Genomic DNA, 115343 nt, shown 5'->3' on the forward strand with positions numbered 1-115343 from the left:
GCTTGCCCTAATGCTGATCAGTAGAGAGATAGAACGGGCAAACAGTAACCAGTGGCGAGCGGGCTTGCTGTGGTGAGCGGGCTTGTCCCGCGCTGGGCTGCGAAGCAGACCCAAAACCAGGCGCTGCGGTTTTCCTGACAGAACACAGGGAGCCTGATTGGGGCTGCTTCGCAGCCCAGCGCGGGGCAAGCCCGCTCACCACAGGTTAGGAGTAGTCCCCAGATCACGTGGGCGCGTGGAGGTGCAATCTCGAATGGGTTATCGGGTGAGCCTGCGCAAGCTTATTGTGGTGAGCGGGCTTGCCCCGCGCTGGGCTGCGAAGCAGACCCAAAACCAGGCACTGCGGTTTACCTGACAGAACACAGGGAGCCTGATTGGGGCTGCTTCGCAGCCCAGCGCGGGGCAAGCCCGCTCACCACAGTTACAGTGTTTTTCCTTAACTGACTGGCAAGCCCCCTCCCACAGGGTTCCGCTGTGTTCTTTTGGCCGTTATTTGGACACCGGCATCGCAAACTCCGCACCCTGCTCGATGCTCTCCGACCAGCGCTGCATGATCGATTTCTGCTTGGTGTAGAAGCGCACACCCTCAGTGCCGTAGGCATGCATGTCGCCGAACAGGCTCTTCTTCCAGCCACCAAACCCGTGCCAGGCCATCGGCACCGGGATCGGCACGTTGATGCCGACCATGCCTACTTCGATACGCCGGGCAAACTCGCGGGCAATATTGCCGTCGCGGGTAAAGCAGCTGACGCCGTTGCCGAATTCGTGGTCGTTGACCAGCTTCACCGCCTCGGCGAAGTCATTCACGCGCACGCAGGCCAGTACCGGGCCGAAAATTTCTTCGCGGTAGATGCTCATCTCCTGAGTCACGTGGTCGAACAGGGTCGCGCCGAGCCAGAAGCCGTTTTCCAGGCCAGCCTCGGTGGGTACATAGTCACGTCCGTCGAGCAGCAACTGCGCGCCGGCCTGCACGCCTTGTTCGATGTAGCCGCTGATGCGCTCCAGTGCGGCGCGGGACACAATCGGGCCCATCTCGGCCTTGAGGTCGCGGCCGTCGGTGATGCGCAGATGCCTGGCGCGTTCGGTCAGGGCGGCGATGACCTTGTCACCGACATCGCCGACCAGCACCGCTACGGAAATGGCCATGCAGCGTTCGCCGGCACTGCCGTAGGCGGCGCCCATCAAGGCATCGACGGTTTTTTCGATATCCGCGTCCGGCATCACCACCATGTGGTTCTTCGCACCGCCCAGGCCTTGCACACGCTTGCCGTTGCGCGCACCGGTTTCGTAGATGTACTGCGCAATCGGCGTGGAGCCGACGAAGCTCACGGCCTTGACGTCCGGGTGCGCGATCAGCGCGTCCACCGATTCCTTGTCGCCCTGCACCACGTTGAATACGCCTTTGGGCAGGCCGGCTTCACGCAGCAGTTCAGCCATGAACAGCGAAGCACTTGGGTCGGTCGGGCTTGGCTTGAGGATGAAGGTGTTGCCCGCCGCAATGGCGATCGGGTACATCCACATCGGCACCATCACCGGGAAGTTGAACGGCGTGACACCGGCCACGACGCCCAGGGGTTGGCGCATCGTCCAGTTGTCCATGCCACGGGAGACCTGGTCGGAATGCTCGCCCTTGAGCAGGTTGGGGATGCCGCAGGCGAATTCGAGAATGTCGATGCCACGGTCGACTTCGCCCTGGGCATCGGTGAAGACCTTGCCGTGTTCGGCGACGATGATGCGCGCCAGGTCGTCCTTGCGCTCACGCAGCAGGTGCAGGTATTCGAACAGCACGCGGGCGCGACGGATAGGCGGGGTGTCGGCCCAACCGGCAAAAGCGGCCTGTGCAGCGGCGACGGCTTCGGACACGGTCTGGCTGCTGGCCAGGGCGACGCGGCCGGTGATTTCGCCGGTGGCCGGGTTGTAGACGTCCTGATAGCGATCATCGCGGCTGACGCGCTGGTCGTTGATGTAGTGCTCGATGGTTGTAGTCATGGCAGTCGATCCAGGTGGGTTGCGTTGGGACACACGATAGGCTTTCGGTTTGTTCCAAACCAGAGCAGAATCAAGAACTGATTGTCCTTATAAGCGAACAATAAGCCCATGGAAAAATCCGAGATCGAAGGGCTGTGGACCCACATTCACTGGCTCTCAGTGCTGGAGGAACACGGCACCTACACCGCCGCCGCTGCGCGCCTGGGGGTGAGTAAATCCGCGGTCAGCCAGCGCATTTCCGACCTCGAGAAAGCCACCGGCACACGGCTGGTGACCCGTACCACGCGCAGTGTGCGGTTGACCGATGCCGGGTTGTCGCTGACCCGTGAAGTGCGCGGTGCCTATGAGCAAATCGCGCGCAGCTTCTCGTCGGTGCGCGATTCCGCCGGGGAGATTCGTGGCCTGGTGCGCTTGACCGCTCCCGTGGCATTTGCCCGGCAACAGTTGGTGCCGCACTTGGCGGAGTTCCTGCAGCAATACCCGCAGGTGCGTATCCAGCTGGATGTCTCGGATGCCCTGAGCTCCCTGGCGGCCGAAGGCTACGACCTCGCTGTGCGCCACGGTTTCCAGGTGCCGGAAACCCATGTGGCCTGGAAGCTGTGCGACACCGGTTCGGTGCTGGTCGCCAGCCGCGATTACCTGCAACGCCACGGCGAACCGCGCGAACCCGGCGACCTGTCGGCGCACAACTGCCTGTTCTACCCGCGCGGCACCGACCAGCCCGCATGGACCTTCGAGCGCGGCAGCAAAAAGGTCGAACGCCTCACCGTGCCCATCGCCGGCAGCTTCGCCACCAACAACAGCGAAGCCCTGCGTGATTCGGCGCTCAACCACCTGGGCATCGCCCTGCTCCCGGACTTCAGCGCCCACGCTGCGCTGGCCAGCGGCAAGCTGGTACAGGTGCTCAAGGGCTGGACACTCAAGGGCGCGTTTGCCGATGAGATCTACCTGATTCGGCCGTATTCGCCCCATGTGCCGAAGTCGGTGAGTGCGTTGGTGGGGTATTTGAAGGAAAAGTTATCGACGGGATTCCGCTTCGAGGGCTGAGGTTTTTAGCTTGCCCAACGGAACTAAAAGTCCATAATGGACAAATAAGTTCAGATATCGGAGATATCCATGTCCAGCGCGCCCCATGTAATCAACCAGGCCCAGGCCCGTGAACTGCTCGCCCAAGTCGATGTACCGCAGATCCTGCACACGCTGTTTCGCGCCCTGGCCGCCGGGCACGCGGTGCAACCGGCGCAGCAGTTAGTGGCGTTCCCCCACGGCGCCGGCGATTTCATCAATTACCTGGGCGTGCTGGCTGAAGAGGGGGTGTACGGGGTCAAGACCTCGCCGTATATCGTGCGCGAGCAAGGGCCGCTGGTAACGGCCTGGACGCTGTTGATGTCGATGCAAACCGGGGAGCCCCTGTTGCTGTGCGATGCCGCCGAGTTGACCACCGCGCGCACCGCCGCGACCACTGCGCTGGCGGTGGAGGCATTGGCCCCGCAAACGGCGCGGCGCCTGGCGATCATCGGCAGCGGCAAGGTGGCCCAGGCGCATCTGCACTACGTGAAAAACCTGCGGGACTGGCAGGGCATCAGTGTGTTTTCGCCCAGCCTGGCCACTGCCAATACCGACGCCATCAAACGCCTGGATCCACGTTTGAGCATCGCCAACAGCTGCGATGCGGCGGTGGCCGACGCCGATGTGATCCTGCTGTGCACCTCATCGGCCGGCCCGGTGATCGACCCGTCGCGCTTGAGCAAGCCGGCGCTGATCACCTCGATCAGCACCAACGCCCCGCGTGCCCATGAAGTGCCGCCCCAGAGCCTCAACGCCATGCAGGTGTTCTGCGACTATCGCCAGACCACCCCCGGCTCGGCCGGCGAGATGCTGATCGCCGCTGAACAGCACGGCTGGGACAAAAACGCGATCGTCGGCGACCTGCCCGAACTGCTCAGTGAACAGGTACAGCGCCCGGCCTATGACCGCCACGTATTTTTCCGTTCCATCGGCCTGGGCCTGGAAGACATCGCCCTGGCCAATGCCCTCTGGAGACTGTTATGAGCCATGCCGACTTCATCATCATCGGCGGCGGCATTGCCGGCGCGTCCACGGGTTTCTGGTTGTCGCCCCATGGCAAGGTGCTGGTGCTGGAGCGTGAATCCCACCCAGCCTATCACTCCACCGGACGCTCGGCGGCGCTCTACACGGCGGCCTATGGCACCCCGCAGGTGCGCGCGTTGACCCAGGCCAGCCGCGCGTTTTTCGATAACCCGCCGCCGGGTTTCTGCGAGCACCCGCTGCTGACGCCACGCGGCGAAATGACCGTGGACTTCAACGGTGACGCCGCCGAATTGCAGGCCCAGTACCTGAGCGCCAAGGCCACGGTGCCCCAGGTCGAACGGCTCACGGCGGATGAAGCCTGCGCGCGCCTGCCGATCCTGCGCCGGGAAAAAGTCCATGGCGCGCTGTATGACCCGACCGCCAGCGACATCGACACCGACGCCCTGCACCAGGGCTATTTGCGCGGTATCCGACGCAATCAGGGCGAAGTGCGTACCGACAGCCATGTACTGGGCTTGAGCCGTGACAGCGCGGGCCTCTGGCACGTAAACACCCAGGACGGGACCTACACCGCGCCGATCATTATCAACGCCGCTGGCGCCTGGGCCGATCATATCGGCGGGCTGGCGGGCGCCGCGTCCATCGGCCTGCAACCCAAGCGGCGCTCGGCATTTATCTTCGCCGGCCCCGAAGGCGTGGACAGCCACGCCTGGCCGATGCTGGTGGCCCTCGACGAAGCCTTCTACATGAAACCCGACGCCGGCATGTTCCTCGGCTCGCCGGCCAATGCCGACCCGGTGGAGCCCCAGGATGTACAGCCCGAAGAGCTGGACATCGCCATGGGCATCTATCAGATAGAAGAAGCCACCACCCTGGCTATCCGCCGCCCGACGCGCACCTGGGCCGGCCTGCGCAGTTTTGTGCACGATGGTGATTTGCTCAGCGGCTTCGACCCACAGGTACCCGGCCTGTTCTGGGTGGCGGCGCAAGGCGGTTATGGGATCCAGACATCGCCCGCCATGGGCCAGGCCAGTGCAGCGCTGGTGCGCGGTGAAGCGTTGCCGGAACCACTGACACGGTTCGGCCTCGACGCTGGTATGCTCTCCCTCGCCCGCCTGGAGCCCCATTGATGAACAGCGCCGAACACGAAAAAGTCCTGCAGAATTTCCGTGCGATTGCCGATGCAATCGCCACGCTGTTCTTCCCCCACGCTGAAGTGGTGCTGCATGACCTGCGCACGCAAAAAGTCGATTACATCGCCAATAACCTGTCCAAAAGGGGCATTGGCGACGACTCGGCGCTGGAGGACATGCTCAGCGCCGACGTCAGCGACGTAAATATCGGCCCCTACGAAAAGCTCAATTGGGATGGCCAGAAAATCCGCAGCCTGAGCACCGTGTTGCATGACCACACAGGGCGCCGGCTGGCAGTGCTGTGCATCAACCTGAATATCTCACTGTTCGAAAACGCCAAGGCGGCGCTGGACCTGTTCCTGTCGCCGAGCAAGCTGATCCCGCAACCGGAATCGCTGTTTCGCGATGACTGGCAGGAGCGCATCAACACGTTCCTGCATGCCTGGATGCGCGAGCGCCAGCTGAGCCTGAACCTGCTCACCCGTGACCACAAGCGTGAGCTGGTGCTGGCGCTGTATGCCGAGGGGGCATTCAAGGGCAAGAGCGCCTCGAACTATGTGGCCAATGTGCTGGGCATGGGGCGGGCCACGGTCTACAAGCACTTGAAGGAACTCAAGGGCTGATCAAATGTGGGAGGGGGCTTGCCCTCTCCCACCACATTTTGCCCGCGCAGGACGCTCAATCGCCGTAGATGTCAGCCTTGAAGTACTGCTGTGAAATCTTCTGGTATTCCCCACTGGCGCGAATGCCATCGATGGCGCTGTTCAGTTCGCTGACCAGCGCGGTATTGCCCTTGCGCACCGCGATCCCGGCGCCCTCGCCCACGTATTTCGGGTCCTTGAGTTCCGGGCCGACAAACCCGTAGCCCTTGCCCCGAGGCATCTGCAAAAAGTCATTCAAGGGAATGGTGTCGGCAAAAATTGCATCCAGCCGGCCTGCCGCCAGGTCCATGTAGATCTCTTCGTTATTGCTGTAGCGCTTGACGTTGATGCCCTTGGGTTCGAACACCTCGGTGGCGTAACGGTCGGTGGTGGTGGCGCGCTGCACACCCACGGTCTTGCCCTTGAGGCTGGCGTACTGGTCATCCACCACGGCACCGTCCCTCATCACCAGGCGCGAGGAGGTGAAGTAGTACTTGTGGGAGAAATCCACCGACTTCTTGCGATCGTCATTGATGGTCATGGACGACAAGGCCATGTCGATTTTCTTCACTTTGAGGGAAGGAATCAGGCCGTCGAATTCACCTTCGACCCACACACACTTGACCTTCATCTGCGCACACAGCGCATTGCCGATGTCGTAGTCGAAGCCGACGATCTTGCCCTCTTCGGTCTTGGACGCAAACGGTGGGTAAGCCGCTTCGATGCCGATACGCAGGGTTTTCTCGGCGGCCAGCAGGTGGCTGGAGGCGATCAGGCCCAAGGCCAGGGCGGTGATGAGGGGGAGTTTCTTCATGGTCGTGTCTCGCGAGTTGTTATTGGTTTTGGCAAGCGTGAAGAAAAAGCTGGAGCGGGATCTTTTGTACTTATAATTCCATACTGGACTTTTACGTATAACCCGTCAATCACCACTCGCCAGCCCTTATCACCCATGACTTTTTTGCACAACGCTCCGGTGTTTTTGAGCGTTTTGCTCTTATTTATGCGTGCCTATACTCGGTCCAGCCTCTCGGTGCACCCGAAGGGCCAGTCCCCACAACAATAATTAAGGACACCGACCATGACCCAGTCCTTCCTGGCTGCCCGGGATTTTCTGCTCGCGCACCGTACCGACTACGCCACCGCCGCCCGTGACTTTCGTTGGCCGCAACTGGACGCCTTCAACTGGGCCCTGGACTACTTCGATGCCATGGCCGAGGGCAATGCCGCCGACGCGCTGTGGATCGTCGAAGAGGACGGCAGCGAGCAGCGCTACAGCTTCCAGCAACTGGCCGCGCGCTCCAACCAGGTCGCTAACCACCTGCGCGCCCTCGGTGTGCGGCGTGGCGAGCGCGTGCTGCTGATGCTCGGCAACGATGTGGCGCTGTGGGAAACCATGCTGGCGGCCTTCAAGCTCGGCGCGGTGGTGATCCCCGCCACCGCCCTGCTCAACCCGGTTGACCTGCACGACCGCATCGAGCGGGGCCAGGTCCGCCACCTGGTGGTCGGCGCGGCGCATGTCGGCAAGTTCGAGGGCCTGGGCGAAGGTTGCAGCCGCGTATGCGTGGGAGCGGCGCCGACTGGCTGGGTCGCGCACAGCGCCGCCTTTGAATACCCCGAGCGGTTCGAGGCCGAGGGCCGTACCTTGGCCACGGACCCGATGCTGCTGTATTTCACCTCCGGCACCACCTCAAAACCGAAGATGGTGCTGCACAGCCACCAGAGCTATCCGGTCGGCCATCTGTCGACCCTGTACTGGATCGGCCTGCAACCAGGCGACCTGCACCTGAACATCTCCTCGCCGGGCTGGGCCAAGCATGCCTGGAGCTGCCTGTTCGCACCGTGGAATGCCGGCGCCTGCATCTTTATCCATAACGTCGCGCGGTTCAGTGCCCAGGCGTTGCTCGGCGCGCTGGAGAAGTACCGGGTGACCAGCCTGTGCGCCCCGCCCACGGTGTGGCGCATGCTGATCCAGGAAGACCTGGCCAGCTACAAATCGCGCCTGAACCTGCGCGAACTGGTGGGCGCCGGTGAACCGCTGAACCCGGAGATCATCGAGCAGATCCAACAGGCCTGGGGCCTGCCGCTGCGCGACGGCTTCGGCCAGTCGGAAACCACCGCGTTGGTGGGCAATACGCCGGGCCAGGTGCTCAAGCCAGGCTCCATGGGCCGCCCGTTGCCGGGCTACCAGGTGGCCCTGCTGGACGCCGACGGCGTGCCGGGCACCGAGGGTGAAGTTGCCCTGCCCCTGGATATACGCCCACTGGGCCTGATGCTCGGCTACGAAGACAGCCCGGAGAAAACCGCCGAGGTGATGCGCGACGGCTACTACCGCACCGGCGACACCGCGCAGATCGACGCCGACGGCTACATCACCTTTGTCGGGCGCGCCGACGACGTGTTCAAGGCCTCCGACTACCGCATCAGCCCCTTCGAGCTGGAAAGCGCGCTGATCGAACACCCGGCGGTGATGGAAGTGGCCGTGGTGCCCAGCCCCGATCCGTTGCGCCTGGCGGTGCCCAAGGCGTTCCTGATCCTGGCCCATGACGCCCCGGGCAGCGCCGAACTGGCCGCGCACATCCTCGCCTTCGCCCGCGAGCATCTGGCGCCCTACAAGCGGGTGCGGCGGATCGAGTTTGTCAGCGAGTTGCCCAAGACCATTTCCGGCAAAATCCGCCGGGTGGAGTTGCGGCAGATGGAGGTGGTGCGGCGCCAGAGCGACACACGGGGTGAACAGGAGCACTTCGAAGAAGATTTCAGCTAAAAAAAGCCCGGTGACGCAAGTCACCGGGCAAAACGAAGCGACCAGCTTCAGAAACGCGGTTTGACGGTCTTCCAATCCGGTTGATAGCGCTGCATCTGCTTCACGTCGTCGCGCTGGCGAATGCCGCAGCTGAGGTATTGGTCATGCAGCTTGCCCAGTTGATCAGGGTCCAGTTCCAGGCCCAGCCCCGGTGCGCGGGTGATCTTCACGCAGCCGTCGACAATCGGCAGTTTGCCGCCCTTGATCACTTCTTCGTCCGGTTCTTGCCAGGGGTAGTGGGTGTCGCAGGCGTAGTCGAGGTTGGGCACCGACGCGGCCACGTGGGCCATGGCCATCAGGCTGATGCCCAGGTGTGAGTTGGAGTGCATCGACACGCCCAGGCCAAAAGTCTGGCACATCTTCGCCAATACCTGGGTGTCGCGCAGGCCGCCCCAGTAGTGATGGTCGGCGAGTACGATCTGCACGCTGTTCAGGGCCACGCTGCGGCGGAACTCGTCAAAATCGGTGACCACCATGTTGGTCGCCAGGGGCAAGCCGGTGCGTGTGTGCAACTCGGCCATGCCTTCCAGGCCGGGGGTGGGGTCTTCGTAATACTGCAGGTCGTCGCCGAGCAGTTCGGCCATGCGGATCGAGGTTTCCAGGGACCAATTGCCATTCGGGTCGATGCGCAGCGGCACGCCGGGGAAGGCTTTTTTCAGGGCCTTGATGCACGCCACTTCATGCTCAGGGTCCAGCGCACCGGCCTTGAGCTTGATGCTTTTGAAGCCATAGGTGTCGATCATCCGCCGCGCCTGGGCGACGATCTGTACTTCGTTGAGGGCTTCGCCCCAACTGTCGGGTTTATAGGGCGAGTCGATGTGCTCGGCGTACTTGAAGAACAGGTAGGCGCTGAACGGGATCCGGTCGCGGATCGCGCCGCCCAGCAGGTCCACCAGCGGCACATTCAGTGAGTGCGCCTGCAGGTCGAGAAACGCCACCTCAAACGCCGAATAGGCATTGCTCACTGCCTTGCTCGCATGGGAACCGGGGGCCAGTTCGGCGCCGGCAATGCTCGCGGGTTTGTGCGCCGCCACGGTGGCCTGCACGATGGCGCGCAGTTGGTTGAGGTTGAACGGATCAAGGCCGATCAGTTGATCCTTGACCTGTTGCTGGATCGCCAGCGCCGGGGCATCGCCGTAGCTTTCGCCAAGGCCGATGTAGCCGGTGTCGCTCTCGATTTCGATGATCGAGCGCAGCGCGAAGGCTTCGTGGATACCGCTGGCGTTGAGCAGCGGCGGGTCGCGAAACGCGATGGGGGTGACGGTAACGCGGACGATTTTCAAGAGGCGGCTCCCTGTGGGCCTGGACGCAAGGCATGATGATGAGTCGGTTTGGAGGTGGGCGGCACACCGGGCCGTGGTGCGGTGCGCGCAAAAAACACCACCACCGCGGCCACCAGCGAGGTCGCGGCCAGGCCGTACAGCCCGCCTTCAATCGAACCGGTGGTCTGCTCCAGCAGGCCGAAGGTGGTGGGTGCAACAAAACCGCCGAGGTTGCCGACCGAATTGATCAAGGCAATCACCGCCGCGGCGATGCGCGCATCCAGGTAACCCTGGGGGATCGGCCAGAACAGCGCGGAAGCGGCCTTGAAGCCAATCGCGGCAAAACAGATGGCGACAAACGCAAACACCGGCCCGCCAGTGGTGGACATAAACATGCCGACGGCGGCGATCACCAGCATCAGCGCCACCCACGCCTGCTGGTGTTTCCACTTGCTCGCCAGGGCGGCGAACCCATACATGGCGACGATGGAAATCAACCACGGGATCGAGTTGAACAACCCCACCTGGAAGTCGCCCAGGTTGCCCATTTTCTTGATCATGCTCGGCAACCAGAACGTGGCGCCGTAGATGGTCAGGGCGATGGAAAAGTAGATAAAGCAGAACAGCGCGATCTGCTTGTCGGCCAGCAGCTTGAACATCGACGGCCGCACGCTCTGGGTGGCTTCGCGGGCCGTTTGCTCAAGCGCGATGGCCGTCACCAGCGCGTGTTTTTCTTCGTCGCTGAGCCACTTGGCCTGATGGGGGTGGGACTGCAACCAGAACCACACAAACCCGCACAACAGGATGGAGGCAAAACCCTCGATCAGGAACATCCACTGCCAGCCATGCAGGCTCAAGCCGCTGACGTTGAGCAACGCCCCCGACACCGGCCCGGAAATCACCGAGGCGATGGCCGAACCGCTGAGGAAAATCGCCATCGCCTTGCCGCGCTCGGCGGCCGGCAACCATTGGGTGAAGTAGTAGATGATGCCGGGGAAAAAACCGGCTTCGGCCGCGCCGAGCACGAAGCGCAGGATATAAAAGCTGGTTTCGCCTTGGACAAAGGCCATGGCCATCGCAGCCGCGCCCCAGGTGAACATGATGCGCGTCAACCAGGCCCGTGCGCCGTAGCGCTGCAGCAGTAGATTGGACGGCACTTCGAAGATCGCGTAACCGATGAAGAACAGCCCGGCACCCAAGCCATAGGCGGCGGCGCCAATGCCCAGGTCGGTCTCCATATGGCTGCGCACAAAGCCGATATTGACCCGGTCGATGTAATTGACGATGAACATCACCACGAACAACGGCAGTACATGGCGCTTGACCTTGGCGGCTGCGCGGGCGAGCACGCTCGGGTCGGGCGGATTCTGGACGGTATCCAAGGGCAACTCCCAATCATTGTTTTTTTAGGGACGCACCGATGATGGACGCCGGGGATTGTTCCCGTCTAATCTAACTTGGCATTCGATTGATACCTGGATTAGATCAATGTTCGAACTGACGCAACTGCGCTGCTTCACCACCGTGGCCACCGAGCTGAATTTTCGCCGCGCCGCCGAACGGCTGAACATGACCCAGCCGCCCCTCAGCCGACAGATCCAATTACTGGAGCATCACCTCGGCGTAGAGCTGTTTACCCGCACCACCCGCAGCGTTGCCCTCACCGCCGCCGGCCGGGCGTTTTTCATCGAGGCGCAGAACCTGTTGGAGCGCGCCCAGCAGGCAGCCGTGACCGCACGGCGTTTTGCCGAGGGCGATATCGGCACGGTGAATATCAGCTTCGTCGGCAGCGCGGTGTATGAGTTTTTGCCCAGGGTCATCGCCGAGGCACGGCTCAAGCAGCCCCAGGTCAGGATCGACCTCTCGGAGATGAACACCTACCAGCAATACGAAGCCCTGCGCGCGCGGCGCATCGACCTGGGCATCGTCCGCGCGCCCCTGCTGGAACCCGGTTATGCCACCGAATGCCTGGTGCGCGAGCCCTTCGTGCTGGCGGTGCCGAGCAGCCATCGACTGGCCAGTGCCGACAGCGTCAGCGTCCACGACCTCGACGCCCAGCCGTTCCTGATGTACGCCCATGCGGCCTACCCGCCGTTCAACGAACTGCTCACCGGGCTGCTGCGCTCGGCCCGTGTCGCACCGGAATACGTACAGTGGCTGGGCTCGTCCCTGACCATCCTGGCCCTGGTCAACGCCGGCATGGGGCTGGCGCTGGTACCGCGTTGCGCCAGCAGTGTGGTGTTCAAGAACGTGGTGTTTCGCGATATCGACCTGGGCGAAGGCGCGCAAAGTGAACTGCACCTGATCTGGCGCGAGAACAATGACAACCCGGCGTTCGCGATGTTGCTGGAGGGGATTCGCAGTGCGGTGCGTGACGGGTGGGCGGACTGACGGCGCGTGCCGACTCAGGTGCCGGTGGGTGATTGCGGCGTGTCAGGGTTGAGCTGCTGGCGCCTGAATTGCCCGGGTGGCTGGCCGTGTATCTGGCGAAAACGTCGGGAGAAATACGCCTCGTCGGCGAAACCGCACAACCTGGCGACCTCACCCACCGGTCGTGTGCCATTGAGCAAATAATTGCGCGCCGCGTGCATCCGGCGTTCAAGCACCAACTCCGTAAAGGTCTTGCCGATTTCCTTGCGCAACCAATGCGTCAGGTAGGTCGGTGACAGGTAAGTCGCCGCCGCCACCTTGATCAGGTTCAGATCGGGGTCTGCAATATTCTTGCGCAGGTACTCAGACATTCTGCTCAGTGCATCGCGCCGACTGACTTCGGCGGCATTCTCTTCGGCCAAGCGCTTGAGCGGTTCGGCATACAACGCGCACACGCGCCCTACCAATTGCAGCAACAATCCCTTGAGCATCTCGCGAGTGCCAAACTGGCGGTTTTCATCCAGGGCGCGCATCTGTTCGATCAAGCCACGGACGATGCCGAAGTCCTCATCGCCGAGGATGAAATCCAGATGCTCCTGGAAGCGGAACGGTGACAACTCGGGCGCCAGCAGGATCGAAACCTCTTCCAGATCCATCGGGTCGCACTGCAAATGCGGCAGCAGGAAGGTCTGGGAGAAATTGATCACAATGAAGTTGCTGTCTGCCGGATGGGGAATCACATGCACCCGATGCGGCAGGATGAACGCCAGCGCATTGCGCGGAAACGGCCGTTCGGCATTGCCGATGTGCTGCACGGTGTCGCCACCCAGGTTGACCTGGATCTGGAAATACTCATGGCGGTGGGGGCTGGTTTCCGCGCGACGGCCTTTTTTGTCGCGGATGTAAAAGTCGGTCAACTCGCTGCGTTGCTGCATGACGTAAGTGGGGACTCGACTGGGTGATGACATTGCCTGAGGCTCCTCGACAGGTACAGGGTCGGGGTGATTGTGCAGGCGGACCGGCGCGGCTTCAATATGTCATCGGATGACAGCCAGGTGTGACGGATTATTTTCACCTGCGTTGGCGATTTTCTCTGTCCAAAAAAATCGGGCGCACCACAAAATAATTAATCATTAAAAAACAATAGATTATTTAAAAAACGCAGCGGTTTTAGCCAAATAAATTAATCCGTTTTTTCTTGGACTCCTGCATTCAAGGCCTTTTCATAAAGAAAAAACGATCTAACGCACGCGTTGATTTTGGAATGTTGTACGACCACTGTAATCACCCATGCAGCCCGAACCTTCCAAAAACAATCAAAAGGTGCGCACCCCATGAACCTGCTTTTTTGCCCTATCCCCCCTCCCCCGGCCCGACCCGTGCGAAGGCATCTCTGAGCGCCTGACAGCGGCTGTTCGCGCCTCCCATTAATGCAGCGATTGCTCTGCCCCGGTACTGGGGGCATCGGCTTCGGCTGCGCGCGAACTTCACGATTCACCTGACAATAAAAAGGTCTACCCATGTCGAACTCGCACCTCTCCCCGTCCACCGCGCCGTCGGTGAGTGCCGGCGTACGGGACGCCGTCCTGCCCCAGCGGCTGCCAACCCGGCGTCGCTGGTTCATGCTGTCGTTGCTGCTGATTGCAACCATCATCAATTACATCGACCGCGTGAACATCTCGATTGCGGCACCGTTCATGGCCAAGGACCTGGGCCTGGACAAGATCGAAATGGGCCTGGTTTTCTCCGCGTTTGCCTGGACTTATGCCCTCGCCCTGGTACCAGCAGGCTTTGTGGCCGACCGCTTCGGCTCCCGGCTCACCTACGGCGTGTCGCTGATCAGTTGGTCAACCGTGACCGTGTGCCAGGGTTTCGCCACAGGGTTTGCATCGTTATTCGGCTTGCGCCTGGCCGTCGGCGCCATGGAAGCACCGGCGTTTCCGGCCAACAGCCGGGCAGTGACGGTGTGGTTCCCGGCCCGCGAACGCGGCATGGCCAGCAGCATTTATGTGTGCGGCCAGTACCTGGGCACGGCTCTGTTTACCGGCGTGCTGCTATGGCTGGCCACCACTTATGACTGGCGCCATGTGTTCTACAGCACAGGGTTGCTCGGCATCGTGTTCGGCGTGGCCTGGCTGTACCTGTACCGCGACCCGTTGAACTGCAAGCGCGTCAGCCAGGAAGAATTGAAGTACATCGAAGGCGGCGGTGGGCTGGTCAAGAGCAGCCAGGAGCGCACCCGCTTCAATTGGCGACAGATCACCGAGCTGTTCGGCTACCGGCAGATATGGGCCATTTGCATCGGCAAGTTCGCCAGCACCTCGGCGCTGTACTTCTTCCTGACCTGGTTCCCGACATACCTGATCGAAGAGCGCAAGTTGACCATGATCAAGGCCGGGATCTTCGCGGTGCTGCCGTTCGTGGGCGCTACCGTCGGCATTCTATTGGCCGGCATCGTCTCCGACTTGCTGATACGCCGTGGCTACTCAATGTCCTTCGCGCGCAAGTTGCCCCTGGTGGTCGGCTCGATGCTGGGCATGTCGATTGTGCTGGTCAATTTCACCGACTCGAACGTGATCTGCATCGCGATACTGACCATTGCCTTCTTTGCCCAAGGCATCGCGTCGTCGTCGTGGGCCGCCGTATCGGAAGTGGCACCGAAGGAGCTGATCGGCCTGACCGGCGGGATCACCAGCCTGGCCGCCAATATCGGCGGGATCGTCACCCCGATCGTGATTGGCGGCATCGTTCACGCGACAGGCTCGTTTGCCTACGCGTTCTGGTTTATCGGCGGTGTCGCGCTGATTGGCACCTTGTCTTACTCGTTGCTGCTCGGCCGCTTGTACCGCATCGAACTCAAGGCGCGCTGAGTCAACAACATGTTTTTCTCCAACACCAGGCCGCAATCGTCCAACTTCACCCATGAATGCCGCCGTAGGCTGCTGCTTCCAACAGGACACTGATAAAAATGACCATGACCGAGTATGTGTTTACCCCCGATCTGCCCGTGACCTTGCCGGTTGCCGGTAGCCTGCAGCGCTTTCCCGTCGGCCGGGTATTTTGCGTCGGCCGCAACTACCCGTGGCCGGATACCCAAGGCCAGTCCCGCCAGCCGCCGGTGTTCTTCATGAAACCGGCGAGCAGCGTGGTGGACGCGACGGGCGAGGTGACGTTCCCGCCGTTGACCGAAGAGTTTGCCCACGAAATCGAATTGGTCGTGGCCATCGGTGAGGGTGGCGCTCATATTCCTGAGAGCCAGGCGCTGGCTTATGTGTGGGGCTATGCCGCCGGCCTGGACCTGACCCGCCGCGATGTGCAGCGCGCAGCCAAAAGCCAGGGCTTGCCCTGGGAAGGCGCCAAGGTGTTCGACGGCGCCGCGCCCATGACCGCCATTGTGCCGGTGACTCACGCCGGGCACCCGAGCGGCGAGTTGTGGCTCAACGTCAATGGCCAGGAGCGCCAGCGTGACAGCCTCGACAGCCAGATCTGGTCGGTCAGCGAGATCATCAGCCGGATCTCCCAGTCGGTATCGCTGCGGGCCGGTGACCTGATCATGACCGGCAGCCCGGCGGGCGTGGATGTGCTGCAACCGGGCGATCTCATCAACGCCGGGATCGACGGCATCGGCCAACTCGAAATGCGCGTCGGCCAGCGCGCTTGAACCCGGCACACCTACCCGTAAATGGAAAAAGGAGATAACACCATGTCGAATCTTTTGAAGGTGGCCCTGGTCACCGGCGCCGGCAGCGGAATCGGCCGCGCCGTGGCCCTGGGCTTGATGGCGGACGGTTTCACCCTGGTACTGGCCGGGCGCCGGCCGGAGCCGTTGCAGGCCTTGGCCGAGTTGGCGACCAGCGAAGGCCACGAAGCCTTGGCCGTCCCCACTGATGTGCGCGACCCGGCCAGTGTCGACGCGCTGTTTGCAACCATTGCCGAGGTGTACGGACGTCTCGATGTGGTGTTCAACAACGCCGGGGTCAACGCCCCTGCCGTGCCATTGGATGAACTGACGTTCGAGCAGTGGCGCAACGTGATCGATACCAACCTCAACGGGGTTTTCCTCTGCGCCCGTGGCGCCTTCGGGCTGATGCGCCATCAACAGCCACAGGGTGGACGCATCATCAATAACGGCTCGATTTCCGCGCATACCCCACGGCCTTTCAGCAGCGCCTATACCGCCAGCAAACATGCGGTGTTGGGGCTGACCAAATCCCTGGCCCTGGACGGGCGCGAATTCAACATTGCCTGCAGCCAGATCGACATCGGCAACGCCTTGACCGACATGTCGGTGCGCATGACCAAAGGCGTACGCCAGGCCAACGGCACCATCGCCGTGGAGCCGATGGTCGACGTCAAGCACGTGGCCGATGCCGTGCGCTACATCGCCGCGCTGCCCCTGGAAGCGAACGTCCTGAACATGACCGTCATGGCCAGCGCCATGCCGTTTGCCGGTCGCGGTTAAACCGGCCTTTTTATTCCGTGACACGAGGTTCCCAATGAAACCAGAAGTCTTGCAGCTCAGCCCGATCCTGATCCCTGAAATCAACGCGCGGCTCGATGAGCTGTTTACCGTCAGACGTTACTTCCAGCAGGCCGACAAGCCGGCTTATTTACAGGAACACGGTGCGAACATTCGCGGGGTGATCACCGGCGGGCATACCGGCATCAGCCAGGCGCTGATGGCGCAACTGCCGAGATTGGAAGTGGTGGCGGTCAACGGCGTGGGCACCGATGCGGTGGACCTGGCGTATGCCCGGGATCGCGGGATCCGCGTGACCGCAACGATCGGCGCGCTGACCGAGGACGTCGCCGACCTGGCCATCGGCTTGCTGATCGCCGTGTGCCGTGGGCTGTGCACCAGTGATCGCTATGTGCGCTCGGGCCAGTGGCCGCAGAGTCCGACACCGCTGGCGCCCTTACCGTTGGCGCGCCAGGTGTCCGGCATGCGCATCGGCATCGTCGGCATGGGTCGGGTCGGGCGGGCAGTCGCCACTCGAGCGGCGGCCTTCGGTTGCCCGATCTGCTACACCGACCTGCAGCCGATGAGCGATGTGAGCCATACCTTCATCGCCGACCTGAAACAGTTGGCCAGCCAAAGCGATGCGCTGATCCTGGCCGCCGCCGCCGACCAGGCTGAAGCCATTATCAACGCCCAGGTGTTGCAGGCATTGGGCAAGGACGGCTACTTGATCAACGTGGCACGCGGCAAGCTGGTCAACGAGGCGGACCTGGTGGCCGCGCTGGCCGCCGGTGAGATCGCGGGGGCGGCCCTGGACGTGTTTGTCGACGAGCCGAATGTTCCCGAGGCGCTCTTCGCCAATGAACAAGTGGTGCTGCAACCCCACCGCGCCAGCGCGACGCTGCAAACCCGCACGCGCATGGGGGACATGGTGGTGGCGAGTCTGCTGGACAGTTTCGCCGGGAAAAAACCCCAGGGTTGTGTGACGGATTGAGCATTTGATCGTTCCCACCTGCGTGGGAACGATCAAAGCCCCCCTCACCACCGCCTCACGCCACCTTGAACCGATTGACCAGCCGCTGCTGGTGCTCGGCCAAACGCGCCAATTCCTGGCTGGTGATTGCGGTTTGCTCGGCGCCGGCACTGACCTGGATGACCAGGTCGTTGATCTCGTTGACGTTACGGTTGATGTCTTCTGAAACCGCACTCTGCTCTTCGGCCGCCGAAGCAATCTGCAGGTTGCGATCACTGATACTGGCCACGCCTTCGGCGATCTCCAACAACAATTCACCTGCACGTTCGACCTTGCGCGCACCGTCCTGGGCCTTGCCCAGAGTCTCCTGCATGGACGAGCTCGCCCGATCCGAACCACTTTGCAGGTTGCTGATCATCTGCTGAATGTTCCCCGTGGACTCCTGGGTCTTCTGCGCAAGTACCCGCACCTCGGACGCCACCACGGCAAATCCGCGCCCATGATCCCCTGCCCGCGCCGCTTCGATGGCCGCGTTCAGGGCCAGCAGGTTGGTTTGCTCGGCAATGCCGCGAATGACGTCGAGCACGGAGGAAATCCCATCGCTTTCCTGCTTGAGTTCGCCAATGATCAGCGCGGTGTCCTCGGCCTGCCCGGAGAGCTGGCGGATCAGGGTGATGGTGCCTTCGATCTCGGTACGTCCTTGGGTGGTGCTGGTATTGACCCGTTGCGACAGTTGCGCCGCATCGTTGGTGCTGTGCGCCACCTCGCGCACGGTGGCGCTCATTTCGTTGATCGCCGTGGCCACCAGTTCAGTGCTTTGGCGCTGCTGCTCGACGCTTTGGCTGGTCTGCATCGTCACGGTTGAAGACTCCTCCGCCGCCGTTGCAACCTGTGCGGTGGCGTTGCCGATTTCCTGCACCACGCCACTGATCTCTTGCGCCATGCGGTTGAGGTTGCGCGAGATCTGACCGAATTCGTCCTTGCTGTCATAAGTCGCCCGCGCGGTGAGATCGCGCTGTGCCAGGTCATTGAGCACGCGGTTGAGGTCGCGCACCGCCGAATCGATCATGCGGATGATCAGCCAGGACAACACCGCCACCGCCAACAGGGACACGATCACTGCGCCAACGGTCAACCATAGGGCGCGGCGGGCGTCATCCCGCTCGTGCATCGCCAGGCTGCTGACACTTTGGCCCAGGGCTTCCTCCACTTGGCTCATCAGGTCAATGCGTTGGGTAGAGGTTTCAAACCAGGCTTCGGGTTTGATCCCCAGCGCCTGCCCCATCGGCACCTCAAACGCCAGGCGCTGCAACTTGGCGACTTCGACGGCGGCCGGTTGCTGCATTTGCGTATCGAACTGCGCAAGCGAGGCCGCGGGCGCTTTGCGTCGGAACGCATCGTAATAGGCGCCGAACTCGCCCAGGTTGCGGCTGAAGCGCGACAACAGGGCCTCATCGAAATGCCCCTGGCTGAAGACCAGGCCCAGCACCACGCGCTCGCGTCCGGCCCGCTCTTTCATTTCGATAAATTGATTCAGGGCCCCCAGGGCGTAGACGATGGTCGCGTTGTTGACACTCGCTTCCAGGGAATGGGTGTAACCGGTCAGCACTTGAATGATCTCGGTATACCGCGCGCCGGATTCGGTGCTGTTGATGCTCAGTTTATCGACCTGCCCGCGCATCGCCGGCAACTGGTCCAGGGCCCGCAGGACGTTGTCCAGGTTCGCACCGCCGGAGGTGGACAAACCGCGCACCACCTCGACGGCCGCGCTGGAGTCCCTGCGCATCTGCACCATTCGTTCGCCCATGGACTTGCCGCCACTGCCAAGGAACACGCCACTGGCACCACGCTCACGCTGCAAGGTGGTAATCAACTGGCTCAACTTCTGGGCGGTGGCGCTGGCCATCACCGTGGTGTTCATGTCACGCAGCGTTTTGTAGTTGTCCACCACAAACACGCCGGCCAGGGTCAGGAACCCGAGCATGGGCAGTAGCAGAATCAACAACAGTTTCAGACGCAGCGGAGCGTTCTTAAGCATTTCCCTAAAGCCTCATGTCCATGGATCAGACTGGCGCCTGTCACGCCAAGATAGTGGCGCCATAATATCACCCATGAAAACAGCGCTACCGCTCTCGGACGGCCATCTGGAGCCAATAGGGGGTTGTACTGACCCAGATCAATAAACCCTCACAAACCAATCGACTGCCGGCCCCTGTGTTGATCGAGCACCTTGCTTGACTGACTCAATCCTCTCGAATACTTGCCTGATCCTCCGAATGTTCGGTTTTTTCGTAGATGGCCCTTGTGCCCTGATCTAGAGTTCGACAATGGGCGCCCATCGCCTTTCTTATAAGAAACACGCCATCCCGACCGATGATCAGCAGGTGAGCCAGCCATGGAATTACGCATCAACCAAAAAACCTATCAGGTCGACGCCGACGCCGACACGCCGCTGCTGTGGGTGATCCGCGATGACCTGGGGCTGACCGGCACCAAGTACGGCTGCGGCCTGGCCCAATGCGGCGCCTGCTCGGTGCTGGTGGACGGCAATGTCGTGCGTTCGTGCGTCACGCCGGTGGCCGGGGTGGTCGGGCGTGAGATCACCACCATCGAGGCTATCGAAGCCGATGCAGTCGGCAAGCGGGTGGTCAGTGCCTGGGTCGAGCATCAGGTGGCGCAATGCGGTTACTGCCAGTCCGGGCAGGTGGTGGCAGCCACCGCGCTGCTCAAGCACACCCCCGCCCCCACCAATGCGCAGATCGACGCGGCCATGGTCAACCTGTGCCGCTGCGGCACCTACAACGCCATCCATGCCGCCATGCATGACCTGGCCGCCGGGAAGGAGAGCGCCTGATGAACACGCCATCCGTCATCCCTGGCATCACCCTGGGCGAGCCGATCAACCTGTCGCGTCGCCGCTTCCTGGCCAGCACGGCCGTGGGTGCGCTGGTCATCGGTTTTGGCCTGCCGCTGGGCTCGGCCCGAGTGCAGGCCGCTGCCGCCGCAGAACGCGGCACCCAGGTGCCGGCGTTCCTGGAGATTCGCCCGGACGGTACGGTGCGCCTGCTCAGCCCCTTTATGGAAGGTGGCCAAGGCACCCACACCGCCATGGCGCAGATCGTCGGCGAAGAGCTGGATGCCGACCCTGCCACCTTTATCGTCGAAGCCGCGCCACCCGGTGAGGCCTATGTGGTGATGGACAACGGCATGCGCATCACCGGCGGCAGCATGTCGGTGCGCATGAGCTACCCGGTCATGCGCCGCCTGGGCGCCCTCGCCCGCGCCATGCTGTTGCAGGCCGGCGCCGAGCAGCTTGGTGTGCCGGTGGCCCAACTGACCACCCAGCCTGGCCGCGTGGTGCACGCCGCCTCCGGGCGCTCCCTGGGCTACGGCGAGTTGGCCGGCCGCGCCCTGGACATGCCGGTGCCCGACCCGGCCAGCATCACCCTGCGTGACCCGAGCCAGTTCCGCTGGATCGGCAAGCCGGTCAAGCGCCTGGATGCCTATGACAAATCCACCGGCAAGGCGCAGTACAGCATCGACATCAAGGTCGACGGCATGCTCCACGCCGCCGTGCAGCACGCGCCGCGCCTGGGCATGACCGTGGGCAGCCTGCGTAACCAATCCCAGGTCGAAACCATGAAAGGCGTGCACTCGGTGCATGTGCTGCCCGGTGCGGTAGCCGTGGTGGCCGAACGCTGGTGGCACGCCAAGCGTGCGGTGGAGGCGATCCAGGTCGACTGGCAGGAACCGACGGCCGACTCAAAAGTGCGGGGCATGCCCGCGGATTTTTCCAGCGACGGCTTTCGCGACTTTCTCGCGGCCCAGCAAGGTCCGGCCCGTGACGACGAGAACGAAGGCGATGTGGCCGGCGCGTTGAAAAACGCCAAGACCCAGGTCGAGGCTACCTACCACAACCAGTACCTCAACCATGCCCAACTGGAGCCGCCGTCAGCCCTGGCGCGCTTCAACCCCGACGGTTCGCTGGAGATCTGGCTGCCCAACCAGGCGCCCGATATGTTCCGCGCCGACATCGCCAAGCGCGCCGGGCTCGACCCTGCGCAAGTGACCCTGCACTCGCCGCTGCTGGGCGGTTTTTTCGGCCGGCACTTCCTGTATGACTCGGCCAGCCCCTACCCCCAGGCGATTGCATTGGCCAAGGCGGTGGGCCGTCCGGTCAAGCTGATCTGGAGCCGTGAGGAAGAGTTCCTGCGCGACGTGTTGCGCCCGGTGGCGGTGGTCAAGTTCCGCGCCGCGCTGGACGCCGACGGCCTGCCGGTGGCGATCGAAGCGGTGAGCGCCACCGAAGGCCCCACCGAGGCCATCGCCGGCAAGCAGGGCGAAAAACTCGACCCCACCGCCCTTGAAGGCCTGTCGGGCAAGAGCTACGCCATCCCCAACAAACGCATCGCGCAGATCTACGTCAAGGGCCCGGCCATGCTCGGCTACTGGCGTTCGGTGGGCAATTCGCTGAATGACTTCTTCTACGAAGCGTTCCTTGATGAGCTGGCGGACAAAGGCGGCCGCGATCCCTATGAGCTGCGCCTGCACCTGCTGCGCGACAACCCACGGCTGACCACCCTGCTCAAGGCCGTGGGCGAGTTGTCCGGTGGCTGGAAACGGGGCCCCTACACTGCCGAAGACGGTACCCGGCGTGCCCGTGGCGTGGCCATGGCCTCGCCGTTCGGCTCCCACGCGGCAGTGATCGCCGAAGTGTCGATTGAAAACGGCCAGGTCAAGGTCCACCACATCTGGGAAGCCATCGACCCCGGCAGCATCGTCAACCCGGCGATTGTGCAAGCTCAGGTCAATGGCGCGGTGGCCCTGGGGCTCTCGCAAACCTTGCTGGAAGAAGCGGTGTACGTGGACGGCAAGCCACGGGCGCGCAATTACGACCTCTACCCGATCCTGCCGCCCTCACGGATGGCGCAGGTGCACGTGAAGATTGTCGAGAGTGGCGAGAAGATGGGCGGCATCGGTGAGCCTCCGCTCCCCGCTGTGGCGCCGGCCGTGGTCAATGCGGTAGCGCAGTTGACCGGCCAGCGTGTTCGCAGCCTGCCATTAAGCCGACACACCTTCAGCTAACCGAGCGAGACCGCCCATGAACAACCGTCGATTCGCAAGAACCGCAGGCTGGCTGGCGCTGCCCTGCCTGCTCGCGGCAGCCCTGCTGGCCTGGTATGTCACCCGCCAGCCCGCCACCCCGTTCGCGCAGGAACAAGCCGCCAGCGTCGACCCCGCACAGGTCAGTCGCGGCGAATATGTCGCCCGCCTCAGTGACTGCGTCGCCTGCCACAGCCTGCCGGGCAAGGCGCCCTTCGCCGGGGGCCTGGAAATGGCCACGCCGCTGGGCGCCATTCACGCCACCAACATCACCCCGGACCGCACCCACGGCATCGGCACCTACAGCCTCGCCGACTTCGACCGTGCAGTGCGCCACGGCGTAGCACCGGGCGGCCGCCGGCTCTACCCGGCGATGCCCTACCCGTCTTACGCCAAGCTCAGCGACGACGATATACGCGCGATGTATGCGTTCTTCATGCAAGGCGTACAACCGGCCAACGAGCCCAACATCCCCAGCGATATTCCCTGGCCGCTCAATCTGCGCTGGCCCATCGCCTTGTGGAACGGCCTCTTCGCGCCGACCGCCACTTACGCGGCCAAACCCAACCAGGACGCGCTATGGAACCGTGGCGCCTACATCGTCCAAGGCCCTGGCCACTGCGGCAGCTGCCACACGCCGCGCGGCCTGGCCTTCAACGAAAAAGCCCTGGACGAATCCGGCAAGCCGTTCCTCGCCGGCGCCCTGCTCGACGGCTGGTACGCACCGAGCCTGCGCCAGGACCCGAACACCGGCCTGGGGCGCTGGAGCGAGGCGCAGATCGTGCAGTTCCTCAAGACCGGGCGCAACGCCCATGCGGTGGTCTATGGCTCGATGACCGAAGCCTTCAACAACTCCACGCAGTTCATGGCCGACGACGACCTGGCCGCCATCGCGCGTTACCTCAAGTCACTGCCCGGCGACCCACAGCGTGACGGCACGCCCTGGCAGTACGTAGCCGCCGATACACGCCAGGACGTCCCCGGTGCCCACACCTACGCGACCCGCTGCGCCTCCTGCCATGGCCCGGACGGCAAGGGCCAGCCCGAATGGATGCCGCCCCTGGCCGGCGCCACCTCGGCATTGGCCAAGGAAAGTGCCTCGGCGATCAACATCACCCTCAACGGCTCACAGCGGGTAGTCGCCGCCGGCGTACCGGACGCCTACCGCATGCCGGCGTTTCGTGAACAACTGTCCGATGCGGAAATCGCCCAGGTGCTGACCTACGTGCGCAGCACCTGGGGTAACCACGCAGAGGCGGTCGACGCCAAGGCAGTCGGCAAGCTGCGCGGGCATACCGACCCGGCCAGCAGCAGTCCGATTATTTTGCATATGCGTTAAAAGTCGCTGTCCTGATCTTTTCCCCGGCGTGGTCAGTGAAATGAGCATGCCGGGGAATAAGGGTTGATGTGAACAAACTTAGTATTGATCCGGCCCCGCGAACGTTGATCTGTCCGATTACTCACCTGTTCAAGCTCGCCTCTTCCGACAATCAAAACAGAATCCTTCTACGTAACGGATTAACCATTACGCACGGAAATATGTTGGCAACCTCAGCAAGATCGAGACCCAACTGACCGAGCGGAACATGGCAAATTCACACTACCGCTATTTATGGCTGGCCATCTTCCTGACTGACGGTTCCTTCAACCGCTTTTTCATACATATAAAGTATGCATAATGAAGACGTTCAGGATTCAATACGATGAGGCAAAAACATCGCCAATCAGCAGAAGCATAAGGGCATAAGCCTGGCGGAGGCAGAGCCGGTGTTCAACGATGAGATCGCCCTGACGATACAAGACCACGATCACGATGAAGAGCGCTGGGTGACCATGGGCACTGACGCGAGGGGACGAATTTTGGTAGTGACATACACTTACCGCGATCCGAATTTCGTACGCGTTATCAGCGCCAGGCTCGCATCAAAAAATGAACGGCGCCGTTATCTGGAGGCTTGAACAATGAAAGACGAATACGATTTCACCCACAGCAAACGCGGTGCTGTCGCCAGCAACAAGGGCAAGACCCGCATCACCATCATGCTTGACGATGCGGTTATCGATGCCGCCCGTGAACGCGCAGAAAGCGCCGGTACGGGCTATCAAACCGTGATCAACAATCTGTTGCGTCAGGCGTTGATTTCGCAACACGCACACAATCTGGCGCCCGCCCTAAAGAAGCGGGCTAAAACCCTGCAAGTTATCAACAATGGCATTAGCCTCTCTGAAGTTGAAGCACTGGAACAACAACTCATCGCTGTCGCTGGCGAGTTGAATCGCGTGCTGGGCACAGCCAAACCGGCCGATTGACCAAGGCTTTCTGCGACCTACCCCAACTCCCGCTTGAGTGGCTAACGGTCCAGCGCCCCATCCCAGCGGGCAATGAACAGGATGGCCACGCCGTTGCCGATCACATTGATCAGTGCACCGCCTTCGGAGATAAACCGGTAGACGCCCAGTACCAGCACCAGACCTGCTGCCGGTATCACATAGATCGAGCCGAGGGTGCGGTCCGCCCTCCGAACTAATTTGAACGAACCTCCACGTTTATCCATCAACATTGAAGGATCTATAAGACACGAGAACGGCTTGTGTCGCTCCTACGCGAGCAACGAACCCGGCGGCCTCGACCAGGCCCCTGCTCTCTTCGCTCGCACATGACGACCTTGGGGTGAAGGCCATGGCAGCGAATATGCGTGAAGCGTCGAAACACACCGGCTGGGAAGCAGAGCTGGCCAGGAACACCGAGCTGTTCTACGAGGCCGACCGCCTGGAAACACAGGCCTACGCCATCATAGGCAGCAGCCTGGCCGATGCCGGTGACTGGCTGCGCTTTACCGAAGCGAAACAGATAGCCGATGCAAAGCGCACCGAGGCGTATCAGGACCTGATGCGGATCCGGCGCGGCATGGAGGCTGCGCGCTCCGACTGAGGCCGCTCGGGGCGCTGCGGCAAGACAAAAAAACCACTCGTTCGAGTGGCTTTTCTGGGTTTTCACAGCGCCTCAGGAAGAAAAAACCTCCGCGCGCTGCCGTGTTGTCTTTTTGTACCGGAGCGGCTGCTGCCAGGCCAACTGCGCCTGGACCTGCGCTACGGCCTCCAACACCCGCTGCGCCCAGTTTTCGTCCTGAGGGTCCACCACTACCACGCGAAAACCGTGGTCATGGCCTTCACTGCGCACGCCTTCGGAGTCATCCACATGCAGGTCGATGTCGAAGGCCGGGGGGAATTTCGAGGGTGCGTTCGACAGCCCGCGCGCCGTCAGGGCATGGTTGTGCAGCACGCTGTTGACCACGCCGTCGACGCGGATGCCGTAGAGCATCAGCCAGCGGCGGATATACGACGGCGTGCGACCGGACGAGGTGTAGACCCAGATGCTGCAGCCCTGGCGGCGTAGCTCGCGGGTCAGGGAGCGCGTGCCGATCCGCAAGGGCTCACCCAGCCAACGGTGCACGCAGGCCGGCAGCCGGCTCGGCTCGACGTCGCAGTGGTGGAGCTGGCAGGCCAGGGTGTCGTCGATATCGAAGGAAATGCGGATGCGCGGACGCTGCTGCATCGGCAGGATGCGCTGGAGGGCCCGCCCTGCCCTGGCGAATACCGGAGAACCGCTCATCAATGGCCTCCTTGAGAAACGGGCTGGCGCGGGTCCTTGAGAAAAAACTTGTGCGGATCCGGCGCCTGTTCTTCCAGGAAGGCAGCGTATTTTTTCTTGATCTTGGGCAATTCGTACAACGCCTTGACTCCATGTTTGGCTGAGTTGCGGATCACCGACGAAGGGTTGAAGTAGCCCTCGGCGTTCTCCAGCGTCAGCACGAACGGCGGCAGGCCTGCACGCATCAGCAAATAGCTGACGATCAGCGAACCGCTGCGGTTGTTGCCTTCAATGAACAGCTGCGGCTTGCTGAGGATGCGTACATACACCCCGGCGGCGCGCTTCCAGACTGATTCACTGCGATACGCGCAGTACCAGTTGTACAAGTCCTTGATGCCACCTTCGACATTGTTGAAGAAGTGTTCTTCGGTCGCCGCCAGGTGGTGGGCGTATTCCAGGCGCCGTGCCGGGTCGCTGCCACAGAGCACGGTGGCGTTGATCTCCAGCATCAGGTCCAGCTGCTGCAGGTCGAACAGGTCGACGCCCCGCGCCACATAGTCGTCAATCAGCGCGTAGCCTTCAAGCACGTTGTGCAGCACTTCGTCGGTCAACGGGTCGCGCGGCTCGGTAAAGTCCCGGCTGAGCTCGGCAAAGCGCTGTTGCACCTCACGCAGTGCGCGTTCAATCGCGGGCAAATCAAGGCGTCGTGTTGCAGGCATCGGCATTCCCATAAGCAGTTGAAAATACGGGAGCATCCCAGCTCCCGCAGGGGCATCAGCTGAACTTGCCGCTGATGTAGTCCCCGGTCATTTGTTCACGCGGGTTCTCGAAGATCTGCGCCGTCGGGCCCATTTCCACCAGGTAGCCGGTGCGCGTGCCCTGGGAAATATCCACCGAGAAAAACGCCGTGGTGTCGGCCACACGGATGGCCTGCTGCATGTTGTGGGTCACCAGGGCGATGGTGTAGTCCTTCTTCAGCTCGACCATCAACTCCTCGACCCGGCGCGTGGCAATCGGGTCAAGCGCCGAGCAGGGTTCATCGAGCAACAGCACTTCCGGCTCGGTGGCGATGGCGCGGGCGATGCACAGGCGTTGCTGCTGGCCACCGGACAGCGACAGGCCGCTGACCTTGAGCTTGTCCTTGACCTCATCCCACAGCGCGGCGCCTTGCAGGGCGTGCTTGACGCGGTCGCCCAGGTCGCCCTTGTAGCGGTTCAGGCGCAGGCCAAAGGCGACGTTGTCGAAGATGCTCATCGAGAACGGGTTCGGCTGCTGGAACACCATGCCGATGTAGCGGCGCACGACCACCGGGTCCACGCCCTTGCCGTAGACGTCCTGGCCAAGGAAGTGCACATGGCCCTCGAAACGGAAGCCCTTGACCAGGTCGTTCATGCGGTTGAGGCTACGCAGCACGGTACTTTTACCGCAACCGGAAGGGCCGATGAAGCCGGTGATCTTGTTCTTTTCGATCGGCACATGGCTGTCACGCACGGCCATGAAGTTGCCGTAGAAGATCTTGTCCAGCTTGCAGTCCATGACCACAGGCGCCTGGGTGACAAACGGAGCGGCTATTTGCGCAGTTGATACGTTCAAGATTCAGATGCTCCCGTTTTCAATACTTTGGCTTGCCGAAGATACGGCTCACGATATTCACGACCAGCACGATCATTACCAGTACCAGCGACGCCGCCCATGCGAGTTCAAGCTGGTTGTCGAAGGGCATGCCGGAGAAGTTGTAGATCAGCACGGCCAGGGAGGCCGTCGGGTTCATCACCGCCAGGCTGCCGTCGTGGTAGATCCAGTAGTTGCTGAACAGCGCGGTAAACAACAGCGGCGCGGTTTCGCCGGCGGCGCGGGCCACGGCGAGCATCACGCCGGTGAGGATTGCCGGCAGGCCGGTGGGCAGGACGATTTTCCAGATCACCTGGGAGCGGGTACAACCCATGCCGTAGGCGGCGTCCTTCATGATCTTGGGCACCATGCGCATCGACTCTTCAGCCGTCAGCACCACGATCGGCAGCATCAGCACCGCCAGTGCCACACCACCGGCCGGGGCCGAGTAGGTGCCGGTGGTCATCACCACCAGGGCGTAGGCAAACACACCGGCCAGAATCGACGGCAGGCCGGTGAGCATCTTCGCGGCAAAACGTGCGGCGTTCGCCAGCTTGCTGTCCGGGCCCAGTTCGGCGAGGAAGATTGCCGCCATGATGCCGACCGGCACGGCGATGGCAGCGGCAATGCCGACCATCACGAAGGTACCGGCCATCGCGTTGCCGAAACCGCCGCCGGTCTCGAAACCGGTGGGTGGCAGCTCGGTAAACACTTCAAGGCTCAGGCGCGCACCGCCGCGGGTGATGAGCATGTAGAGCACGGAAATCAGCGGCACGCTGGCCAGCAGCGCGCCCGCCCAGACCAGGGTGGTCAACACCAGGCTGCGCAGGGCACGGCCTTCGAACCGGCGCTGGAGGCTGGGCATTGCGCCTGCGGGGGACGTCAGGTCGGTTGCAGCAGTGAGGTCAGTCATCACTTATTACCCCGTTGGGCGTACATCATGATCATGGAGCCGAAGATGTTCACGATCAGCGTGATCAACATCAGCACCAGTGCGGCGTACATCAGTACTTCGATCTCGTTCGGCCCGGCTTCGGGGAAGTTCAGCGCCAGCAAGGCTGCCAGGGTGTTGGCCGGGGCGAACAGCGACAGCGAGATGTTGTTGGCGTTGCCCACCAGCATGGCCAGGGCCATGGTTTCGCCGAGTGCGCGGCCCAGGCCCAAGACCAGGGAACCGAAGATGCCGGTGGCGGCGGACGGCACCATCACCTTGAGAATCGCTTCCCAGTGGGTGGTCCCCATGCCGTAGGCGGCTTGCTTGGTTTTCATCGGCACGGCGGTGAGCGCATCCTGCGACACGGCGGCGATGGTCGGCAGAATCATGATTGCAAGCACCAGCGCCGCCGGGAGCAACCCCGGCCCGCTCAGGGACGTGCCGAAAAAGGGAATCCAGCCAAGTTCAGTGTTCAACCATGCGGTCAACGGCCTGATCGCCGGGATGACCACGTAAATGCCCCACAGGCCGTAAACGACGCTGGGGATGGCCGCGAGCAGTTCGACGATGGTACGAAACACCGCCGCCAGCTTCGCCGGCAAAAAATCCTGGGTGAGGAAAATCGCCATGCTGACGCCGAAAACACCTGCGATCAGCAACGCGATAAAGGCACTGTAGAGCGTGCCCCAGATGGCCGGCAGAATGCCGTACTTGCCTTGGTTGACATCCCAGACGCTGCCCAGCAGCACGTCAAAGCCGTGCTTTTCCATGCCTGGAAGGGCCTTGCGCCCGACTTCGAACACCAGGGCAAACACCAACGCCAGCACCAGAACCACGCCTATTCGTGCAAGCGCACGGAAGGTGCGATCAACCAGGAAATCCTTCGCAGAAGGTGGCTGGCAGGCAGAATCCGGGTTACCCGGTACGACAAACGGTGTGTTCATTGGCTAATTCCGGAACAGGGGGGTAACCCTCCCGGCCGGGCTGACAGCGCCCGCCGAGAGAGGCCTCACAAGCGTTACTGGATGTTGGCGGACGCTTTACGAACCTGATCGACCACCGACTTCGGCAGCGGGATATAGCCCATCGAATCGGCGATTTTCTGCCCTTCGGTCAGGCTGTACTCGACCATTTCACGCATGGCCTTGGCCTTGGCCGGGTTGCCGTTGTCCTTGCGGAAGATCATCCAGGTGTAGGACGTGATCGGGTAGGACTTGGCGCCGTCCGGGTCCGGCAGCCAGGCCACCAGGCTTTCCGGCATTTTCACCGCAGCCAGGGCTTCGGCACCGCTTTCGGCGTTAGGTACCACGTACTTGCCGGCCTTGTTCTGCAGCTGGGCAAAGTCAACCTTGGCCAGCTTGGCGAAGCCGTATTCGATGTAGCCAATCGCGCCTGGGGTCTGGCGTACGGTGGCGGTCACACCATCGTTCTTCGGCGACTTGATGAATTTGTCGCTGGCTGGCCAGTTGACGGTGTTGCCTTCACCCAAGTCCTTCTGGAACTGCGGGTTGATGGCCGCCAAGTGCTTGGTGAATACGGCTGTGGTGCCGCTGGAGTCTGCACGCACGACCACGGTGATCGGCATGTCCGGCAGTTTCAGGCCAGGGTTGGCGGCGACGATCTGCGGATCGTTCCACTTGGTGATCTTGCCCAGGAAGATGTTGGAGTACACATCGCGTGGCAACTTAAGTTCTTTAGGATTGCCCGGCAGGTTGAACGCCAGGACGATTTCGCCTGCGGTCATCGGCAGCAGCTGCACGCCTTCGGCGACCTTGGCGATGTCTTCGTCCTTCATGGCCGAGTCACTGGCGGCGAAGTCCACGGTTTTGTTCAGGAAGTCCTGTACACCCGCGCCACTGCCTTTGGACTGGTAGTCAACCGTGACGCCTTCGGTCTTCTTGCTGAAATCCTTGAACCAGGTGAGGTAGATCGGCGCTGGGAAACTGGCGCCAGAACCTGTCAGACGGACGTTCTCGGCAGCAAATACCGAGGTGGCACTTAGAGAAACCGCAACGGCGAGTGCAGCTGACTTCATCAGACGTTTCATTCAGGGAAATCCTTGTGATTACGGGCTCCCGGAACTTTGCAGCAGCTTTGTTACGCTTTTATGAAAATTGGGTGGCAAACCGCTATTTCGTCCCGTCTTTCCGCCACAGCCACGTATTTCGATGTAATTGGTTGGTAACAAAATGCGACTAAGACTTTGCCATCTCCCCCACGACGCGAGTGCCTCCCATGTCTGCAGTAGACGACGCCTTGATCCAGCGCATCCACCGAGAGCTGCTGGATCACAGTGACGAAGAGCTGGAACTGGAATTATCCGAAGACGGGCACGACCTCAACGCGCTGTTCGACGAGCACGTCGAGGAAAGCCCCGAAAAGGCCGCGCGCAGGATTTACTTCAGCGAACTGTTCCGCCTGCAAGGCGAACTGGTGAAGCTGCAAAGCTGGGTGGTCAAGACCGGCGCCAAGGTGGTGATCCTGTTCGAAGGGCGTGATGCCGCCGGCAAAGGCGGTGTGATCAAGCGCATTACCCAGCGCCTCAACCCGCGAGTCTGCCGCGTCGCCGCACTGCCCGCGCCCAACGACCGCGAACAGACGCAGTGGTATTTCCAGCGGTATGTCTCGCACCTGCCGGCCGCCGGTGAAATCGTGCTGTTCGACCGCAGCTGGTACAACCGCGCCGGCGTCGAACAAGTCATGGGCTTTTGCAACGAAGACCAGTACGAGGAATTCTTCCGCACTGTACCGGAGTTCGAACGCATGCTCGCCCGCTCCGGCATCCAGTTGATCAAATACTGGTTTTCCATTTCCGACCAGGAACAGCACCTGCGCTTTCTCAGCCGCATTCACGACCCACTCAAGCAGTGGAAACTCAGCCCCATGGACCTGGAGTCGCGCCGGCGCTGGGAGGCGTACACCAAGGCCAAGGAAGTCATGCTCGAGCGCACCCACATCGCCGAAGCGCCATGGTGGGTGGTGCAGGCCGACGACAAAAAGAAAGCCCGCCTCAACTGCATCCACCACCTGCTTGGGCAAATGCCTTATGAAGAAGTGGAACTGCCGGTGATCGAGCTGCCGCAACGGGTCAGGCAGGAGGACTACTCGCGCAATCCGACGCCGGTGGAAATCATCGTGCCGCAGGTCTATTAACGCGGGATGCAATAGATTCCCCGGTGGTGAGCGCGCCGTTCAGTTAAGAGCGAACACCGTACCGGTGGTGAGCGGGCTTGCCCCGCGCTGGGCTGCGTAGCAGCCCCAATAAGAACGCCGCAGTGTGCCAGACAGTTCCGGGGCTGTGTTTTGGGGCTGCTGCGCAGCCCAGCGCGGGGCAAGCCCGCTCACTACAAGGGTCCATTCGCCATAACGTTTGCGCTTACGGCGTCGGCTCCACCTCCTTGAACACGAGCCCTTGGCTATCGCTGACCTGCCATGGGTTGGCAGCGCCGGTCTGGCTGAAGACCACGTGGTCGAAGCGTGAGTCTTTCAGTCCATCGATACGCGCCTTGGCCGCGCCGCGAAAGCGCACGCGCTCGAACACCAGGCCCTGATGGTAGGCGTTGTGCGCTGCATCACCCTTGACCTCGATCGCCGCCCCCTGGGCATTCTCGACGCTCACGTCGCTCACCCGGATGTCCTTGAACTGCCCCGCGATGGTTGAGCGCTGATAGTCGAGCTTGGCGTTAGGGTCGTTGTAGTCGAGGGTAAAAATGAACGCCTGCTTGACGGTGTTGCGGATCGCCGAGTCGCGGAATGTGACGTTGCGCGCGCCGCCGCCCATGAAGTTGGTGCTCTTCATGCGCAACCCGGCATCGGTGCCGTCCGACACGTTGTCTTCGGCCAGGATGTTCTGGATCCAGGCGCCGGTGTGGCTGCCGGCGACCACCATGCCGTGGCCCTTGCGGAAGTAGTTGTTGAAGATCCACGCGTCTTCCTGCGGCGGCTGGTGCACGGCATCGGCACCGGTGCCGGCCGCAAAATTCACGCAGTCATCGCCGGTGTCGAAGAAGTTGTTGAACACCATCGCGCCCTTGCTGTTGGCGAACTCGATGCCGTCGCCGTTGTTGGCGTCGTAGGTCGTGTGGGTGGTGTTGGCCAGCACCACGTTTTCGGTCTCCAGGTTCATGATGCCGTGGAACGCCGGGTTCACCACGGTGAAGCCGCCGTAGAAGACGTTCTTCACATTGCGCAGGGTAATCAGCGAGGAACGCATCTGCCCGTAGGCATCCTTGACGTTCATGCCGCGTGCCACGGCCTGTTCCACCTGCGCCTTGGCGAGGATGCCGTCCTGGGCATAGCGGGTATTGTCACTGGCCAGGTAGAACGGCAGTGCCTGGCCACGCTCGTCGACGACATCGGCGTTGCGCTTCCAGCCATTGCCATCGAGGGTGCCCTTGCCGACGATGCGGATGTTTTCGAATGACTGATGCTGGCGTGGATCGCGGGGCAACGCGTTGATCAGCGAAGCCGGGCGCACGGTGGTGGAATACGGGTACTGGATATAGCCGGCCAGCGGGTAATCTTCGGCGCGCTCGGAGCCGAGCAGGGTCGCGCCTTCGGCGATCTCCAGGGTCATGTTGCTCTTGAGGTAGAGCGCGCCGCTTTTGTAGGTGCCTTCAGGCAGCAAGACTGTGCAACCGACGGTGCAGGCATCGATGGCGTTCTGGATCGCCTGGGTATCGAGGTGACTGCCGTCGCCTTTGGCGCCGTATTTTTTCACGTCAAATACCGCCGCAACCGGGGTGGTGCGTTGCAGCACCGGGGCGCTGTCGGCGGATTCCTTGCCGCTGCCGTCCACCGAACGCACGGTGAAACGGTACGCAGTGTCGGGCTTCAAGCCTTGGGCAGTAAAGCTGTGAATGCCGATGCGATGGTGGAAGTTGGCGGTGTCTTGCCGATAAAACTGGTCGATGTAGGGTTTGGCCGGCGACACCTGGTCATTATTGGCATTGGCGCTGCCCAGCAGCGTGCCATTGGCGTAGACCCGGTAATCCTTGATGCCGGCATGCTCGGCAGGTTTTTCCCACACCAGGATGATTTGTCGGTCATCAAAGGCCAGCGTCGGTACCTGCAGTTTTGACGGGGCTTGCAGCGCCCATGACAGCGGGCTGCATCCAAGCGCCACGAGGGCCAGCGCGCAACGCACCGGTTTTTTTTTCGAGGGTTGATACGGCATGTTGTTCTCCTTGTTTTTGCCGGTATTCACACCGAGGGGCGCTACCTCTGCCGCCCGGATTCTTCGAGGTATTGGCTGCGATTGACGAAGGTTTCGCGGGGCATTTCGCGCACGTCCATGGACAGCGCCTCGACCTGCGGCAGCAGTTCAATCAGGGCGCCCAGCGTCGCCGAAGCCAGGCTGCGCTGTTGTTCGGCAGTGCGCCCGGCGAACAGGTACAGGGCAACGTGCACGAAGTCATCTTGAGTGCTGCCACAGCGGTAATGGCTGAAGCCGTTGAGCCGCACCTTGATGTCGCCGGGCTTGAATACGCCGAAGCTGTCGAGGGCATCGTGTACGGTCGCCAGCAGGGTGTGTTCGCCGATGCGCTGGGCCAAGGCCGCCGGGCAATCGATGATGCAGTGGGGCATGGTCAAACCTCAGATTGATGAAAGGACAGCGGCGCCACACAGGGCGCCGCAGACTGACAGCTTACTGGGCGCCCAGCGCCTTGATCAGCACGTCCAACTGCTCCACTTCTTCAGGCAGCAAGTCGGTCAACGGCGCGCGCACCGGGCCGGCGTCATGACCGACCAGGCGTGCACCGGCCTTGACGATACTCACGCCATAGCCTTCGCAGCGGTTGCGGATCGCCAGGTACGGCAGGAAGAAATCATCGATCAAGCGGCCCACGGTGGCGTGGTCGTCGGCGGCCACCGCGCGGTAGAAATCCATCGCGGTTTTCGGGATGAAGTTGAACACCGCCGAGGAATACACCGGCACGCCCAGGGCCTTGTAGGCCGCGGCATAGACTTCGGCGGTCGGCAGCCCGCCGAGGTAGGTCAGGCGATCGCCGAGGCGACGACGGATCGACACCATGGATTCGACTTCACCGATGCCATCCTTGAAGCCGATCAGGTTCGGGCAGCGCTCGGCCAACTGCTCGAGGCTGTCGGCATTGAGACGGCACAGGTTGCGGTTGTACACCACCACGCCGAAATCCACCGAATTGCACACCTGCTCAACGTGGGCCACCAGGCCTTTCTGGCTGGCTTCGGTGAGGTAGTGAGGCATCAGCAGAATACCGGCGGCACCGAGGCGCTCGGCCTCCTGGGCGTAGGCGATGGCCTGACGAGTCGGGCCCCCTGCCCCGGCGAGGATGGGCACCTGGCCCCTGCAGGTGTCCACCGCAGTCTTGATGATCTGCGTGTATTCCTTGGCTTCCAGGGAGAAGAATTCCCCGGTGCCCCCGGCCGCGAACAACGCGCTGGCGCCGTAGGGTGCCAGCCATTCCAGGCGGCGGGCATAGGTGTCGGCACGGAAGTCACCGGCCGCGTCAAAGTCGGTAACCGGGAACGAGAGCAAGCCGGAAGACAGGACTGTTTTTAGTTCTTGTGGCGTCATGTTCGCAAACCTCAAATCAAAAAATAAAGGGGGATACCTAAAGAGGTAAGTCATCGTACAACTGTAAGAGAGCGTTAGCTAGCCTCTAAGCGCTTTAGTTTGCGCCATTATCATTTGATTAATAAAAACAGATAGTTACGTGCAATAAATATGAATGCACGCATCTTCACCCACCCATAGTCATACTATGACTACAGAAATCAGCCGACCTTACGCCCGACAGACTCCTGACTGAAATCACGACTGGCCTGCACCAGCATGCGCGTGTAGTCGTGCACGGCCTGGTCCTGGCTCAAGGCCTGGCAGTCGAGCAACTCGACGATCCGGCCGTGCTGCATCACCGCTACCCGGTCGCACAAGTGAGTGACCACACCCAGGTCGTGGGTGACCAGCAGATAGGTGAGTTTCTCGCGCTGGCGCAGGTCCGCCAGCAAGTTGAGGATCTCGGCCTGGACCGACACATCCAGGGCCGAGGTCGGTTCATCCAGCAACAACACGCGGGGTTCAAGGATCAATGCGCGCGCAATCGCCACCCGTTGGCGCTGCCCACCGGACAGCTGATGCGGATAGCGAAAGCGGAAGCTGTCGTTCAGGCCGACCTTGAGCAGGATCTCGTTGATCCGATCGTCCTTGTCCCCTACCCCATGGATAATCAGCGGCTCGCGCAGGGCGGTGTCGATGGTGTGCCTGGGGTGCAGGGAGCCGTAGGGGTCCTGGAAGACCATCTGCACTTTGCGAAAGTGCTCCTTGGGAATCTTGTGCTGCAACGGCGCGCCGGCGATGCTCAGCTCCCCGTGCCAATGCCGGTATTGCCCGGCCAGGCAGCGCAGCACGGTGGTCTTGCCCGAACCGGACTCCCCCACCAGGCCGAACGATTCGCCGTCGGCGACACTCAGGCTCACATCGTGCAGCACCTGGTTGATGGCAGCGCCGGTGCCGAAACTCAGGTTCAAGGCGTGCGCTTGGATCATGGGCATGGTCAGGTTCCTTATTGAGTCAGCCAGAGTGGATCGCGCTTGAGCACCGGCAGGTGCACGCGACGGTTATCCATGCTCGGCAGCGCGGCCAGCAGGCCACGGGTGTAGGGATGCTCGGCGTATTGCAGGTCGCAGGCAGCCAGGGATTCGACCACGCGCCCGGCGTACATCACCAACACGCGGTCACAGTAGTTGCGCACCAGGTTGAGGTCGTGACTGACAAAAATCAGCCCCATCTGCTGCTGGTCCACCAACTCTTCCAGCACGTTGAGCACTTGCTGGCGCACCGAGACATCCAGGGCCGAGGTGGGCTCGTCGGCAATGATCACTTCCGGGCGAGTGATGACCATCATCGCGATCATGATGCGCTGGCCCATACCGCCGGACACCTCGTGGGGGTACAGGTTGTAGACCCGCTTCGGATCGCGGATATGCACCTGCTCGAGCATCTGCATGACCCGTTCGCGCGCATCACTGCGACTGGCCTTGTGGTGGGCCAGGTAGGCTTCGGCAATCTGGTCGCCCACCTTGACCACCGGGTTCAGCGAGTACTTGGGGTCTTGCATGATCATCGAGATGCGCTGGCCGCGAATCTTCTGCATCGCCTTTTCACTGGCCGAGAGCAGGTCGACCTCGCCAAACGCCATGGCCTTGGCGGTGATTCTGGCGCTGGGCGGATGCAGCTTGAGCAAGCTGCGCCCGACGGTAGACTTGCCTGAGCCGGACTCACCGACAATCGCCAGTTTCTCCCGCCCCAAGGTAAAGGACACATCGCGCACGGCGTGGGTTTCTTTCTGGCCACTGACGAAGCGCACATTCAGCCCTTCGACATTCAGCTTGATGGCAGACATAAGGTGTTCTCCGATTATTCGCTGCGCGGATCAAGGATGTCCCGCAGGCCATCGCCCAACAGGTTGAAGGCCAGGCTGACCAACATGATCGCCGCCCCGGGAACCGCCACCAGCCACCAGCACTCGAGCATGTAGCGGCGCCCGGTGGAAATCATCGCGCCCCACTCCGGCAGCGGCGCCTGGGCACCCAGGCCGAGAAAGCCCAAAGCGGCGGCGGTGAGGATGATCCCGGCCATGTTCATGGTCAGGCGGATGATCACCGAGGACAGGCACATCGGCACGATATGGCGCAGGATAATCCGCGCCGGCGACGCGCCTTGCAGTTCCACCGCGACGACAAAGTCGGCGTTGCGCAGGGACAGGGTTTCAGCCCGCGCGAGCCGCGCAATCGGTGGCCATGAGGTCAAGGCAATCGCCACCACCGCATGCTCCAGGCCAGGGCCCAGGGCGGCGATAAAGGCCAGTGCCAGGACCAGGCTGGGGAAGGAAATAAAGATATCGGTCAGGCGCATGAACACGGTGTCGACCGCTCCGCCGAAGTAGCCCGAGACGGTGCCGATAAACAGCCCGATGGGACCGACGATCACGGTTACCAGGGCAATGATGTACAGCGTGATCCGCGAGCCATAGACCAGCCGACTGAAAATATCCCGACCGTATTCGTCGGTGCCGAACCAGTGCGCCGAGCCCGGCGCCTGCAAGGCTGTGGCGAGGTTTTGCGCGACCGGGTCATGGGTGGCGATCCATGGCGCAAAGGCCGCGACCACCACCAAGAGCAGCGCAACCAGCAGGCCCGCCAGGGTCATGGGGTTGCGCAACAGGTGACGCAGCACCCGCAGGCCGCTCTTGCAGAAGGCATCGAAACTGGAGCCCGGCGAGCGATCCACCGGCCGCTTCGCCGCCGTGTCGATGGAAGACAGATTGGCATTCATAAGCATCTTCTCTGTGTGAATTCTGAAGGGCCGCAGCCCCACTCAACGCTGCTTGTAGACACCCAGGTAACGGGTGGCCTCGGCATCGTCACCACTGAAACCCTTGACGTCGGCAGCGCTGACCACGGTGTCGGTCATCTGCGAGATCATCAGGATCGGCCCCACCTGCTGGTCATAGAGCGTCTGCGCCTGGTGATACAGGCTGACCCGCTGCGCCGCATCGCGCGTCACGCCCGCCTGGTCGATCAGGCTGTTGAGCTGCGGATTGAAGAATGAAGCGCGCCAGCCCTGGAAGTTCGGCAAGCCGGCGTCATCGCTGTTGTTGGGGTTGTAGGCGAAGGTGCGCAGGCTGAAATACGGGTGCGGATAACGCTCGGCGCCGCGGGCCACGATGATCTCGAAATTGCGCGCGCGCATGGCGCCATAGACCTGGTTGCCGGTGCCGGTGACGATGCTGGCCTTGATCCCGCCCTCAGCCAGGGTCGCTTGCAGGCGCGCGGCGATGTCGATGAACGGCGGTTCCGACAGCGTGCGAATGGTGGTGTTGAAACCGTTGGGGTAACCCGCCTCGGCCAGCAGCTGTTTCGCCTTGGCCACATCCATGTGATAGCCCGGATCCGGCAAGCGCGCTTCCAGCCCCAGCTGCATCGGCTGCTGATTGAGCTTGCCGTAATACGGCATCACCTGTTCATCCAGACCCTTGTAGTCGATCAGGTTGCGCACGGCTTCACGCACCTGAGTCTTGGCAAACTCGGGTTGCTTCATGCTCATCGCCACGTAGTACATGGTGCCGCGCGGCAATGATTGCACCTGAATCTTGTCCGAGCCGTCGATGGCGCGAATGTCCGGTGCCGCCATGCCGTAGGCCAGGTCGAGGTCGCCGCGCTCGAGCATCAGGCGCAAGGATTGGGATTCGGTCATGTGCCGCACCACCACGCGCTTGAGCTTGGCCGCGCCGCCCCAGTAGCCGTCGAAACGGGTCAGCAGCAGCGAATCGTTGGCGCTCCATTTGGTCAGCACGAAGGGGCCACTGCCGGCCTCGTTGGTCACCAGCCAGCCGGCGCCGAGGTCGCCGTTTTTCTCATGGGCCAGGGCGGTCTTGCGGTCCACTACCACAGCGCTCGGCGAGATCGCCAGGGAGTCCACCAGCAGCAGCGGGTCCATGGTCTGCGGCAGGTCGATGACCAGGGTGTGGGCGTCCGTGGCGCGGATCAGCGATTGGATATTCTCGACGCTGTAGCCATAGGCCTTCCAGGTGGTGGCCAGGCCGAAATTGAGCTTCATCACCCGGTACAGCGACCACGCCACGTCCTCGGCGGTCAGCGGGTTGCCCGAATGGAATTTCACATCCTGGCGCAGATGAAAGGTCACCTGCTTGCCGTCTTCGCTGATGTCCCAGCGTTCGGCCAATTGCGGCAGGTGCTTTTCCGGGTTGCCCTGGTCACGCTTGATCAGCGTGTCGTAGAGGTTGGCGTTGACGCCGGAGGCATCCAGGCCGGGCGCATTGGCCGGGTCGATGGAAAACAGGTTGACCATGCTCATGCCGACGATCAATTGATCGACGGGGGTCTTGGCGCTGGCCGTTGTCATCGGCCCAAGGGCGAGCATCGCCGTCAACAGGCCAAGGTGCAGTGTTGAAAATACCGTCTTCATGCAAAATTCCTTCTTTTTATAGTTTTATCGGTACGGCGCAGTGGGTTAACGGGTACGGGGGTCGAACACCTTGTACAAGGCGTCGCTGATCAGGTTGAGCGCGACGAAAATCAAGCCGATCACCAACACGCAGCCCATCACCGCGTTCATGTCGCCGAGCATCAGGCTGCTGGTCAGGTACTGGCCGAACCCCGGCCAGGCAAACACGGTTTCGATCAGCACCGCGCCCTCCAGCAACGAGCCGTAGGCCAACGCAACCACCGTCAGCAACTGCACGAGGATGTTGCGAAACGCATGCCCCCACACCACCTGGCGCCGGGAAAGGCCCTTGACCCGCGCGGTGATGATGTACTCCTGGGACAGCTGCTCGAGCATGAAGCTGCGGGTCATGCGGCTGATATACGCCACCGAGTTCAGACCCAGGATCAGCGCCGGCAACACGATGTGGCGCAGAGCGCTGGCGAAGGCCTCCCAATCACGTGCCAGGGTCGAGTCGATCAGCAGCAGGCCGGTGACCTCGGGCACCATGCCGTCGTAGGCCAGGTCGATGCGCCCCGCTCCACCGGCCCAGCCGAGCCAGGCGTAGAACACCAGCAGCCCCATCATGCCCAGCCAGAAAATCGGCGTGGAGTAGCCGAACAAGGTGATCACCCGCGCCACGTGATCGCCGAGGCGCCCCTGGTTGCTGGCGGCACAGACGCCCAGGGGCAAACCGATCAGCACGCCGAACAGGATCGCCAGGGTGGCCAGCTCAATCGTCGCGGGGAAGACGCGCAGGATGTCGTCGAGTACCGGGTGGCCGGTCAACAGCGCATTGCCGAAGTCACCGTGGAGCAGGTCGTTGAGGTAAAGACCGAATTGGGTCCAGATCGGCTTGTCCAGGCCCATCGACCGGTACACCTGATCGTAGGTTGAACTGTCGGCATCCGGCCCGACGACCGCCAGCACGGGGTCGAGCGGCATGACCCGGCCGATGATGAACGTCAGGGCCAGCAGGCCGAGCAAGGTCACCAGCACCGTACCCGCACGCCGGGCCGTGTTGGACGCGCGAGCGCCCATGACAGAGGCAGTCATAACAAACATAGTGAGCTCCTGATAATCGGTCAGCGCTTCTTGTAGACGTCTTTGTAGCGTGTGGTCGCGGCGGTATGGCCCTGGAAGTCGGCCACGTCTTCGTACACCACCACGGTGTCGGTCATTTGCGAGACCGGCAAAATGGCCCCGACCTGCCGGTCGACCTGCTCCTGGATGTCGCGATACTGGGCCAGTTGCTTGCCTGTGTCAGGCTCGACTTCCGCGCGCTCGATCAGCTGGTTCAGCTCAGGGCTGTAGAAGGATGTGCGCCAGCCCTGGAAGTTGGTGAGCTTGGCCTCATCGCGGTTATCCGGGTTGTACACCAGCGTACGCAGGCTGGAGTGCGGATGCCGTTCCGCCCCGCCACCGCCGCGGCCGACGATGATGTCGAAGCTGCGCTCACGCATTGCGCCGTAGATCTGGTTGCCCGTGCCGGTGATGATGCTGGCATCGATACCGGCCTGGGCCAGGGTCGACTGCAGGTTGGAGGCAATGTTGATAAACGGCGGTTCGGCGAGCACGCGAATGGTGGTCTTGAAACCGTTCGGGTAACCGGCCTCGGCCAGCCAGGCCTTGGCCTGCTCGACGTTGAGCGTGTAGCCGGGATCCGGCAGGCGCGCGGCCAGGCCCAGGGGCAGCGGCCGTTGATTGATCACGCCGTAATGGGGCATGACGGTCTGGTTGATGCCCTGGTAATCGATCAGCGCACGCACGGCCTTGCGCACACGCGCATCGGCGAACATCGGTTGCTTCACACTCAGGGCGACGTAGTACAGGGTGCCGCGCTGCAAGGTCTGGGTGCGGACCTTGGCGCTTTTCTGCAGGGCTTCAATGTCCGGCGCAGACATGCCTTTGGCGATGTCCAGGTCGCCGCGCTCGATCATCAGGCGCAACGACTGCGACTCGGTCATGTTGCGCATGACGATGCGCTTGAGCTTGGCCGGGCCGCCCCAGTACCCGTCGAAACGGCTCATCAGGATCACGTCGTTGGCGCGCCAGTCATTGAGCACGAACGCACCGCTGCCGGCGGCGTGAGTCACCAGCCAGGCGGCGCCCATGTCGTTGTTCTTCTGGTGTTCGAGGACTTTTTTGCGATCGAGGACAAACGCACTCGGCGAGGTCGCCAGGGTGTTGAGCACCAGCAGCGGGTCGGTGGGCCGCGGCAACTCGATCACGAAGGTCGTGGCATCCGTGGCACGCATGTAGCGCTCGACGTTCTCGGCGGTAAAGCCGTAGGCCTTCCAGGTGGAAGCCAGCGCCAGGTTGAGCTTGAGCACGCGCTGCAACGACCAGGCAACGTCTTCGGCACTCAGGTCATTGCCGGACTGGAATTTCACGCCGGTGCGCAGGTTGAAGGTCAGGGTCTTGCGGTCGTCACTGACCTGCCAGCGCTCGGCCAGCGCCGGCACCAGGCGATCCGGCTGGGCAACGTCCTGCACCAGCAACATGTCATAGAGGTTGGCGTTGATCTCCGACACATCCAGGCCGGTGGCCGCCGCCGGATCGAGGGACAGCAGGTTGATCATGCTCATGCCGACGATCAATTGATCGGCCGGGGTTTTTGCGAAACTTGCAGGTACAGCGGTGACAGCCAGCGCGGCGACGAACACCCGCGCCCACAGCGAAGGGAAAATGCTCATAACAAGAGTGCCTTTTTTATATTTATTCTTGTATTGGTAGGTGCTCTTGATCAGCCCGACTCATGCCGGACTGACCGTGTGCACGTCAGAAGCTTTTAAGCGTATTGGTCTCGATGAAGTTGAAATCGATGTCTTCACCTAGGCCCGGCAAGTCGGACAGATGCACAAAACCGTCGCTGTCCATCGGGTCTACCAGACGCTTGAGGTAGGCCGGCACTTCGTCGTAATCCAGGTACGGGTGCAACAGGCCACGCTCATACCAGGTGCAGTTCTTGATCGCGCCGACGACAGCCAGGTTGGCCGCACCGTTGCCATGAATCTCGCAATCCATGCCGAAGGATTCAGCCAGGTGCGCAACCTTCAGGCACGGCGCAATGCCGCCGACGCCCGCCACACCGGCGCGCAAGATATCGCACACATCGTGCTTGACCCAACTGGCGCGGCTCAGGTGTTTGCCGGACAGGGTTTCCGGACCCAGCACCGGAATGTCCAACTGCCCCGCCAGCCAGGCATAGGACTCGGCGGACTCTTCCATCATCGGCTCTTCGAACCAGGCGAAGTCGAGCTTCTCCAGCTCACGCCCGATGTACAGCGCTTCGGTGCGGCTGTACCAGTGATAACCGTCCAACATCAGGGCGATGTCCGGGCCGACCGCTTCGCGTACCGCCGCACAAGCCTGCACGTCGATGCGCGGGCTCGGGGCGAAGGACACCGGCGGCATCCAGGTGTGCAGCTTGATGGCCTTGTAGCCGCGCTGCACCAGGGTCTCGGCAAAACGCCCGTAGTCTTCCGGGGTCGCCAGGCCACCGGGCAGTTCGTCGCCACACATGGTGGAGCCGTAGGCCGGCACCTTGTCGCGGAAACCACCAATCAACTTGTGCACCGGCACACCCAGTTTGCGCCCGGCCCAATCCCACAGGGCCTGTTCGACCAGCGCCAAGGCGCGGTCGGTCAACTGGCTGGCACTGCCACGCTGCCAATGCGCGAGGTCGTGCCAGATTTTTTCGCGATCGAAGGCGTTCTGCCCCACCAGCACTTTGCGCACGAAACCATCGAGCACATACGGGCGGATCAGCTCCGGGGCGCCGAAGGCATAACCCTCGTGGCCGTCTTCGGTCTGGATGCGCAGCAAAGCCATCTGCGCCTGGGTGACATCACCCGGGTGCGCATGGCCGGCGCTGTCCACTGCGCGGCGGGTCGGGTAGGAAAATACCTGGACGTTGACTGCTGTGATTCTCATGGACGTCGTAAGCCTTCTTATTGGATTTGTGACGGAAGTGTCGTCTGTTGCGACCGATCATAGGTCATCGTACAACACTTGAAAAGACCCAATAACCCGCCCCTCACCTGCATGCATTTTCAGTAAATCCCGGCAAAACCCTTATTTTTAAAGACAACCAAGGAATAACTCGGATTGCTGTAAAGCCCTATTCACTGGGCACATATATTTCAAGATGTTTCAAAACCACCGATAACCCATAGACGAGTCATCTTGTCGTACGATAACGTATATCGGCACCTTAGATGAGAGCCATCCGCAACAACCCATTGCCGTAGCAACCGTCAAACGACCCTAACAAAAACAAAAAAGAAGACCGTATGAACACCACCCTACGCACGCTCGTTACTGCCCTGACCCTCGGCCTGCCGCTGTATGTCAGCGCTGACTCTGCCAGCATCAACTACCGCCACCAGTTCACCGAGGAGGACAGCGCCCACGCTGACCGAATCAAGCTCAACTACCGCCTGGACAGTGGCCTGGGATTTGAAGCGGAAATGAAATACCGCACCGCCGGCGACCGTGAAGACGTCGCCTACGACAACATGGTCAACAACGGGCACGAGTTCACCGTGAGCTACAACTACAAACTCAGCGCGCAATCGACGTTGACCCCGGCGTTCCAGATGGACAGCTCGAAAGACTCGACCACCTACAAGTTCGGCCTCAAGTACAACTACAAGATCAACGACGCCTTCTACGCCGCCACGCGCTATCGCCTGGATGCCAAGAAGCTGGACCGCGACCAGGTCAACGAGGACTTGCCCGACCACATCAAGGATGACCAGACCACCCATCGTTTCGAGGGCTGGCTCGGCTACACGCCGGCCAGTAAGTGGGCGTATGAATATCAGTTCATCTACTTCAAGACTGACTACATCCGCTACGACAACAAGAAGAGCGATTACGAACAGAACCTGATCGTCAAATACAAGCTCACCAAGGAATGGGCCCCGTTCATGGAGATTGGTGATGTGAAGGTCAACGCCACGTCCGAAGACCGCCAGGCGCGGTGGCGCCTGGGCATCCAGTACAACTTCATGTAAAGCCCCCACGACTTGCCTGGCGAGTGCGCATCGCTCGACAGGCAAGCCACCTGCATTCAGCGTTCAATGGAAGACCTGACCATGACCACACCACCCAAACCCTTCACGCGCATCTTACTCACCGGCGCCGCCGGCGGCCTGGGGCAAATCCTGCGGAACACCTTGCACGCCCATGCCGACATCGTCCGCGCCTCGGACATCAGCCCCATGGCCCCCAGCCGTGGTGAGCACGACGAGGTGATCACCTGCAACCTGGCCGACAAGGCCGCCGTTGCGGCGTTGGTCACCGGCGTCGACGCCATCGTTCACCTGGGCGGGATTTCCGTGGAGCGGCCGTTCGAGGAGATTCTCGACGCCAATATTCGCGGCACATTCCACATTTATGAGGCGGCGCGACAACAGGGGGTCAAGCGGATTGTGTTTGCCAGTTCCAACCACGTCACCGGTTTCTATCCCCAGGACGTTGAACTGGACGTGCACTCACCGCGCCGTCCGGATGGCTACTACGCCCTCTCCAAGGCCTACGGCGAAGACCTGGCGGCGTTCTACTTTCACCGCTATGGGATTGAAACCGTGAGCTTGCGCATCGGCTCGTCGTTCCCCGAGCCGCGCAACCGGCGGATGCTGTCGACCTGGCTGAGCTACACCGACCTGGACCGTCTGGTGGCGCGCGCCCTGCTGACCAAGGAGGTCGGGCACAGTGTGGTATATGGCGTCTCGGCCAATCGCGATCGCTGGTGGAGTACTCGGCACACGGAACACCTGGGCTTTGCACCCAAGGACAGCTCGGAACCGTTTCGCGCCAAGGTCGAGCAGCAACCGCCGGCGGCGGCCGATGAACCGGGCAGCCGGCTTCAGGGCGGCGCGTTCACCGCGGCCGGGCCGTTCGACAACTCGGCGGCGGCAGCTTCATAGGCCCTGCGCATGCGCTCGCGACTGTTGGAAAGATGCAGGCGCATCGCTGCCCGAGCCGCATCGGCGTCACGGCGCAGGATGGCTTTGTAGATGTCCTCATGCTCACGACTCAGGCGCTCCAGGAAGGGCTCCTTGTTGTCGTTGGCCAAGCGTTTTGAGTGCAGGCGTGTACGCGGCAGGATGTTGACCCCCAGGTGCAACATGATGTCGGTGAAGTAGCGATTGCCCGTGGCCAACGCGATCTGCTGGTGAAACTGAAAGTCTGCCGACACCGCGTAGTCGGCACTCACCGCCCGCGAGTTCAGCGCATCCAGCGAGTCGCGCATCACCTGCAATTGCTCGTCGGTCCGCCCCACGCACGCGAGGCCGGCGGCCTCTACCTCCAGACTGATGCGCAACTCCAGCACGGCCAGCACATCCTGCAAGGTCACGATGCTGTCCGGGTCGATGCGAAACCCGCTGGGGCTCGGGATATCCTTCACAAAGGTACCGACGCCGTGCCGGGTTTCCACCAGGCCCGAGGCCTGCAGGCGCGAAATGGCCTCGCGCACCACCGTGCGGCTCACACCATGTTCGGCCATCACTTCGGATTCGGTGGGCAGCTTGGTGGCACGCGGCAGCTCACCGGAACAGATGCGCCGGGAAAGCTCGGTGACCAGTTCTTCGGCCAGGCTGCGGTGCCGGCGGCGAACGGTGGGCTGGACGTTCGGGTTGTCCATCAAGAACGGGTATCTCGGTTGGCGGAGGAACGCGCATCATAGCGCATTCGGTTGTACGACAACCCTCCCTGTGGCTCGCAGCGCCGCCCCCTACGCGAAAAGCCTCTGCCAGGCCGCTCTCAGCGACTGCCGAGCGGACTAAAAATGTGCAGGATTGCTCGACGCCCCTGCTCATGATCGGGCTATGATCGGCCCATATGAACCGGACGCCCGATACCCCATGCCCGTTGACCTGCAAGCGCTGTACCCCAAACTGATCCACCTGATGCTGGATACGGTATTTGTCGTCGACGGCGACAGCCAGATTGTCTTCGTCAGCGATGGCTGCGAGGCCCTGCTCGGCTACCGTGCCGACGAACTGGTCGGCACCCTGATCACTCACTACATGCACCCCGAAGACCTGGCGCGCACTCGAGCCTCGATTGTGCGGGTCATGAATGGCCACTCCCATGTCGACTTCCGCAACCGCTATCTACGCAAGGATGGCAGTGTCGTGCACATCCTGTGGGCGGCCTTCTGGTCCAAAGAGGTAGGCGCGCGAATCGGTGTCGCACGGGACGTGACGGCGCTCACCCAGGCCGAAGAAGAACTGCGCTTCCTTGCCCATCATGATCCGCTGACGGGCCTGACCAACCGCTCACTGTTCAATGATCGGCTGGACCAGGCCCTGCACAGTGCGCAGTCCCACAACCGCGGCCTGGCGTTGCTGTTCCTGGACATCAATGATTTCAAGGGCATCAACGATGTGCATGGCCACGCCATGGGCGATCGCGTGCTGTGTGCGATTGCCCGACGCCTGGAACGCTGCGTACTCGACAGCGACCTGGTGGCGAGGATGGGCGGTGATGAGTTCACGGTGCTGTTGACGGACATCCCGTCGCGGGAGGCTATTTCTGCCAGAGTGGTGCAGATACTCGCGGTCATGGCCGAGCCGCTGGGGCCCGAGTTTGGTGGGGTGAAGATGCCGTCCTGCAGCATCGGCGTGGCGGTTTATCCCCAGGACGGAGAGGATGCCGACACCCTGCTCAGCCATGCGGACGGTGATATGTATCGAATAAAAAGGCAGCGATTCGCGGCTGAATGACCAGAAGGCGGTTTGCATCAGGCAGGTCGGCCCACCCGCCCGATGCAGAAGCCCTCAGAGGCTTACAACCGACAGGCATTGACCGGCGGAACCCGGCCGCGCCAGGGCTGGGCCCGCTCCAACTGCCCCGCAAGGGCCAGCAGGGTACTTTCTTCGCCAAAGCGCGCGGCGAAGTGGGCGCCCATCGGCAGGCCGGCAGCGCTCCAGTGCAACGGCACCGACATTGCCGGTTGCCCGCTGGCATTGAACAGCGCCGTGAACGGTGAGTAGCTGTGGAACCGTTCGATCAATTCCTCCAGGCTCAAGCGGTCGTCTTGCAGGTCCAGCTCCCCGATCGGCACCGGCTCGCGGGCCAGTGTCGGCGTGAGGATCAGGTCGTAATCCTGCATGAACACCGCCAACTGCCGGCCCAAGGCATGAATCCATTCCACGGCACCGGCGTACTGCGCACCGCTGACAGCCCCTTTGCAGCGCAAGATAATGCGGGTGCGGGCTTCCAGCTCCTCGGGCTGCACGGCGGAACCGCGCATCTGCCCCAACACATCGACATAATGGCGCGTGCTTGCACCGATGATGGTGAAGACCTGATCGAGAAACGCCGGCAGCGCCACCGGCAAGCTGACCGGTTCAACGCGGTGGCCCAGGGATTCGCACAACCTGGCGGCCTGGCGTACGGCTTGCACACTTTCGCCGGAGGTCGGCCAAGGCCCGAGCTGCTCGACCAGGGCGATCCGCAGCGGCCGAGGGTCCTGCTGCAGCGCGGTGACATAGGGCTGCGCCTGCAGCGGCGCGGCATAGGGTGCGCCCAGGTCGATCCCGACCGTGGCATCCAGCAGCGCGGCGCTGTCACGCACCGACAAGGTAATCGCATGGGGGGTGCCCATGCCGGCCCAGCCCTCGCCGATCATCGGCCCGGACGGCAACAGCCCACGGCTGGGCTTGAGGCCGAACACCCCACAGCAGGACGCCGGCACACGCAAGGAACCGCCGCCATCGTTGCCATGGGCAAACGGTACGACGCGCGCCGCCACCAAGGCTGCCGCACCGCCACTGGAGCCGCCGGCACTGTGGGCGATGTTCCAGGGGTTGCGCGTGGCGCCAAAGCGGTTGGACTCGGTGGAATAGGAGGTGCCGAATTCGGGTGAGGTGCTGGTACCGACAATCACACACCCGGCACGGCGGATACGGCTTACGTGTTCGGCTTCAAAGTCAGCGCGAGCGCCTCCCAACGCCTGCGAGCCATTGGTCATCGCCGCGCCGTTGACCGGCGAAAACAGGTCCTTGATCAGAGTCGGTACCCCGGCAAACACACCGGGGCCGGGGCGCGACGCGCGTACCGACTGGCGGGCCGAATCGTAAAGCCGCTCGGCCACCGCATTCAGCTGCGGTTCGACCCGTTCGATACGCTCGATCACCGCTTCCAGCAGCTCGCCGGGCTGCACCTCACCGCGCCTGACCCATTCGGCCAAACCGGTGGCGTCCTCGCTGTCCAGCAGGTTGTGGATGTCCATGTTCGTCTCCTATTGATTATGAATGACTTGATCCGAATGCCTGGGTCAGCGCTTTGCGCCGTGCTTGCAGGCCTGCCAGTGCCCAGGCCAGGGCCGAGGCAAAACTGGCACAGGCCAACCACAGGATTGAACGACGTACGTCACCCGAGTAAACGCTGAGCAAGGCCACCACCAGCGGGCTGACAAATTGACCGAAATACAGAAACGCCGTGAACCCACCCAAGCCGCGCCCACGGGTTTTCGCGCTCAGGGCATTCATCACCGGCGCCATCGCGTTGGGCACCAGCAGCCCGGCGCCCAGGCCATGGATCAGCACGGCCACCAACACCATGCTGTAGCTCGGTGCGCGCATCAGCAGCCACAATCCCAGGCCCAACAGGCTCAGCAACAGCGCATTGCAGCCGGGGATACCGATGCGCCGGCGCAGCAGCGGCCAGGCTAACGAACCGCCCAGGGTCGCCAGCAGACTGCCCCCCGCCGACAGCCCGATCATCGTGCTTGAAGTGATGCCGAGGCTGACGAGTAAAACCGGCGCCTGGATCGGCACGATAAAACTCAGCACCATCCCACTGAGGATCAGCAGATAACCGAGCACCAACGGCAGCACGGCCACCCTGCCCTGTTCAGCCACCTCGACGGGCTGGCGAGCGGCCGCGGGTTCCCACAGCACCTTGATCATCATCGGTATCAACAGCAGTGGCAGCAGGTACAGCAGGAATGGCAGGCGCCAGGAGTGTTCGCCCAACGCGCCGCCCACGACATAGAACAGCGAGCCGACCAAACCGATGGTGACCACTTGCCGATTGATGTAGCGCAGCCGTTCCTCGCCGTGCCAATAGTCGGCAATCAGCGTCGCGCAACAGGTCATCACCGCCGCCTCCGCCGCGCCGAACAGCAGGCGTACACCGACGATGGCGGGCAAGTTATCCAGCAGCGCCGGGATGGCCCCGAGCACGGCATACAACAGCGTGGCGATCACCAGCAACGCCTTGCGCCCGACCCGGTCGGCCAACCAGCCGGCCAGGGGGGCGCACAGCGCAATCGCGAGTGCCGGCCCGGTGACCGCCAAGGGCACCAGCAGGTCGGCGCGCGGTTCCAGCGCACCGAACTCGGCGCCCAGCTTGGGCAGGATCGGCGCCACCATGGCCGCGCCCATGATGGTCAGGCTGCTGCCCAGCATCAGCACCAGCCCTTCACGGCGCCCGGTGGCTTGCCGTGGCGAGGGGGAATCGGAATGTGATGAGTTCATGGCCAGCCCCTTAGAAACTTTGAGAAATGCGCAGTGCCACGGTGTAACCCTCGGCACGGTTGCGGGCATCGGTTTCCTTGTAGGCGTGCAGCCAAATGGGCGGCAGGCCGGGCTTGAAGTAACTCACGGCCGGCCCGACCGCCAGCACCCGCGCCCGGTTGCCCGATTGCAGCCCTGGCGCGTCGTCATCGCTGAACTGACGGTAGTAGTAACCACCCAGGCCCAGGGTCCACGGCCCTACATGCTGGCCCACGGCAAATTCGTGGCGGTATTCGACACCGTTCTTGTAGTCGGTCGCGGGGTTGCGGGTATTGACGTCAACCTCAAAGCTGGAAGAAACCTCGAAACCACTGTCGGTGATGTAGGTGGCGTTGACGATCGGCGAGAACGTCCAGTGATTGAGCCCTGGGGAGATCAAACGATTCTTGTCGTAGTCACCGGTGGGCGCCTGGATCTGCAGTTGCGTGTTGATAAACAGGTTCGGCGACAGATTCCATTGCAGGATCACCGGCAGAAACTGCATGTCGGCCATTCGAAACGGATCGGCTTCCAGGCTCAGCGGACCCACCGGTGTGGGCACCTTGACGGAAGCGTCCATCTTGAAAAAAGGTACCACCACGCCGAAACCATAGTTGGCGCCCAGCACCGTGTGATCGGTCATGCGCATGTAGGCGACGCCGATGGACAACACATCCAGTGAGAAGTGGTTGTCGACGGAGCGACCGTTACGGTCCTTCTGCACATTGGCCGAGTAAAACGCCGTGCGCAGCCCCACGGTCCCGAACGGCGTGGCCGGCGGCATCATCCCCGCGCCGAAATCGTACACGCCGACGGCGGTGGTCGGCGCACCGTTCTCGGTGGCCTGGACACTGGCGCAGCAACCCAGCAGCCCCAGGGTGAACAGCGTCATGCGTGTGGCGCTTGCATTATTGTGGTGAATCATCGAATGCCCCTCCCATCAAGTGGTGTGGGCCATCCTAGTAACGCGCAGAGTGCGGCGGTTATCCGTTTTCAGCAGAGTTGCGTGCGACGCAGGGTCTGGGAAGGGCTTTCGCCGAACATGGTGCGGTAATCGCTTGCAAACCGGCTCAAATGCCAGAAGCCCCAGCGCGCCGCCACTTCCTGTACGCCGTGGGCTTGGGTGCTGGTTCGCAGTTCGCGGCGCACCGCATTGAGGCGCAGTGCCCGCAGATAGGCCACCGGGTTGATGCCCAGGGTCTCCTGAAAACAGTACTGGAGTTTGCGCCGACTGGCGCCGATGTGGTTGCACAGGTCGAGGATCGACAGCGGCTCGTCCAGGTGACTCAATGCATATTCGCGGGCGCGATCGACCATCCTTTTGCGCGCCGTGGGGTTGAGGGGTGGCGCCTGGTCCGGGGCGATCAACTCCAGCATATGCAGCATCACCGCATCGCGGATGCCGCGGCGGATCGAGTCATGCCCGAGCACGGCATCACAGCCCGCCAGCTCATCGAACAACGCCGCGAGGTCACGTTGCACGGATGAATCACCCAAGCGGTAACACCTGGGAAGATCGGTAATTCGAAATTGAATGCCCTGGCACTCCAGCACATGTTCCAGGGCGTGCTCTTCGATGGCCACGCCGAGCAGGTCCAAGTGCTGTGGAGTGTGCAGCTCGGGCAGGTTTTCACCGTGGGCCACCAACAGGCTGGGCTCGTGGATCGGATGCCCCGAGCAATACACCGGGCCGTCGGCACTCAAGGGAATGCTGAAGGTGATCGCACCTTTCCAGGCCACACCACTCTTGACCATGGCCTGATTAGAGCGGTCGCGCACCAGTTGCATCCAGTCCGAGCGGAACTCCAGCAACTCACCGGCAAAGGAGCCGGGTGACAACTGATCGTAGCGAACCTGCCAGCCGCCCATATTGCGAGCGTGCTCATCGATGTCGCTGGTCAGGAAACGCTGGAGGGGTAACGCCGGTGGAAGCACCACCGAGGCCGCAGGCATCAGTACATTATTATTGTTCATTGACCCAACCTTTTTCAGTTGCAAGGCTTACAGGTCGTATCGCACGCAAGTTCCATTCCGAACCCGGGGCAGCTCGTGCATGTGTGCCGAAAATGGATAGTGAGGATGTGCGCCCGCGATGCCAGCCTCGGGCAAACACGTTCACCTGTTAATGATTTTTTTTACCTTCAAGGCTTGATGTTTTTCAGCTCATTGAGCAAGTCCAGCAACTGCTGCATTTTCTCCGCGCCAAACTGCGCTTCGATTTTCTGGTAGTTGCTTTCCATGCCCTCGCTCATGGAGACGAAACACTGCTGGCCGCGCTCGGTGAGGCCCACGAACACCCGGCGCTGATCCTGGCTGGACTTCTGCCGGCGCACCAGGCCGTCGCGCTCCAGGCGGGTCAACACTCCGGTCATGCTCGGTTTCAGGATGCAGGCCTGCTGGGCGAGCTGGTGGCTTTCGAGTTCGCCCTGCTGGCGCAGGATCCGAATGACCCGCCACTGTTGCTCGGTCAGTGCATGCTTGTTCAGCGCCGGTCGGAAGAACGCCATTGCGGCTTCACGGGCTTGCAGCAGGGTCAGGGTCAGCGAAGGTCTGGGATTGGCCATATCGGCACCAATTGGATGGGCGAGTCGGCAGCTTAGTGTCGCCGGCCAACCGCTGCAAGCGGCCTGGGGGCTGTGAAAAGTACAATCGGTTCGGCGTAAAAGCCATTCTGTTGCACCGCGGCGATGCTCATGATGATCCGCACAAGATCAACAAGACCTACCTTATGCCTGGCTCAACGCAACCCCGATTGGCGCTGGCGGTACTCCCCCGGAGTGAGCTGGGCGTAACGCTGGAAAAAACGACTGAAATAGGCCGGGTCCTTGAACCCCAGCTGATAGCAGATCTCGTTGGCCGAGCTGCCGGTAAACAGCAGCAGGCGCTTGGCTTCCTGCATCAGGCGCTCCAGGATCAGGCGCTTGGACGGCAAGTCGGCAATGCGTCGGCACACATCATTGAGCCGTGCTTCTGTCACCCCAATGCCCTGGGCATACCGCGACAACGGCCAGTGTTGCTGGTAGTGCGCTTCGATCAGCTCGTTGAAGCGGTGGAAGATTTTCAAGTCTTCGTGGCGGGCGGGCGTGGCTTTCAACGAGTTCGAACACAGCCGCAACAGGCTGATCATGATCAACCGCGTCAGGCTATCCAGGGCTGCGCTGCGCCCGGAACGCTGGGCTTTTACCTCTTCGCGCAGTTCCTCGAACAGATAATCCAGGCGGCGGATATCGCCCGCGTATTGCGGCGCCAACTGCGTCAGGGCGACACACGCGGCCGGCAATTGCACACCGGCCGGCGCCAGGCTGGCGTCGGCTTCGATCAGTTGCCACACCAATTGCTGACGCACCGTCAGCACATGCCCGTCACTGTCGGCCTCGGTCACAAACGAGTGCGGCACCGTGGGTGGCGTGAGGAAGAACATCGGCCCGGACTCGACGTATTGCTGGTCGTCCAGGTACACGCGCACGGTGCCGCTTTTTACGTAGTGAACCTGGAAGAACCGGTCATGCCGGTGAACGGGCATGTTGCGCCCGAAAAAATCCGCCAGGTTGGCCAGCTTGTCGTAATGGACTTCGGCGTCGCTGTAGCGCTGGTCGTACACCTGGCCAATGTTGATGTTCGGGATGGGTTGACGGTCGCTCATCGCACGCTACTCGTTTTTATTGTGATTGCCCTGATGCAGCGGTGCTCACCCTGCAAGCACCCCGTGGACAGTCTACACCCTTGACGATAGTTAACATCTTAATTATAACTGTTAACACATTAACTAAATGCAAGGCCGCCATGGCCCTGCCAGGAGAACCCATGAGCCGTGCCTTGCATGACATCGCGACCGGCACCCTTTTCGGTGTCGCGCTGAACTACCAGGGGTTGCTCAAGCAGCGCCTCGGCGAATTCGAACAGCCGCCGTACCAGAAACCGCCGGTCAAGCCGGTGCTGTTCATCAAGACGCCCAACACCCGCAACCAGCACGGCGCCGAGGTGGTGCATCCCGGCCAGGGCGAACGCCTGCAACCTGGGCCGGCGTTGGGGGTGGTGATGGGCAAGAGCGCCAGCCGCGTCAGCGTAGATGAAGCCCTCGACTACGTGGCCGGCTACACCCTCGTCAATGAGTTCAGCCTGCCGGAAGACAGCTACTACCGCCCCGCCGTCAAAGCCAAATGCCGCGATGGGTTCTGCGCCATCGGGCCCGAGCTGATACCCACAGGGCAGGTGTCGAACCCGCACAATCTCGCGATCACCCTGTACGTCAACGGCGAGGTTCGCCAGCACAACACCACGGCCAACTTCGTGCGCAATATTCCATTGCTGATCGCCGAGATCAGCGAATTCATGACCCTGCACGCGGGCGATGTGCTGATCACCGGCACGCCCGAAGGCCGGGTGGATGTGCAGCCCGGCGACACCGTGGAGGTCGAGATCAGCGGCCTCGGCCGCCTGGTCAACCACATCAAGGCAGAGGAGCTCTCATGAAACACGCCCGTATTCGCTTTGAAGGTGAAGTCCATTCGGTACAGGTCGAAGCTGAAAACGCCGTGCGCCTGGCCGACGGTCGCCTGCTGGCCGAAGACCAGGTGCAATGGCTGCCACCGGCGACCGGCAGCATGTTCGCCCTGGGCCTGAACTATGCCGACCACGCCGCTGAACTGGCTTTCAAGCCGCCGACCGAACCCCTGGCCTTCATCAAGTCCGTGGGCACGTACACCGGCCACAACCAGGTGACCTGGCGCCCGGATAACGTCGCCTACATGCACTACGAGTGCGAGCTGGTGGCCGTCATCGGCAAGCCGGCGCGCAACGTCAAGCGCGAAGACGCCCTGGATTACCTGGCGGGCTACACCGTGTGCAACGACTACGCCATTCGCGACTACCTGGAAAACTACTACCGACCCAACCTGCGCGTGAAAAACCGCGACGCCACCACGCCCGTCGGCCCGTGGATCGTCGATGTGGCCGATGTGCCGGACCCGAGCAACCTGAAACTGCGCACCTGGATCAACGGCGAGCTGCGCCAGGAAGGCAGCACCCAGGACATGATTTTCGACATTCCCTACCTGATCGAATACCTGTCCAGCTTTATGACCTTGCAACCCGGCGACATGATCGCCACCGGCACGCCCGAAGGCCTGGCCGACGTCGTGCCTGGCGATGAAGTGATTGTGGAAGTCGAAGGCGTAGGCCGCCTGGTTAACCGAATTGTCAGCGAAGCGGCGTTCTTCAGCGCCCGTAAAGAGGCTTGAGCAGCATGATCAAACATTGGATCAACGGCCGTGAGGTCGAAAGCAAAGACGTGTTCGTCAACTACAACCCGGCCACCGGCGAAGCCATCGGTGAAGTCGCCAGCGGCGGCGCCGAGGAAGTCGCGCAAGCCGTGGCGGCGGCCAAGGAAGCCTTCCCGAAATGGGCCGGCACCCCGGCCAAGGAACGGGCGCGCTTGATGCGCAAGCTCGGCGAACTGATCGAACAGAACGTGCCGCACCTGGCCGAACTGGAAACCCTCGACACCGGCCTGCCGATTCACCAGACCAAAAACGTATTGATTCCCCGCGCCTCGCACAACTTCGATTTTTTCGCCGAAGTCTGCACGCGCATGGACGGCCACAGCTACCCGGTCGATGACCAGATGCTCAACTACACCCTGTACCAGCCGGTGGGTGTCTGCGCGCTGGTGTCGCCGTGGAACGTGCCGTTCATGACCGCCACCTGGAAAACCGCGCCGTGCCTGGCCCTGGGCAATACCGCGGTGCTGAAAATGTCCGAGCTGTCGCCGCTGACCGCCAACGAACTGGGGCGCCTGGCGGTGGAAGCCGGGATTCCAAAAGGCGTGCTCAATGTCATCCAGGGTTACGGCGCCACCGCTGGCGATGCCCTGGTGCGTCACCCCGATGTACGCGCGATTTCCTTCACCGGCGGCACCGCCACCGGCAAGAAAATCATGCAGACCGCCGGGCTGAAAAAGTACTCCATGGAACTGGGCGGCAAGTCGCCAGTGCTGATCTTCGAAGATGCCGACCTGGAGCGCGCCCTCGACGCTGCGTTGTTCACCATCTTCTCGTTGAACGGTGAGCGCTGCACCGCCGGCAGCCGGATATTTATCCAGGAAAGCGTGTACCCGCAGTTCGTCGCCGAGTTCGCCGCGCGCGCCAAACGCCTGATCGTCGGCGACCCCCAGGACCCGAAAACCCAGGTCGGCTCGATGATCACCCAGGCGCACTACGACAAGGTCACCGGTTACATCAAGATCGGTCTCGAAGAAGGCGCCACCCTCCTCGCCGGTGGCCTGGAGCGCCCGGCCAACCTGGCGGCGCATCTGAGCAAGGGCCAGTTCATCCAGCCCACGGTGTTCGCCGACGTGAACAACAATATGCGTATCGCCCAGGAAGAGATCTTCGGCCCGGTGGTGTGCCTGATTCCGTTCAAGGACGAAGCCGAAGCGCTGCAACTGGCCAACGCCACCGAGTACGGCCTGGCGTCTTACATCTGGACCCAGGACATCGGCAAGGCGCATCGTCTGGCCTATGGCATCGAAGCGGGCATGGTGTTCATCAACAGCCAGAACGTGCGTGACCTGCGCCAACCGTTCGGCGGCGTGAAGGGCTCCGGCACCGGCCGTGAAGGCGGCCAGTACAGCTTTGAGGTGTTCGCCGAGATCAAGAACGTGTGCATTTCCATGGGAAGTCATCACATCCCGCGCTGGGGCGTGTAACCCGGACACAACAACGCGTCCTGTAGGAGCGAGCTTGCTCGCGAAGAATCCGCAGGCGCCGCCGGCTAACAGAAGTGCCGCGTTGTCGTTGATGTTTTTCGCGAGCAAGCTCGCTCCTACAAAAGAATAAATACTCAGGAGAATGATCATGGGCGAAGTAGTTCTGGCAGCAAAGATCTGCCACGTACCCTCGATGTATTTGTCGGAGCTGCCTGGCAAGCACCACGGCTGCCGCGAAGCGGCGATTGCCGGGCACAAGGAAATCGGTCGGCGCGCCCGCGAGCTGGGCGCCGATACCGCCGTGGTGTTCGACGTGCACTGGCTGGTCAACAGCGCCTATCACGTCAACAGCGGCGAGCACTTCAAGGGCATCTACACCAGTAACGAACTGCCGCACTTCATCAAGAACATGGCGTACGAATACCCCGGCTGCCCGGAGCTGGGCGAGCTGATCGCCGCCGAGGCCAATGCCGCCGACGTGCGTACCCTGGCCCACAACATCCCGAGCCTGGAGCTGGAATACGGCACCCTGGTACCGATGCGCTACATGCACATGGGCGTACCGGACGAGCAGACCTTCAACGTCGTTTCGATTGCCGCCTGGTGTGCCTGGCATCGCCTGCAAGACAGCTTCACCTTCGGCGCCGCCGTGCGCCGGGCCATCGAGAAGAGCGACCGCAAAGTCGTGGTGCTGGCCTCGGGTTCGCTGTCGCACCGCTTCTCCGACGACCGCAATGCCGAAGCCAATATCCATAACTGGACCCGTGAATTCGACAAGCAGGTCGACCTGCATGTGGTGGAACTGTGGCGCCAGGGCCGCTGGAAAGAGTTCTGCGCCATGCTCCCGGACTACGCCGAGCATTGCTTTGGCGAAGGCAAGATGCACGACACCGCCATGCTCCTGGGTTTGCTCGGCGGGCCGGACTACGACAAGCCGGCCGAGATCATCACCGCGCCCTTCGGCAGCTCGGGCACCGGGCAGATCAACGCCATTTTCCCTGTTTGACCGCATGGCCGCGCGGCATCCCCGCGCGGCCTGAAGGAGCCGTTCATGCCTCACTTCATCGCTGAATACACTGACAACATTGAACAGCAGGCGGACCTGCCGGGCCTGTTTGAAAAAGTCCACGCCAGCCTGGGCGCCAGCGGCGTGTTTCCCCTGGGCGGCATCCGCAGCCGTGGCGTGCGCCTGGACACCTGGCGCATGGCCGACGGCAAGCATGACTACGCGTTCGTGCACATGACGTTGAAGGTCGGCCATGGCCGCGACCTGGCGACACGGCAGCACGTCGCCGAGCGCCTGTTCGAGGTCATCACCCAGCACTTCGCCGATCTTCAGGCCCAGCGCCTGCTGGCCTTGTCATTTGAAATGATCGAACTGCACGAGCAGCTCAACTTCAAGCAGAACAACGTGCATGCGTTCCTCAAGGCGCAGGTCGGTTAAGGCGCCCTGCCCGTTCACACCCTCGGCCTCTCAAATAAAAAGTATAAAACCATGAGCACAGCCCATACCGCCGACAACCTCGGCCAGGTCGCACGCGACCGCACTCACAGCACCATCACCTGGCGGCTGATGCCGTTGTTGCTGATCTGCTACCTCTTCGCCCATCTCGACCGCATCAACATCGGCTTCGCCAAGATGCAGATGAGCGCGGACTTGAACTTCAGCGACACCGTCTATGGCTTCGGCGCCGGCCTGTTCTTCGTGGCCTACGCGCTGTTCGGCGTGCCCAGCAACATGGCCCTGGACCGAGTGGGCCCCAGGCGTTGGATTGCCACGCTGATGGTGGTGTGGGGCGTGCTGTCGACCTGCATGTTCCTGATCGACAGCGCCATGGGTTTCTATGTGCTGCGTTTTTTGCTGGGCGTGGCCGAGGCCGGTTTCTTCCCGGGCATCCTGGTGTTTCTAAACCGCTGGTACCCGGCCGGCCGTCGTGCTCAGGTTACCGCCTTGTTTGCCATCGCGGTGCCGATGGCCGGGGTGATCGGCGGTCCGCTTTCCGGCGGCATCCTTGAACACTTTCACGACCTGGGCGGCCTGCGCGGCTGGCAATGGATGTTCGTCATCGAAGGCGCCCCCGTGATTCTGCTCGGGCTGGTGGTGCTCAAGTGCCTGCCGGACAGCTTCGAGACAGTCAAGTGGCTGGCGCCGGAACAGAAGCAACACCTGCGCGAGCAACTGCACCAGGAAGAACACCGCAAATCCATCACCTCGTTCTCCGCGATTCTTCGCAACCCACAGGTGTGGCTGCTGGTGGCGGTGTACTTCGCGGTGATGCTGGCGGTCAACACCCTGGCGTTCTGGATGCCGACGCTGATCCACGGCGCCGGCATCGGCAGCGACGGCAAGGTCGGCCTGCTCAGTGCGGTGCCGTACCTGGCCGGGTGTTTTTTCATGATCGGCTGCGGGCGCTCATCCGACCACCAGCGTGAACGCCGCTGGCACCTGTGCGTGCCCTTGCTGATGTCGGCCGTGGGCATTGCCATCGCCGGGCTCGCCCCCGCCAACCCGGCCGTGGTGCTGGGCGGCCTGATCGTCGCCGGCATGGGCGCCAGCGCGGCGTTGCCGATGTTCTGGCAACTGCCTCCCGCGTTCCTCTCCAATAACACCCAGGCCGCCGGGATCGCCCTGATCAGCTCGTTCGGCAGCATCGCGTCATTCTTCGCGCCCTACCTGATCGGCTGGATGCGCGACACCACCCAGAGCGCCAGCCTGGCCCTGTACGTCCTGGCGCTGCTGATTGCTCTCGGTGGCCTGCTGGTGCTGCGCACCCGGGCAGCCATCGTCAACCCTCAATAAGAGACTCTTGCCATGCTTGATCAATCGCTCATTTTGCAAGCCGCCGCGCGCCTCGACCAGGCCGAACGTTCACGCGAACAGGTGCGTCAGTTTTCCCTCGATCACCCGGCGATCACCCTCGAAGACGCCTACGCCATCCAGCGCGCCTGGGTGGAACAGAAAATCAGGGACGGGCGCAAGCTGGTCGGCCACAAGATCGGCCTGACCTCCCGGGCCATGCAGGTCTCGTCCAATATCACCGAGCCGGATTTCGGTGCGCTGCTGGACGACATGTTCTTCGATGAAGGCACCGACATCCCCTTCGAGCGCTTTATCGTGCCGCGCGTCGAGGTGGAGCTGGCGTTTATCCTGGGCAAACCGCTGAAAGGCCCGAACGTGACGGTGTTCGACGTGCTCGACGCCACCGAATGGGTGATCCCGGCACTGGAGATCATCGATGCACGCATCCAGCAGGTCGACCCGCACACGAAGGCGACCCGCAAGGTCTTCGACACCATCTCCGACAATGCCGCCAACGCCGGCGTGGTCATGGGCGGGCGGGCCGTGCGCCCCACCGAGATCGACTTGCGCAAGGTACCCGCGGTGCTCTACCGCAATGGCGTGATCGAAGAGTCCGGCGTCTCCGCCGCCGTGCTCAATCACCCGGCCAAGGGCGTGGCCTGGCTCGCGAATAAACTGGCCGCCTATGACGTCACCCTGCAACCCGGACAAATCATCCTGGGTGGCTCCTTCACCCGTCCGGTGGCGGCCAACCCTGGAGATACCTTCCATGTCGACTACGACATGCTGGGTTCGATTGCCTGCCGATTCGTTTAACCGGAGAGTGCTCATGGACATGCCTGTCAACACCTTCAAACATCGCCTGCGCAGCGGGGAAGCCCAGATCGGCCTGTGGCTGGGCCTGGCCGATGCCTATTGCGCGGAACTGGCCGCCAACGCCGGTTTCGATTGGCTGCTGATCGACGGCGAACATGCGCCCAACGACCTGCGCGGCATGCTCGGCCAGCTCCAGGCCGTGGCGCCCTACCCCAGCCAGCCGGTGATTCGCCCGGTGATCGGCGACACCGCGTTGATCAAGCAAGTGCTCGACATTGGCGTACAGACCTTGCTGGTGCCCATGGTGGAGAGCGCAGAACAGGCGCGTACGCTGGTGAAAGCCATTCATTATCCGCCCAAGGGCGTGCGCGGCGTCGGCAGTGCGCTGGCCAGGGCTTCCCGCTGGAACAGCATTGCCGGTTACCTCGACCACGCCGATGAGCAGATGTGCCTGCTGGTGCAGATCGAAAACCGCGAGGGCCTGGCCAACCTGGAGGCGATTGCGGCGGTGGAAGGCGTAGACGGGGTGTTTATCGGGCCGGCGGACCTGAGCGCCTCGATGGGCCATCGCGGCAACCCCGGCCACCCCGAGGTGCAGGCCGCCATCGAAGACGCCATCGCGCGCATCCGCAGCGCCGGCAAAGCCGCCGGCATTCTCAGCGCCGACCAGGCACTGGCGCGACGCTACATCGAACTGGGCGCGGCGTTCGTGGCGGTGGGCGTGGACACCACCGTGCTGATGCGCGGGCTGCAAAGCCTGGCGGCGGCCTTCAAGGATTCACCGGCGCCTGCCAGCGCGGCCGGCGCTATCTATTAGGGAATGCGAACGAAAAGTGACCTGTAGAGAGAGCCCCCCCTGTGGCGAGCGGGCTTGCCCCGCGTTGGGACGCGTAGCGGCCCCAGTAAAGCAACTGCGGGGTGTCAGGTCGTTTGAGAGTTTCAGGTCTTGGGTCTGCTGCGCAGCCCAACGCGGGGCAAGCCCGCTCGCCACAGGCTTATCTGACCGGCATGCCGGCCTCGGCTCAGCGCTTGAGGGTTTTCAGTTCGTTGAGCAAGGTCAGCAACGTCTGCAACTTCTCCTCGCCAAACCCCGCCTGCAAGCGCTGGTAATTGGCTTCCATGCTCTGGCTCATTGAGTCGAAACAGGCTTGCCCCTTCTCGGCCAGCCGCACCAGCACGCGGCGTTGGTCCTGTTGCGCCTTGCGCCGCTCCACCATGCCTGCCGCTTCCATGCGCACCAGCACCCCGGTCATGCTCGGCTTGAGAATGCACGCCAGCTCGGCCAGGCGGTTGATCTCAAGCTCCTCATGCTGGCTGAGGATCCGAATGACCCGCCATTGCTGCTCGGTCAGCCCGTGTTGATTGAGCGAAGGGCGAAAAAACCCCATGGCGGCTTCACGCGCATGGAGCAAAGTGAGGGTCAGGGATTGGCGCGGTTTGGACATGGATGGCGGCGTCGCAATTGGTTAACAGATTAACAACATTCTAGCATTGGCGATTGTTGCCCGTGTGCGGCTTTACCGCGCGGCCGGATTCAGGGTTGATGATTGGCAGCCACGGTCAAGAGCGGCGGCACACAGAATCAAGACACCTACCGCTCGGAAGGCACTTAATACACCCCAACAGGCACAGAGCTTCGTGTCGGCTCTGCAGTGAGTTTCCCTTCACTTTTCCAGGCTGCGCCATGATCAATATCGAAACGCCGACCTACTACTCGGCAACCAAGAAATACAACCTCAGCTTCCCCACCCTCGAACAGGACGTGGAAGCCGATGTGGTGGTGATTGGCGGCGGTTTCTCCGGCATCAACACCGCACTGGAACTCGCCGAAAAAGGCATCACCAACATTGTAGTGCTCGAAGCGCGCTACCTGGGTTTCGGCGGCACGGGCCGCAATGGCGGGCAGATCATGGCGGGGATCGGCCATGACCTGGAGAAGATCAAGCAACAAGTCGGCGACGAAGGCCTGCGCCAGATCTTTGAAATCAGCGAGCTGGGCGCCGGCATCATCAAGGATCGCATCGCCAAGTACGCGATCGACGCCGATTTCTGCCACGGCTACGGCTACATGGGCTTCAACGCCCGCCAGGAAAAAACCCTGCGCGCCTGGGAGAAGGACTTCAAGTCGATCAACACCCAGGACGAAATCCGCTTTATGGCGGGGTCCGAGGTCAAGCAGATCATCGGTTCCGACGCCTATACCAGCGCGCTGCTGCACATGGGCGGCGGGCACGTGCACTCGCTGAACCTGCTGCTGGGCGAAGCCAAGGCCCTGGCCGGCCACGGTGTGCGCATCTTTGAGCACAGCCCGGCGCTGGAAGTCAGTTATGGCGAACGCATCACCGTGCGCACCGGCCGCGGCTCGGTCAAAGCCTCCAAGTTGCTGTGGGCCTGCGACAGTTTCCTCAACAAGCTGGAACCGGAACTGCACAAGACCACCGTCAATACCTATGCCTTCCAGTTGATGACCGAGCCGTTGTCGGACGAGATGATCAACCGCATCAGCCCGATACGCGGCGCCTACAGCGATATTCGCCCGGTGATCGACTACTACCGGGTCACCAACGAAAACCGCTTGCTGTTCGGTGCCGCCACACCTTTCGTCGAGCACATCCCGCTGGACCTCAAAGCCTGGAACCGCAACCTGATGCTGAAGATTTTCCCCTACCTCAAGGACGTGAAGATCGACCTGGCGTGGGGCGGGCCGATGGCGACCGGGGCCAACCTGTTCCCGCAGATCGGCACGCTCAGCGGGCGCCCGAATGCCTTTTATGTGCAGGGCTACGCCGGCTTCGGGGTCACGCCCAGCCACATCATCTGCAAGGTCTTGGCCGAGGGCATGAGCGAAGGCTCGTCGCGCTACGACCTGATCAGCGCGGTCAAGCATGCGCAGATCCTGGGCAAGGACCATATCCGCCCGCTGCTGCTCACGGCCGGCAAAAGCCTTCATCAACTTTCGGGCTATTTCAACGGTCGCCGTTGAGCCCCGCTGTTTCATTCACAGGAGAACTGCCATGCCCGTTACCACCCTGAAGAAAGACATCCAATTATCGGACCTCGATGCCTGGGGCACCGTTGCCGACCTCGGCTCCGAGATCCTCGAAGGCGAAGTCAAAGCCTTTGGCAAAATGACCTTCGGCGCCCCGACCGACGCCGTCAGCAGCGCCTATTTCGGCACCACCCAAGGCAAGTTCCGGATGGTCTACCCGTTCGCCGAACAAGCCACCGTGGTCACCGGCGAAGTGGTGCTGACCGACGAAAGTACTGGCCAGAGCACCCGCTACAAAGCCGGCGACAGCTGGTTCGTGACCAAGGGCACGCCGGTGCTGTGGGAGGTGGTAAGCGAGAGTTTTGTGAAGCACTATTTCGCGGTAGTCTGATCGCTCCCCTCTGCCGGCTTCGGCCGGCAGCGTTTTTTACGGCGCAGGTGACTGACCATGCACGCCATCCCCGCTCAGGAAGTCGCCGGCCATTGCCTGCAGGCTTTCACTCAACTGGTGCCCGCCAGCCAGGCAGCGTTCTATTGCGTGGACCGCCAGCTGCAGGCCCGTGATTTCAGGCTGCAAGGCATGAGCGGTGAGATGCACCGCGACTACCTGGACAACTACCGCCAATTCGACCCGTTGCAACCGCGCAATTGCCTGTCCAGCGGGCTGGCGGTGGTGCCGCTGGGGTTCGCCATGGCCCGCCAGCCCCTGCGTGACAGCCGCCGCTATCAAGACTTCCTGCAACGCTACGGTGTGGTCGATGTGGTGGAGATCGTGGCCCATCGCGCGGACCAGCCCCAGGCGGCCATCTCCTTGCTGCGCACGGCGGAGCAAGGGGTGTTTACCCCCGACCAACTGGCTCAGCTCAATGCCTTGCAGGCATTGCTGCAAATGGCGGTGGCCAATATGCAGCCCTGCGACGATGCATTGGCCGGTCTCACGCCCAAGGAACGCCAGATTGCCTGGTTATTGCGTCAGGGTGCGAGCAACAAGCAACTGGCCCTGGAGCTGGATGTCGGCCTGCCGACCATCAAGACCCACTTGATCCACCTGTTTCGCAAAACGGGTGTGAGCAGTCGTACCGAACTGGTCGCCGCGCTGTTTCTTTAAGCCGCCTCAACCCTTTGGTTGATAGGCGCGCCAGGTTGCCAACCGCATGATCCGGGGTGTCCATTCCCTCAACCGGAGCCATGCAATGACCACTTCATCCGACTGGATCACCGTAGGCGCCCTCGCCGATGGTTTTGCCCCCGACGCGTTTATCCTGCCCAACCTGGCCGACCTCAACGGCAAGGCCTTCACCCTGCACTTCGCCAACGGCTGGCAGATCGAGCATCGCTTCGACACCGAGCAGTTGCACTGGCACGCCGCCGACGGTCACTCCAGCGGTTCGGCCGCCTACCGCGCCACCTCGGTCCGCCCGGGCCTGTACCTGGTCGACTTCATCAAGCATGAAGCCGGCCAGGCCTGGTCCATCAGCCTGGTGCTGGACACCACCACATCGTCGTTCACCGCCGTGATCGGGCGCATGCCGGACCGCGAACAAACCGAGCAAGGCCTCTACAGCCGCGCCCTGGCCGGCAAGGCCCTGACCTCGGTGGACGTGGACTTCCTGCACGGCAGCCTGGATCAACCCTGGCAGCCGGGCCAATGCCCCCACGCGCCCACCCAGGAACTGACCGGCCTGCGCAATCTGTATCGCTACAGCCCCAGCGAAGTCTACGAGCACATCTACCTGAACGATCAGTTCTATGCCTGGCAATGCCTCAAGGGCGTGGAGCAAGGCCTGTGCGATACCGATCGCTGCCACTACTACAAGATCGCCGATCAGCTGTACCTGTTCGTCTGGCGCGAAAAGATCATCCCGACCCTCGGCCTGGTGCTGATCGACCTGCAACAACACCGCAGCGACGGCAAGATCTTCGGCTATGCCGGTGCGTCGTTCGATGAGCTGTCGAACTTTCCAGTCAGCTCCTACTGCCAAGTGCTCAACCGCACGGAGTATCCCGATGCCTGATCCACGCACCGTTGTCATCACCGGTGCCGGCACGGGCATCGGTGCCGCCTGCGCGCGCTTGTACGCCGCCGAAGGGGCCAACCTGGTGCTCATCGGCCGTCGCCGCGAGCCCCTGGAGCAGGTTGCGCAGGACACCGGCGGCCTGGTGTTGGTCGGCGATGCGGCCTGCCCGGCCACCTGGGAGGGTTTCGTTGCGCAGATTGGTCAGCGCTACGGCCGCCTCGATGTGCTGCTGGCCTGCGCCGGCGGGCATGGCGTGGGCAGCGCCACCCAGACCAGCCCACACACCTGGGAGGCGGCCTTGCGCAGCAATCTGGACAGCGCGTTCTACAGCGCCCGCGCCTGCCTGCCGCTGCTGATCGAAAGCGCCGGCAATATCGTGCTGCTCGGCTCCATCGCCTCCCTGGCCGCCGGACCCGAAGTATGCGGCTACACCACCGCCAAGCATGCGCTGCTCGGGCTCAATCGCTCCCTGGCGCGGGATTACGGCCCACGCGGTGTGCGGGTGAACGCGGTGTGTCCCGGCTGGGTTACCACGCCCATGGCCGACGAGGAAATGCAGCCGTTGATGAGCTTCCACGGCGACACCCTGCCGCAAGCCTATGCCCGCGTATGCGCCGACGTGCCGTTGCGGCGCCCCGCCAGCGCCGAGGAAATCGCCAAGGTGTGCCGCTTCCTGGCCAGCCCGGATGCCGCGATCATCACCGGGGCCAGCGTGGTCGCCGATGGCGGTTCGAGCATCGTCGATGTGCCCACACTGGCTTACGTCCATATGGAGCGTGCACATGCCTGAAGACTTGGATTTCAGCGGCAAGACCGTGCTGGTCACCGGCGGCGCCCAGGGTATCGGCCAGGCCATCGTCGAGGCGTTCGCCTGGCGTGGCGCCCGCGTCATGATCGCCGACCTGCGCCTGGCACAAGCCCAGGCATTGGCCGAGGGCTTGCGTGCGCGCGGCTGCCGGGTCGAGGCCATCGCGCTGGACCTGGCCGAGGCGACGGCGGTGTTCGAAGGCATCAAGGCTATAGAACAGGACTGGGGCCGCCTGGATATCCTGGTGCACAACGCCGGCTACTTTCCGTTGACAGCGTTCGCGCAGATCACCCCGGCCGTTCTTGAACGCACGCTGGCGGTCAACCTCTCGGCCCTGTTCTGGCTGACCCAGGCCGCCTTGCCGATGTTTCAACGCCAGGGCGGTGGCTGCGTGCTGGTCACCTCATCGGTCACCGGGCCACGGGTTGCCTATGCGGGGCTCAGCCACTACGCGGCGTCCAAGGCCGGGGTCAACGGTTTTATCCGCAATGCCGCGCTGGAGCTGGCGACTTACCAGGTGCGCGTCAACGGCGTCGAGCCAGGGATGATTGCCACGCCGGCCATGGATAACCTGGGCGACAGCCAGGTCAATGCCGACATCGCCAGCCGCGTGCCCCTGGGACGCCTCGGTGCCGCTCAGGATATTGCCGGGGCCATGCTGTTCCTGGCCTCCGACCTGGCGACCTACATCACCGGGCAGACCATCGTGGTGGACGGCGGCTCGACGTTGCCAGAGGTGAAGTGACCTCTATCGGGATGTAAACCGGATCAAATCTGGGAGGGGCGGTGTATCCGTTGAATAGCGCTCGCCCCTTCAAGCAGCGACAGTGAATCACTGAACACCTGCGACAACGCCGCAAGCCGCTTGACGTAACCCTGGGGCGTCGAATAGATCAGCTCCACATGCAGGCTGTCGACGATACCCAGGTAAGCGTCACAAAACACCTCGAGCGCCTCGGGCCGTACCATCCTGTATCGCCCTTGCGCGGCACGCTGGAAATGCTCGCGAATGCTCGCCAGGTACCCCTCAAATCCTGCCGTAATCACGCTGCGAATATCCGCCGGCGGAAAGTAGGCCGTGCGCAACAGGAAGCGCAGGTGCGCCGACCCCGCATAGCGCCCGCGCAACCGCTCAAGGTGCAATTGCCCAGGCACGCCGGGGTGCCCGGCCTCTTCCTTGAAGCACTGCGCGATGTACTGATGTTCATGGGCCAGGGCAATCTCGAAGACCGTCTGAAACAGCGCGTCCTTGCTGACAAAGTGCGCGTACAGCGAGGCCTTGCGCATGCCCGCCCCGACCGCGATTTCGTTCAGCGATGAAGCGTCGTAGCCGTAAGCGGCAAAGTGTTCGACCGCGACTGCGCAAATGTTATGGGCCGACAGGGTGAGCGGTTTCATTGATCCATCGATACCCTATGCCGCACCGACCGCTTGCTGCAGATGAGTGGAACGAAAATCCTTGGGCGACAGCTCGAATTGCTTCTTGAACGAGCGGCTGAAGTGCGCAGAATCGGTGAAGCCCCACTTGTAGGCAATCGAGGTGATCGACTCGCTCTTGAGGAACGGGTTGGTCAGATCGTCCGCGCTGCGCTTGAGCCGCGCACGCTGGATGTAGCGGCAGACGCTGTCGTCCTGTTCTTCAAACAAGCGGTACAAATGCCGCACCGAGATGTTCAGGCGGCTGGCCAGGCCTACCGGGCTCAGGCCGGGTTGGGTCAGGGACTCGTCGATGACTTTCTGCACATAACTGCGCAGGTTGCTGCCCTGCAAGGACACGCCGCTGTCGCCTGGGGCGTCATGCAGTTCAAAGGCTGAACCGAGCAGGGAGACAAACGCCGCTTGCAGCGCCTCGGCCTCTTCAATCGAATCCTGACCCTCCAGGCCCTCGCGGCACAGCTGGTCCATCAACACGTGGAGCATGCGCCCGCAGGCCTTGCTCGAAGAGATCTTGCCGAAGGTTTTCGAGGCGCTGCCCAGCTGCTTGCACACTTCATTGCGCGAGAGTGACAGCGAGGCATGTTCGATAAGGCCAAACGGGCTGATCTCGATCGAACCCGTGGAGTCCATCAGCAGCATATCGCCGGGGGCCAATTGAATGACCTGGCCGTTCTGGGTGATCTGGCAATAGCCACTGCGCTGGCTGACCAGGAAGCAATGCTGGTCCATATCGTGATCGGCATTGGGCCGCTCGCGTTTGATCAGGCCGGCGTTGGTGCGCAGGTTGGCCAGTGACAGGCCGCCCCGGGAGTGCTTGGACACCTCACCGATGAACAGTGAGCGGTTGAAGGCCAGTTCCGTGTCGAAATGGCCGCAGGCCGCTCGCAGATCCCGAGTCCAGGTTTCCAACCCATAGTGCGCAGACTGATAGGTGCTCATGGCATCTCCACAATGGTTTCTTGTTTTTGTCGGCCAATAGTTAACATGTTATCTATATAGGCGCAACAAGTACGTGATACCGACTGTAGAAGCACTAATGATGCCAATTGCTCGACTCAGAGCGCGCCCAATACCCGCTGCAAACCCGCCAGTACCGTGAGCAGCCCGGCCCGCTGCGCGCCGCTCAAGGGGATGTAGCGCCGGAACGCCGGCATGCGGTTGACCACCTCGCTGCCGCCCATGTGCTCAAGCCGTACGTGCCATTGCTGCCCGCTCAAATCGAGGTGCATGCGCTTGAAGTCCAGCCCCATCAACGCTTGATGCAGGTCGGGGTCATCGTTCAAGGCCGCCTGGAGCCTGGCCAGCAAATCCGGCGCTCCCGCCCGTTGCCGGCAGGCCAGCCCCGTGCGCCGGATCGACCCGCTGTGGTGCAGTTCAAAGCGCGCACTGCCCTGCTCTGAGGCGGGCACCGTGAACCTGAATTCGGTCATCACCAGGTGCATCAGCAATTGCGCTTCGGTGCGCTCGGCCACGTCGACCTGAAGGCCGATGTCGTCCAGGCAAAACCTTGCCTGGGCTGGCCCCGTCGAGGTGAAACTCGCCAGCCCGAGGTTGCGCCGCACGTACTCAAGCGTGACCCCAGGCCGGTAACCGGACGGGGCCCGTTGGGCGCTGAACAGCTCAGACAGCTTTTGCAGCCTGCTCGAGATAAGGGTTGTGAGGGTTGCCAGGCTCATGGGAAAACTCCTTGGCCAGCACTTCTTCTACCGAAGCCGGCTTGAATGGATTGACCTTCTGTACCACCAGTGTCCAGAACAGCGCATATGAAGCCGTGATCCCGAGCATCACCCCGAACGGCACATAAATGTCCGCAGGGTTCATGCCCGGCGGGGTAATGAACCACATGCCCAGCAAGATGCCGACGCTGGAAAGGATCTGTGGCAACGGGAAGAACGGCGAACGATAGGCCCGTGGCAGGTCCGGACGACGAATGCGCAGGATCACCACCGACAGCGTCACCAGCAGATAAGAGAAACTCCACGCACACACCGCCGCCAGCACCAGGTGCATGATGTTGTCGGTGTTGCCGCCCAACCACAGGGCATACAGGCACGGAATCAGCATCGCCGCCAGGATGCACAGCAGCGGCGTCTTGAAGCGCGGGTGCAAATAAGTGAAGACCTTGGGCAACGCACCGTCCACCGCCATGCCGTAGAGAATCCTCGGCACGCCCGCCATCAGCGTATTGATGGTGGCGGCACCGGCGAACAGGAAACCGATCCCCAGCCACAACGGGCCAATATCGCCCATGACCTGCTGGGCAAAGCGTGGGATCGCCATGGGCGTGTCGAGCAGGTGCACGCCGGTGGCGGCATCCAGCACCACGTTTTCCACCTGGCGCTTCATCGCCGCGCCATAGATGAACATGCAGGTCGCCACGCTCAACAAGCCGAAAATCATGGCCTTGGGCATGACCTTGGCCGAGTTGCGCAGGTCCGGGGCCAACGGCGTGACGAACTCGCAACCGACGAACATGAACATGGCCATGCCCACCAGCGACAGAATGGTGACCAGGTCGGTACCCACCAGCGATACGCCGAACCAGCCCTCCAGCTGCACCGCCGGGGCCGCGATCAGGCCGAGCACGCCGAACACCATCAGGGTGGTCCACATGCCGAAAGTCAGGATGATCTCGGCCCTGCCGAAGGCGCTGACGCCAAAGGCATTGAGAACACCGAACACCACGACAAACCCCACTCCCAGCAACCAGGAGCCGCCGGCGGACTCCGCCAGGGTGTTGAGGTGTTCGAAGTTCACCAGGGCCATGACCCCGGACAGAATCGTCTCGGCGGTGCCGGCGAACACGTGCACGATCAGGTACGCCGACAGGGTGCCGGTGATCGCAAAGAAACGACCCATGCCGCAATTGATGTAGTCGTAGACCGAGCCGGTGGTCGGCAGGATCGACGCGGCCTCGGCAAAGGTGGTTGCCTGGGCCAGCATCATCACCACCGCAATCAGCATGGCCACCGCGAAGGCGCTGCCGCCGATACCGAAGCCCATGGTCGCGGTGAGAATCACCGGGCTGGCCATGATCAGGCCAATGGTGCTGGCCAGCGCGGTCGGAAACCCGACGCTGCCGCGTTTCAAATGCTGTGTAAGTCGGTCATTGATCGACATGGTGCGGATCCTCGAAAGCGGATTTCTGAGTGGATGCATCGAGCCGTTCAAGGAGCCGGCGATAAAGCCCTCCCCAGCCAGTCCCTGATCGAAACGGCATCGTGCGCAAAATCACTGTGCACTTCCCGAGCACCGAGCGTCTTGCCCATGTCTGCCGTGGCTTTTGTTGCTGCCTGCCAAGGCATACGGCTTGGCGGGCAGGATCAATTGCGTGGCACGCAGGTGAAAGACTTCCTCCGCCTGGGGTCATCTTAATGCGCCCTCGACCTAAACATGCTGGGGACTATAACAATGGAGCACACCTTGAAAATACGCACGCAATCCTTGGCCGTCGGCCTGGGTATCGCGCTGTTGATCGGCCATTCACCGGCCCAGGCCTATGAGCTATACGCCGACGAGGACACCCACCTGAATGCGGACTTCCTGGCGGTCTACGGCCTGTTCAACAGCCGTCACAACTACGACGGCACAGCGGGCGGCTCGACCTGGCGCGAGGGTTTCATCAAGTACGGGGTGAGCGGCGACCAGGGCCTGGCCGGGCACGGCACCGCGTATGGCGCGCTCAATTGGGTCAGCTCCGGCACCTGGGGCGACGGCGATGCGGCGGGCAACACCGATGGCAGCGAACGCACCACCAAAATCGAAGACGCCTACCTGGGATGGCGCTCGGCCGATCTGTTTCCGGCGCTGGGCAAGGACGGTGTGGATTTTTCCATCGGGCGCCAGGTGGTCAAGATCGGCCGGGGGTTCCTGATCAACGACGACGGCCCCAACCTCGGCAAAGGCCCGGCTGACGGTGCGCTGAACCGTGGTGGCGCCTATTACCTCGCGGCACGCCACGCCTTCGACCGCACGGCGGTGCTGCGCCTGGGCGGGCAAGAGGGCCTGCACGGCTCGGTGCTGTGGCTCAAGTCGGACAACCGCGCCCAGGCCGAAACCGAACTGGCGGCGGGCACCCTCGACTACACGGCCGCCGCCGGCACGCTGGGGCTGACCTGGGTCCACGGCATGAACGTCACCGACCAGTGGGCCAGCGACTTCCAGAAACAGCGCGAGGGCCTGGACACTTACAGCGTGCGCGGCGAAGGCAGCGCCGGTATCGACAACGCCAGCTTCGCCTTCGAATACGCCTGGCAAGACAAGGTCGCGGGGCCGGAAAAAGCCTGGTACGCCGAGGCCGGCTACACCTTCGCCGATGTCGGTTGGTCGCCAAAAGTGACCTACCGCTACACGCGCTACTCGCAAAAATGGGACCCGCTGTTCACCGGGCTCAGCACCGGCTATGGCACCTGGTTCCAGGGTGAAGTCGCCTCCAACTATGCCGGCCCGTTCAACAGCAATACCGGCATCCATCACGTCGGCCTCAAGGCGACGCCCCTGGAGAACCTGACGGTCGGCGCGCTGTACTTCGACTTCAATACCCTGCGCAAACACGACGCGCTGAACCTCGACGCCCGGGAGCTGGACCTGTACGCCGAATGGGCGGTCAACAGCCACCTGATCATCAGCCCGCTGGTGGGCATCTACCAACCCAAAAAGGATGCCGACTCCGGCGGTAACCAAGTGGGTGGCAACGGCACCAACCTCTACAGCCAGTTGACGGTGGCCGTGCCCTTCTGACCGGCCTCAGGAGCTGCGCAACGCAGCTCCCTCCTAGCGTTCGTGCTGATGCAGCATCGTCTGGATCTGATGGGTCGCCTGACGGGTGTTTTCCGCCAGCTTGCGCACCTCATCGGCCACCACCGAGAACCCGCGCCCGACCTCGCCGGCCCTGGCCGCTTCAATGGCGGCGTTCAAGGCCAGCAGGTTGGTCTGGTCGGCAATGCCCTTGATCACACTCACCACCGTGGCGATCTGGCCGTAGGTGGCCTGATTGTGTGCGAGCAGCTGTTGATGGGTGGTCTTCGCCGACTGCTCGTCGCTGATATCGCGTACCGCGCCGATCACCCGCGTCAAACGCCCCTGGGCATCGCGCACCGCTCGCCCACGCTCGCGGCACCAGATGTAGCCACGGGTCTTGTGGCGCATCCGGTATTCAAACACGTACTCACCGCTGCCCTGGGGCGCAAGGATTTCCCGATCGAAGATCGCCATGATCTTCGGCAGGTCATCGGGGTGGGTGATGCTGACCTGCGCGTCCCAGCCATCGGGCAGCTCATGGGGCGCGTAGCCCAGGAGCAGACGGAACTGATTGAAAATCCGCATGCGACTGGCGGGATCCTGCACGTCACCGTTGACCACGGTGATGTCCCAGCAGCCTTCGGTCATGGTGCAGAGCAGCAGCTCCCAGATCTGCGTCTCGTGTTGATGCGCAAGGGCGCGCTGCGCATGCTCACGCAACTCGGCTTCCAGTGCCTGTTCACGCTGCCCGGCCTGCTCCAGTTGCCGGCGAAGCACGGCAAGTGCCTGTTCGCTGCGCGCCCCTTCGGCAGCCTGATCGCGGGCTGATTCCTCGAGCAACAGCAACTGCCGCGCAGCCCGCGCACGTTGTGTGGCGAGTTGCTCCAGGTCGGCCTGCACCGACGGATAAGCGTGCAGTGCCTGGGTTCCCAACACCTCTCCCGCCAGCAGTTGCTTGAGGACGGCGGCAAGGTCCTGCATCGGCTGTTTTTTCTTGAAGAACATCGGCCTGGCCCTTTCTGATCGAGTCGAAACCCCGGATCTGATCGCAAACCGAGCGTGATTGCTTGTACGAGCCTGCAAGGCCTTTGCGCGTGGCTGCCATCCAAAAAAACCCTGCGTCGGGTGCTATCGTGCATCTGTAGGATGGTGATCGGCTTTCAACCCGTCGATACTTGTCTCCAGGCCCTGCCCACGTCAAAACGACGTTCCGGCCCTTAATGACTTCGTGACGAAAACAATAAGAATGTCGCACAGAGGTACATACGAATGAGCCGTCATGATCATGGTCACGCCAGCCTGCTGGAGGCATTCAGCGCGATGACACTGGAGCTCCAACGCCTGGCGCAGGACAAAGACATAGAACACTTCCACGAAGCGGCGCTGAGCTGCATCCGCCAACTACTGCCCTTCGACAGCGCCTGGTGGGGCCGGGCTGCGCTGATTGACGGCCTGCCGGAAGAACACAGCTCCTACCTCTACAACCTGCCCCGCAGCTACCTGGCCGATTGGCAATCGATTCGTCATATCGATGTGACCATTGCCAGGGTCAACGACGTGCCGGGGCAGGCGGTCATCGTCGACATGCGCAACCCCGCCAACGGCCCGGGGCTCAACTGGCTCGGCTCGTGCTACGCGATCGGTGAATTGCTGTGCGTCGTGTACATCGACCCGCAAACCCACCTCAGCGATCACCTCACGCTCTACCGGGCGCCCGACGCCCCACGCTTTACCGAGCAGGACTGCCTGCTGCTGAACAACCTCATGCGGCACCTGGTGGCGGCGGTCTCGGCCAATCAGATTCGTACCCTGGTCGCCATGCGCGAAGCCCTCACCCACCCGCGCAATCTCGCACTTGCCGTGTGCGACCAGCGCGGCACCCTGCACTGTACGGAACGTGGCTTCGTCGACTTGCTGCTGAGCGAATGGCCGGACTGGACCGGCCCTTGCCTGCCGGTCGCGATGGACGCCGGGGGCTATGACGGCAAGCACCTGCAGGTCGAGGCCTCGACGGTCGGCGACCTGCTCCTGCTGGCCGCCCGCAGCCGTACGGTGCTGATGCAACTGAGCCCTCGGGAGAATGCGGTGGCCCAGGGTTTCGGCGAAGGCAAGACCTACAAGGAAGTCGCCCGCGACCTGGGTATGTCGCCCAATACCGTGCGCCATCACATCCGCGCCATCTACAGCAAACTCGGGGTCAAGGACAAAGCCCGAATCGCCCATCTGCTGCACGCCCCGCCTGATTGATCTGCACCACTGACCCGCGCTGACTTTTTCGCTGTCGTTTTGACGGCCACGGGACACCTTTGCGCTTTTTTTGTCCCCTCTGCCACCCACGGGCGAGCCGTTCGCCACACAACACCTCAAAGAAGAGATGCCATGCCCATGATCCACACCTTCACCCGCACCACCACACTGGCCCTGCTCGGCGGCCTGTCGAGCCTGCACGCCAGTGCGGCCGACCTCAACGCCCGGGACTTTTTCGGCGCCCCCTCGGGTACCAGCCTGGGCGTGCTGTACCTGCCGGCAAGCCGCGCCAGTGACTTCCACGGCCCGGCCGACAGCACCGGCAAGGCCGACCTGAAGGTTAACGCCGTGGCGTACCGCCAAGTGTTCTTCACCGACCTCTGCGGCACCCTCTGTACCCCACAGTTCATCGTGCCTTTCGCCGACATCAACGCCCGCCTGCCGGGTGCCGGCCAACGCAGCGCAGAAAGCGGTTTCGGTGATCCCCAGGTCGGCGGCACGGTGTTTTTCATCAACGATCCGGCCTCGCGCACCTACAGCGGCCTACTGACCCTGATTACCCTGCCTGTGGGCGAATACCACGGTAACAATCCCGATGTGTCGCCCGGTGCCAATCGCTGGGGTACCACCTTCGTTTACAACTACACCCAGGGCATCGGTGAAAAATGGGTGCTGGAAGCCAACCTCGAAGCCCAACTCTATGGCAAGAACGACGACTACTTCGGCAGCGACCTGAAACAGGACCCGCTGTACCGCCTGCAAGCCTTCGCCTCCTACGACTTCACACCCGGCACCTACGGCGCACTGCGACTGATCCACGCCGATGGTGGCGAATTGCGGATCAATGACCAGCGCATCGACAACACCCACAAGCGCTACACCCAAGTGGGCTTCGAGGTTGGTCACTGGCTGGATAAACAGAACCAGTTGATGTTCGGCCTCTCGCAGAACGTCGCCACCGACAACGGCTATCACGGTACCGACGCGCTGCTGCGCCTGGTCCATGTGTTCTGAACCCCCTCATCGGAGCTTGCCCATGAACACCCAGACCCAACCGCTGACCGATGAACGCGCCCGCGCCTCATCCCCATTGGCATTGCTGGCAGCCATTGTGCTGTTCGCCGCCATCACCCCGACCATTCTCATGACCGCACCGGCCGTGGCGGCGCAACTGGCGACGCAATGGCAGTTGAGCCCGTCGCAGATCGGTGACCTGTTCTCCACCGAACTCGGCGCCATGAGCCTGGCCACCCTGCCCGCACTGTGGTGGCTCAAGCGTGTCGATTGGCGCCGCGCCGCCTTGCTGTCCGGGCTGCTGTTCATCACCGCCAACCTGCTCTCAATGCTGGCCCACGACTACCCGATACTCCTGGCACTGCGCTTTTGCAGCGCCCTGGCCGGCGGCTCGTTGATGATCATCTGCCTGTCCAGTGCGGCCTCCACGGCCCATCCCGGGCGTGTCTACGGGTTATGGGTGATGGGGCAATTGGTGGTCGGGGCGATCGGTCTGAGCATCCTGCCCCGGCTGTTCGAGCACTACGGGCTGTCAGCCTGCTACCTGATCCTCGCCGCCTTGATGACGCTCTTTCTGCCCCTGGCACGGCACTTTCCCCAGGGCAGCCCGGCGCCTGAAAAAGCCGCCGAGCGCATCGCCCTCGCCTCCCGGTGGAAAGCCGCACTGGGCATTCTGGGCCTGCTGAGTTTCTACGTCAGCCTGAGCGGTGTCTGGACCTTTATCGGTTCCATCAGCAGCCATGCCGGCCTCTCTGCCGAGGCCAGTGGCGAGATTCTGGCGCTCGCCACGGTGATGGGCATCGTCGGGGCCGGTTGTACCTCGCTGATCGGCGACCGTCTGCCACGCCTGTTGCTGTTACTGCTGGGGTACGCGTTGATGGCAGGCGCCGTGCTGTTGCTGCTGGGCCAGCCCGACATGCTGCGTTTTGCCTTGGCGGCGCTGCTTTTCAAGTTCACCTGGACCTTCATCCTGCCGCTGGTCCTGGCCTGCCTGGCCGACCTCGACCGCTCCGGAAAATTGATGAACACCTCCAACCTGATGATCGGTGGCGGCCTGGCCATCGGCCCGACCGTGGCTGGCCGGATGATCGAAGCCAGCGGCGGCTTCCAATCACTGCTGATCGCAGGGGCGTGCATCACCGTGCTGTCCCTGGTGTTGATGCTGAGCAGCCGCCCGAATGCCTGACGGGCCCTTTTACCCCAACGAAAATGGAAAGACGATGAGCCGAAAAAGTGCATTTTTCTTCGACGAACTCAGCCTCTGGCACAGCGCCGGGTTGCACGCCTTGACCTTACCGGTGGGCGGGTGGGTGCAGCCGCCTGCCGCCGCCGGCCACGCCGAGTCACCGGAAACCAAGCGTCGCTTGAAGAGCCTGCTGGACGTTTCCGGTCTGACCCGCCACTTACAGGTGCGCAGTGCCAACGCGGCCACCGATGAAGACCTGCTGCGGGTGCACACGCCCAACTACCTGCAACGCTTCAAGGCGATGAGCGATGCCGGGGGCGGCGAATTGGGCCCCCACGCGCCCATCGGGCCAGGCAGTTATGAAATAGCCAGGCTCTCCGCCGGGCTGGCCATGGCAGCAGTGGATGCGGTGCTGTCCGGCGAAGTCGACAATGCCTATTCTCTGTCACGCCCACCCGGTCACCACTGCCTCGCCGACAACGCCATGGGCTTCTGCTTCCTGGCCAACATCGCCATCGCCATCGAAGCCGCAAAAGCACGGCGTGGCCTGGGCAACGTCGCGGTGATCGACTGGGACGTGCACCACGGCAACGGCACCCAATCGATCTTCGAAGAACGCGGCGACGTGCTGACGATTTCCCTGCATCAGGACGGCTGTTTCCCGGCAGGTTACAGCGGTGAAGCCGATCGCGGGCGCGGCGCGGGGCTGGGTGCGAACATCAATATCCCGCTGCCTCCCGGCAGCGGTCATGAGGCGTATCTGCACGCGATGGAGCGTATCGTGATTCCGGCGCTGGAGCGCTTCGAGCCGGAATTGATCATCGTCGCCTGCGGCTACGACGCCAACGCGGTCGACCCACTGGCGCGAATGCTGTTGCACAGTGACTCGTTCCGGCACATGACCCGTCTTGTACGCCAAGCAGCCGAACGCCTGTGCCAGGGCCGCCTGGTGCTGGTGCACGAAGGCGGCTACTCCGAAGCCTATGTACCGTTTTGCGGGCTGGCGACCATTGAGGAATTGGTGGGCGTCAGGACACAGGTCGGCGACCCGATGCTTGAGTTTGTGCAGTTGCAGCAACCGAACGCGGCGCTGGCGGCGTTTCAGTTGCGCTTAGTCGATGAGTTGGCCGAAGCCTGCTGAGCGTGACGCAAAAAAATCCGATGCCGTTGCCGGCATCGGATTTTGGCCAGTCAGCAGTGGCTGATCAGTCCCTTCAACACCGTCTTGAAGGTGTCGATCTGGTCCTGACTGAACTCGGCGAACACCTTGTCCTGCTGTTCCCGTGCGATGGCCCAGAGGTCTTCGGTCTGTTCAATGCCCGCAGCGGTCAGGCGTACGCCGTGTTCATCATCGTCGACCAGCCCCTTGCGCTTGAGGTTGGCCACGGCGTCGTCGATTTCCCGCACCGGCATCGCCACTTCCCGCAGCAGGTCGCCAGCGCTCAGGCGGGCATCGTTCTCCAGCACCATCAGCATCCGCGCCTCGCTGGTGCGCAGGCCGGTGGACAGTTGCCGGGGCTGGTAGCTGGACTGGTAGGCGCGTACCGCCTGGGTCATCAGGTAATACAGGTTATGGTTCAGGCGCCCCTGGAAGTGGCTGCTCGGCGGTTGGCTTTCGTCGCGCCTGGTCATGCGCGTATGGGGCAGGACCATGGAGTAGGCGCCCTGGTGGTAGAGCAGCGGCGAGCGCCCGAAATCGTCGAAGGCCACCACCCTGCCGATCATGATCCAGTGATCGCCGCCATCCACCTGCTGGTATTTCTCGCAGTGAAAACGTGCCGCACAATCGGCGAACACCGGCGCCCCGCCCTCCCCCGGTTCATAGGCGATATCGGCGAAGCGGTCGTCCTTGGGCCGGGCAAAATTGTTCGACAGGTCGATCTGGTCCGCCGCCAGCACGTTGACCGCGAAGTGGCTGGCCTCCTCGAATACCCCGTGGCTGCTGGAGCGTTTGTCGATGCTCCACAGCACCAGTGGTGGGTCCAGGGACACCGAGTTGAAGCTATTGGCGGTAACGCCCACCTTGCGGCCGGAGGCGTCGGCGGCGGTGACCACGGTCACGCCCGTGGCAAAGTTGCCCAGGGCCCGGCGAAAAGCGCGTGGGTCGAAGGTCGATTCAGACATGCAAGACTCCCGGGCTGCGTCAGGCGCAGCCCTGATTGTTGTTTTCAAAAGCAGCTTCAGATCATGCTCGGATCGGGCTCCAGGCCCATCAACTCGCGGCCGAGGATCTGTGCACAGACGTCGTAGTCGGTGTAGGCATGGGCGCCGGTCATGTGCGAGTCGCGGAACAGGCGCTGCATCTCGTTGTGCTCGAACCAGGCGTTGCCGCCGGCGGCTTCGAACAGACGGTCCACTGCCTGGATGCACATCTTGGTCGCGTAGGCCTGGTTGGTGCGCCAGAACGCCAGGGTCTCGCGGCTGGGGTAGCGCTGCTGCTCACTGTGTTCGGCGTGTTCGTCCCAGGTTTTCTCGAGGAAGGCGCGCGCGGCGGCCACCTGGTGCGTCGACTCGGCCAGGCGCATCAACGCCGGGGTCGCGGCACCGACTGCCGCGCCGGTGTAGGCGCGCACGCGGGTCCTGGTCTTTTCGCGGAACACCTCCAGCATTCGCTCGGCGACGCCCAGGCTGACGGTGGAAAAGCCACTGGCAAAATAAGGCCGGTACGGTGAGTAGAAAATCTTGCTGTCGGGGTACAGCCCAAAGCCGGCGGACTTGCCTTCCATCATGTCCTTGGCTTTCTGGATGCGGTGTTCCGGCACCCAGGCCTTGTCGATGATCAAGGTCTTGGTGCCGCTACCTTTCATGCCGGCGGCAAACCAGTCATCGCGGATCTGGTAGTCACTGCGCGGCAGCACCGCGAAGCAGTAATCCTGGGTGCCCTGGGCGTTGTTGCGGCGGAAACCCACGATCGCCCAATCGGCGTGATCACAGCCGCTGCTCCAGCCCATTTCTCCGCTGAACAGCACGCCGCCCTCGACTTCCTCGGTGCGCCCGAACGGCGCGATGCTGCTGCTCGCAGTGGCATCCGGGTCAGCGCCCCAGACCTCCTGCTGCAGTTGGGCCGAGAACAGTGCCAATTGATGGCTGTGGGTACACAACAGGCTCATGGCCCAGGCCGTGCTGGCGCATGCCCCGGCGAGCAAGGCGATGCAGTCGGCAAACTGCGGCAGCGACAACTCCATGCCGCCGAACACTTTCGGCTGAAACACACGGTGCATGCCGATGCTCTTGAGCAGCGCAATATTCTCGGCGGGCACTTGGCGGTCCTGCTCGGCCACGAAGGCATTGGCGGCGATGGTCGGCAGGATGGACTTGAGGTCTTCAAGGAGCGGGTTTGGCTTTTTCATGGATGGCCCTGCTTATTATTGGATGTCCGGGCAGCGCCAGAAATCAAGGCGTGGCGCCGGATGCAGGGCCAGTATGGAGCGTGCCTTCCTGGCAGGACATGCACCTTCCAGAGTCAAGATTGTACTTTTCAAAGGCTCAGGCTGATACGCCGCGTACAGGCGCTGGCAGCCACAGACATGCCACTGGGCAGCCACAGTCAAGCCCGTTCCGGCCACGGGGATTAACCTCGGGCTTTTCAATCTCTGCCACCAGGAAAAACCCCATGAGCGATATTCCACTGCTGCCCCAGGTTGAAGCCTTCCTCCGTCGAACCCACGGGTTGTTCATTGACGGTGGCTACGTCGAGAGCCATTCCAGCCAGCGGTTGGAGGTGATCAACCCGGCCACCGGCCAGGTCATCGCCGATGTCGCCGACGCCGACCCGGCCGACATTGACGCGGCTGTGGCGTCGGCGATCCGAGGCTTCAAGCAGTGGTCGCAGGTCGCACCGGCAGTGCGCGGCAACGTGCTGTTCAAACTGGCCGATCTGCTGGAGCAACACCGCGAAGAACTGGCACAGATCGAAACCTGCCAGTCGGGCAAGATCATCCAGATTTCCCGCGCCTTCGAAGTCGACCAGGCCGCGCACTTCCTGCGTTACTACGCCGGCTGGGCCACCAAGATCAGCGGCCAGACCATCACTCCGTCGCTGCCCTCCTTCGCCGGCGAGCGCTACACCGCGTTCACCCTGCGCGAGCCGGTCGGAGTGGTGGTCGGCATCGTGCCGTGGAATTTCTCGACCATGATCGCCATCTGGAAACTCGCCTCGGCGCTGGTAACCGGTTGCAGCATCATCATCAAGCCCAGCGAGTTCACGCCGCTGACCATCCTGCGCATCGCCGAACTGGCGATTGCCGCCGGCCTTCCCGCCGGTGCGCTGAACGTCTTGACCGGCGGCGGCAGCGTAGGCAAAGGCCTGATCGAACACCCCGGCACCGACAAAGTGTCGTTCACCGGCTCCGTGCCGACCGGAATTGCGGTGGGCCAGAGTGCCATGGGCGCCGGGCTGACCCGGGCCACCCTTGAGCTGGGCGGCAAGAACTCGGCCGGGTTCCTGCCCGATGTGGACCTGGACAAGGCCGTCAACGGCATCATCGAAGCAGGCTTTTTGCACTCCGGGCAAATCTGCGCCGCCGCCGAACGCTTCTTTGTGCATCGTTCGCAGATCGAAACGGTGATGGGCAAACTGGCCCAGCGCCTGGGCGCGCTGAACATCGGCTCGCCCCTGGATGAGCGCACCGAATTCGGCCCGGTCACCAACCGCCAGCACCAACTCAAACTCGGCGAGTTCTTCACCAAGGCCCGCGCCGAAAACAACCGCATCATTCACGGTGGCAACCTGATCGACCGTCCTGGCTGTTACGTCGAACCGACGATCATCCTCGCCAACAGCGTCGACGACACCCTGCTCAACGAGGAGACCTTCGGCCCCATTGCCACGTTCTTGCCGTACGACAGCGAAGAAGAACTGCTGGCCTTGATGAACAACACACCCTACGGCTTGAGCGCCAGCCTGTGGACCAACGACCTCAGCAAAGCCTTGCGCATGGTGCCCGCCATCGAGGCCGGCACGGTGTGGGTGAACATGCACACGATGCTGGACCCGGCGGTGCCGTTTGGCGGCAACAAATCCTCGGGGATAGGCCGGGAGTTCGGCAGTGCGTTCATCGATGACTACACCGAGCTGAAGTCGGTGATGATTCGCTACTGAACCCAATCAGTGGATCCACTGACATATAATAGTCCGATAATCGCCCAATAAAACAACCATACAAGATTGACTCTCCATCATGCCGGTCATTTAATGGATCCATTAAATAAAAACAATCCGCCGCCTGGAGAGTCATCATGTACCCGAAGAACACATGGTATGTCGCCTGCACCCCCGATGAAATCGCGCACAAGCCACTCGGTCGACAGATCTGTGGCGAAAAGATGGTGTTTTATCGTGGCCAGGAAGGCGCCGTGGTGGCGGTCGAGGACTTCTGCCCCCATCGCGGCGCGCCGCTTTCACTGGGGTATGTCGAGAACGGCAACCTGGTCTGCGGCTACCACGGCCTGGTCATGGGCGGCGACGGCAAGACCGTGGAAATGCCCGGCCAGCGGGTACGTGGTTTTCCCTGCAACAAGACCTTTGCCGCCGTTGAACGCTACGGCTTCATCTGGGTATGGCCCGGCGATCAGAGCCAGGCCGACCCGGCGCTGATCCATCATCTGGAATGGGCCGTGAGTGACCAGTGGGCCTATGGCGGCGGGCTGTTCGATATCCGGTGCGACTACCGCCTGATGATCGACAACCTGATGGACCTGACCCACGAAACCTATGTGCATGCCTCCAGCATCGGCCAGAAGGAAATCGACGAAGCCCCGCCCGTGACCACGGTGGACGGCGATGAAGTGGTCACCGCCCGGCACATGGAAAACATCATGGCCCCGCCGTTCTGGCGCATGGCCCTGCGCGGCAATAACCTTGCCGATGACGTGCCGGTGGACCGCTGGCAGATCTGCCGCTTCACCCCGCCCAGCCATGTGCTCATCGAAGTCGGCGTGGCCCACGCCGGCAAAGGTGGCTATAACGCCGCCCCCGAACACAAGGCCGCGAGCATCGTGGTCGACTTCATCACCCCGCAAACCGACACTTCGATCTGGTACTTCTGGGGCATGGCGCGCAACTTCAACCCCCACGATGAGGCACTGACCGCAAGCATTCGCGAGGGCCAGGGCAAGATTTTCAGCGAGGACCTGGAGATGCTCGAACGCCAGCAACAGAACCTGCTGGCCCATCCGCAGCGCAACCTGCTCAAGTTGAATATCGACGCGGGTGGCGTGCAATCGCGCAAGATCCTGGAGCGACTGATTGCCAAGGAACGCGCCCTCGAACCGCAACTGATCGCCACCACCACCGCCTGAACAGCGCGACAACTTTGCGAGGACTGAACATGATCGATGTGGTGGTGGTATCCCGTAACAACGAAGCCCAGGACATTTGCAGCTATGAACTGGCCAGTGTCGATGGCCAGCCGCTGCCGGCCTTCAGTGCCGGCGCGCATATTGACCTGCACCTGCCCGATGGGGTGATCCGGCAATATTCCCTGTGCAATCACCCCGAGGAACGTCATCGCTACCTGATCGGCGTGCTCAAGGACCCGGCCTCCCGGGGCGGCTCGCGCAGCCTGCACGAGCAGGTCCACGAGGGCACCCGCCTGACCATCAGCGAGCCACGCAACCTGTTTCCCCTGGTCCACGACGCGCGTCGCAGCCTGCTGTTTGCCGGTGGCATCGGCATCACCCCGATCCTGTGCATGGCTGAGCGCCTGGCCCATGCGGGAGCCGACTTCGAACTGCATTACTGCGCCCGCGCCAGTGAGCGCGCGGCATTTGTGCAGCGGCTCAAGGCGTCGCCGTTTGCCGAGCGGGTGTTCCTGCATTTCGATGAGCAGCCGCACACCGCGTTGAACATCGCCGAAGTGCTGGCGGCGCCTGCCGATGACGTGCACCTGTATGTCTGCGGTCCTGGCGGGTTCATGCAGCATGTACTCGACAGCGCACGCGCACAGGGCTGGCAGGAAGACTGCCTGCACCGCGAATACTTCAGCGCGGCACCGGTGGACAGCAGCCTCGACGGCGGCTTTTCGGTAAAGCTCGGCAGCAGCGGCCAGGTCTTCGAAATCCCCGCCGACAAGACCGTGGTCCAGGTCCTGGAAAGCCATGGCATCGAGATTGCCGTGTCCTGCGAACAAGGGATTTGCGGCACCTGCCTGACCCGTGTGCTGGAGGGCATACCGGAGCACCGCGACCTGTTCCTCACCGAACAGGAACAGGCCCTGAATGACCAGTTCACCCCCTGCTGCTCGCGCTCGAAAACCCCGCTGCTGGTACTCGATATCTGACAGGGTTCACGACGCGGGCAAAATCACCTTCATGCGCGCAGCGGCGGTGGCTGAACTGAAGATCTCGGCATAGCGCAACGTCGCATTGGCGTGCTCGCGCATGATGGCTTCGGCCCGCGCGCCCTGGCGATTGACCAGGGCATCGAAAACCGAATGATGCTGCATGTGGGCATAGTTGAAGCGTCGGTACTCGCGGGCCATGTCCTCGCGATCCACCGCCAGCGCCGTCACCGAGGCGAACGGCAGGTGATCATTGCGGGCCAGCGCGTCGGCGATCGCCGGGTTGTGGCTGCCTTCGACGATGACCTGGTGAAAGCGCATGTTCAGGTCGTGATAGACCTCAAGGTCATCCTCGGTCACATAGCCCTTTTCGAACAGTTGATCGCCTTCCACCAGGCAGCGCTCCAGCGCCGCACGCGCCGCAGTGGACAAACCCTGCTCGGCGGCTTGCCGTGCCGCCAGGCCTTCCAGGACGCCGCGCACTTCGACGGCGCCGGCAATGTCGCTGGGGCTGACCGAACGCACCTGATAGCCGCGCCCGCCAAACGGCACCAGCAGTCCTTCCTGTTCGAGGGTACGAAAGGCCATGCGCACGGGCATGCGCGACACGCCGAACAGCTGCGCCGTGGGAATCTCCATCAGCCGCTCGCCCGCCGCCAACTCCCCGCTGGCAATCATCTTGCGCAGTGCAACCAGCACCAATTGACCGGGTTTACTCATCCAGGCAACTTCCAGAAAACGTGAGCCGCCATGGTACCGCAAGTAGTACCGCAAGCACCTGGCCGCGTCAGATGAACGCCAGCGCTGCCCGTGCCCCGTCTATGGCGCCCAGGTGCTGGGCCAGCCGCGACGGCAGGTAATCGAAAAAGAACCCGGCGCTTTGCAGCTTGGCGGCACGCAGCGGATCGTCTTCGCGCAGTGCCCTGGAGACCCGCGCGGCCCGCGCCCAGGCAAAGGCCAGCAACGCGACGCCACAGAGCTGGAGGAAATCCGGCGCCGCCCGATAGGGGTATTCACTGTCCTCGTGGGTGCATTCACGAATGGCGTTCACCACACTGGCCAACGCGTCGCACAGGCTGGCCAACGCAGCGGAAAAGCCTGCGCATTCCTCATACTGCGCGCCCTGCCCGGCCTCGGCGCGCAACTCGGCCAGCAGCAGGCCAAAGGCTCGACCCTCATCCCCCAGCACCTTGCGCAGCAACAGGTCATTGGCCTGGATCTCGTTACTGCCCTCGTAGATCATCGCGATGCGGCTGTCGCGCAGGGTTTGCTCGATGGCGAACTCGGTGACGTAGCCGTAACCACCGAACACCTGCAGCCCATGGCTGGCCTGGCGAAAGCCCTGTTCGGTGAAAAACGCCTTGATGATGGGCGTCAGCAGCGGCGCCAAGCGGGCGGCCGACGAGTCCTGGTCATGCTCGGCCTGATCAAGCAGGTGCGCCGCCCAATAGCCGATGGCGCGCATGCCCTCGCTGGTGGTGCGCAGCTCCAGCAACACGCGGCGCATGGCCGGGTGATAACGGATCGGGTCAGCCGCCTGGGCTACCACCTCTTCCGGCCGGCATGGCGCACGCATCTGCAAGCGCTCGGCGGCGTACTGGCGGGCGTTCTGCCAGGCCGCCTCGACATGCCCCAGGCCTTGCAGGCCCACATGCAGGCGCGCCGAATTCATCATCACGAACATCGCAGCCAGGCCGCGATGGGCCTCGCCGATCAGCCAGCCCTGGGCGGCGTCGAACACCAGGGAACAGGTGGCGCTGCCCTTGATGCCCATCTTGTGTTCGATGCCGTCGCAGTGCACGCCATTGGCCTGGCCATCGTCCAGTTGCTTGGGCACCAGGAACAGTGAAATACCACGGCTGCCCGGCGGCGCATCGGGCAGGCGCGCCAGCACCAGGTGCAGGATATTCGCCGTGAGGTCATGCTCGCCGCCGGAGATAAACAGCTTGCTGCCGCTGAGGCGATAACTGCCATCCGCCTGGGGCTGCGCGCGACAGCGCAGCAAGCCGACATCGCTGCCGGCCTGGGACTCGGTCAGGCACATGGTAGGCAAGGCCTGGCCACTGACAATGTCGGGCAGGTAGCGCGCCTGCAACCAAGGAGCGGCGTGGGTCTTGAGGCACAGGTAGGCGCCGTGGGCGATGCCGGTGTACATGGCCCAGGCGTGGTTGCTGGCATAGAGCATCTCTTGCAGCGCCGCATCGAGCAGTTGCGGCAAGCCCTGGCCGCCGTGTACCTCGGCACACGCCAGCGCCGGCCAGCCCCCTTCGACATAGGCGCGATAGGCCTCGACGAAGCCGTCCGGGGTGCTGACCCGGCCCGCCTGCCAGCGGCAGCCCTGGCGATCACCGCTGCTATTCAACGGCGCCAGCACGCCCTGACTGAAGCGTGCCGCCTCCTCCAGCACCTGTACCGCCAGCGGCAGGTCCAGGGCCGCGAATGCCGGGTGGCGCTGCCAGGTATCGGGCGCCTGCAGCCAGTGTTCCAGGACAAATTGCATATCGCCCAGGGGCGCCTCATAGCTCCACATCGGAACACCTCATCGACAAAAAAGAATCGTGCGCTTCAAGCCCGATAGGCAGGGTTCTCGATCAGCAACGCCATGCCCTGCCCGCCGCCCACGCACGCTGCGGCAATCCCGTAGCGCAGGTTGTGCTGGCGCAGTTGCCGGGCCAGGGTCATCACCAGGCGCAGGCCGGTAGCGGCCAGGGGATGCCCCAGGGCAAGCGAGCCGCCCTGGACGTTGAGGCGGGTGCTGTCCAGCTCCAGTTCATGGGCCACCGCCAGTACCTGGGCGGCCTGGGCTTCGTTGATCTCGAAGCGGCCGATGTCACTCAGGTTCAAGCCGCTGCGTTGCAGCAGCAGGCGGATCGCCGGTGCCGGGCCGATGCCCATGAACTCGGGGGCCACGCCGACCACCGCGCTGGCCAGCAGCCGCGCCAGGGCCGGACGTGTGCAGGCCGAGGCACGCCCCACCAAAGCCGCCGCCGCGCCATCGACCACCGCGCAACTGTTGCCGGCGGTTTGCACGCCGCCTGGATGCACGGCGCGCAAGCGCGTCAGGGCATCAAGGTCGGTGGGACGTGGGTGGCTGTCGGCGCTGACGGCACTCGCCCGACGCGCCAGGCTGATGCCCCTGGGCTGGTACCCCTCAAGCTCGAACACCTGGTTATCGACCGTGACGATTTCTTCCGCCCACGCACCGTCACATTGCGCTTGCAAGGCGCGCTGATGGCTGTCGCAGGCGTGGCGATCCAAGGCCTTGCGGCTCAGGCCATAACGGCGCGCCAGGTTGTCGGCGGTGGCGATCATGTCCAGGCCGGGGGCCGGGTCGTACAGGGCCTCCCAGAGAAAATCCTTGAATTGCACCTCGCCGCCGAGTCGAAACCCATCCCGATGGGTGTAGGCCGCAATCGGGTTGCGCGACATGGATTCACTGGCCACGCACAGGGCCAGTTGCACCTCGTCGCGCAGTTGTTCAGCGGCCTGGCGCAGCAGCTCGAAACCGGTGGCGCAGATGCGCTGCACCCCCAGTGCCGGGACTGCTTGCGCCACCCCGCTGTACAGGCCGATATGCCGTGGCAGCAAGTAGGCATCGAAACTGGCCTGGGCCATGGAGCCGGCCAGCACGCTGTCCACCGCCAGGGGGTCGATGCCGGCCCGGGCCAATACTTCACGGCCGACCTTGATTCCCAAATCGATAGGCGACACCTGGGAAAGTGCACCGCCAAGGTCGACCCACGGCGTGCGCACCGCCTCGAAAATCACCGCATCGGCAAACGCCGAGTACTGCCCGGCGCTGTTCAAGGCTTGGGCCCGGCGCGCAGGATCGCAGGGTCTTCACCGCGATACAGCGCCTCGACCCTGGCCGCGCGCCATTGCAGCACGGCGCGCTGGTTGATCGAGCCTTTGTCGGTGATTTCCCCGCGATCGATGGACGCTGGCTCGTCGAGCAGGGCAATCCATTCCAGGCGACTGGCATTGCCGGTGGCCTCGCGGTTGAGGCGCTGCAACCAGTCGCCGAACCACTGGCGTACCGGCGCGCTGGCCAGCACCTCAGCGTCGCTGGCGTCGGCACTCAAGCCGGCCAGCCGACGGCACTCGTAGAGCCGGGGGAATACCAGGGCGCCCAGGCATTCGCGGTCCGGCGCAGCAATCACCACGTCTTGCACATAGGGCGCGCCATCGAGCACGGCGCGATTGCGCAACGGGCCGACACTGACAAACACCCCGGAAGACAACTTGAAATCCTCGGCAATCCGCCCGTCGAACATCAGCCCCAATTGCGGCTGGTGCGGGTCGGCGAGCTTGATCGCGTCACCTGAACAGTAGAAACCCTGGTCGTCGAACACCTCGGCGGTTTGCTCCGGCGCCCGCCAGTACCCCGGCATGATGTGCGGCCCGCGGAAGCGCCCTTCGAACTTGCCGTCCAACGGCACCAGGCGCACCTCGCAGCCGGGCGCAGGCAAGCCGATATAGCCGGCCATGGACAACGGCCCGGTGGTGAAGGTGCAGGACGGCGCGGCTTCGGTCATGCCCAGCCCGGCCATCATGCGGATACGTTCACCGCAGTGCTGTTCGGCCACGCGGTCGAGGCGATCCCAGATACTTTGCGACAGGCCGGCGGCGGCGAAGAAGAACAGTTTCATGCGCGCAAAAAAGCGCTCGCGCAACTCGGCGTCCTGTTCCAGGGCGTTGACCAATTCTTCCCAGCCCTTGGGCACCGTCAAATAGGCGGTGGGCGAAACCTCCTTGAGGTTGCGCAGGGTCTCGGCAAAGCCCTGGACCGTGGGCTTGCCGTCGTCGAGGTAAAAGGTGCCGCCGTTGTAGAGCACGATGCCGACGTTATGGCTACCGCCAAACGTATGGTTCCACGGCAGCCAGTCCACCAGTACCGGCGGTTCCTCACCGAACACCGGGAACGTCTGCAACAGCATTTGCTGGTTGGCACAGAGCATGCGCTGCGTAGTGATCACCGCCTTGGGCAACTTGGTCGAGCCCGAGGTGAACAGGAACTTGGCGATGCTGTCGGGGCCGGTGGCCTGGAACGCCGCGTCGGCCTCGGCGCCGCCCGGCGTTTGCAGCAGGCTGGCGAAGCTGGCCTGAGTGCGCCCAGGCACGTGGCCGCGAACGCTGATCAGCGGGGTCTCGGCCGGCAGGACGGCGTCGATGGCACGCTGGTAAGCGGCCCCATCGCTGACGAACACCAGCCCCGGTTGCAGCAGGTCGCACACATGCCGCAGCTTGGCGAAATCCTGGGACAACAACGAATACGCCGGCGACACCGGGCAGTAGGGAATGCCGGCGTACATCGCGCCGAGGGCAACCTGCAAATGCTCGATGTCGTTGCCCGACAGCAACGCCAGCGGCTTATCCGCCGACAACCCGTAACGCAACAGGCCCTGGGCAATCGCACGCACGCTGTCGAGCATCTCGCGGTAGCTGACCCGGCGCCAATCACCACCGGCCTGGCGTGCCGCGATAAACGTCTGCTCGGGGCGCACCTGGGCCCAATGCACCAGGCGATCGAGCAGGCGCGCCGGCAACTCGGCCAGGGGCTCCAGGGAGCGCATATGCAGCACGCCGTGTTCTTCAGTGACCGCCACCGCTGCGTGGCCAATGGAGACCTCGCGGTATCGCGGTGCGGGCTGGGATTGCGGTCTGAATTCGGAACTCACAAGGGTGTCCTCCAGCAAGGCGGATCAACGCCGCCTTGTTATTGTTATGTCGCGACGCCTGCTCAGATCGGGTAATGCCGTGGCCCGTTCTGCAAGGTCACCCAGCGCAATTGCGTGAAGTGCTCGATCGAGGCCTTGCCGCCAAAGCTGCCGTAGCCGCTGGACTTGACCCCGCCAAACGGCATCTGCGCCTCGTCATGCACGGTCGGGCCGTTGATATGGCAAATGCCCGACTCGACCCGCTGCGCCAGGGCCAGTGCACGCCCGGTGTCACGGCTGAAGATCGCCGCCGAGAGGCCGAACTCGGAGTCGTTGGCCAGGCGCAGCAACGCTTCATCCCCGTCACCACGCAGCAGCACCGCCACCGGGCCGAAGGATTCTTCGCGGTACAGGCGCATATGCTCGGTAACGCCATCGATCAGAGTCGGCTGCAGGATGCTGCCGTCCAGTTGGCCACCCACCACCAGCCGCGCGCCCTTGGCGAGGGCATCGTCGATCAGGGCCTTGATGCGTGTGCCGGCGCCGGCATCCACCAGGGAACCCAGGACCGAATCCGCCGCCACGGGATCGCCCGCGCGCAGGGTCGCGACCTTGGCCGCGAGCTTGGCGGTGAAGGCATCGGCGACCTTGGCATCGACAATCAGGCGCTCGGTGGACATGCAAATCTGGCCCTGGTTGAAATAGGCGCCAAAGGCCGCCGCTGCCACCGCCGCGTCGAGGTCGGCGTCGTCGAGCACCAGCAACGGCGCCTTGCCGCCCAGTTCCAGCAACGCCGGCTTGAGGTGACGCGCCGAGAGCTCGCCGACAATCCGCCCCACATGGGTCGAGCCGGTGAAGTTGACCCGGCGCACGGCCGGGTTGGCGATCAGGCGCTCGACAATCGCAGCGGCATCCGCCGGGGCATTGCTGATGACATTGACCACGCCATCGCCCAGGCCGGCGTCCTGCAACACCTGGCCAATCAGGCGGTGCACCGCCGGGCTCAGCTCCGAGGCCTTGAGCACCACGGTGTTGCCGCAGGCCAACGGCATGGCGATGGCACGTGTGGCGAGGATCACCGGGGCATTCCACGGCGCGATACCCAGCACCACGCCGCAAGGTTGACGCAAGGCCATGGCGAAACTGCCGGGGACATCGGAGGGGATCACTTCACCGGTGATCTGGGTGGTCATCGACGCCGCTTCGCGCAGCATATTGGCCGCCAGGCGCACGTTGAAGCCATACCAGTTGGCCATGGCGCCGGTCTCGCCGGCGGCGGCAATGAATTCGGCGCTGCGGGCCTGCAATTGCTCGGCTGCCTTGAGCAGCCGAGTGCGGCGTTCGTTGGGCGCCAGCGCCGCCCACGCGGGGAATGCGGCGTGGGCGGCCGCTACGGCGGCGTCGGCATCTTCCAGGGTGGCGGCAGCCACCCGCGAGACCACTTCACCGGTCACCGGGTTGCGGCGCTCGAAGGTTCGACCGTCACGGGCGGGGCACGACTGGCCGCCGATCAACAGGGGCACGTCCAGCATGGTGATTCCTCTTTATTGTCTTTATCGGGAATACGTTCAAGCAGGGTACAACGGCGCGGCCAGGCGGCCGCGCCCTTCAGCGTTTATACGCCTGCAGGCCAGGCTTGATGCTCTTGTCGTCGAGGAACTGCTTCATGCCCTGCTCGCGACCGCCTTCGGTGTCGAGCAGGCGCGACTGATCGAGCTTGGCGTAGAGGTAATCCTCGTTCTGCTCCCAGGTCAATTCGCGGCAGCGCTTGAAGCCATGCTTGGCGGCACGCAGCACCACCGGGTTTTTCTCCAGCAGGTTGCGCGCCAGTTCGATGGTCACGTCGCGCAGTTGAGCCAGCGGCACGCTTTCGTTGACCAGGCCCATTTCGGCGGCTTTCTGCCCGCCAAAGGTCTTGCCGGTCATGATGTAGTAAAGCGATTGGCGATGGCCCACGGTGTCGGCCATGGCCTTGCTCACCAGGTTGCCCGGCGGGATGCCCCAGTTGATTTCCGAAAGGCCGAAGGTGGCTTCATCCGCACAGATCGCCAGGTCACAGGCCACCAGCGGGCTGAAACCACCGCCGAAGCACCAGCCATTGACCATGGCGATGGTGGGTTTGGCGTACATGCGCAGCAGTTTCCATTGCCATTGCGAGGCTTCGCGGCGGATTTTTTCCTGGAGGATTTCCGGGCCGGCGTCCACTTCGCGGAAGTATTCCTTGAGGTCCATGCCAGCGGTCCAGGCTTCGCCCGCGCCGGTCAGGACCAGCACGCCAGCGGCAGGGTCCTGCTCCAGGGTTTCGAGAACGTCGATCATTTCCCGGTTCAGGGTCGGGCTCATGGCGTTGCGTTTTTCCGGACGATTGAGAATGACCCAGGCGATGCCTTCTTCGATCTCAACCTTGACAGTGGTCCAACGGCCTTCGTAATTGCTCATGGCGGTACGCTCTTGTTCTGGGTTTGAAGATGATTCGAAATTAAACCGCAAATATAGTTATGTCAATTAACTATTAATACGGATAACCAATATTTTTACGCGATGAAACCTGCGTTTTCCAGGCGTTGTGAAAAGCCGGCATAGCCATGGCGCGTTAACCCCGGCAAACTAGATAGCCTTCTTAACCTCCACCCTTTGAGGATTGCACTGCCAATGGCCAAGCCTTCCACCATCGCCGCCGCCAGCCAGGCCCTGCCCGACAACGACGAGGTACGGCCGCCGCTGGATTCAGCCCTGGACGATCTGATCGGCTACGCCATGCGCCGCGCCCAGCTCAAGCTGTTCCAGAACCTGATCGGCCGGCTGTCGGACCACGACCTGCGCCCTGCACAGTTCTCGGCCCTGGCGATCATCGAGCAGAACCCCGGGCTGATGCAGGCCGACCTGGCTCGCGCACTGGCCATCGAGCCGCCCCAGGTAGTGCCGTTGCTGAACAAGCTGGAAAGCCGCGCCCTCGCCGTGCGGGTGCGCTGCAAGCCGGACAAGCGCTCCTACGGGATCTTCCTCAGCAAGAGCGGCGAAACCCTGCTCAAGGAACTCAAGGCGATCGCCGCCCAGAGTGACCTGGACGCCACGGCCGCCCTCGACGGCCAGGAACGTGAAGAGCTGCTGCGCCTGCTGAAGAAGGTCTACCAGGACTGAGCGGCTTACCAGAGCGCCACGGTGTAGAGCACCAGGAAACGGGTCTGGTTTTCATCGCGAAACGCCGCGCCGCTCGGGAAGTCATTGCGGTAGATCGACTTGCGCGCCATGAACCCGACGTTCTTCAGCGGGCCGTCCTGGATCACATAGCCCAACTCCATCTGGAACTCGCGCTCCTTGCGGTCCTCGGCATTGAAAGCGGCCAGTTCGATGTTGTCGCCGCGCACATAGCGCAGCCGAGTCTTCAACCCCGGCACACCCGCTGCGGCGAAGTCATAGTCGTAGATAGCCTGCCAGGTGCGCTCCTTGGCGTTGAGAAAGTCCGAACTCATGGTCAGCTCGCTCATGCCCATCAACTCGGTGCCGGAGATATAGGGTGTGGCCGTCTCCCCGCTTGAGTGCATGTAGCCAAGGCTGACGCGATGGCCGCCGAGGCGGTAGCCGAACAGGGCTGAAAGGTTGCGGTTATCCACGTTGCCCGCCTTGGCACTGCCATCCTCGCGGCTGAAAAAACTGCGCAGGTCGCTGGTGAACACGCCATCGCCCAGCGGCAGGTTGTGCAGCAGCGCCAGGGTGTCCTGCTGGTAGAGGTCGGCGACCTGGGAGTGATAGACGCGCAGGCTGAGGTCTTTGTTGACCTGATAGTCCCCGCCCACATACGCCAGGTGCGACGTGGTGGCGGTGGCGTTGAAACGCCGGTTGGGCGAGGCGATGGTCATGGCCTGGTAGTCGGTGGAGTCGCGCTTGTTGATGCGGTCGATGTAGCCGGTGTTGAAGGTCAGGCCCTCGATGTCCTTGGAGCTCAAGGTGGTGCCGCGAAAGGTTTGCGGCAGCAGGCGCGACGGACTGGCAAAGGCGAACGGCAGGAAGATCGACACATCGCCGGCCTTCACTGTCGTTTGCGCAAACCGCAGCTTGGCAGTCGGGGCCAGGCGCGAGTACTCATCGGCGGCGCGCTTGTCGCTGGCCGACACCGGCAGCAACTCGGTGCCGCTGCGGTCCGGCGACGAGTCGAGCTTGACCCCCATCAACCCGCGCACATCCAGGCCGAAGCCCACCGGGCCCGGGGTGTAGCCCGATTCCAGGTTGAGGATGAACGCCTGGGCCCATTCCCGCGCGGCGGTCTTCGCCCCGTCGTCCTTGTAGTCGCGGTCCAGGTAGTAATTGCGCAAGGTCAAGGTGCCGTGGCTGTCGTCGATAAAGCCTGCGGCCCACAGCGAAGTGGGCAGCACGCTCAAGGCCAGGCATGCCATGAGCAGGCGTGGGGTATTGTTCGACACACAGGCGACGGGCGCCGCTGCAACGGCGTGCTCCATAGGGAGTTCTGGCATGTTCGATGTCCATTTTTTGTTGTTGTTTTTGGGGTGGCACACGCTCGGCCCGGTCGGCTTCGCGAGCCAAGAATGGAAACAGCCGACGGTGCCCGTCAACCGCAACTGAGCGATAATCGAACATTAATAAAGCTATCTATTTTTTAGTTGCATATGAATCAACATCGCAAGCTTATGAATTGCATGAATTTATTCATGTTTTATGGGCAGATTAATCCACGATTCATTTTTTAGTTATCTTTGTTATCTTAATCACCAGCAGCCACTCGCGCTCGTCACCACAACAAAAACAACAATGAGGTTTGCCCATGGACAGTCCATCGCGTCGTTCGACGCTGACTATTGCGTTGTGCTTTATCGTTGCGCTGATCGAAGGGTTCGATCTGCAGGCCGCCGGCACTGCCGCCGCCGGGTTACGTCAAACGTTCGCCCTGGATCCGAAGATGCTCGGCTGGGTGTTCAGCGTCGGCATCATCGGTCTGCTGCCGGGGGCGTTCTTCGGCGGCTGGGTCGCCGACCGCATCGGGCGCAAGAAAATCCTGGTGGGTGCCGTGCTGCTGTTCGGGCTGTTTTCCCTGAGCACCGCGTTTGTCGACAGCTACGCCAGCCTGTTGCTGGTGCGCTTTCTCACCGGCCTGGGCCTGGGCGCCGCACTGCCCAACCTGATCGCGCTGTGCGCCGAAGCGGTGAGCGAACGCAACCGGGGCACGGCCATCAGCGTGATGTACTGCGGGGTGCCGCTGGGTGGCGCATTGGCCGCGGTGGTGGCGATGTTTTCCAGTGAGCACTGGCAGACCACCTTTATCATCGGTGGCCTGGCGCCGTTGCTCGCCGTACCGTTGATGATCCTGCTGCTGCCGGAGTCCAGCGCCTTTCGCCAACAGCGCGACACTCCGCACGGCGCCCGCCCTTCTACCGGCCAGGCGCTGTTCGGCGAAGGTCGCGCCCGCACCACACTGGCCTTGTGGCTCAGCTATTTCTTCACCCTGACCGTGATGTACATGCTGCTTAACTGGCTGCCGTCGCTGTTGCTGGAGCAAGGTTTCAGCAAACCCCAGGCAGGCATGGTGCAGATGCTCTTCAATATCGGCGGCGCCCTCGGTTCGCTGCTCGGTGGCGTGCTGCTGGACCGCTGCAATGCCGTCAAAGTGGTGCTGGGCGTGTATGCCGGATTGCTCGCAGCGTTGGCCGGGGTCGGGTTGTCGGTGGGCATCGTGCCCATGGCCATCGCCGGTTTTGCCGCCGGCCTGTTCGTCATGGCCGCGCAGTTGGTGCTGTATGCATCGGCACCGCCCTCCTACCCGACCTCGGTACGCGCCACCGGTGTCGGTGCCGCGGTGGCCGTCGGCCGCCTGGGTTCGGTGGCCGGGCCGCTCGCGGCCGGGCAACTGCTCGCCGCCGGCGCCGGCACCGCCGGGGTACTGCTGGCGACCTCCCCCGGGGTGGTGATTGCCGCACTGACCATCATCAGCGTGATGGTGCGTACGGCGCCCACTAGAACTTATGCAGCCAATTGAGCACCAGTTTGTTGCCCTGCGTGCGGTTCTCCGCCTGCTGCTCGAAGTAGGCATTTACCGATAGCACGTCTTCCTTGCTGAACCCGTAGACCAGGCCTGGGCCGATGGCCCAGACCTTCTCCCGACGCCCGCTCACGGCGTGCCCATCGACCTGGGTGTCGGTGATCTGCTTCAACCAGTAGCCGTTCAGCCCCACGCTCAGTTGCTGGCTCACGGCATATTGCAGGGTCAGGTTGGCATGCAACGCCTGCCCGGCCTGGGTATCGGAAACATCCCCGAAGCCTGCCTGCGGATCATCGTTCTTGCCATTCCACAGGTACATGAACCGCCCGCTCGTCGACCACTTCGGGCTGAACCAGTACGTCGCCGCGTAATACGGGTTGAATGACCAGAAATTACTGCCTGGGTTGATCGAGCGCTTGCGGTCATAGGCGCCCACCGGCACCGAGATATCGGCTTCGATACGCTGGGTCAACAGCGGGCTGCCATCGGCACGGCTCAGGGTCGGCAGTTGCAGGAAGGGCCCCACAATCACATCACCAAAGCCGGCGCGAGAACTCAGGGCCGCATTGTTCAACCCGTCGTCGACATCCACATGGGCCAGGGAGGTGTTGATCAGGGTGAATCCGGGCATCGCGCCATTCGCCAAGGGTTGGCCGAGGTAGATGATCTGCGTGGTAGGCGCCACCACTTCCACGTCCTGGTTGGGCAGTGCCAGCTTGTGGCCGTTGGCATCATTGAAACGGCTGGCCCGGGAGTACGTCAGGTATTCCTCCAGATACCACCCAGGGCCGGCGGGTGCCGGTGAGCCGTCGTAGAAACTGGTACTGCCCAGGTTGAGGCCGGGCAAGTCGTAAGCATGTGCAGTCGATGACAGTGCGATAAAGGTCCCGGCCGCAGCCGCCCGCAAGATAGGCTTGAGCATCTTGTATGTCCTGTATTTTTGTTGTTGTTCAAGACCCCCGGCACGGTGGATCCGCACCGGGGCTTACCGCTGTAGCAACCCCTACACGTAGGTCGCCGCCAACCCACCGTCCACCGGCAGATTGACCCCGTTGACCCAGCGCGCGGCGTCGGAGCACAGGAAGGCGATCACCGCCGCCACCTCATCGGCCAGGGCCGGACGGGTCATGCGCTGGCTGTCCGCGGCCACCCGCTCCGGCCCGAGCATGCTGACAAAATCGTCGAGAATCGGGGTAAACACCGGCCCCGGCGCCACGCAGTTGATACGCACCGAGTGATCACGAAACCAGCCTTGGGATTGCTGGAAGCTCCACACGATCAGCGCCTCCTTGAAGTACTGATAACAGCCGGCCTGCTCCACCGGATTGGCCGCCAGCCACTGCTGCCCAGCCTCGAAGCTGTGCGTCGCAGCCAGGGCCTTGTGCAGCTCCAGGCGTTGCGGCCATTGTGCGCCGAGCACCGAGGCGACATTGACGATGCTGCCGCCCGCCGACATGCGTGGCAGCAGCGATTGGGTCAGGTGCCGCAACCCCAGGTAATTGACCGTGGCCACCGCTTGCACCGGCGCGGTACCGGGTACGCCGGCAATGTTGCACAGCCCATCGACCCGTGCCGGCAGGCGTGCCACCAGGGCATCGATGCTGGCAGGGTCGCCCAGGTCAGCCTGGAAGAAACCATCCAGGGTCAGTTGCGGTGCATGGCGATCAACGCCGATCACCGTGGCACCCTGGAAACGCGCGAGCCGCGCCAGCTCCGCACCAATGCCCGAAGCGACACCGGTGACGATCAAGGTTTTATTGTGCAGGTTCATGTTCAAGCCCTCTTGTTTTTGTATAGGCATGGGTAAATCAAATCGATGCGCCGGGATTCAGAACGGATAGGCAGGCGGGGTGTTTTTCACCGTGACCCACTGCCACTGGCTGTACTCGTCCCAGTCCGCCGGCCCTCCCACGCTGCCGCCATTACCGGAAGCGCCTCGCCCACCAAAGGGGTTGATGCATTCGTCGGCGACGGTCTGGTCATTGATGTGCAGCAGGCCGCAGTCAAGCCGCTCGCCGATGGCCATGGCACGCCCGACCGACGGTGAAATGATGGCGGCCGAGAGGCCGTACTCGGTGCGGTTGGCCAGCTCGATGGCCTCGTCGTCCGTGGCAAAACTGACCACCGTGGCCACCGGCCCGAAGATTTCATCCTCAAACGCGCGCATCCCTGGCCGCACACCGCTGAGCACGGTGGGCTGGTAGAACAGTTGGTCGTATTCGCCACCCGCCTCCAACCGTGCGCCCGCTTGCAGGCTGTCGCTGACGATCTCGTGCACGCGCTGCAATTGCCGTTGGTTGATCAACGGGCCGAGCGCGGCTTCACCGCGGGCGGCATTGCCCACGGTCAACGCCCGGGCCTTGTCCACCAACTTGCGCGTGAGGCGTTCGGCGATGGATTCATGGGCGAGAATCAAGCCGGTGGCCATGCAGATTTGCCCCTGGTGCAGCCAGGCGCCCCAGGCGGCATTGCTCGCGGCCAGGTCGAGGTCGGCGTCTTCGAGAATGATCAGCGGGTTTTTGCCGCCCAGTTCCAGCGCGACTTTTTTCAGGTGTCGTCCGGCCACTTCGGCGACTTTGCGCCCCGCCGCCGTCGACCCGGTGAACGCAATCATCTGCACATTCGGATCGCGGCACAGCGCCTCACCCGCCGGCGCGGCGCCGGGCAACACCTGCAGCAGGCCCTTGGGCAAACCCGCCTCCTCGAACAGCCGGGCGATGAGAAAACCACCGCTGACCGGGGTCTGCGGGTCGGGCTTGAGCACCACCGCATTGCCCGCCGCCAGGGCCGGCGCCACCGAGCGCAGCGACAGCACCAGCGGAAAATTGAACGGTGAAATCACCCCGACCACGCCATGGGGCTGACGCCGGGCATAGGACAGGCGACCGGCCGCACTGGGCAGCACCAGCCCGTGAGGTTGGGACAACAGCCCCGCCGCCTGATGCAGCAGCACAATCGCTTCGCGCACTTCGTGTTCACCCTTGAACAACGCGCCGCCGGTTTCCCGCGCGACGTACAGCGCCAGTTCGGCAAAGGACTGCTGGGCCAGGTCCGCCGCCTTGCGAAACACCTCGGCGCGCTCCCGTGGGCCGAGTGCTGCCCAGGCCGGCTGCGCCAACGCCGCGCTGCGGCAGGCGACGGCGATGTCGGCCGGGTTGGCCATGGCGCAGCGCATCAGGGGTTCGCCGGTGGCGGGTTCGATCACCGGGATCACGGACCCCGAGGCGGGTATCCAGTCGCCGTTGAACAGGCATTCGGACGCAATGGCCCGCTGTAGCAAGTGGGTGGTTTCAGGTACTGACATGGCAACTCCCGGTTCTTGTAATTGTCATCGCCTGCACAGGGTGCAAACGCCGCATCAAGCCTTGAGCAAAGGCTGTGCCGCTTGCACGCAACAACGCTGACATAAAGCATCGAGGGCTCTGGGACGGGGCCTGGCACACACCGCTCATACCTCACCCGCCAATCGACTGCAAAAACCGCAGCGCTGCCACTTGTTCAATTGATAAGGTTATGTTTAATAACTATCTGAGCAGTTACTCATATCGATCACTCGCTTTGCAGGGGCATAACAATGACTAATCCCCCCAGCGCGCTGCCCGACGACCGGGTGGCCAGCGCGCCCTACCATCCGCGCGGCGACAGCCGCCAACTCAGTGACAGCAGCTCGCCCACCCCGGCGGAACTGACTGACTGCCTGTTCTTCTCGCCCGAAGACGGGCGTATCTGGCTCAACGATCAACGCATGGTGTTGCTGCACGGTTCGTCGTTCGGTGCCCTGCGCCGGGAAGTCATCGAGCGCCTGGGGCTGGAGCAGGCGCGTGGCCTGTTCACCCGCACCGGTTATGTCTCCGGCGCGCGGGACGCGCGGTTGATCCGCGAGCGCTGGCCACAGGCCGATGCCGCCGCGGTGTTCCGCGCCGGGACCCACCTGCACACCCTGGAAGGCATGACCAAGGTTGAACCGCTGCACTTCAAGTTCGATGCCGACTCGGGGTTCTATGAAGGCGAGTTCCTCTGGCACCACTCCTGCGAGGCCGATGAACACGTGGGCGCCTACGGCATCGGCCAGGACCCGGTGTGCTGGACTGAAACCGGCTATGCGATCGGTTTTGTCAGTGGCCTGTTCGGGCAAATGGTGATTTTCCGCGAGGTGGAATGCCGGGGCATGGGCCACCGCTGTTGCCGGGTGATCGGCAAGACCGCGGAGCAATGGGGTGACGTCGAGCAGGACCTGCGCTACCTGAATGTGTCCCAGGCCGTCACCAACGCCACGGTCGCGCCCACGCCCGACCACCCGGTGAACCACAGTGCCAGGGCCAACCCGCCGCAAACACTGGTGGGTGCGAGTGCGGCCTTCAACGCCGCGACACAAGCCCTGCAACGTGTCGCACTGACCCCGGCAACGGTGTTGATCAGCGGCGAGTCAGGGGTCGGCAAGGAGATGTTTGCGCGCCAGTTGCACCAGCTCAGCCGCCGCCAGGACAGCCCGTTCGTGGCGCTCAATTGCGCCGCCATTCCGGACAACCTGATCGAGGCCGAACTGTTCGGTGTCGAACGCGGCGCCTATACCGGCGCGACGCACTCGCGGCCTGGACGTTTCGAACGGGCCCAGGGCGGCACGCTGTTTCTGGATGAAATCACCAGCCTCAGCCTGGCCGGGCAAAGCAAGTTGCTGCGGGCCTTGCAGGAACGGGAAATCGAACGGGTCGGCGGAGTGCGCGGTATCAAGGTGGATGTGCGCGTGGTGGCCGCCACCAATCTCGACCTGCGTAAAGCCGTGGCTGACGGCAGCTTTCGTGAAGACCTGTTCTACCGCTTGAATGTCTACCCCATCGCCCTGCCCCCGCTGCGCGAACGCCGGGACGACATCCCGCTGTTGATCAATGCGTTCCTCACGCGCTTCTGCCAGGAATACGCGCGAACGCCGGCGGGCCTGACCATGCGCGCCCTGAAGGTGTTGCTGCGCTATGACTTCGCGGGCAATGTGCGCGAACTGCAAAACCTGATCGAACGCGGCCTGATCGCCAGTGACGAAGGCCAACCCATTGACCTGGTGCACCTGTTTCGCAACGAACCGATGCCGGCCGATCCCTACGGCCTCGACGACCACGGCAGCCTGTCCAACAGCGCACCGCCGCCGTGCCTGGCACTGTTCGACACCCTTGGCCAACTGGAACCGGGGTTTTCCATCGAAGGCCTTGAATCGCGCCTGCTCAATGAAGCCCTGCAACGCAACGCCGGCAACCTGGCCGCCGCCGCCAGGCTTGTGGGGCTCAGCCGCGCTCAATTTGCCTACCGGTTGAAGAAGCATCAGCGGCAAATCCCTTGAATGCCAATTAGTGCTTTAAAAGCTTTACCCAATTAAGTATTTTGCAGGGATACCGGGGCGATAAGCGCCCCTCTTTTTACTCGTGACAAGGATCTCCTGTGAGCGGACTGCGTGAACGTCAGAAAGCCGAACGCCGGCAAGCTATCAGCAAGGCCGCGATCGAGCTGTTTGAGCGCCAGGGTTTCCAGAACACCACCATCGAACAGATCGCCAGCCAGGCCGGGGTGTCGCCGCCGACGGTGTTCAAGTACTTCGGCAACAAGCAGGAAATCATCCTGGAAATCCTGCACCACGCCGATCAGCGCGCAATCAGCGACACCCGCCGCGAGATCCACACAATCGACGATCCGGTCGAAGCGCTGTGCCACCTGGAAAGCCTGCTCACCGGCTATGCCCTGGAAGTCATGCACCCCAGCCTCTGGCGTGAACTGCTGCCGCTGATCCTGTTCGGCGGCAGCAATGAACTGCCGGCCGGTTATCGCGCCATGAACGATGCGCTCAGGGCGCAAATCAGCGAACTGCTGCGGGAACTGCAACGGGCCGGCAAGCTGCGCCCGCAACTCGATGTGGAATTGGCCGCGTTCCTGTTGAACGACTATTCGCACCTGCAACTGTTCAGGCTGGTGAACCAGGAACACCCGGATATCGACGCGCACTCGACCCAGGTCAGGCGTATCACCGAGCTGCTGTTCTACGGCATGCAGGCCTGACAGCTTCCAGGGCCGGGCCTCAGTAAAAGCGATAGCAACGAATCACCACCTGGTCGGCGCCCGGGTAATGCACCAGGCCGATAAAACTTGAACGGGTGAGCCAGTCCAGCCGCCCCTTGGGCACCTGAAACACCGGGGTGCAGGTGCAGCGGTACTCCGTCTCAGGAATCGGCCATTGGCCGTCGCGCTCCAGTTGGCGTCCGTACTCAGTCATGCTCAGCACACCCCGGTTACGGATGTTGACCACCTCGCCTTCGTCGGTCCTCACGCTGTAGCGGGCATCCAGTTGACCGATGCCATCGGGGCGCAAAAGAAAGCAATCTTCTCCGCCCGCCAGGACCTGGCCGCTGATGCCGACCCCATCGAAGTCCCCGCCCACAATCGGGTAGTTGCAGCGCAGGCCTTCAACGCTGTCGCCCAGGGTCACACCCGGCCCTATCGCGACGCGCAGGGTCAGCACCCGCTGCAAGTTGGGGGCAATGTCAATCCGTTCAGTCATGGCAAGCTCCAAGCCCGGCGCACACGCACCGGGCCACACTGATCAGCGGTTGCTCTTGATGGCCGTCCAGGTGCGGGTACGGATGCGCTCCACGGCGGCCGGAATCGGTTCCAGGGCGAACAGGGTCCTGCGCGCTTCCTCCGGCACATACATGTTGGGGTCGTTGCGGATGCTGGCGTCCACCAGCGCAGTGGCGTCCTTGTTCGGGTTGGGGTAGCCGATCCTGTTGCTGATGCGCGCAATCACGTCCGGGCGCAGGATGTAATTGATGAACGCATGGGCCTCCGCCAGATCGGGTGCCTTGGCCGGGATCATCATCACGTCCGCCCACATCGGCGCGCCTTCCTTGGGCAGTGCCATCTCGACCTTGACGCCCTTGCCGGCGGCATCTGCCAGTCGCGTGGCCAATGCGACACCGCCGGACCAGCCCACGCCCACACAGATATCACCGTTGGCCAGGTCCATGCCGTAGCGCGACGAATTGAAGTAAGTGACGTAAGGGCGAATCTTCATCATCACGGCCTGGGCTTGCACATAGTCCTCACGCTTTTGGCTATTGGGGTCGAGGCCCTTGTAGTGCAAGGCAATCGGCAGGATCTCGTTGCCGGCGTCGAGGAAACCCACGCCACAACTGGCGAGCTTGGCGAGGTTTTCTTCCTTGAAGATGATGTCCCAGCTGTTCATCTGCACGTCGGGACCCAGGGCCTTGCGCACCTTGTCGACGTTGTAGCCGATCAATGTGGTGCCCCATAGGTAAGGCACGGCGTAGCGGTTGCCGGTGTCACCCACGGCTTCCAGGGATTGCATGAACTGCGGGTCCAGGTGCTGCCAGTTCGGCAACTGCTGGCGGTCCAGCGGCTGCACGGCCCCGGCCGTGATCAAGTGCCCCAGGTTGGCGGTGCCGGGGAACACCACGTCATACCCGGAGTTGCCCGTCAGCAGCTTGGACTCCATGGTTTCGGCACTGTCGAACACATCGTAAATCGGGCGAATGCCGGTTTCTTCCTGGAAACTCTTGAGCACTTCGGGTGGCAGGTATTCGATCCAGTTGTAGATCCGTACGGTGCGTTCTTCAGCCAGGCAAAAACCACTGATGAGCAACGAGGCGACAGTGCCCAGCACGGTGTTACGCAAAAATCTGTTCATGATCAAAACACTCCAGCGCGGCCGCGATGGCTCGCAGCACTTAATAGCGGTAGGTGAAATACAGTTCCAGCGCACTGAACATCTGGTCGTTGCCGAACACCTGTTTGGCGGCGGCCAGTGGCTTGACCCAGTTGTAGGACAGCGACGTATAGAACGACGGCGTGGGTGTCCAGTCGAGGAAAACCACACTTTCGTCAGCAAAGCGCCGATCGCTGACCGGCGTGCCCATATAGTTTTTCTCGTCCAGCCAGAACTGGTAGTGAATCGCGCCGAGGGTCAGGGTGTCGTTGAGGTGGGTCTTGAGGGAGACCTGCTGGACGTTTTCGTTGCTGTTGAACAGCAGGTAGTTGCCGACCACATCCCCGACCAGCCACGTGCTCCAGTCGACAAAGCCCTTGCTCAGTGAATCCCAGGCTTTCTGGCGGTTGTCGGTAAGGTTGTCGTCGCCGGAAAAGCTCGCGTAGCGGTAGCCAATGATCGGCGTCAGCGGCAAGGTAGTGAAGGCATAGTCGGCCTGGGCATACCAGGCGTTGGCATCGTAGTCGACACCCTCGCCGCTGCCGCGCTCCAGCGCGTATTCGGCATTCAGGGTCAGCGCCTGGACGCCGGGCACCTTGGCGTTGAGCGCCCTGACGTTGTACACCTGCATCCCGTCCCGACGGCGCGGCAGCGTGCTGCCCCGGGGGCCAAGGGCATTGACCTTCATGGCCATGGCGCCGAGCGTAACCTGGTCATCGAGGTTGTAATCCACGTTCACGCCGGTCATGCGGAAATCGCCCAAGTCGTCATCGGTACGCAAGGTGAAGGCCTGGGACTTCAGCGCGTCATGATCCCAGGCCAGGATCGCTGAGTCCTTGAACGCAGTTCGCGGGCCGAGCCAGTAGGCGCCGTCCTTGTACTGGTCGAGGTTACCGTCCATGACGATGAACCCCGTACCGATCATGTAGTTCTGGCGGCCGGCGGTGAACTTCCACTCGCCGGCGCGAAAACCGCCGTAGAGTTCTTCGGCTGCGACCTTGCCGTCGGAACTGCGGCTGAAGCCTCCCGCATCGCCATCGCCGAAGGTGCTCGCCGCCACCAGGGAACCGCCCGCGAGCAGGCTGAAATCCGGTTGCAACGCATACTCAAGCTTGACCCCCGGCTTTACGTAGACCTCTTGCCAGTTGATCCGGGCGCCGCCGTTTTTACCGTTGCGTGCATCGACCTGGCCGCTGCCGAAGTTGACGCCACGGGTAAACAGCGTCGCCCCACCCGCCGTGAGATTGACTTCACCCTTGAGATCGCCGTCCTCAAAGGTGTAGCCCGCCAACGCGACGTGGGTGGTCAAGGGTAAGCCGAACGCTAACAGCGCTCGGGAAAAACGCTTGGTGAAAACCATAAGAAGCTCCTGTGGAATTATTGTTGTTACAGGGCAGTCAATGGCGACGCAGGGCGCCGCCAACACCTGGGCAAGCCAGGTGAATAGAACGCAAGACTCTTATTGTTTGGCGTGGATCAGCGACTCAGGTGGGCGGCGATCGCGCGCAGCATGCGCACGCTGTCGTTATCGAACGGGCTGACTGCATCGGTGAGCGACGATTGCTTGACGATCACCACGCCGGACGGCTTATCGATAAACAGGTATTGGCCGTGGATCCCCCCAGCCATCAGGGCCTGGCTGTGGTCGTTGAACACGTACCACTGGCTGCGATAGGACGCACCCGGCGTCCAGCTGGAGAACTCGGCATTTTGCGCGTAGATCGCCGGATCAGAACCGGCGGCGATACGCGCCACAGTCTCGGGCGACAACAGCTCGACCCCGTCCTGGCGACCGTCGTTGGCCAGCAGGCGACCGAAGCGCGCCATGTCTCTCAAGGTGGCACTGAAGCCCGCCCCGGCAACGTTACGGCCCCAGGGATCGGCCATGAAATAACCGTCGCGTTCGCACCCCAAGCGCCCCCAGATCTGTTCCAGCATCTGACTGCACGCCTGGCCCGAGGCACGTTCCATGACCCATGCCAGGGCTTCGGTGGTGGCGGTCACGTAATGGAAAAAGCCGCCGTGTGCGCCACGTTTTTTCAGTGACGGCAGGTATTGGTACAGCGATTCAAACTGGGCGTATGGCGCCGGTGCCGGCTGGAAACCGCAGGCATAACCGTACTGCGAACTCTCGGAGGCGGGATCGTCATACACCTCGCTGTAGTCGATGCCCACGGCCATATCGAACAACTGGCGCACGGTGGCATCGCCAAACGCACTGCCCACCAGCTCAGGCACGTAGTACGCGGCGGACAGCTCAGGCTTGAGCATGCCGTTGGAAACCAGTTGTTCGCCGAGGGTGCCGATCAGCGACTTGGTCACCGAAAACATGATGTGCCGGTCATCCGCGCGCTGGCCGTTGAAGTAGCGCTCGAACAACACCGTGTCGCCCTGCATCACTAAAAAAGCGTCGGTCTGGCTGGCCACAAGGTGTTCGATCACGCTGATGCTGAGCCCGCATTCGCTGTCGAAACACAGCGGGTCCAGCGCTGTGGGCGCTTCCTTGAGCTGACCGGCAGGCCTTGAACCCGCCGCCACATCAATCGTGGGGCGCAGCCGCGCCAGATGACGGAACCCCCACTGGCTGAAGGGCGCGCGCATCCAGTTGTGCCACGTTACCCGGTGATTCGGCTCGGCCGGGAAGCCCTGCATCAGCACAGGTGCCACGGGGGTTGCAAAGCACGACTCATTGGCCTCGACGTAAAGAGTCGCCAGTACAGACGGGGTTTTAAGGCTCATCGGGATAACCCTGAAGATGACTCTGCATGGGAGCAGATGCACAGGAATAATTATCCGATATTTTGTTTTAGTCAATAAAACTTTTTACTCGTTAATTTTACAAACAGTTGTACGACAACGAATACACGCATGATAGTATTTCTCATGCAGCGGACGTTCGATTCGCTGCACCAGTGGCAAGGACGTCCGCTCGAGAAACGCGCATGCCTGTGCGCGTTTAAACACTCAAGTTAATCAAGGATCTGATTACTCATGACAACCCCCTCAACCTTCACTGCCTCAAAACTGGCCAGTGCCGTTATCGGTGCCCTGCTGTTTTCCAGCGTTCCTGCGCATGCCGCGGACATCTGGCTGGATTCGGCCACCACTGGTTGGGCCACTCAGAACGGCGGCACCAAGGGCGGCTCGCGAGCTGCGGCGAATAATATCTACACGGCAAAAAACGCGGCGGAGCTGAAAACCGCACTGAGCGCGTCGGTGGGCACCAACGGCCGCATCATCAAGATCACCGGCATCATCGATATCAGCGAAGGCAAGGCTTATACGACGACTGCTGATATGAAGGTACGCGGTCGCCTGGATATTCCTGGCAAAACCACCATCGTCGGTACCACCAGCAATGCCGAGATCCGTGAGGGTTTCTTCTATGCCAAGGAAAACGACGTCATCATCCGCAACATCACCATCGAAAACCCTTGGGATCCCGAGCCGAAGTGGGACCCCACGGACGGCAGCGCCGGCAACTGGAACTCGGAATACGATGGCCTGACCATCGAGGGCGCCAATAACGTGTGGGTCGATCACGTGACCTTCACCGATGGCCGCCGTACCGATGACCAGAACGGCAGTGCCAACGGCCGTCCGAAGCAGCATCACGACGGCGCGCTGGATGTAAAAAACGGCGCCAACTACGTGACCATCTCGTACTCGGCGTTCAAGTCGCACGAGAAGAACAACCTGATCGGTTCCAGCGACAGCCGCACCACCGACGACGGCAAGCTCAAGGTCACCATCCACAACAGCCTGTTTGAGAATATCTCTGCCCGTGCGCCGCGCGTGCGTTTCGGCCAGGTGCATCTGTACAACAACTACCATGTGGGCAGCACCAGCCATAAGGTGTACCCGTTCTCGTACGCTCACGGTGTGGGCAAGAACTCGAAGATCTTCTCCGAGCGTAACGCCTTCGAGATCGCCGGTATCAGCGGTTGCGACAAGATCGCCGGCGATTACGGTGGCAGCGTCTACCGCGACACCGGCTCGACCCTCAACGGCAGCGCATTGAGCTGCTCGTGGAGTTCGAGCATCGGCTGGACCCCACCGTACAGCTACACTCCGCTGGCTGCCGATAAGGTCGCCGCCGACGTCAAGGCCAAGGCCGGCGCCGGTAAGCTCTAAGCAGCGGTGTCACCTTCGTGAAATGAAAAGCCCTCGGTGACGAGGGCTTTTTTGCTACTGCACCAGTTGGTTGATCTCGATGATCGGCAACAGCACCGCCATCACGATCACCAGCACCACCGCGCCCATCACCACGATCATCAGTGGCTCCAGCAGTGCGGTCATACCCATCGCCCGGCGCTCGATATCGCGGGACAGTGTCTGCGCGGCGCGATCGAGCATCGGCGGCAGCGAGCCGGTCTTTTCGCCGCTGGCGATCAGGTGGATCAGCAGTGGTGGAAATACTTTCTCGACTGCCAGCGCCGTGGCCAGGCTGACGCCTTCGCGCACCTTGGCGGTGGCGTCGCTCACGCTTTGGCTCAGGCAGTCGTTGGACAAGGTCTGGCGGGCCGCTTCCAGTGCACGCAACAGCGGCACCCCGGCGCCGCCGAGAATCGCCAGGGTCGACGCAAAGCGGGCGGTATTGAGCCCGAGTACAAAACGCCCGATCAGCGGCAGGCGCAACACGCGGCGATGCCAACCCAGACGCGCCAGCGGGTTGCGCAGGTACACACGCCAGCCCCAGAAACCCGCGATCAAAGCACTGAGGCACAGCCAACCCCAACCGCGAATGAAATCACTGGCATTGAGCATCGCCAATGTCAGCCCGGGCAAATCCTGGCGCGCCTGGGAAAACGCGCTGACCACCTGGGGCACCACGTAGCTGAGCAGGAAGATCACGATGGCGATCGAGACCAGCCCTACCACCCCAGGATAGATAAACGCGGTGAGGATTTTACTGCGCAGGTTATTGCGTTCTTCGATGTAGTCGGCCAACCGCTCCATCACCTGGGCGAGATCGCCGGACTCCTCCCCCGCCGCAATCAGCGCGCGGTAGATCTCCGGAAAGTCCCGTGGCCGCGCGGCCAAGGCATCCGCCAGGCGCATGCCGCTGCGTACATCGGCACGCACCGCACTCAGGGCCTGGACGATGTGTTTGCGCTCGGCTTGTTCCACCGTGGCACTCAACGCGGCCTCCAGTGGCAGGCTGGCGCTGAGCAGGCTCGCCAGTTGCCGCGTGGCCCAGGCCAGGTCGTTGTCCGACAGCTTGGCGCTGAACAGGCCCGCGCCAGCCCCCGAGGCCGTATTTTGCTCAAGGTGCACCGACAAGGCCGTCAAGCCACGCCGGCGCAAAATCCCGAACGCCTCCCGCTGACTGTCGGCCTCCAGGTGCCCGGCCTCGACTTTGCCGCTGGCATCGGCGGCTTCATAGCGATAGCGATTCATCAGGCGTCCCGTGTCACGCGCAGGATTTCTTCGGGCGCGGTGGCGCCGCTGCGCACCCAGCGCTCGCCGTCTTCACGCATGCTGAACATCCCCGCACGCCGCGCCGCCACGCGCAGATCCTGCTCGCCGGCGCCCTGGTGGATCAGGCTGCGCACCTCGTCGTCGACGCAAAACAATTCATGGATACCGGTTCGCCCGCTGTAGCCGATCTGGTTGCACTGCGCGCAGCCCACCGGGCGCCAGGTGCCGGGCGCGGCCGGGTCTTCCTGTTTGCAATGCGGGCACAGGCGGCGGACCAGGCGTTGCGCCAGCACGCCCAGCAGTGACGAGGCCAGCAGGAACGGCTCGACGCCCATATCGATCAGGCGGTTGACCGCCGACACCGCATCGTTGGTGTGCAGGGTCGCCAGCACCAGGTGCCCGGTGAGCGAGGCCTGCACCGCGATTTGCGCGGTCTCCAGGTCGCGGATTTCACCGATCATGATGACGTCCGGGTCCTGACGCAGGATCGCTCGCAGCGCCAGTGCGAAGGTCATGTCGATCTTGGCGTTGACCTGGATCTGGCTGATGCCCGGCAAGTCGTATTCCACCGGGTCTTCCACGGTGAGGATATTGCTGGTGCTCGCATCCAGCCGTGCCAACGCCGCGTACAGGCTGGTGGTCTTGCCGCTGCCCGTGGGCCCGGTGACCAGCACAATGCCGTGGGGCTGGCGGATCAAGGTGTCGAGGCGCGCCAGCAACTGCGGCTCCATGCCCAGGGTCTCCAGTTGCAAGCGCCCGGCCTGCTTGTCGAGCAGGCGCATCACCACCCGCTCACCATGCCCGGTGGGCACCGTCGACACGCGAATATCAATCGGCCGCCCGGCCACGCGCAGGGCGATACGGCCATCCTGGGGCAGGCGTTTTTCGGCGATGTCGAGCTGGGCCATGATCTTGATCCGCGACACCAGTGCGCCATGCAATGCCTTACGCGGCGACACCACATCCCGCAGGGTGCCGTCGACGCGGTAACGCACCACGGAGTGGGTTTCATACGGTTCAATGTGAATATCACTGGCCTCGTCCCGCGCTGCCTGTGTGAGCAAGGCGTTGATCATACGAATCACCGGCGCGCCGTCCTGGGTGTCGAGCAGGTCGGTGATTTCGGGCATGTCCTGCATCAGGCGGTCGAGGTCGACCTCGTTCTCTGCCGCGCCCACCACGGCGGCGGCGCTGCCCGTATCGGCATAAGCACTGGCGAGAAGGCCGTCGAGTTCGTCGTCGCGTACCTGCTCGAGGTGGGTCTGGCCGAACTGGCGCCGTACTTCGCTGATGGACCAGCCGGGGGTGGAGGGGCAGACGGTCAGCAGCATGCCGTCGTCGCCGGGGCGCAGGAGGATGCGTTGGGATTTGGCCCAGGCGTAGGGGAGCAGGCTCACGAGACATCCTCTTGACTGAGCGCGGTCCAAATGTGGGAGGGGGCTTGCTCCCGATGAGGGTGTGTCAGCCAGCCAATTTGAAACTGACCCACCGCTATCGGGAGCAAGCCCCCTCCCACATTTAGATCTCCACTCGAACTCATGGCCGTGCATTTCCAGAAACCGGCACCGCCCGAATCACCGCCCTCGGCCCCTGCTGCTGCCCACCCGGAATCGCCTTCTCCACCGCCGGCAATTGCGGCGCCTGCACATCCGGCATCGCCCAGCTGTGCTCCGGCTGCAACCCACTCTGCGCCCGGCGCATAAACTCATAGCGGTTCAAGGTAATGCTACGCCCCGCGCCACTGTCACGAATGATGTAGGGCCGCAGGAACACCATCAGGTTGGTCTTGCTCACACTGCGCTTCTCATTGCGAAACAACGCCCCCAACCCCGGAATATCCGAGAGCCACGGCACCGCGTCATTGCTCTGGCTGTAGCCGTCCTGCAACAGCCCGCCCAGCACCATGATCTGCCCGTCGTCGAGCAGGATGCTGGTATCGATCGCGCGCTTGTTGGTCACCGTGCCCGCCGACACCGACGCCCGTGTGTCCACGGTGCTGACCTCCTGGTAGATGTCCAGCTTCACCGTGCCGCCTTCGGAGATCTGCGGGCGTACATTCAGCTTGAGCCCCACCTCTTCGCGCTGCACGGTCTGGAACGGGTTATTGCTGGTGCCGCCGCCACCGGTCACATAACTGCCGGTGACGAATGGAATGGTCTGCCCCACGAAAATGCTCGCCGCTTCGTTGTCCAGGGTCAGCAGGTTCGGCGTGGACAGCACGTTGGTGCCGCCCTTGCTCTTCAAGGCACGGGCCAGGACCTTGAGGTCGAGCACCTTGCCGATCCCCGGAATATCCACGGTGCCGTTGACCACGCCGATATTCAGGCCCTTGGGCAGTACGTCGATGCTGGTGGGACTGGCGGGCGTGCCGTTCACGCCGCTGCCACCCAGGTTAACACCACCAAAGCCACCTTTGCCCGCCAGGTTGCCGGCCTGCCATTGCACACCGAACTCGGTGGCATCGTCCTCGCCCACTTCCACGATCAGGCTTTCGATCACCACCTGGGCGCGGCGCTGGTCAAGCATGTCGATCACTTCCCGCAGGTTGCGGTACAGCGGGTCCGGCGCGGAGATCAGCAGGGTGTTGGTGGTGGCGTCGGCCTGGATGGTCACGCCGCCGGCGCTGAACGCGGTGTCCTGCTCGTTGGCGGTATTGCCATTACTGGTGCTGGTGCTGGAACCGGTGGCTTGCCCATAGCCCGACTGCACGCCACTGCCGGTGGGCGTGCCGCTGCTGTTCTGGGCATTACTCGTGCCCTGGCTGTTATTGCCATTGCCGCCCATGGCGCTGAGCTTGCCACGCCCATCATCGCTCACCCCGGAATCGCTCTCGCCGGTGAGCAGCCCGCGCAGCGACTGGGCCAGCTTGGCCGCCTGGGCGTTGCGCAGGTACACCACGTGCATATTGCTGGGGTTGCTCTGGGCATTGTCGAGCTTGTAGATGAGGTTGCGCGCCAGCTCCGTACGTTCGGGGCTGCCGGAACGGATGATGATCGAATTGGAGCGCGGGTCACCGACCACGTTGATCTTCTGGGTCTGGTCGGCGCCCTGGGTTTCCAGCAGCTCGGAAACCATGGCGGCGATGTCCACGGCAATGCCGTTCTGAATCTGCACCACATCGGTATCGATGGCGCTGGGGGTGTCGATGCCACTGATAATCTGGGCGACCCGCGCGAGGTTTTCCGCATAGTCAGTGATCACGATGCTGTTGTTGCCGGGGTAGGCGTTGATCGGGTTGTTCGGCGACACGATGGGACGCAGCACCGGGATCAGGTTCACCGCATTTTCGTATTGCAGGCGGAAGGTGCGCGTCTGCATGCCACTGCTGCCGGCACTGTAGATCGGCCCGCCGAGCAACTTGGCATCGGCCTCCGGTACCACCTGGGCCACGCCGCCCACATCCACCACGCTGAAGCCCTGCATGCGCAGCGCCGCCAGCAGCATGTCGTAGGCCTGATGGGCCGGCACCTGGCCTTCGCTGACCAGGGTGAGCTTGCCTTTTACCCGCGGGTCCACCAGGAACTGCTGGCCGGTGGCACGGGACAGCGCGCGCACCACCGCCTGGATATCGGCATCGACGAAGTTGAGCTGCACCGGCTGGTCACCCAGCGGGTTGCGCGCCTTGACCGGCGCCGGGGCCTGGCCACGGACGCTGTTGGTCACCGGGTGCTGGACCCGCGGTTTCGGCGCTTCGTCGCGCTGGCGATCCAGCAGGGTATCGCCGCTGCGCCGGGTATCAGCCAGGGGTTGGCCAAGCTCACTGTCCACCAGTAACGGCGTGGTTGACGGGCTGCTGCACGCACTCAAGGCCAGCAACAGCAACGGCGCAGCCTTGCGAAAAGGGAGGACTGACCACTTCATGAAGCTTCCTTAGCGCCAGGCGCCTGATCCATGCGAACGGTCCCGGACACAGTGCCGGCCGAGTTATCGACGGCATCCGCAGCACGTTGCAAACGCGCCTCGGACACCTCCAGGGAAAATGAACGGGGATTGCCCAGCAGCCAGGCCACCACGGCGTCGGCCGGGGCGTTGTCGAAGGTCAGGCGCCAACCGCCGGCGTCCAGCGCCTGCACCTGGTAATGCCCTTGCAGGCCGGCACTGTCCAGGGCCTGGCGCAACGCGGCTTCGTCGGCCTGGCGCGGCGCGGCGACGTCCTGCAACAGCACCTGCAAGGCTTCGGCCTGGGCGCGCAGCCTGGGGGTTTCGGCCTGCCAGTAGTCGATCTTTTTCAACGCCGGCTGCACCAGCACCAGCCAGGTCAGCAGGCTTGCCAACACCAGCCCGGCGCCGATCAGCAGGCGTTTCTCGCGCAGGGCCAGGCCGCTCCAGAACACCTGGGCCTGGGTGCGCAGGCGCAGCCACCTATTCATCGCCGGCCTCCGGTTTTTCCGTGGCCGGCGCCGGGCCGATGCTCCAGCCCTGCTCATCGCGCATGGCGGCAAAACCGGCCTGGGCCAACGCGGCCTGCCACTCACCCTCGGCCGCCGGGTTGCGGCTGTCGGCGAGTAACGCCAGGTGCAAGGTGCCCTGCTCAAAGTTCAGGTTATCGACGCTGCCCACCATAAAGGGCAGGTTGCTGCCTGCCAGTTGCAGCAGGCTGCTGAAGCGTTGGCCCGAATCGGCAGCCGCGCCGCTCTGACGTGCGGCCAACTGTTGACGGGCCTGCTGCAAAGGGTTGAGCACCACGGGTAATTCAGGAAACGCCTGGCGCACCTGTTGGTTCATCAACGCCTTGAGCCGTTGGCCTTCGTCGACCTGGCGCGCGGCATACAGGTTGAGGCCGACGGTCCAGATGGCAGCGGCCAGCGCCACACAAGCCAGCGCCCTGCCCCATCCGGCACCGGAGGCTTGACCGAGGCGAGCATGCAAGCCCCAGCCAGGCACCGCGCCGCTCCAACGCTGCGCCTCCGCCACCAGCGGCACGTCGAGCGCCTGCAACCCCAGCGGGTGCACAGCGCCCTGTTGCAGGCTGTCGCGGGTCAACAGATAGCCGTCGTCCAACGCCGCCGCCCCCACCGGCAACGCATAGGGCGCCGGGTACAGGCCGCGCAGCTTGAGCTGCACCTGGGCCAAGACCTGGCCCAGTCGCTCCAGCCCGGCCTTGGGCACCCAGCCCACCTGCACGCGCCCATCGCTTTCGCGCGGGCCGTGGGCCACGTGCATTTGTTCCACCGGCCCGAGGATCAGCGCCTGGGCCGCACAGGTCACCGCCGCCTGGTTTTTTGCTGCGGGCAATGGCGGCAGCTCCAGGCTGGTGAGCAGGCTGTCATGCGGGTGCAGAAAGCAGTCCACCGCCTGCCGGCTCTTGCCCAATTGCGCCAGGCTTTCCTGCCCCTCGGACACCACCACGCCACGCTCGATCCAGGCAAACTTCACCTGGCTTTCAGCACTGACCTGATCCAGCGGCGGCAAGGCAATGCGCAAGCGTTTCATACGCCCACCCGCGACCAGATCACCTTGGGCTCACGGTCTTCGGGGCGGTGCAGCAACGCGTCGATTGTCACCCGCCGGCGCTCGCGTCGCGCCTGGCCCTGGAGGCGAAACCACTCGCTGGTAATGCCCACTTGCACCGCTTCCAACTCCACCTGGGGCAAGTGCAGACGGTTGACGAAATCCCCACGGTTGATAAACCAATGCCCGTTGTCGCGCTCGGCCACCAGCCCGTGGGCCTGGGACAGGCTGAGCTGTGGCACCACCGCGCTGAGCACTTCGGCGCTGGCAGTGTTGCCGTTGACCCAGGTATTGCCGGGCAGCACGCTGACGTACGCCTGCAGGCGCTGCAACACCTCCGGGGTCAGGCCTTCGAGGCCACTGAGGTCGTCGAGGCTGCGCAGCATCGGGTATTTGGCGGGCTGCCCGTTCTGTTCATAGGAAGCAATCACCCGCTGGCTGATGCGCCGGCTCACGGCCGGGGCCACGCCCAGGGTGCGGCACAGGCGCTCGAAGCTCTGCAATTGCTCGGCGTCGGGCTGCTGGCGGTTAACCAGGTTGCGCAGGTTGAACTTGCCCTGTTCATCGTCTATCCGCCCCTCGAACACGCCGGCCTGGGCCCGCGCCCAAGGTTGGTCAAGGCGGGTCAGCACGTCCTTCTGGCGGGCTTC

Annotated in this window: 103 protein-coding genes and 3 pseudogenes (1 of these 106 running past the window's edge); 47 read left to right on the forward strand and 59 right to left on the reverse strand. The window is 62.8% G+C overall.

Going from position 1 to position 115343, the window contains the following annotated elements; genetic code table 11:
• Positions 1-489: 489 nt before the first annotated feature.
• The gene (locus F6S08_RS19910; protein ID WP_027603551.1) at positions 490-1989 is read right to left on the reverse strand and encodes a CoA-acylating methylmalonate-semialdehyde dehydrogenase; all 1500 of its coding nucleotides are present in this window, start codon (positions 1987-1989) and stop codon (positions 490-492) included.
• Between the two features lie 108 nt (positions 1990-2097).
• On the opposite strand from F6S08_RS19910, the gene F6S08_RS19915 reads away from it, so the two are divergent.
• The 4 genes from F6S08_RS19915 to F6S08_RS19930 all read left to right on the forward strand — a co-directional run bounded on the left by F6S08_RS19915 (position 2098) and on the right by F6S08_RS19930 (position 5797).
• Positions 2098-3036: a LysR family transcriptional regulator gene (locus F6S08_RS19915; RefSeq protein ID WP_065924410.1), complete on the forward strand. Its 939-nt coding sequence runs from the start codon at positions 2098-2100 to the stop codon at positions 3034-3036.
• A gap of 69 nt (positions 3037-3105) precedes the next feature.
• Positions 3106-4041 (forward strand): ornithine cyclodeaminase family protein, encoded by a 936-nt coding sequence (locus tag F6S08_RS19920; protein ID WP_315872223.1) that lies wholly within the window; start codon positions 3106-3108, stop codon positions 4039-4041.
• Positions 4038-5171 carry an NAD(P)/FAD-dependent oxidoreductase gene (locus F6S08_RS19925; RefSeq protein WP_074846012.1) on the forward strand — a complete coding sequence of 378 codons (1134 nt, stop codon included), beginning with the start codon at positions 4038-4040 and terminating at the stop codon, positions 5169-5171. Before F6S08_RS19920 ends, F6S08_RS19925 begins: the two co-directional genes overlap by 4 nt.
• Positions 5171-5797 (forward strand): transcriptional regulator, encoded by a 627-nt coding sequence (locus tag F6S08_RS19930; RefSeq protein WP_315872224.1) that lies wholly within the window; start codon positions 5171-5173, stop codon positions 5795-5797. Before F6S08_RS19925 ends, F6S08_RS19930 begins: the two co-directional genes overlap by 1 nt.
• A 55-nt stretch (positions 5798-5852) precedes the next feature.
• Here F6S08_RS19930 and F6S08_RS19935 read toward each other — a convergent pair whose 3' ends face one another.
• The gene (locus tag F6S08_RS19935; protein ID WP_065924414.1) at positions 5853-6629 is read right to left on the reverse strand and encodes an ABC transporter substrate-binding protein; all 777 of its coding nucleotides are present in this window, start codon (positions 6627-6629) and stop codon (positions 5853-5855) included.
• Between the two features lie 264 nt (positions 6630-6893).
• Here F6S08_RS19935 and F6S08_RS19940 point away from each other — a divergent pair, with 264 nt between their 5' ends.
• Positions 6894-8576: an AMP-binding protein gene (locus F6S08_RS19940; protein WP_315872225.1), complete on the forward strand. Its 1683-nt coding sequence runs from the start codon at positions 6894-6896 to the stop codon at positions 8574-8576.
• Between the two features lie 47 nt (positions 8577-8623).
• On the opposite strand, the gene F6S08_RS19945 is transcribed toward F6S08_RS19940, so the two are convergent.
• The gene (locus tag F6S08_RS19945) at positions 8624-9898 is read right to left on the reverse strand and encodes a glucarate dehydratase family protein (RefSeq protein WP_065947969.1); all 1275 of its coding nucleotides are present in this window, start codon (positions 9896-9898) and stop codon (positions 8624-8626) included.
• A complete protein-coding gene (locus tag F6S08_RS19950; protein ID WP_065924419.1) occupies positions 9895-11259 on the reverse strand; it encodes an MFS transporter in 1365 nt (454 codons plus the stop codon). The genes F6S08_RS19945 and F6S08_RS19950 overlap by 4 nt, the downstream gene beginning before the upstream one ends.
• Positions 11260-11365: 106 nt before the next feature.
• On the opposite strand from F6S08_RS19950, the gene F6S08_RS19955 reads away from it, so the two are divergent.
• Entirely contained in the window at positions 11366-12268 is a 903-nt protein-coding gene (locus F6S08_RS19955; RefSeq protein WP_027603529.1) for a LysR family transcriptional regulator, read from the forward strand.
• A gap of 14 nt (positions 12269-12282) precedes the next feature.
• On the opposite strand, the gene F6S08_RS19960 is transcribed toward F6S08_RS19955, so the two are convergent.
• Positions 12283-13215 (reverse strand): helix-turn-helix transcriptional regulator, encoded by a 933-nt coding sequence (locus F6S08_RS19960; RefSeq protein ID WP_074846008.1) that lies wholly within the window; start codon positions 13213-13215, stop codon positions 12283-12285.
• A gap of 552 nt (positions 13216-13767) precedes the next feature.
• Between F6S08_RS19960 and F6S08_RS19965 the strand changes: the two genes are divergently transcribed.
• From F6S08_RS19965 to F6S08_RS19980, 4 genes are all read left to right on the forward strand, one after another.
• Positions 13768-15117, forward strand: a complete 1350-nt coding sequence (locus tag F6S08_RS19965) for an MFS transporter (protein WP_065947972.1) — start codon at positions 13768-13770, stop codon at positions 15115-15117.
• A 98-nt stretch (positions 15118-15215) separates the two neighbouring features.
• A complete protein-coding gene (locus F6S08_RS19970; RefSeq protein ID WP_137213115.1) occupies positions 15216-15908 on the forward strand; it encodes a fumarylacetoacetate hydrolase family protein in 693 nt (230 codons plus the stop codon).
• 42 nt (positions 15909-15950) lie between these two features.
• Positions 15951-16709, forward strand: coding sequence for an SDR family oxidoreductase (locus tag F6S08_RS19975; RefSeq protein ID WP_074846002.1), 759 nt, complete (start codon positions 15951-15953; stop codon positions 16707-16709).
• A 34-nt stretch (positions 16710-16743) separates the two neighbouring features.
• Positions 16744-17700 carry a 2-hydroxyacid dehydrogenase gene (locus tag F6S08_RS19980; RefSeq protein ID WP_065947975.1) on the forward strand — a complete coding sequence of 319 codons (957 nt, stop codon included), beginning with the start codon at positions 16744-16746 and terminating at the stop codon, positions 17698-17700.
• Positions 17701-17755: 55 nt separating this feature from the next.
• On the opposite strand, the gene F6S08_RS19985 is transcribed toward F6S08_RS19980, so the two are convergent.
• Entirely contained in the window at positions 17756-19717 is a 1962-nt protein-coding gene (locus F6S08_RS19985; RefSeq protein ID WP_315872226.1) for a methyl-accepting chemotaxis protein, read from the reverse strand.
• 357 nt (positions 19718-20074) lie between these two features.
• Between F6S08_RS19985 and F6S08_RS19990 the strand changes: the two genes are divergently transcribed.
• The 5 genes and pseudogenes from F6S08_RS19990 (at position 20075) to F6S08_RS20010 (ending at position 25092) form a co-directional block, all read left to right on the forward strand.
• Positions 20075-20533: a (2Fe-2S)-binding protein gene (locus F6S08_RS19990; RefSeq protein WP_065924418.1), complete on the forward strand. Its 459-nt coding sequence runs from the start codon at positions 20075-20077 to the stop codon at positions 20531-20533.
• The gene (locus F6S08_RS19995; RefSeq protein ID WP_065947977.1) at positions 20533-22764 is read left to right on the forward strand and encodes a xanthine dehydrogenase family protein molybdopterin-binding subunit; all 2232 of its coding nucleotides are present in this window, start codon (positions 20533-20535) and stop codon (positions 22762-22764) included. Before F6S08_RS19990 ends, F6S08_RS19995 begins: the two co-directional genes overlap by 1 nt.
• A gap of 16 nt (positions 22765-22780) precedes the next feature.
• A complete protein-coding gene (locus F6S08_RS20000) occupies positions 22781-24121 on the forward strand; it encodes a cytochrome c (RefSeq protein ID WP_315872227.1) in 1341 nt (446 codons plus the stop codon).
• A 339-nt stretch (positions 24122-24460) separates the two neighbouring features.
• Positions 24461-24741, forward strand: a pseudogene (locus F6S08_RS20005) (BrnT family toxin).
• A 3-nt stretch (positions 24742-24744) separates the two neighbouring features.
• Complete coding sequence (locus tag F6S08_RS20010) at positions 24745-25092, forward strand: BrnA antitoxin family protein (RefSeq protein WP_315872228.1); 348 nt, start codon at positions 24745-24747, stop codon at positions 25090-25092.
• A 41-nt stretch (positions 25093-25133) separates the two neighbouring features.
• Here the strand turns inward: F6S08_RS20010 and F6S08_RS20015 are convergent, their stop codons facing one another.
• On the reverse strand, positions 25134-25337 hold the full coding sequence (locus tag F6S08_RS20015; RefSeq protein WP_409999773.1) for a hypothetical protein: 204 nt from the start codon (positions 25335-25337) through the stop codon (positions 25134-25136).
• Between the two features lie 125 nt (positions 25338-25462).
• On the opposite strand from F6S08_RS20015, the gene F6S08_RS20020 reads away from it, so the two are divergent.
• Positions 25463-25714: a hypothetical protein gene (locus F6S08_RS20020; RefSeq protein ID WP_315872229.1), complete on the forward strand. Its 252-nt coding sequence runs from the start codon at positions 25463-25465 to the stop codon at positions 25712-25714.
• A 72-nt stretch (positions 25715-25786) separates the two neighbouring features.
• Here F6S08_RS20020 and F6S08_RS20025 read toward each other — a convergent pair whose 3' ends face one another.
• From F6S08_RS20025 to pstS, 6 genes are all read right to left on the reverse strand, one after another.
• Positions 25787-26338 carry a hypothetical protein gene (locus F6S08_RS20025; protein WP_027603521.1) on the reverse strand — a complete coding sequence of 184 codons (552 nt, stop codon included), beginning with the start codon at positions 26336-26338 and terminating at the stop codon, positions 25787-25789.
• A 56-nt stretch (positions 26339-26394) separates the two neighbouring features.
• A complete protein-coding gene (locus tag F6S08_RS20030; RefSeq protein ID WP_065939674.1) occupies positions 26395-27093 on the reverse strand; it encodes a hypothetical protein in 699 nt (232 codons plus the stop codon).
• 55 nt (positions 27094-27148) lie between these two features.
• Entirely contained in the window at positions 27149-27910 is a 762-nt protein-coding gene (gene pstB, locus F6S08_RS20035; protein ID WP_010210300.1) for a phosphate ABC transporter ATP-binding protein PstB, read from the reverse strand.
• Positions 27911-27986: 76 nt separating this feature from the next.
• Positions 27987-28898 carry a phosphate ABC transporter permease PstA gene (gene pstA / locus F6S08_RS20040; protein WP_027603518.1) on the reverse strand — a complete coding sequence of 304 codons (912 nt, stop codon included), beginning with the start codon at positions 28896-28898 and terminating at the stop codon, positions 27987-27989.
• Positions 28898-29863 (reverse strand): phosphate ABC transporter permease subunit PstC, encoded by a 966-nt coding sequence (pstC, locus tag F6S08_RS20045; RefSeq protein ID WP_027603517.1) that lies wholly within the window; start codon positions 29861-29863, stop codon positions 28898-28900. The genes pstA and pstC overlap by 1 nt, the downstream gene beginning before the upstream one ends.
• 74 nt (positions 29864-29937) lie before the next feature.
• Positions 29938-30966: a phosphate ABC transporter substrate-binding protein PstS gene (pstS, locus tag F6S08_RS20050; protein ID WP_027603516.1), complete on the reverse strand. Its 1029-nt coding sequence runs from the start codon at positions 30964-30966 to the stop codon at positions 29938-29940.
• A 188-nt stretch (positions 30967-31154) separates the two neighbouring features.
• On the opposite strand from pstS, the gene ppk2 reads away from it, so the two are divergent.
• Entirely contained in the window at positions 31155-32072 is a 918-nt protein-coding gene (gene ppk2, locus F6S08_RS20055; protein ID WP_065928085.1) for a polyphosphate kinase 2, read from the forward strand.
• A 223-nt stretch (positions 32073-32295) separates the two neighbouring features.
• On the opposite strand, the gene F6S08_RS20060 is transcribed toward ppk2, so the two are convergent.
• The 10 genes from F6S08_RS20060 to F6S08_RS20105 form a co-directional block, all read right to left on the reverse strand.
• Positions 32296-34095: a glycoside hydrolase family 28 protein gene (locus F6S08_RS20060; protein WP_315872230.1), complete on the reverse strand. Its 1800-nt coding sequence runs from the start codon at positions 34093-34095 to the stop codon at positions 32296-32298.
• A gap of 41 nt (positions 34096-34136) precedes the next feature.
• Positions 34137-34505, reverse strand: a complete 369-nt coding sequence (locus F6S08_RS20065) for a 5-carboxymethyl-2-hydroxymuconate Delta-isomerase (protein ID WP_065947982.1) — start codon at positions 34503-34505, stop codon at positions 34137-34139.
• Between the two features lie 61 nt (positions 34506-34566).
• Complete coding sequence (kdgD, locus tag F6S08_RS20070) at positions 34567-35478, reverse strand: 5-dehydro-4-deoxyglucarate dehydratase (RefSeq protein WP_065923974.1); 912 nt, start codon at positions 35476-35478, stop codon at positions 34567-34569.
• Between the two features lie 200 nt (positions 35479-35678).
• Positions 35679-36455, reverse strand: a complete 777-nt coding sequence (locus tag F6S08_RS20075; RefSeq protein WP_315872231.1) for an ABC transporter ATP-binding protein — start codon at positions 36453-36455, stop codon at positions 35679-35681.
• Between the two features lie 11 nt (positions 36456-36466).
• Complete coding sequence (locus F6S08_RS20080; RefSeq protein WP_065923972.1) at positions 36467-37306, reverse strand: ABC transporter ATP-binding protein; 840 nt, start codon at positions 37304-37306, stop codon at positions 36467-36469.
• Between the two features lie 14 nt (positions 37307-37320).
• Positions 37321-38238 carry an ABC transporter permease gene (locus tag F6S08_RS20085; RefSeq protein WP_027603510.1) on the reverse strand — a complete coding sequence of 306 codons (918 nt, stop codon included), beginning with the start codon at positions 38236-38238 and terminating at the stop codon, positions 37321-37323.
• 42 nt (positions 38239-38280) lie between these two features.
• Positions 38281-39891 (reverse strand): ABC transporter substrate-binding protein, encoded by a 1611-nt coding sequence (locus F6S08_RS20090; RefSeq protein WP_315872232.1) that lies wholly within the window; start codon positions 39889-39891, stop codon positions 38281-38283.
• A gap of 45 nt (positions 39892-39936) precedes the next feature.
• On the reverse strand, positions 39937-40974 hold the full coding sequence (locus F6S08_RS20095) for an ABC transporter permease (protein ID WP_065923970.1): 1038 nt from the start codon (positions 40972-40974) through the stop codon (positions 39937-39939).
• 20 nt (positions 40975-40994) lie between these two features.
• Positions 40995-42605, reverse strand: a complete 1611-nt coding sequence (locus tag F6S08_RS20100) for an ABC transporter substrate-binding protein (protein ID WP_065947986.1) — start codon at positions 42603-42605, stop codon at positions 40995-40997.
• A gap of 85 nt (positions 42606-42690) precedes the next feature.
• On the reverse strand, positions 42691-43845 hold the full coding sequence (locus tag F6S08_RS20105; protein ID WP_131698834.1) for a mandelate racemase family protein: 1155 nt from the start codon (positions 43843-43845) through the stop codon (positions 42691-42693).
• Positions 43846-44204: 359 nt separating this feature from the next.
• On the opposite strand from F6S08_RS20105, the gene F6S08_RS20110 reads away from it, so the two are divergent.
• Complete coding sequence (locus F6S08_RS20110) at positions 44205-44930, forward strand: oligogalacturonate-specific porin KdgM family protein (RefSeq protein WP_065923967.1); 726 nt, start codon at positions 44205-44207, stop codon at positions 44928-44930.
• An 81-nt stretch (positions 44931-45011) separates the two neighbouring features.
• Entirely contained in the window at positions 45012-45845 is an 834-nt protein-coding gene (locus F6S08_RS20115) for an NAD(P)-dependent oxidoreductase (protein ID WP_315872233.1), read from the forward strand.
• Here the strand turns inward: F6S08_RS20115 and F6S08_RS20120 are convergent.
• A complete protein-coding gene (locus F6S08_RS20120; RefSeq protein ID WP_065923966.1) occupies positions 45785-46564 on the reverse strand; it encodes a FadR/GntR family transcriptional regulator in 780 nt (259 codons plus the stop codon). The two genes, F6S08_RS20115 and F6S08_RS20120, sit on opposite strands and share 61 nt — an antisense overlap.
• Positions 46565-46784: 220 nt before the next feature.
• Between F6S08_RS20120 and F6S08_RS20125 the strand changes: the two genes are divergently transcribed.
• The gene (locus F6S08_RS20125) at positions 46785-47648 is read left to right on the forward strand and encodes a sensor domain-containing diguanylate cyclase (RefSeq protein WP_098480011.1); all 864 of its coding nucleotides are present in this window, start codon (positions 46785-46787) and stop codon (positions 47646-47648) included.
• 62 nt (positions 47649-47710) lie between these two features.
• Here F6S08_RS20125 and F6S08_RS20130 read toward each other — a convergent pair whose 3' ends face one another.
• The 6 genes from F6S08_RS20130 to hpaA all read right to left on the reverse strand — a co-directional run bounded on the left by F6S08_RS20130 (position 47711) and on the right by hpaA (position 54069).
• Entirely contained in the window at positions 47711-49159 is a 1449-nt protein-coding gene (locus tag F6S08_RS20130) for an amidase (protein WP_315872234.1), read from the reverse strand.
• A 16-nt stretch (positions 49160-49175) separates the two neighbouring features.
• The gene (locus tag F6S08_RS20135; protein WP_315872235.1) at positions 49176-50408 is read right to left on the reverse strand and encodes an MFS transporter; all 1233 of its coding nucleotides are present in this window, start codon (positions 50406-50408) and stop codon (positions 49176-49178) included.
• A 10-nt stretch (positions 50409-50418) separates the two neighbouring features.
• On the reverse strand, positions 50419-51351 hold the full coding sequence (locus F6S08_RS20140) for a transporter (RefSeq protein ID WP_065923963.1): 933 nt from the start codon (positions 51349-51351) through the stop codon (positions 50419-50421).
• A 68-nt stretch (positions 51352-51419) separates the two neighbouring features.
• Positions 51420-52400, reverse strand: a complete 981-nt coding sequence (locus F6S08_RS20145) for a helix-turn-helix domain-containing protein (protein WP_065923962.1) — start codon at positions 52398-52400, stop codon at positions 51420-51422.
• 167 nt (positions 52401-52567) lie between these two features.
• On the reverse strand, positions 52568-52990 hold the full coding sequence (gene hpaR / locus F6S08_RS20150; RefSeq protein ID WP_027603497.1) for a homoprotocatechuate degradation operon regulator HpaR: 423 nt from the start codon (positions 52988-52990) through the stop codon (positions 52568-52570).
• A gap of 173 nt (positions 52991-53163) precedes the next feature.
• On the reverse strand, positions 53164-54069 hold the full coding sequence (hpaA, locus tag F6S08_RS20155; RefSeq protein WP_027603496.1) for a 4-hydroxyphenylacetate catabolism regulatory protein HpaA: 906 nt from the start codon (positions 54067-54069) through the stop codon (positions 53164-53166).
• Positions 54070-54230: 161 nt separating this feature from the next.
• Between hpaA and F6S08_RS20160 the strand changes: the two genes are divergently transcribed.
• The 8 genes from F6S08_RS20160 (at position 54231) to hpaI (ending at position 61565) form a co-directional block, all read left to right on the forward strand.
• Positions 54231-54899 (forward strand): fumarylacetoacetate hydrolase family protein, encoded by a 669-nt coding sequence (locus F6S08_RS20160; protein ID WP_315872236.1) that lies wholly within the window; start codon positions 54231-54233, stop codon positions 54897-54899.
• Positions 54896-55666 (forward strand): fumarylacetoacetate hydrolase family protein, encoded by a 771-nt coding sequence (locus tag F6S08_RS20165; RefSeq protein ID WP_065947990.1) that lies wholly within the window; start codon positions 54896-54898, stop codon positions 55664-55666. Before F6S08_RS20160 ends, F6S08_RS20165 begins: the two co-directional genes overlap by 4 nt.
• 5 nt (positions 55667-55671) lie before the next feature.
• Complete coding sequence (gene hpaE, locus F6S08_RS20170) at positions 55672-57132, forward strand: 5-carboxymethyl-2-hydroxymuconate semialdehyde dehydrogenase (RefSeq protein WP_053139653.1); 1461 nt, start codon at positions 55672-55674, stop codon at positions 57130-57132.
• Positions 57133-57280: 148 nt separating this feature from the next.
• Complete coding sequence (hpaD, locus tag F6S08_RS20175; protein ID WP_053139655.1) at positions 57281-58138, forward strand: 3,4-dihydroxyphenylacetate 2,3-dioxygenase; 858 nt, start codon at positions 57281-57283, stop codon at positions 58136-58138.
• Positions 58139-58183: 45 nt separating this feature from the next.
• Entirely contained in the window at positions 58184-58576 is a 393-nt protein-coding gene (locus tag F6S08_RS20180) for a 5-carboxymethyl-2-hydroxymuconate Delta-isomerase (RefSeq protein ID WP_065947992.1), read from the forward strand.
• Positions 58577-58627: 51 nt separating this feature from the next.
• Positions 58628-59932 carry an MFS transporter gene (locus F6S08_RS20185; protein ID WP_315872237.1) on the forward strand — a complete coding sequence of 435 codons (1305 nt, stop codon included), beginning with the start codon at positions 58628-58630 and terminating at the stop codon, positions 59930-59932.
• A gap of 12 nt (positions 59933-59944) precedes the next feature.
• On the forward strand, positions 59945-60748 hold the full coding sequence (hpaH, locus tag F6S08_RS20190; protein WP_065923956.1) for a 2-oxo-hept-4-ene-1,7-dioate hydratase: 804 nt from the start codon (positions 59945-59947) through the stop codon (positions 60746-60748).
• Positions 60749-60761: 13 nt separating this feature from the next.
• Positions 60762-61565 carry a 4-hydroxy-2-oxoheptanedioate aldolase gene (gene hpaI, locus F6S08_RS20195; protein ID WP_315872238.1) on the forward strand — a complete coding sequence of 268 codons (804 nt, stop codon included), beginning with the start codon at positions 60762-60764 and terminating at the stop codon, positions 61563-61565.
• Positions 61566-61770: 205 nt separating this feature from the next.
• On the opposite strand, the gene hpaR (F6S08_RS20200) is transcribed toward hpaI, so the two are convergent.
• Positions 61771-62193, reverse strand: coding sequence for a homoprotocatechuate degradation operon regulator HpaR (hpaR, locus tag F6S08_RS20200; RefSeq protein ID WP_027603487.1), 423 nt, complete (start codon positions 62191-62193; stop codon positions 61771-61773).
• A 239-nt stretch (positions 62194-62432) separates the two neighbouring features.
• Here hpaR (F6S08_RS20200) and F6S08_RS20205 point away from each other — a divergent pair, with 239 nt between their 5' ends.
• The 6 genes from F6S08_RS20205 to F6S08_RS20230 all read left to right on the forward strand — a co-directional run bounded on the left by F6S08_RS20205 (position 62433) and on the right by F6S08_RS20230 (position 67308).
• The gene (locus tag F6S08_RS20205) at positions 62433-63731 is read left to right on the forward strand and encodes an NAD(P)/FAD-dependent oxidoreductase (protein ID WP_131698848.1); all 1299 of its coding nucleotides are present in this window, start codon (positions 62433-62435) and stop codon (positions 63729-63731) included.
• Positions 63732-63762: 31 nt separating this feature from the next.
• Positions 63763-64128, forward strand: coding sequence for a cupin domain-containing protein (locus F6S08_RS20210; protein WP_065923953.1), 366 nt, complete (start codon positions 63763-63765; stop codon positions 64126-64128).
• Between the two features lie 57 nt (positions 64129-64185).
• Positions 64186-64845: a response regulator transcription factor gene (locus tag F6S08_RS20215; protein ID WP_065923952.1), complete on the forward strand. Its 660-nt coding sequence runs from the start codon at positions 64186-64188 to the stop codon at positions 64843-64845.
• A gap of 85 nt (positions 64846-64930) precedes the next feature.
• Entirely contained in the window at positions 64931-65752 is an 822-nt protein-coding gene (locus F6S08_RS20220) for a molybdenum cofactor biosynthesis F family protein (protein WP_065923951.1), read from the forward strand.
• Positions 65745-66545 carry an SDR family NAD(P)-dependent oxidoreductase gene (locus F6S08_RS20225; protein WP_137212994.1) on the forward strand — a complete coding sequence of 267 codons (801 nt, stop codon included), beginning with the start codon at positions 65745-65747 and terminating at the stop codon, positions 66543-66545. Before F6S08_RS20220 ends, F6S08_RS20225 begins: the two co-directional genes overlap by 8 nt.
• Positions 66538-67308, forward strand: coding sequence for an SDR family oxidoreductase (locus F6S08_RS20230; protein WP_065947997.1), 771 nt, complete (start codon positions 66538-66540; stop codon positions 67306-67308). The genes F6S08_RS20225 and F6S08_RS20230 overlap by 8 nt, the downstream gene beginning before the upstream one ends.
• Before the next feature lie 23 nt (positions 67309-67331).
• Here the strand turns inward: F6S08_RS20230 and F6S08_RS20235 are convergent, their stop codons facing one another.
• The 4 genes from F6S08_RS20235 to F6S08_RS20250 form a co-directional block, all read right to left on the reverse strand.
• Positions 67332-67961 carry a TetR/AcrR family transcriptional regulator gene (locus tag F6S08_RS20235; RefSeq protein WP_315872239.1) on the reverse strand — a complete coding sequence of 210 codons (630 nt, stop codon included), beginning with the start codon at positions 67959-67961 and terminating at the stop codon, positions 67332-67334.
• Between the two features lie 15 nt (positions 67962-67976).
• Positions 67977-68939, reverse strand: coding sequence for a transcriptional regulator FeaR (gene feaR / locus F6S08_RS20240; RefSeq protein ID WP_027603480.1), 963 nt, complete (start codon positions 68937-68939; stop codon positions 67977-67979).
• Positions 68940-69055: 116 nt separating this feature from the next.
• The gene (locus F6S08_RS20245; RefSeq protein WP_065947998.1) at positions 69056-69676 is read right to left on the reverse strand and encodes a DUF3156 family protein; all 621 of its coding nucleotides are present in this window, start codon (positions 69674-69676) and stop codon (positions 69056-69058) included.
• Positions 69621-71120 (reverse strand): APC family permease, encoded by a 1500-nt coding sequence (locus F6S08_RS20250; protein WP_065923946.1) that lies wholly within the window; start codon positions 71118-71120, stop codon positions 69621-69623. Before F6S08_RS20250 ends, F6S08_RS20245 begins: the two co-directional genes overlap by 56 nt.
• 291 nt (positions 71121-71411) lie before the next feature.
• Here F6S08_RS20250 and F6S08_RS20255 point away from each other — a divergent pair, with 291 nt between their 5' ends.
• Positions 71412-72740, forward strand: coding sequence for a hypothetical protein (locus tag F6S08_RS20255; RefSeq protein ID WP_315872240.1), 1329 nt, complete (start codon positions 71412-71414; stop codon positions 72738-72740).
• A gap of 45 nt (positions 72741-72785) precedes the next feature.
• On the opposite strand, the pseudogene F6S08_RS31505 reads toward F6S08_RS20255, so the two are convergent.
• A pseudogene (locus F6S08_RS31505) lies at positions 72786-73097 on the reverse strand (methyl-accepting chemotaxis protein); the annotation flags it as partial.
• Positions 73083-73745 (reverse strand): annotated as a pseudogene (locus F6S08_RS20260) (PAS domain-containing protein); the annotation flags it as partial. The pseudogenes F6S08_RS31505 and F6S08_RS20260, both read right to left, overlap by 15 nt.
• Before the next feature lie 264 nt (positions 73746-74009).
• Between F6S08_RS20260 and F6S08_RS20265 the strand changes: the two are divergent.
• The 4 genes from F6S08_RS20265 (at position 74010) to F6S08_RS20280 (ending at position 78328) form a co-directional block, all read left to right on the forward strand.
• On the forward strand, positions 74010-74987 hold the full coding sequence (locus F6S08_RS20265) for a helix-turn-helix transcriptional regulator (protein WP_065923943.1): 978 nt from the start codon (positions 74010-74012) through the stop codon (positions 74985-74987).
• Positions 74988-75119: 132 nt separating this feature from the next.
• A complete protein-coding gene (locus F6S08_RS20270) occupies positions 75120-76001 on the forward strand; it encodes a transporter (RefSeq protein ID WP_137212996.1) in 882 nt (293 codons plus the stop codon).
• 22 nt (positions 76002-76023) lie between these two features.
• Entirely contained in the window at positions 76024-77187 is a 1164-nt protein-coding gene (locus tag F6S08_RS20275; protein ID WP_315872241.1) for an MFS transporter, read from the forward strand.
• 34 nt (positions 77188-77221) lie between these two features.
• A complete protein-coding gene (locus tag F6S08_RS20280; RefSeq protein WP_315872242.1) occupies positions 77222-78328 on the forward strand; it encodes a class II histone deacetylase in 1107 nt (368 codons plus the stop codon).
• 50 nt (positions 78329-78378) lie between these two features.
• Here the strand turns inward: F6S08_RS20280 and F6S08_RS20285 are convergent, their stop codons facing one another.
• Positions 78379-79311 (reverse strand): p-hydroxyphenylacetate 3-hydroxylase reductase component, encoded by a 933-nt coding sequence (locus tag F6S08_RS20285; RefSeq protein ID WP_315872243.1) that lies wholly within the window; start codon positions 79309-79311, stop codon positions 78379-78381.
• A gap of 56 nt (positions 79312-79367) precedes the next feature.
• Positions 79368-80537, reverse strand: a complete 1170-nt coding sequence (locus F6S08_RS20290) for a p-hydroxyphenylacetate 3-hydroxylase oxygenase component (protein ID WP_074845880.1) — start codon at positions 80535-80537, stop codon at positions 79368-79370.
• Positions 80538-80800: 263 nt separating this feature from the next.
• Here F6S08_RS20290 and F6S08_RS20295 point away from each other — a divergent pair, with 263 nt between their 5' ends.
• The 3 genes from F6S08_RS20295 (at position 80801) to F6S08_RS20305 (ending at position 84467) form a co-directional block, all read left to right on the forward strand.
• Positions 80801-82288, forward strand: coding sequence for an aldehyde dehydrogenase family protein (locus F6S08_RS20295; protein WP_315872244.1), 1488 nt, complete (start codon positions 80801-80803; stop codon positions 82286-82288).
• Between the two features lie 137 nt (positions 82289-82425).
• The gene (locus F6S08_RS20300) at positions 82426-83487 is read left to right on the forward strand and encodes an aromatic ring-hydroxylating dioxygenase subunit alpha (RefSeq protein ID WP_315872245.1); all 1062 of its coding nucleotides are present in this window, start codon (positions 82426-82428) and stop codon (positions 83485-83487) included.
• 29 nt (positions 83488-83516) lie between these two features.
• Positions 83517-84467, forward strand: coding sequence for a PDR/VanB family oxidoreductase (locus tag F6S08_RS20305; RefSeq protein ID WP_065923937.1), 951 nt, complete (start codon positions 83517-83519; stop codon positions 84465-84467).
• 6 nt (positions 84468-84473) lie between these two features.
• Here the strand turns inward: F6S08_RS20305 and F6S08_RS20310 are convergent, their stop codons facing one another.
• From F6S08_RS20310 to F6S08_RS20335, 6 genes are all read right to left on the reverse strand, one after another.
• On the reverse strand, positions 84474-85187 hold the full coding sequence (locus F6S08_RS20310; RefSeq protein WP_065923936.1) for a GntR family transcriptional regulator: 714 nt from the start codon (positions 85185-85187) through the stop codon (positions 84474-84476).
• A 67-nt stretch (positions 85188-85254) separates the two neighbouring features.
• On the reverse strand, positions 85255-86997 hold the full coding sequence (locus tag F6S08_RS20315) for an acyl-CoA dehydrogenase (protein WP_315872246.1): 1743 nt from the start codon (positions 86995-86997) through the stop codon (positions 85255-85257).
• Positions 86998-87032: 35 nt separating this feature from the next.
• On the reverse strand, positions 87033-88274 hold the full coding sequence (locus tag F6S08_RS20320) for a thiolase family protein (protein WP_315872247.1): 1242 nt from the start codon (positions 88272-88274) through the stop codon (positions 87033-87035).
• Positions 88271-90145 (reverse strand): feruloyl-CoA synthase, encoded by a 1875-nt coding sequence (locus F6S08_RS20325; RefSeq protein ID WP_315872248.1) that lies wholly within the window; start codon positions 90143-90145, stop codon positions 88271-88273. The genes F6S08_RS20320 and F6S08_RS20325 overlap by 4 nt, the downstream gene beginning before the upstream one ends.
• Before the next feature lie 62 nt (positions 90146-90207).
• Positions 90208-91656 carry an aldehyde dehydrogenase gene (locus F6S08_RS20330; RefSeq protein ID WP_053139707.1) on the reverse strand — a complete coding sequence of 483 codons (1449 nt, stop codon included), beginning with the start codon at positions 91654-91656 and terminating at the stop codon, positions 90208-90210.
• 76 nt (positions 91657-91732) lie between these two features.
• Positions 91733-92563, reverse strand: a complete 831-nt coding sequence (locus F6S08_RS20335; RefSeq protein WP_065923932.1) for a p-hydroxycinnamoyl CoA hydratase/lyase — start codon at positions 92561-92563, stop codon at positions 91733-91735.
• A 213-nt stretch (positions 92564-92776) separates the two neighbouring features.
• Between F6S08_RS20335 and F6S08_RS20340 the strand changes: the two genes are divergently transcribed.
• The gene (locus F6S08_RS20340) at positions 92777-93265 is read left to right on the forward strand and encodes a MarR family winged helix-turn-helix transcriptional regulator (RefSeq protein WP_065923931.1); all 489 of its coding nucleotides are present in this window, start codon (positions 92777-92779) and stop codon (positions 93263-93265) included.
• A gap of 5 nt (positions 93266-93270) precedes the next feature.
• Here the strand turns inward: F6S08_RS20340 and F6S08_RS20345 are convergent, their stop codons facing one another.
• Positions 93271-94596, reverse strand: coding sequence for an OprD family porin (locus tag F6S08_RS20345; protein WP_315872249.1), 1326 nt, complete (start codon positions 94594-94596; stop codon positions 93271-93273).
• Positions 94597-94904: 308 nt separating this feature from the next.
• On the opposite strand from F6S08_RS20345, the gene mhpT reads away from it, so the two are divergent.
• Complete coding sequence (gene mhpT / locus F6S08_RS20350) at positions 94905-96113, forward strand: 3-(3-hydroxy-phenyl)propionate transporter MhpT (protein WP_065947035.1); 1209 nt, start codon at positions 94905-94907, stop codon at positions 96111-96113.
• Here mhpT and F6S08_RS20355 read toward each other — a convergent pair.
• The 3 genes from F6S08_RS20355 to F6S08_RS20365 all read right to left on the reverse strand — a co-directional run bounded on the left by F6S08_RS20355 (position 96091) and on the right by F6S08_RS20365 (position 99420).
• On the reverse strand, positions 96091-97038 hold the full coding sequence (locus F6S08_RS20355; protein WP_092488350.1) for a transporter: 948 nt from the start codon (positions 97036-97038) through the stop codon (positions 96091-96093). The two genes, mhpT and F6S08_RS20355, sit on opposite strands and share 23 nt — an antisense overlap.
• A gap of 81 nt (positions 97039-97119) precedes the next feature.
• On the reverse strand, positions 97120-97887 hold the full coding sequence (locus F6S08_RS20360) for a coniferyl-alcohol dehydrogenase (protein ID WP_315872250.1): 768 nt from the start codon (positions 97885-97887) through the stop codon (positions 97120-97122).
• 57 nt (positions 97888-97944) lie between these two features.
• On the reverse strand, positions 97945-99420 hold the full coding sequence (locus F6S08_RS20365; RefSeq protein ID WP_315872251.1) for a benzaldehyde dehydrogenase: 1476 nt from the start codon (positions 99418-99420) through the stop codon (positions 97945-97947).
• A 270-nt stretch (positions 99421-99690) separates the two neighbouring features.
• Here F6S08_RS20365 and F6S08_RS20370 point away from each other — a divergent pair, with 270 nt between their 5' ends.
• Positions 99691-101448: a sigma-54-dependent Fis family transcriptional regulator gene (locus tag F6S08_RS20370; protein WP_074845862.1), complete on the forward strand. Its 1758-nt coding sequence runs from the start codon at positions 99691-99693 to the stop codon at positions 101446-101448.
• A 98-nt stretch (positions 101449-101546) separates the two neighbouring features.
• Positions 101547-102158: a TetR/AcrR family transcriptional regulator gene (locus F6S08_RS20375; protein ID WP_065926266.1), complete on the forward strand. Its 612-nt coding sequence runs from the start codon at positions 101547-101549 to the stop codon at positions 102156-102158.
• 19 nt (positions 102159-102177) lie between these two features.
• On the opposite strand, the gene F6S08_RS20380 is transcribed toward F6S08_RS20375, so the two are convergent.
• From F6S08_RS20380 to F6S08_RS20395, 4 genes are all read right to left on the reverse strand, one after another.
• Positions 102178-102657: a DUF3237 domain-containing protein gene (locus F6S08_RS20380; protein WP_315872252.1), complete on the reverse strand. Its 480-nt coding sequence runs from the start codon at positions 102655-102657 to the stop codon at positions 102178-102180.
• Between the two features lie 42 nt (positions 102658-102699).
• Positions 102700-103803: a polyamine ABC transporter substrate-binding protein gene (locus F6S08_RS20385; protein ID WP_315872253.1), complete on the reverse strand. Its 1104-nt coding sequence runs from the start codon at positions 103801-103803 to the stop codon at positions 102700-102702.
• 40 nt (positions 103804-103843) lie between these two features.
• Positions 103844-105181: an alginate export family protein gene (locus tag F6S08_RS20390; RefSeq protein ID WP_315872254.1), complete on the reverse strand. Its 1338-nt coding sequence runs from the start codon at positions 105179-105181 to the stop codon at positions 103844-103846.
• Between the two features lie 116 nt (positions 105182-105297).
• Positions 105298-106560, reverse strand: coding sequence for a serine hydrolase (locus F6S08_RS20395; RefSeq protein WP_315872255.1), 1263 nt, complete (start codon positions 106558-106560; stop codon positions 105298-105300).
• A gap of 252 nt (positions 106561-106812) precedes the next feature.
• Here F6S08_RS20395 and F6S08_RS20400 point away from each other — a divergent pair, with 252 nt between their 5' ends.
• Positions 106813-107955, forward strand: coding sequence for a polysaccharide lyase family 1 protein (locus F6S08_RS20400; protein ID WP_065926271.1), 1143 nt, complete (start codon positions 106813-106815; stop codon positions 107953-107955).
• Between the two features lie 54 nt (positions 107956-108009).
• On the opposite strand, the gene gspF is transcribed toward F6S08_RS20400, so the two are convergent.
• From gspF to gspK, 6 genes are all read right to left on the reverse strand, one after another.
• Positions 108010-109221, reverse strand: a complete 1212-nt coding sequence (gene gspF, locus F6S08_RS20405) for a type II secretion system inner membrane protein GspF (RefSeq protein WP_315872256.1) — start codon at positions 109219-109221, stop codon at positions 108010-108012.
• The gene (gspE, locus tag F6S08_RS20410; RefSeq protein WP_315872257.1) at positions 109221-110639 is read right to left on the reverse strand and encodes a type II secretion system ATPase GspE; all 1419 of its coding nucleotides are present in this window, start codon (positions 110637-110639) and stop codon (positions 109221-109223) included. Before gspE ends, gspF begins: the two co-directional genes overlap by 1 nt.
• Positions 110640-110778: 139 nt before the next feature.
• Positions 110779-113103, reverse strand: a complete 2325-nt coding sequence (gene gspD / locus F6S08_RS20415; protein ID WP_315872258.1) for a type II secretion system secretin GspD — start codon at positions 113101-113103, stop codon at positions 110779-110781.
• The gene (gspM, locus tag F6S08_RS20420) at positions 113100-113612 is read right to left on the reverse strand and encodes a type II secretion system protein GspM (protein ID WP_065939828.1); all 513 of its coding nucleotides are present in this window, start codon (positions 113610-113612) and stop codon (positions 113100-113102) included. The genes gspD and gspM overlap by 4 nt, the downstream gene beginning before the upstream one ends.
• Positions 113605-114675, reverse strand: coding sequence for a type II secretion system protein GspL (gspL, locus tag F6S08_RS20425; RefSeq protein WP_315872259.1), 1071 nt, complete (start codon positions 114673-114675; stop codon positions 113605-113607). The genes gspM and gspL overlap by 8 nt, the downstream gene beginning before the upstream one ends.
• Positions 114672-115343, reverse strand: partial view of a type II secretion system minor pseudopilin GspK gene (gene gspK / locus F6S08_RS20430; RefSeq protein ID WP_083221209.1) — the 3' portion only. Its footprint extends 207 nt past the window's final position; the window shows 672 of its 879 coding nt (coding positions 208-879); its start codon lies off the right edge, out of view; it ends in the stop codon at positions 114672-114674. The genes gspL and gspK overlap by 4 nt, the downstream gene beginning before the upstream one ends.

This window comes from Pseudomonas sp. JV449, assembly GCF_032424295.1.
Lineage (GTDB): Bacteria > Pseudomonadota > Gammaproteobacteria > Pseudomonadales > Pseudomonadaceae > Aquipseudomonas > Aquipseudomonas marginalis.

Coding starts and splice junctions, on each gene's coding strand:
- F6S08_RS19955 (WP_027603529.1), top strand. CDS start 11,366: ATGTTCGAACTGACGCAACTGCGCTGCTTCACCACCGTGGCCACCGAG.
- F6S08_RS20340 (WP_065923931.1), top strand. CDS start 92,777: ATGGCCAAGCCTTCCACCATCGCCGCCGCCAGCCAGGCCCTGCCCGAC.
- F6S08_RS20030 (WP_065939674.1), bottom strand. CDS start 27,093: ATGCCTGCAACACGACGCCTTGATTTGCCCGCGATTGAACGCGCACTG.
- F6S08_RS19930 (WP_315872224.1), top strand. CDS start 5,171: ATGAACAGCGCCGAACACGAAAAAGTCCTGCAGAATTTCCGTGCGATT.
- F6S08_RS20120 (WP_065923966.1), bottom strand. CDS start 46,564: ATGGACAACCCGAACGTCCAGCCCACCGTTCGCCGCCGGCACCGCAGC.
- F6S08_RS20395 (WP_315872255.1), bottom strand. CDS start 106,560: ATGAGCCTTAAAACCCCGTCTGTACTGGCGACTCTTTACGTCGAGGCC.
- F6S08_RS19975 (WP_074846002.1), top strand. CDS start 15,951: ATGTCGAATCTTTTGAAGGTGGCCCTGGTCACCGGCGCCGGCAGCGGA.
- F6S08_RS20110 (WP_065923967.1), top strand. CDS start 44,205: ATGAACACCACCCTACGCACGCTCGTTACTGCCCTGACCCTCGGCCTG.
- hpaH (WP_065923956.1), top strand. CDS start 59,945: ATGCTTGATCAATCGCTCATTTTGCAAGCCGCCGCGCGCCTCGACCAG.
- F6S08_RS19970 (WP_137213115.1), top strand. CDS start 15,216: ATGACCATGACCGAGTATGTGTTTACCCCCGATCTGCCCGTGACCTTG.
- hpaA (WP_027603496.1), bottom strand. CDS start 54,069: ATGAGCGACCGTCAACCCATCCCGAACATCAACATTGGCCAGGTGTAC.
- F6S08_RS20265 (WP_065923943.1), top strand. CDS start 74,010: ATGAGCCGTCATGATCATGGTCACGCCAGCCTGCTGGAGGCATTCAGC.
- pstA (WP_027603518.1), bottom strand. CDS start 28,898: ATGACTGACCTCACTGCTGCAACCGACCTGACGTCCCCCGCAGGCGCA.
- F6S08_RS20000 (WP_315872227.1), top strand. CDS start 22,781: ATGAACAACCGTCGATTCGCAAGAACCGCAGGCTGGCTGGCGCTGCCC.
- F6S08_RS20015 (WP_409999773.1), bottom strand. CDS start 25,337: ATGGATAAACGTGGAGGTTCGTTCAAATTAGTTCGGAGGGCGGACCGC.
- F6S08_RS20215 (WP_065923952.1), top strand. CDS start 64,186: ATGCACGCCATCCCCGCTCAGGAAGTCGCCGGCCATTGCCTGCAGGCT.
- F6S08_RS20365 (WP_315872251.1), bottom strand. CDS start 99,420: ATGTCAGTACCTGAAACCACCCACTTGCTACAGCGGGCCATTGCGTCC.
- F6S08_RS20205 (WP_131698848.1), top strand. CDS start 62,433: ATGATCAATATCGAAACGCCGACCTACTACTCGGCAACCAAGAAATAC.
- F6S08_RS20080 (WP_065923972.1), bottom strand. CDS start 37,306: ATGTCTGCCATCAAGCTGAATGTCGAAGGGCTGAATGTGCGCTTCGTC.
- F6S08_RS20140 (WP_065923963.1), bottom strand. CDS start 51,351: ATGATTCACCACAATAATGCAAGCGCCACACGCATGACGCTGTTCACC.
- F6S08_RS20100 (WP_065947986.1), bottom strand. CDS start 42,605: ATGAGCATTTTCCCTTCGCTGTGGGCGCGGGTGTTCGTCGCCGCGCTG.
- F6S08_RS20230 (WP_065947997.1), top strand. CDS start 66,538: ATGCCTGAAGACTTGGATTTCAGCGGCAAGACCGTGCTGGTCACCGGC.
- F6S08_RS19960 (WP_074846008.1), bottom strand. CDS start 13,215: ATGTCATCACCCAGTCGAGTCCCCACTTACGTCATGCAGCAACGCAGC.
- F6S08_RS20250 (WP_065923946.1), bottom strand. CDS start 71,120: ATGTCGATCAATGACCGACTTACACAGCATTTGAAACGCGGCAGCGTC.
- F6S08_RS20075 (WP_315872231.1), bottom strand. CDS start 36,455: ATGCCCATGATCCAAGCGCACGCCTTGAACCTGAGTTTCGGCACCGGC.
- F6S08_RS20295 (WP_315872244.1), top strand. CDS start 80,801: ATGAGCGATATTCCACTGCTGCCCCAGGTTGAAGCCTTCCTCCGTCGA.
- F6S08_RS19920 (WP_315872223.1), top strand. CDS start 3,106: ATGTCCAGCGCGCCCCATGTAATCAACCAGGCCCAGGCCCGTGAACTG.
- F6S08_RS20280 (WP_315872242.1), top strand. CDS start 77,222: ATGAGCCGAAAAAGTGCATTTTTCTTCGACGAACTCAGCCTCTGGCAC.
- F6S08_RS20090 (WP_315872232.1), bottom strand. CDS start 39,891: ATGAAGACGGTATTTTCAACACTGCACCTTGGCCTGTTGACGGCGATG.
- F6S08_RS20010 (WP_315872228.1), top strand. CDS start 24,745: ATGAAAGACGAATACGATTTCACCCACAGCAAACGCGGTGCTGTCGCC.
- F6S08_RS20130 (WP_315872234.1), bottom strand. CDS start 49,159: ATGGACATCCACAACCTGCTGGACAGCGAGGACGCCACCGGTTTGGCC.
- ppk2 (WP_065928085.1), top strand. CDS start 31,155: ATGTCTGCAGTAGACGACGCCTTGATCCAGCGCATCCACCGAGAGCTG.
- gspM (WP_065939828.1), bottom strand. CDS start 113,612: ATGAATAGGTGGCTGCGCCTGCGCACCCAGGCCCAGGTGTTCTGGAGC.
- F6S08_RS20380 (WP_315872252.1), bottom strand. CDS start 102,657: ATGACTGAACGGATTGACATTGCCCCCAACTTGCAGCGGGTGCTGACC.
- F6S08_RS20105 (WP_131698834.1), bottom strand. CDS start 43,845: ATGAGAATCACAGCAGTCAACGTCCAGGTATTTTCCTACCCGACCCGC.
- pstC (WP_027603517.1), bottom strand. CDS start 29,863: ATGAACACACCGTTTGTCGTACCGGGTAACCCGGATTCTGCCTGCCAG.
- F6S08_RS20285 (WP_315872243.1), bottom strand. CDS start 79,311: ATGTCTGAATCGACCTTCGACCCACGCGCTTTTCGCCGGGCCCTGGGC.
- hpaR (WP_027603487.1), bottom strand. CDS start 62,193: ATGTCCAAACCGCGCCAATCCCTGACCCTCACTTTGCTCCATGCGCGT.
- F6S08_RS20360 (WP_315872250.1), bottom strand. CDS start 97,887: ATGAACCTGCACAATAAAACCTTGATCGTCACCGGTGTCGCTTCGGGC.
- F6S08_RS20020 (WP_315872229.1), top strand. CDS start 25,463: ATGGCAGCGAATATGCGTGAAGCGTCGAAACACACCGGCTGGGAAGCA.
- F6S08_RS20115 (WP_315872233.1), top strand. CDS start 45,012: ATGACCACACCACCCAAACCCTTCACGCGCATCTTACTCACCGGCGCC.
- F6S08_RS20160 (WP_315872236.1), top strand. CDS start 54,231: ATGAGCCGTGCCTTGCATGACATCGCGACCGGCACCCTTTTCGGTGTC.
- hpaE (WP_053139653.1), top strand. CDS start 55,672: ATGATCAAACATTGGATCAACGGCCGTGAGGTCGAAAGCAAAGACGTG.
- F6S08_RS20300 (WP_315872245.1), top strand. CDS start 82,426: ATGTACCCGAAGAACACATGGTATGTCGCCTGCACCCCCGATGAAATC.
- F6S08_RS19995 (WP_065947977.1), top strand. CDS start 20,533: ATGAACACGCCATCCGTCATCCCTGGCATCACCCTGGGCGAGCCGATC.
- hpaI (WP_315872238.1), top strand. CDS start 60,762: ATGGACATGCCTGTCAACACCTTCAAACATCGCCTGCGCAGCGGGGAA.
- F6S08_RS19965 (WP_065947972.1), top strand. CDS start 13,768: ATGTCGAACTCGCACCTCTCCCCGTCCACCGCGCCGTCGGTGAGTGCC.
- F6S08_RS20095 (WP_065923970.1), bottom strand. CDS start 40,974: ATGTTTGTTATGACTGCCTCTGTCATGGGCGCTCGCGCGTCCAACACG.
- F6S08_RS20165 (WP_065947990.1), top strand. CDS start 54,896: ATGAAACACGCCCGTATTCGCTTTGAAGGTGAAGTCCATTCGGTACAG.
- F6S08_RS20355 (WP_092488350.1), bottom strand. CDS start 97,038: ATGCTCAAGCCTATCTTGCGGGCGGCTGCGGCCGGGACCTTTATCGCA.
- F6S08_RS19980 (WP_065947975.1), top strand. CDS start 16,744: ATGAAACCAGAAGTCTTGCAGCTCAGCCCGATCCTGATCCCTGAAATC.
- pstS (WP_027603516.1), bottom strand. CDS start 30,966: ATGAAACGTCTGATGAAGTCAGCTGCACTCGCCGTTGCGGTTTCTCTA.
- F6S08_RS20025 (WP_027603521.1), bottom strand. CDS start 26,338: ATGCAGCAGCGTCCGCGCATCCGCATTTCCTTCGATATCGACGACACC.
- F6S08_RS20305 (WP_065923937.1), top strand. CDS start 83,517: ATGATCGATGTGGTGGTGGTATCCCGTAACAACGAAGCCCAGGACATT.
- F6S08_RS20255 (WP_315872240.1), top strand. CDS start 71,412: ATGGAGCACACCTTGAAAATACGCACGCAATCCTTGGCCGTCGGCCTG.
- F6S08_RS20245 (WP_065947998.1), bottom strand. CDS start 69,676: ATGAGCCTGGCAACCCTCACAACCCTTATCTCGAGCAGGCTGCAAAAG.
- F6S08_RS20310 (WP_065923936.1), bottom strand. CDS start 85,187: ATGAGTAAACCCGGTCAATTGGTGCTGGTTGCACTGCGCAAGATGATT.
- pstB (WP_010210300.1), bottom strand. CDS start 27,910: ATGGACTGCAAGCTGGACAAGATCTTCTACGGCAACTTCATGGCCGTG.
- F6S08_RS19985 (WP_315872226.1), bottom strand. CDS start 19,717: ATGCTTAAGAACGCTCCGCTGCGTCTGAAACTGTTGTTGATTCTGCTA.
- mhpT (WP_065947035.1), top strand. CDS start 94,905: ATGGACAGTCCATCGCGTCGTTCGACGCTGACTATTGCGTTGTGCTTT.
- hpaR (WP_027603497.1), bottom strand. CDS start 52,990: ATGGCCAATCCCAGACCTTCGCTGACCCTGACCCTGCTGCAAGCCCGT.
- F6S08_RS20345 (WP_315872249.1), bottom strand. CDS start 94,596: ATGCCAGAACTCCCTATGGAGCACGCCGTTGCAGCGGCGCCCGTCGCC.
- F6S08_RS19935 (WP_065924414.1), bottom strand. CDS start 6,629: ATGAAGAAACTCCCCCTCATCACCGCCCTGGCCTTGGGCCTGATCGCC.
- gspL (WP_315872259.1), bottom strand. CDS start 114,675: ATGAAACGCTTGCGCATTGCCTTGCCGCCGCTGGATCAGGTCAGTGCT.
- F6S08_RS20085 (WP_027603510.1), bottom strand. CDS start 38,238: ATGAATGCCAATCTGTCTTCCATCGACACGGCGGCGAAGCGGCCGGTG.
- F6S08_RS20135 (WP_315872235.1), bottom strand. CDS start 50,408: ATGAACTCATCACATTCCGATTCCCCCTCGCCACGGCAAGCCACCGGG.
- F6S08_RS20185 (WP_315872237.1), top strand. CDS start 58,628: ATGAGCACAGCCCATACCGCCGACAACCTCGGCCAGGTCGCACGCGAC.
- F6S08_RS20065 (WP_065947982.1), bottom strand. CDS start 34,505: ATGCCCCACTGCATCATCGATTGCCCGGCGGCCTTGGCCCAGCGCATC.
- F6S08_RS20220 (WP_065923951.1), top strand. CDS start 64,931: ATGACCACTTCATCCGACTGGATCACCGTAGGCGCCCTCGCCGATGGT.
- F6S08_RS19910 (WP_027603551.1), bottom strand. CDS start 1,989: ATGACTACAACCATCGAGCACTACATCAACGACCAGCGCGTCAGCCGC.
- F6S08_RS20270 (WP_137212996.1), top strand. CDS start 75,120: ATGCCCATGATCCACACCTTCACCCGCACCACCACACTGGCCCTGCTC.
- F6S08_RS20385 (WP_315872253.1), bottom strand. CDS start 103,803: ATGAACAGATTTTTGCGTAACACCGTGCTGGGCACTGTCGCCTCGTTG.
- F6S08_RS20060 (WP_315872230.1), bottom strand. CDS start 34,095: ATGCCGTATCAACCCTCGAAAAAAAAACCGGTGCGTTGCGCGCTGGCC.
- F6S08_RS20145 (WP_065923962.1), bottom strand. CDS start 52,400: ATGAACAATAATAATGTACTGATGCCTGCGGCCTCGGTGGTGCTTCCA.
- F6S08_RS20210 (WP_065923953.1), top strand. CDS start 63,763: ATGCCCGTTACCACCCTGAAGAAAGACATCCAATTATCGGACCTCGAT.
- gspD (WP_315872258.1), bottom strand. CDS start 113,103: ATGAAGTGGTCAGTCCTCCCTTTTCGCAAGGCTGCGCCGTTGCTGTTG.
- F6S08_RS20125 (WP_098480011.1), top strand. CDS start 46,785: ATGCCCGTTGACCTGCAAGCGCTGTACCCCAAACTGATCCACCTGATG.
- F6S08_RS20390 (WP_315872254.1), bottom strand. CDS start 105,181: ATGGTTTTCACCAAGCGTTTTTCCCGAGCGCTGTTAGCGTTCGGCTTA.
- F6S08_RS19990 (WP_065924418.1), top strand. CDS start 20,075: ATGGAATTACGCATCAACCAAAAAACCTATCAGGTCGACGCCGACGCC.
- F6S08_RS20370 (WP_074845862.1), top strand. CDS start 99,691: ATGACTAATCCCCCCAGCGCGCTGCCCGACGACCGGGTGGCCAGCGCG.
- F6S08_RS20330 (WP_053139707.1), bottom strand. CDS start 91,656: ATGCTGGACGTGCCCCTGTTGATCGGCGGCCAGTCGTGCCCCGCCCGT.
- gspF (WP_315872256.1), bottom strand. CDS start 109,221: ATGAATCGCTATCGCTATGAAGCCGCCGATGCCAGCGGCAAAGTCGAG.
- F6S08_RS20400 (WP_065926271.1), top strand. CDS start 106,813: ATGACAACCCCCTCAACCTTCACTGCCTCAAAACTGGCCAGTGCCGTT.
- F6S08_RS20290 (WP_074845880.1), bottom strand. CDS start 80,537: ATGAAAAAGCCAAACCCGCTCCTTGAAGACCTCAAGTCCATCCTGCCG.
- kdgD (WP_065923974.1), bottom strand. CDS start 35,478: ATGACGCCACAAGAACTAAAAACAGTCCTGTCTTCCGGCTTGCTCTCG.
- F6S08_RS20180 (WP_065947992.1), top strand. CDS start 58,184: ATGCCTCACTTCATCGCTGAATACACTGACAACATTGAACAGCAGGCG.
- F6S08_RS19940 (WP_315872225.1), top strand. CDS start 6,894: ATGACCCAGTCCTTCCTGGCTGCCCGGGATTTTCTGCTCGCGCACCGT.
- F6S08_RS19915 (WP_065924410.1), top strand. CDS start 2,098: ATGGAAAAATCCGAGATCGAAGGGCTGTGGACCCACATTCACTGGCTC.
- F6S08_RS20235 (WP_315872239.1), bottom strand. CDS start 67,961: ATGAAACCGCTCACCCTGTCGGCCCATAACATTTGCGCAGTCGCGGTC.
- F6S08_RS20335 (WP_065923932.1), bottom strand. CDS start 92,563: ATGAGCAATTACGAAGGCCGTTGGACCACTGTCAAGGTTGAGATCGAA.
- hpaD (WP_053139655.1), top strand. CDS start 57,281: ATGGGCGAAGTAGTTCTGGCAGCAAAGATCTGCCACGTACCCTCGATG.
- F6S08_RS20275 (WP_315872241.1), top strand. CDS start 76,024: ATGAACACCCAGACCCAACCGCTGACCGATGAACGCGCCCGCGCCTCA.
- F6S08_RS19925 (WP_074846012.1), top strand. CDS start 4,038: ATGAGCCATGCCGACTTCATCATCATCGGCGGCGGCATTGCCGGCGCG.
- F6S08_RS20225 (WP_137212994.1), top strand. CDS start 65,745: ATGCCTGATCCACGCACCGTTGTCATCACCGGTGCCGGCACGGGCATC.
- feaR (WP_027603480.1), bottom strand. CDS start 68,939: ATGAGCACCTATCAGTCTGCGCACTATGGGTTGGAAACCTGGACTCGG.
- F6S08_RS20315 (WP_315872246.1), bottom strand. CDS start 86,997: ATGTGGAGCTATGAGGCGCCCCTGGGCGATATGCAATTTGTCCTGGAA.